A 115,343-nucleotide genomic window follows, 5' to 3' on the forward strand; every position below is an offset into this window, starting at 1 on the left:
CTTATGGCAGTATATAAATAAGGCTGCTCCGGACTCCATAATTGAGGCTGTTTTAGTAATAAATTTTGGTCAAACTCTTTTGAAAAAGCTTCATCTGTAACTTTAGTTGCTATGGTATCGCCTTTAGCATTTAGAATGATGGTTTTTAATATCAGATTTTCACCATTAACTTTGGTTTTTATATTCACTTTTGCCTCGTTATCAGTAATCATTGGCGTGGTGATAAAAGTGCCCCATTGCTCTATACTGGTTTCTTCTTTGATGATGATTTTTACATTTCGGTACAAGCCTGCTCCTGGGTACCATCTTGATGATTTTTCTCGGTTGGTTAAATGTACTGCTAAAAGATTAGCGCCTTGTTGTACCTGCTGGCTAATATCAAAATAAAAATAATTGTAGCCATAGTTCCATTCGCCCACCTTTTGGCCGTTTAGGTAAACCTTTGGCTCGCTCATGGCACCTTCAAAAAGAATGATCACTTTTTGGTTTTTAGTAAGAGTGGGTAAATTAAAATTATTTCTGTACCAAGCCTCACCAACATGAGGTAAAGCACCTGTTCTACCTGTTTTCTCGCTTGCAGTTTTCTCTCCATTTTGCTCAATAGCCACTACTTGCTTATCTACCTCTTTATCAAAAGGGTTGTTTATGGCCCAATCATGTGGGATATTGATTTTCTCCCATTTAGCATCATTAAAACCTTTTTCATAAGCTTGCGCATGGGTTCCTCTAGAAAATTTCCATCCTGTTTTTAAAACAAATTCTTGTCTGGGTTGGGCAAAAGCAAAAGTAGCGAAGCAACAAAATAAGTATAGCGGTAACTTAAATTTCATGTTATAAGGCTTTATAATGGTGTGTTTTATAAATGGATTTCAAAAATAGAACTATTAAACTAAAAACCATGCTGTACCATACTGCTCTAAAACATCAGCTAGCTAATATTCTTGAATAAAAAAAGCCTCAGGTTTAAATCCGAGGCTAACATAAACAACATATCTCCAAATATCATGATGCAAAAACAAGCTCACCAAAATAGGCTGGTAAATGAAAATTAGGTTCTCTATTTTCTACTTTGTTCCAACAGAAAAAATGAGGATAAGCTAAATCATCACCACATTTATAAAAATTAGCTTTACAGTGTTTACCTTTTAAAGTTTGTAATTGGTGATGACTAAAAACTTGTAATGGTAATAAAATCGTAAGCTCCCAGCTGTAGGGAAGTTTACCATTCTGATCTTGCTTAAAGCTTTTCTGCATTTTTATTTTACGAATATCAGCAGCTAAAATAAACTCTCTGTTATGCTTACTTGTACCAAACTGGGCTAAACAAGCTCCGTTAGCGTTAAACTCGAAATTATAATAACCACTATCATCAAAAGCTATAAAAAACTCTACGCAGCTGTCACTGTAAACCGGTTCGTTTGGGTTGGTATACCTTGCTAGATAATCATTCTCCTGTACTTCGTATTTTAAGGCCAACATATTGGCAGTATAAAGTGTAGCCACAGTACATAAACCTTTATAGTTTGAGTTGGGCCAAACGGTATCGGCTATTTGATGCTTTGTTTGCTGATCTAATGCCGCAGATACAAGCTGTATATCACTTAAAAAATTAAGTTCTTGTGCTTCTGGTATGACAATCTTTTTAGTCATTACAAACCTTTCTCTTGTTTGGTTAAATCATCTGTACTGGTGCTTTGCTTTTTACGCTGTACTGGCCCTTGAAATTCTTGAAATTTCTCTGGCGAAAAAGGATAGAAATAGTACAATCCACTCTCTCCAAAGTATTTCAAATGAACATTTAAACGCTGTTTAAATAGCGTATAATCTTTAGTATCGGGTTTAACCCATGCCGCTTCTGCCAAAGCTGTAATTCTTGGAAAAAGCATATAATCTAAATGATTTTCTGTAGAGATAGACTCTGTCCAGATATTAGCCTGTATACCCTGTACTAGTTTTGCAGCGCCTTCTAAACTTAAAATATCTTGATTAGGGAATTGATAAACCTGCTCTATGGTAACAAATTTACCATCCCACTTACGCCCTATTTGATGTTTTTCATCTTGCACAAAATCAAAATACAAAGGCAAACGCGGACATAATACCGTTTTAAATCCTTTTGCTAAGGCTTGCTTTAAAACATCAGGCTTGTCATGTCGCCACCAAAAAACAGTAGTTTGTGCAACTGGCAATTTAGAATCTACCACCTCATCCCAAGCTAAAATTTCATTATCCATTTTTAGGATGCTATCTCCCATCCTGTACAAGAAATGATGTTCTACTTCTTTTAAAGAGGTGAAATTCTTCTCTTTCATGAGTTTTTGAACATCGGCATCAACATTCCAATGTTGGTTTCCAAAATGCACTTCATCTGCACCGATATGTATTTTCTGAGAAGGGAAAAGCACATTAACTTCTTTCAAAATATCAGTTAAATATTGGTAAGTGCCTTCTTTAGCCGGATTAAAAGTAAATTCTGGATATTTTGGCGAACCACCACCGCTAAATTGTGGGTAAGCTAAATTAGCCGCTGTAGCATGGCCCGGCATATCTATTTCGGGGATAACTTCTATAAACCTATTGGCTGCATAGGCTATAATTTCTTTAATATCTTCCTGACTGTAATATTGTGCTTTAGCACTTGCATTACTGTAACTGCCCACACCACCTACTGTTGTTAAACGCGGATATTTCTTAATCTCTATACGCCAGCCCGGTTGGTCTGTTAAATGCCAGTGAAACTTATTAAGCTTGTAAAAAGCCATCCAATCTAAAATTTGTTTCACCTTTTCTTTACCGAAGAAATGTCTTGATTCATCCAGCATCAAACCTCGCCACTCGAAAAAAGCTTTATCTGTAATGTTCCAACAAGAAAGTGCATAAGCGCCGTTGACGTTTTTAGATTGCTTTAATACTTGTAATAAACTAGCAGCAGCTCTAAATAAACCTTCTTCTGTAGCAGCGCTAACTTCTACCTTTTGGGCTGTCATTTTTATTTGATAGAGATGGCTCTCTTTACCTTTTAAAGGAACTAGCTTAAAGCTGATGACATTGTTAAGTGCTGACTTTTTTATCCCTAAACTTAATCCTGTAGCTTTTAAAACCTCATTTTGGAAGTAATAAGCTGCTTGCGCATTACTTTTCTCATCAGTTTGTATGGCTGTAGCCTGATGAACCAAAAAAGATGCAGCCACCTTTTCATAAGAAAAAGGTTTTGGGATGATGGCCAAATCATGATCTTGAGCTTCACTGTTTAAGCTAAAGCTGATGAACAAAATGGCAAATAAAAATTTAGCAAGTTGATGCATGATGTCTGTATTTTATTTAACTGTAAAAACAGCACTTTGTCTAATATCTTCTGAAGAAGAACCCAACATGACTTTAAAATCTCCGGGCTCCACAACACGTTTCATATCTCTATTCCAAAGCATCAAATCATCAGAAACGAGTTTAAAAACCAGTTTTTTGGTTTCACCGGGATTAAGATTTACACGTTGAAAGCCTCTTAAATTTTTCTCGTATGTGGTAACCGTACTTAGTAAATCTCGGGTGTATAATTGTACAACTTCATCTCCTGCTAACGCACCTGTATTGGTAACATCAACACTTACTATAACTTCATCTTTAGCAGCTAATTGATTATCTATTTTAATATTGCTGTATTTAAAAGTAGTATAGCTTAAGCCAAAACCAAAAGGATATAACAAGCCTTTTACTCTGGCAGATTCACCTTCATCTGTTTGTGCATTGGGTTTGGTTGGGAAATTAAGCGGCAATTGCCCTACAGATTTTGGAAAAGTTAAAGTTAATTTCCCTCCTGGATTATAGTCGCCAAATAAAACATCGGCAACAGCCAAACCACCTTTTACTCCTGGGTAACCAGCATAAACAATAGCGGGGGCATAACGGTCTAACCAATTGATGGTCATGGGTTGCGAACCTGTTAAAACCACCACATAAGGTTTCCCGGTGGCATGAATAGCTTTTGCTAAAGCCATTTGATGACCGGGTAAATCTAAAGATGTACGACTTTTATTTTCACCAGCAGTTTTGGTATTTCCGCCCAATACTAAAATGGTTAATTCGGCTTTTTGAGCTTGCTTAACGGCAAAATCTATAGCCGCTTGTTCTTCGGTAGTAGGCGCTTCTGGGAAAATTTCGCTCTCTGGCCAATTTTTATCAATTAAAGCACTACCCTCGGCATATAAAACTTTGGATTTACCTATTTTATTTTGGATACCTTCTAAAATGGTAACACTTGCCGATTTTAGCGGACCATAATGCGTATGCGCATAATCATTATCTTTTGCGTTTGGACCAATAACTGCTACAGAGGTTAATTTCTTTGAAAGTGGCAAAGCATTATTGCTGTTTTTTAAAAGTACCAAACTTTCTTTTGAAGCCTGTAAAGCAATATTTTGATGGCTAAGGTTGTTTACCAATTTTGCACTTTCATCGGCATTTTTAACGTAAGGCTCATCAAACAAACCTAATTTAAATTTAACTCTTAAAACATCTTTCACACGGCTATTGATGGTATCCATCGGGATTTTACCCTCTTTCACCAATTCTCTTAATGAATAAATGATGCTATCTGGCGTTCTAAAAGTTGTTCTTACATTCATACCAGCCATAAAAGCCTGATAAACGGCCTCTTTCAAATTGGCTGCTACATGGTGTTTATTGTAAAGGTATTCTAGGGCATCGCTATCACTCACTACATAACCGGTAAAACCCATATCAGTTCTTAACCTGTCTATTAACCAATATTTACTTCCTGAAACTGGGATGCCGTTATAATCGTTATAAGAACTCATAACGCCCATGATATTAGCTTCTTTGATTACTTTTCTGAAAGGATATAGTAAAACATCTTCTACTTCACGAGGAGAAACCTGTGGGTCTGTACGGGCCAAACCTTCCCTAGCACCTTTATTTGCACTATAAACTGCAAAATGCTTTGGTGTTGATGCCGCACCGGCAGCTTGTATACCTTTTGCCATCTCTACACCTAACCGAGCGGTTAAATATGGGTCTTCGCCATAAACCTCTTCTAAACGTCCCCAGCGTTGGTCGCGGGCAACATCTAAAATAGGTGCATAAACATTGGTATAACCTAAGGCTCTGGCTTCTTTACCAGTAATAACGCCCATTTGGTGTACTAAAGAAGGGTTCCAAGTCATACCCATATTGAGCTGTGTAGGAAAACCTGTAGCTTCATAAGCTTCTATACCACGGATGCCTTCATTGGTAAAATCTACCGGAATACCTAAACGAGTTTGCTCTATAAAAAAGCGTTGTGTCTCGTTCATAGCCCATACATGGCGTTTAATATCGGTAACTAAATCTAGTTTGGTTTCTACTTTAGTCCAATTTAAAAAGCCGTTTAAATGTTCGTCAATATTGGCAATGCCATCTTTCCAAATCTCGTTTTTCCAATTGGCGGTAGGTAAAGAATCTTTTAATATTCTTTTCCAGCCGTATAAAGTAGCCATCTGATTGGTTTTTTCATTCAGGTTCATCTGCGAAAGCAAATCGTTAACACGTTCATCAATAGAGCGTTTTTGATCTTCGTAGATGTCTTTTTTACCGTTTTTATTAAGGTCTATCCAATCTTTTTTATAAATTTTGAAAGGATTGGTAAAAGAAACCGAAACTGTTAATACGACTAATAATACTGGAAAAAGCTTTTTATTCATGATTGAAATCTGTATGAAAATAATTCAAACTTATTAAATATTTTAAAAAGAATGAGTTTTATTTTTTTAATTGTTGATAACGCAAAAGCGCCTCTAAGAAATAATAATCGGCATAAATTAAAGGAACATCTATTTCTGATTTATGAGGGATACTACCTACAGAGTGTTTAAGAATAAAACCTAAGTTTGTACCTTCTTCTGCCAAATAAGGTTTGTTAGATAAAGATTGTAGCATTTCTTCTGCTGCTTTAAAATAAGTTTCTCCTTTTGATTTACTAAAAGTACTTAACTCAAGCAAAGCAGAGCTTACCAAAGCACCTGCAGAAGCGTCTCTTGGAATATAGTCTAGCTTTTTGTACTCTGGATATATCCATTCTGGTGTGTAGCCTTCTTGGTTAGCGTTAAAATCCCAATACGGAATTTTATCTTTTGGTAAGTTTGGATGATTGATAAAGAAATCAGCAGCTTTTTCTGCAGCAGCTAAAAATTCTGGGTTTTGTGTTTCACGATACATTAATGTAAAGCCGTAAATTGCCCACCCCTGTCCTCTAGACCATGTAGAATTATCGGCATAACCTTGGTTGGTTTGTTGATGTAAAACTTTACCAGTTTTCTCATCATAATCTACCACGTGGTAAGTACTATAATCAGCTCTAAAATGATTTTGCATGGTTTTGGTTGCATGACTGATAGCTACATTTTTATATTTTGGATTACCTGTTAATTTGGAAACATAGAATAACAATTCTAAATTCATCATATTATCGATAATCACAGGATACTGCCATAAAGTTTTCTTATCCCAAGACATCTTTGGATTCCACGATTTGATAAGCCCTACTTTCTCATCGTAACGGGTTAAAGCTGATTCTGCGGATTGTATTAATATATCCTGATATTCTTTAATTTTTTGGGGATCTTTTTCAAAACGTATAGCATTGCCGTAAGAACAATACATCACAAAGCCTACATCATGATGTTGCGTTAAAAATTTACCTGCCTCTAATGCTTCTGTCCACTGTTTTGCTGCCGCTTTCCATTCTGGCTTTTGGGTATACTCGTAGATATACCATAACCCTCCTGGGAAAAAGCCGCCTGTCCAATCCCAAACATCAGTTGTTTTCATAGTGCCATCAGGATAGATAGACCGTGGAAAAGCAGTTAAATCCTTAGAATTGTTTAACAAAACAGTGTATTGCTTTTGAGCTACTTCAAAGTCTTTTTCGATAACTTTTTGAGTGCTGCAAGATGCCATTGTAAATGTTAAACTTGCTAATAAAAAAATGCGCTTTGCGCCAGAGGCTGATATCTTTATCATGATTATATATTGATGTTATTTTTTGCGTGTTGTATAGCAGGGCTAGCCATTTTTACATGGCTAACCTATGCTCATTATCAAACCAAACTAATCTTTAATTTTTTGTGCTTATGATTGTTTTTTAAGGGTTGATGGTAAGTTCTAGCTCTTTAACAGTCTTAGTTTCTCCGTAAATATTAACGTTAGAACCTACAAATGTAACGGTGTAGGTACCTGCTCGGTTGTAAATAAATGTATATTCATCTAAACGGGTACTCATATTTTTAAGTGCCACGCCGCTATCAGGCTTAACTTTAGTAAGATTTAAAGCGTTAGATACTGCCCAAACTTGGTTGCTTAAGGTTGTAATACCACCACCTTGAAATTTTAATATTCTATCAGTTCCAAAAGTCCAAGCTACGGGTGATACTCCAAATTTTACTGATGTCCAGCCTGAAGTACCAATATCTGCAACGGTTAACAATTGTCCGTCTGTCGTAGTCATCTTAATATCAAACTTGTTAACCCACCAACGTGGCTGTGTAAAACCTGTTACTGCGTTATATTTAAAAGCAAAGTATATAGGTTTACTTTTATCTAATGTTAAACCCAAACTACTAAGACTTAATAAATTAACCACACCAGAGGATACATAAGTATTATCGTTTGATTGCAATCCGGATAAGGTAAATGCTGTTGTGATATCTGTCCAATCTGCAGATTCATTGATATTAGCTTCTGTATATTGTCCATTAAATTTTTGCGAAGCAAAAACCCTGAAAGATCGAGGTTGCTGAACATCAGAACCGTATCTTCTATTGGTGGCAAATTCTACTGTAATATTATCGCTTTCTGCTACTGTTCTGTCTTTATAAATGTATCTGCTGCCTTCTAATCCAGAATAAAATATAAGTTGTTCTGGATTACCAGAAAGCAAGAACTTTACGGTATCGCCTACTTTATAGCTAGCTTTTTCTGCTTTAACAGAGAAATTAAGCTCGGCAACTTCTTTTTTATTACATGCCGCAAATAGCATTAATAAAAGAGGTATGATATATATTTTTCTCATCATGACGTTTTAAAATTTAAATTTTACCATCCTTGATTTTGGGTCATTCCGTTATTTAGAGAAAGTTCTAAAACAGGAATTGGCAATAAGTTATGTCTTAGTGTTACGTTAGTACCAGCTAAAGCTGCAAACCTAAAAGTGGTAGGCGCTGTGTTTTGGATATCTCTAGCAAGTTGGTTCATCTCTGAAGTGAAAACATCCCATCTGATTAAATCAAATTTTCTTATTCCTTCAAAAGCTAACTCTAAAAACCTTTCTTCTCTAATTAGCCTACGTAACTCTTCTTTACTTGTTGCTAAAGAAGTTACATCAGTAGCACTAGCTCTGTCTCTTACTTCTTTTAGTGCTGCTGTAGCCACGCTAGTAGGTCCATTAACTTCGTTTTCTGCCTCAGCTAACATCAATAAAACATCAGCATAGCGCAGCAAAGGAAAATTCATTGGGGTGTAGTTCTTGTTTTTTGGTTTTACAACTTCATAAACCCTTCTGTATTTACCACAGTTTCTGTTATAAAGTTGTGCGCTTGTCCAAAAAGTAGAATCTCTTACCACTTGTAAATTGTTTACGTTATTGTAAACGTATTGGTATGGAGCAATTGTCCAATCTCTTCTGGTATCTGTGGCGCCATAACGAGCATAAAGTTTTGGAGTTGCATTTATAAAGCCATAGCCGTAACCAAAAGCTTCATCATTACATTGTAAACCCATGGTATTACCTACACGGCCAGCTTCAAAATCGCCACCTCTATTACCAAAAAACTCTACTTCCCAAATAGACTCGCCAATATCATATTTATCAGCAGCGTAATTGATGAATATTTGTTTAAAATCTGGATTTAAACGGTGTTCTTTAGGTCCATTATCTGGATAAACAATTTTTCTAGCCCATTTTAAAGCCTCTGCATATTTGCTTACATCATTTAAAGGAGCACCAGCCATTTTAAGGTAAACTCTGGCTAAAACACCTCTTACTGCAGATTTTGAAACTCTGCCCCCAGCACCCAGCTGCGTGGCTGTTTTCACTAATCCTTCTGCTTCTTCCATCTCTTTCACAATAAAATCATAAACCTCTCTTTGCGGAGTTCTTTTGATGTTAATATCATTTACAGATGATGTTGGTACAGTTTTCAAAGGAATATCGCCCCAATTACTTACCAATAAGAAATGATAATAAGCTCTTAAAAATTTAGCTTCTCCTTTTGCTGCGGCTTTATTAGCCTCTGGCATTTGAACTTGGTCTACCCTGCTTAAGAACACATTAGCTCTTTCTATACCTTCGTAAAGAAATCTCCATAAATTACTTACTGTGCTTGTAGAGGCATCAAAATTATAAACGGCTGTACCAATGGTAAAGGCGCTTCTAGAATAAAAACCATCATCGGCAACGTTTAAGTCGAGCAGTAAAGCACCACCATAAACTTCTTCTTTACCCATAATATCATAAATACCTGCAAGGCCAATATTTACATCGGTTTCATTGTTGTAATAGTTTTCTTTAACAATAAAGGTTGGGTCTTTCTCTAAGAATTTTTCACATCCTGTTTGCCCCAATAGTATTACAGAAGCTAAACTTAATAAGGCTGTCTTTTTGATGACTGATGCCGAGCTTAGCGCTTTGAAAAAAGACTGAGCTTTCATTTTAGTGTTTTTATTTTGAGTTATCATAAAAATCAGATTATAAGGAAACATTAAAACCAAATACTATTGTCTTAGGACGAGGGTATGATGAATAATCAAAACCTGGTGTTAAGGGCGAATAGTAAACTGCAACCTCTGGATCAAAACCTGTGTAGTTAGTGAAAGTAAGTAAGTTTTGTGCTGAAGCATAAACTTTTGCCGATTTCACTTTCAAACGCTTTAACATAGTTGGTGGAATATTATAACCTAAGGCAATGGTTTTTAACCTTATATAAGAACCATCCTCAACAATACGACTAGAGTATGCATTTGGCCCTTGTCCGTTTACCCTAAACATGGTTGTATTGGTGTTATCTGGTGTCCAACGGTTAGAAAAACTAGCATATTGGTTTAAACCAGCTCTGGTACCGCCCTCAAACAATAACCTATTTGCGTTTAAGATATCATTACCATAAGACCATTGGAAGAAAAGGTTTAAATCAAAATTCTTATATCTTAAATTGTTATTGATACCACCTTGATGTATTGGATAACCTCTACCTATTACGGTTCTATCTAAATCATTCACAGTACCATCGGCATTTAAATCTCTGTATTTGATATCGCCAGGCTTAATAGAAGCTCTGGTATTACCATTGGTGGTTACATTATCTTTTAGCTGATATGCTCCGCTTGGTAATAAATCAAAATCTTCATAATTATAAACACCTTCCCAGATATAACCATACATTTGACCCAATGGCTGCCCTATTTTAGTAATGTATGCCGGAATCTCTCTAAAATTTTGATCCCAAGGCACTGTACGTATTAAGCTTTCTTGATTTTGTGTAAGCTCTAATACTTTATTTCTATTGAAAGCAATGTTGATAGAAGTACTCCACCCAAAATTTTTGTTATCTATATTTTGGCTTAATACGCTTAGCTCTAAACCTTGATTAGATGTTTTACCTATGTTTTTAAATGCAGAGCTGTAACCGCTAGAATAAGGTAATAAAGCGTTTAGTAATAAATCTGAAGTTACTTTCTTATAATAATCTGCTGTAAAAGTGATACGTTGTTTTAAAAATCCTACATCAAAGCCAATATTGGTTTGGGCAGTTGATTCCCATTTTAGCTGAGGATTAGCTATAGAACTTAAGTAAATACCTTGTACCAAATTATTATTGAATGGATAATAACCATTGCTATTAGGTCCTGTATTATCGAAATTTATCTCGGCATAAGTAGCATATTCACTTACGCGATTATTACCAGTTACACCATAACCTAGCCTAAATTTAGCATCAGAAAATATGGTTTGGTTTTTCATGAAATCTTCGTTAATCACTCGCCATGCAAATGCTGCCGAAGGGAAATAACCCCACTGACTACCTTTTCTAAATTTAGAAGAACCATCAGCTCTAAAAGATGCTGTTAATAAATATTTGCTCTTGTAATTGTAATTGATTCTTGATAAATAAGACATTAAAGACCACTCGGTATTTAAAGCTGTTACCGGCTGTTGTATACCTTGACTTAAACCTGCTAAGCCTAAAATCTCGTTTGGTAATTGCGTAGCCCTTAAACCATATCTTTTAAAAGTGTTCTCTTGAAAAGTAAGACCACCAACAACATTAATGGTATGGTTCTTATTTATTTTTTTATTGTAGGTGATGATATTCTCATTTAACCAAGTATTGTTATCGGTATAAGTAACAGAACCGTTTACCTTATCTGTACTACCAAAATAGCCATATCTGGTTAAAGAGTTATTGAAAACATCTTGTCTGGTGGAAGTATTATTAACCCCTCCAGATATTTTAATTTTTAAATCTTTTGCAAGCGCATATTCTAAAAACCCGTTAGCTACTAAACGGTTGGTAAATGTTTCTCTAAGCTCATTTCTTGCAGATAAAATAGGATTTATACGATAATCGTTTAACGGATTATCAATTTCAGGATCTAACAATAAATCGTCTAGCTCTACCCCTGTGGCCGTAACCGGACGATATCCCCAAACGCTATACATCAGATAATTCATAGCCGAGAAATTTTGGTCTGGTGTGGCTGGATTAGATCCGAATGTTTTGGTACCAGAGTACAATACATTGGTACCTACTTTAAGTTTATCATTAAAAGTCTGGTCTAAAGTAAACCTACCCTGTTTACGGTTAAAACCAGAGTTTATGATGATTCCTTTTTGATCAAATATATTTCCAGATAATGAATATTTGGTGTTTTTTGTACCTCCTCTTATAGATAGAGAATGGTCTTGCATAGGCGAGCTTTGGAATAATCTATCTTGCCAATCTGTGCCTTCTGCATTTCTATAATCTTCTAATGTTTTACCATCTCTAAAATAATTAAGCTGTATGCCAACCGGATCACGCTCTGCTTGTAATTTCACAAACTCATAGGGTCCCATAACATCAATAGTATTGATGATTTGTTGAACACCTACGTAACCCTGATAATTAATTACCGGCGGACCTTCTTTACCTTTTTTTGTGGTAATTAGGATTACACCATTTGCTCCTCTGGCGCCATAAATAGCTGTTGCAGAAGCATCTTTTAATACTTCTATAGACTCTATTTCTGCCGGATTTAATACTCCAGCATTTGCATCCTCAGTAGGAAAACCATCAATAACATATAATGGTGAGTTATCTTGTGTTAAAGAGTTTGCCCCTCTAACCACAATGTTAACACCAGAACCTGGTTTACCACTTTCTGAGCTTACTTGTACACCGGCTATTCTACCTGCCAATGCTTCTATAGCAGAACCAACTGGGGCTTTTTGTAACTCTTCCATGTTTACAGAGCCTACAGAACCTGTTAAATCTCTACGTTGCACTTCACCGTAACCAATAACAACGACTTCACTTAAAGCCTTATTATCAGATCTTAGTGCTACATCTATGGTGGTTTTATTACCAATTACAACCTCTTGTGTGGTAAAACCTAGATAACGAAACTGTAAAACAGTGGTGGCGGCTGTAGGCACTTTGATGGTATACTTACCATTGATATCTGTAACAGCGCCTAATGTACTTCTTTTAACAGCTACACTTACACCAATTAAGGGGTCTCCTAGAGCAGCATCGGTAACCTTACCCGTTATTTGCCTTGTTTGCTGTGCTTGTAAACTTACTAGCGGAAGCATGAATAAGATTAATATTGAAATCTTCCTAATCATATATTTTTAGTTTATAGTGGTTTTAATTTTTTACACCATGTATATGGTTGATGTAAAAGCTTATCCAAATTTGGGTATTGATTACATTAAAAAAGGGGTAAAATTTAGTGTGAATAGGGGTGCAAATTCTTTAAATATTAGAAATAGCTTATGATTAAAGCTATTTCTAATATAAAAATTTTCATCAATTGGTTCATCATGATGAATGATGATTATCATTTTATTTTTTAACAAATTTTGTTTGTGCGTTTAAGCCATTAGCTAAAACTCTGGCAACGTAAACTCCAGTTTGAATAGCAGGAATAGCTTTACTAACGATGTTATTACCTTCTTGTAAACTTACTTGCTCTTCAAAAAGCTTTCTACCACTCATATCATAAACAGCAATTTTTGCTGATGTAGGAGACGAAGCGTAAATATGTGCATTTAAAACACTTTCTTCACTTACAGAAACTTTAAAACTTTGGTTATTTAAAGATGATTTAACAGCCACCAATTGATTAAAAATTGTTTCTGTACCATCAAAATCAACTTGTTTTAATTGGTAATAGTTGTTACCGTTGAGCGGGCTTTCATCATTAAAACTATAGTTTTGTACAACGTCTGAATTTCCTTTACCGCTAATACGTGAAATAAATTTAAAATTCTTGTCTTCTCCGGCTCTTAAAAGCTCAAAATGAGAATTGTTTTGCTCTGATGCTGTTTTCCAATTTAAACGAATACCACTGGCTGTGTTTTCTCCTGTGAAAGAGGTTAGAGAAACTGGAAGAGTTGCTGATGGATAGGTTACAGAAATATTAGATAAATTAATTGTTTGTTGAGTGGTACCCCCTGAATAAGCAAAAGAAATTGCATTAATAGTAGATTGTGTATAAGTAGATGAGGCTTTAGGAAAATCCTCTGCATATTTAACACCATCTACATAAACATGATAGGTATTTGCAGGAATATTAACTGTATTTACACCGTAAGTATAAGATGAAGCAGCAGCAGTACTATTAGCAAAAACCTCAACAACCTGAGATAAACCGGCTTTAATTAAGTAGGGAGTTGCTGTATTAACTTGAGCTGTTGCAACTCCTCCAACTAATCCATCTAGTGGTCTGTATTGTGTTACCATATTAGACCCACTTATAACAACCCTAAACGCACCAAATATATCAGCTGCACTCGTAAAAGGGGAGCTAATGCTAGTTAAAGTTGATGGTGCAGCAGTATTTCCAAAAGCAATAGCAAATGCGTTTGCTCCTGTGTAAGTAGTTAAGTCTATAGTGAATTTAAATTTTACAATTGGGTCCGCATTAGCGATACTAAAAGCAGCTACTTTCGCAATACTAGTCGTGGGATTCTTAATAGATAAAATATCTCCATTTAACTTAAACTCTGCACTTGGCTGATATGAAATTGCTCTTAATTTTAATGAACCATCGGTAATATTTGGAAAAAATCTACCCTGAATAGATGTTAGAGAGCTAGGAAGTGGAGATTCATAATACTTACTAGGTGGAGATACTATACCAAGGGCAGTCGTATCATTTGCTGGCGATACCCCTCTGTTTAAATTAACATTAATTGTTCTGTTAAAAGGAGAAAATTGCCCTTTCACAAAACTTGCGCTTAATAATAAGCCTAAAGCTAAAAGTAGTTTTCTTTTCATAATTTTAATTTGTTTGGTTTTATATTTTTATAATTTTTTGTGTGATTTTCTTTTGATTTCCAGAAACTTGAAGCACATACACTCCCGCAGGTAAATACGATATATCTAACATCAATTCCTGAGTGGCATTTACCAAATGGCTTTTTTTGTACAATTCTTTTCCTAGCAAATCCAGAATTTGAACCTCTATTTGTTTGGAAAAATAAGCTGGATAACGAATATTGATTTCTCTCTGGCTAGGGTTTGGATAAATGGTAAGCGTTTCAATTTCTTGAGCAGATAATTTAACAGTTACAACACCCTCATAACTGATTGTACCATCCAAATCTGTTAGCAGCAGTTTATAATATAATTGCGGATAGTTGCCTGGGTAGCTTTTATCTACATAACTATAATTACTTATTGTAGCAGCATTATTAACAGCTTTTACCGTACTAATTTTCTGGAAATCAACACCATTTGTACTTCTATAAAGGGTATAAACATTGGTGTTGCGTTCTGATAAGCTTTGCCATGTTAAGGCTATACCTTCCTGCTTTAAAGTTCCCTCAAAACCATTCATTTCTACAGGTAGGGTAACATCTTTAACCAATTTTAAAGTGGCAGAAAAGCCATCCTTTAAGGTAAAACCTGCATTTAATCCATTAGTTACTTGCGTAATGTTAGCATTATTGGCATTGGTTACTACTCGCCATTTTCCTGAAAGAGATACCGTAATTAAACTGGCAGATGAAACCCATTCACTATTTACATTGGCTACTGCATTTAAATCCGGATTAGCAATTTTAACAATTAAAGTATCTCCTGCTTCCCTAAGCGTTAATAAAGCCCTTCCTGATATCCCTTTTAAATAGCCTACATTAATATTTTGTTGAGCTAAAAAACAAGCATAAGATTTTATTTGGGCAGGGATATAACTAACTGCATGTACAGAATCTGTTTGTTTTAATACCTGATAAACTTCTCCATCTCTAATTTTTTGAGCTAAAGCACTCATATTTTGTGGCGTAATACTTGGTACAACAGTATAATGATATTTTGCCGCCGATGGTCTTGTACCATGCAATAACCAAGCTTTACTAGCATTAGCTGTTGCTGTAGTGCTGGTATTTCCTGTGCTGTGTAATGGCGTAGACTGCTGACCTCTAAAGACTTGTATATTCCCATTTCCTACCGGGATGTAATAACCTGTTGTTTGTCCGTTTACCAACCACACCTGATTGGTAGCCGTAGAAAGCTCTCCACTATAAGTAGCACTTGTTGGTATTAAAGAGTTTAAATAAATAGATGGATTTGAACTGGCATTCACACCTTGAAAAAGTGTAGTTATTACTTGATTAGTGGTATTGGTAGCACTGATATTTGAGCCCAAACAAACCATTAAAGAATCAAAAGTAAAGACCGATTTCTTGAACTTGAGGTTGTTAGCAGTATATTTAGAACCTCCATTTTCAATAAAATTCATCCCAAATACACCGTAATTGCCATCTGCCAAAGCACCTGCAAAATCATCTGCTTGATATTCTGATGCTGTGCCACTTATAAGCGGGTTTAAATTATCATAAGCTAAACGCAAACTGGTTGTCCCGGGCATCATGTTCCAATCCCAACCAGCGCCATTAGCAATATAACCTGATGAGGCTAAACTACCATCATATAAAACTTCTAAAGAACCATAGCTTTGATAACGGCCGTATCTGTTAGCTTCGGTATAAATTTCTGCTCCAAACATAAGGTATGTAAAACCTCGCATGGCCGCTACCCAATTTCCTTTCCTCATCACACCAGTTTGACCATAATTGAATTGGTAATAGCCATCTAAATTGATGTTAGTAGTACTATATCTATTGGTTTTAAAAATGTAATTGTAAAACTTCGCCATCTCCGGTTCGAAACTGCTTCCTACCAAATCTCCGCCCACGGTAATCAACCTCTCAAAAGCGGTTACATTTACCGGAACTGTAGAAGGAAAAGGCCCTCTACCTGATGCTGCATGCGGATATATAGTTCCTTTTGAAGTTTCTAAGAAAAGACTTTTCATGAAGAAACACATATTTTGATAAGCCACCTGACTAATCTTAAAAGGTGTTCCTCTAAGTTCAAAAGCTCTGGCGATCCAAGTAGCATAGGCATAAGCATAGCTGATGTGTTGCGAATTATGATGAAAGAAAGTACCATCTGGTTTTATACCATCTAAAGCACCCTGACTTATCTCTACGGCATAAGCCAAGAAATCAGAAAAGCCTCTTAAATCTCTGGCAATTTCATCATTAGTTGCTCCTAACAAAGCTAATTCCATTAAGAAATTAGACTTTACATGTATAAAATCTGTATTTTGTCCGGGTGTTTGATTAGTAGCGTATATCTTGTTAAACTCATGAGACCATTTCAACATTTTAAGCACTTCTGCTTTAAGCGTAGCATCTTGTATGTAAGGATAAGCCTCTAGAAAACCTACCGGAAAATTACGTGATGCTGTATAATCATTATAAGGCATTACATTTCTGGCACCTTCTGCCAAACCTTGCTCTAAAACCAAATAAGCTAATAAGCTTTGTAGCAGCGTATAAGCTGTGGCATCATTGCTTACTGCATGCGCTCTGGCTAAAGCACCGCAATGGATAGAAATAGCTAACAAAGTAGCCTCATCAAATACATTTACCCCTATGCCTTTTAAAGAACCATCGGTATTGGTGCTGATAGATAAACTGTTTACATAATCTTTTGCCGCCTGTAATACAGTAGCTGTTGGCGCTGTAAGTGTTCTATTATAAGTAGTTCTGATACTTTGAATGGCCGAAATTTCTGCTTGAGTAGCAGTAGGAATATTTTGTTGTGGTTGATTTAACCAATTTGCTAAAGCCGAAGTATAGGGTGAGGTTACTACAAAATGCTGACGGTCTAATACTAAATGCGGACCAGGAATTCTTTGCTCTGCATTGCCTACAAAAAGCATCTCATCTAAATAAAGTGTATTTAAAGTACTTGAGGAAGGACGATAAACCAACTCCATCCTATTTAAAGTAAAAGATGATGATTCATTACCGTTATTATAATCAAACCTATAACTTCTGTGGTACTCTCGCCAGCCAGCATAGTTTAATAACATACGGCCTTGCCTTCTTAAAACGCCGCCTGTATCATAAAATCTAAAAAGTAAAGTATCGGTGCTTTTTCTAGAACTGTAAATTAAAAACTGAGCTGCACTTGCAAAATAATCTCCTATTTCTGCTGAAGGTATACTTAAGTTATTAGCTGTAAGCACAGAGCCACTTTGAGGTGTCCATTTCAGAGATTTCGCACCTCCTTTTACATGCTCAGCACTTGAAATAATTTGCCCATTACTTGCCGACCAACTGCTTGGTATACTGGTATTAAAATCTACAAAGCGTTGTTGCGCAAAGGCAGTTATTTGTAAACCCAGAAAAAGAACTAGTAAAAGTATCTTCATAAAAATATCTTCATTAATTGGTTTTAGCTTGGTTAGCCAATAACCGAATTTGAAGAACTTTTACACTTTAGTAGGGATAAAATTTGGTTTGTTGAGGGGCAAATATTCGTTTATGATGCTTTAAGGCATATTTTAGAGGTTTTATTACTTTAAAGTTGGGATTTGATTTTTTTTTAAAAAAGTAAAACTCATATTAAAGTTTCTATAAATTGCTTAGCTGTGAGAATAGGTAAATTTGAACTCTTAAAGTCTTTAAGATTTCTAGTAATAATCAGATCTTGTTGATTTTCATTTGCGGTAAAGTATTGAATAGCGTCTTCAAAGTCTGTAAAAGTATCATCATTCAAAGCCAAATCAATAATTTTATCATCAAGCGGCAAAACATGAAGAATTAACCTTAATTTCCTTAAAACCGATTTTGCTTTTTGAGCATCTAACTGTTTTAATATTATATAGCTCGTATTCGCAAAAGTTAAAGATGAAACAGAAAGCTCAACTTGCTTTTTATCGGCCAAAGAGAACAATATTTCTGCTTCTTTGAAAAAAGGCTCCCTCCGTGATAATAAATCTATCACAATATTGGTATCAACAAAAAGCTTTTTCATTTATACTTTTTGTCTAAATAATCACGATATTCATTCCTATAATCAAATTCCTCAGGCAGTTCAATAACACCACTCAAGCTTTCTATAAGCGGAGTAATGCTGGTATTTTCCCCTTCTTGAACCTTCTCTTTTGTAACGCTATCTAGATAAGATTCTATCATCTTTGAAAGACTGATATTATGACTCCGAGCATAGATTTTAGCTCTTTCTATAACATTTTCATTAAGTCTTAATGTTAATTTAGTTTCCATAGCAAAGCTTATTATACGTACAAATATAAAAAAATCATACGTCAAAACAATATTTCCTATTTTTCTATATATTTCAATAGGCCACGGTTTACACCGTGGGCTATGAATGATAATATTTTGTTAGAATGCTTTTTAATCATTTAAAATAATCAGCAAAGCACTCTATAGATTAGCCAATATCCTTAAAAAGACAGAAGAACTTCCTTACTAGAACCTGCATAAGGTTTCTGAGGCATGTCTACTGATAAGTCTATACTTTTACCAGATTTAATATCGCTTATACTAAATTTGATTTGCTTTTCCTGCTGTAAGGGATCTGCAACGTATAAAGTCTTTTTACCTTTCACATTTTTAATCATGAAAACACAAGGTTTATCGGTTTTTATGCTGAGCTCATCTGTTTTAACTTCTGCTGCCTCGTGTAAAACGGCCTGTAATATTTTTAAACCTTTGTGATATACCACTTGCTGACTAGCCGTATTGCTAATGGTTTGTAACTGCTCTGGGTTAAAACCTTTCACATCTTTTACTGCTGGTAAAACCACGTAATGATAACTTGCCGCTTGTGTTTTGCTGCCATGGTTTATCCATAATTTAAATACATGACCGCTTACTTCGTTTTTTGGCTGCGAGCTATTGATTTTCTGCCATGTACCACTTTGTTTTTGCGAACTAAGCTTCACATTTGCACCACTTGGAAAATAATAAGCAATACCATCATGCTGTATCCAACTATTATTATTTAAAGCGTATTCATTTAACTCATCTTTCTTTTGCGCTTTACCTACAGAAAGCTGAATATTACCATTTAACCAAGATTGGTTGAGTGTTGTGGTAACAGGCAAAGTACTTGTCGACTGTATATCTGCCCCCAAACAAACTATTTCTTGATCAAAGAAAAACCATGCTTTTTTAGCGGTAACACCATCGTACTTTAAATGATAAGCAGTTGCACCATAAACACCATCAGAAACACCTCCTGCATAGGTATTTAAAGCAAACTCGCCCCATTGTTTCTCTAACAAAACATCTTCTGGGTTATCTACACTGGTTGTTCCAGGTATTTTATCCCACTCCCATAAAGGCATAATATCGAAATACTCTGGCCCTCTTACTTGTATATTGGTTGCACCGTCAGAAAGGTAGCGGCCATATAAATTTTCCTTATTTCCGCTTTCTGATTTTTTGGTACGATTACTTGCAATACGTACATGAAAAGCGTATTGAGGGCGTACATGTTGGGTATAATCGCCTTTCCAATAATGCTGATGAAAAGGTTTTAGTTCATAATCTGGCGCTGCTAAGCTATCTACCCGCTGTCTGATATTTTCCCACTCTTCTTCTCTTGTAGCATCAATTAATTTTACTGTTTGGATACGGTATCTTTCTGAAGTTTTCTTGAGATTACCTTTTCTAGTTACCCCCCTACCTTCTACGTTGAAATCTATATATCTAGACCTAAAAGCATTAATAAAAGTTTGTCGGTAAAACTTAGAAAAAACCTCTAATTTCTCTGCACTTAGTGCATAAGGCGTTGCCCTTACCAAATTGGCAATTTTGGTTACTCCACCTATAAAAACATTTCCATAGCCAGAAATATACAACTGCGGTCCGTGTTGTAGGTAAGAATAATCATGCTGTAAACCTTCTTCTGCTTCAGTTAAAACCACAGGTTCAAACAATTGGTCGAGAGATGATTTTAGTAAATCTTTATTTTCTGTAAGTAATGCTCTGTAAAAATAGTGCATTGCAATATCCGTTTTGTTAGCTCCGGTTTTATCCTCGGCTACCCCTCTTTTCATTCGTTCTAAAAGCTGTTTTTCTAGTTCTTCTGGCAAATAGCTATCACCAAATTTGAGTAAAATCAAAGATTCTCCTAGTCTTTGCGGCACACTAATTTCATTATGCCACCAATTATCACTTTTAGGGTCTTTGGCATACCAATATTCATAAGCTTTGATAATGCCATCTAAAAAAGCTTTGTTATTATAGTAAGAGCCGCCTTTATTTACATAAGCTTGTATGAGTAAATGTGTTTTTTCTAGATGACTTACAGGCGCCCAATTAGAAATATCTTTAGCTTGGTAATTGATATCGCTCCAGCTACCATCGGGCTGTAAAGCGTCTAAAGCTGCTTTTGCCGGAACATCTGCTTTAGCAAAAGATTTACTGGCATCGTCAAAAATCCTTTTCATTATGGTGCCAAAAGGATAAGTTGCTTGCGCTTTTACCATAAAAGGTAAAAAGCCGATACAAAATAGGGTAATGAATATTTTTTCATCTTTATTGATTAAGGATATTTTATTTCCATTTCTCTTCCAATAACCTCCATACGGTGTTTTTTTATTTGATTATCATCGCCATAATCACTTATCCAATGTGGTTGTTGCATTTTTTGTTCCCAGTTTTGGAGTTTCTTTTCTAACTGTTTCACTTTTTGCGAATAGGTACTCGCTAGGTTATTTTGCTCGCTTACATCATCCTGTAAATTGAATAAGAGTAAAGGATTATTAGCTGTTCTAATCAATTTCCAATCCCCACTTCTAACGGCAGCAGCTACGCCTCTTCGCCAAAATAAATCTTGATGAGGTACAGCTTTTTTAGGGTCTAATAGATAAGGTAAAAGATTTACACCATCTAAAACTTGTCCTTTTAGGGCTTTTCCCTCACTAGCTGCAATAGCCGTTGGCGTAATATCCATTGCAGAAATCATAGGATTATAAACTTGATTGGCCGGTAATTTTGCAGGCCATTGCATGATATAGGCTACACGAATGCCACCCTCCCATTTAGAACCTTTTAAACCTCTTAACACACCATTATCGGCAGCGTTATTGGTTGCAGCGCCATTATCATTTAAGAAAACAATCAAAGTATTTTCGTAAAGCTTTTGCTCTTTTAAAGTAGCTACCAATTTACCTATGTTACGGTCTAAAGAAGTCATCATAGCTGCATAAGCTCTTCTTTCTGCGTTTTGGATATGAGCAAATTGTTGCATCAATTCTTGTTGCGCATTTATAGGGGTATGCACCGCATTATAAGCCAAATACATAAAAAATGGATTCTTTTGATTTTCTTTTACAAAAGATATGGCCTTATCGGTAAACATATCTGTAAGATAATACACCTCTCCTTCTGGTACAGCTTTTCTGTTGTGTAGCAATTGTAACTCTCGTTTAGGTTGCTTGTTATAAGCAAAAAAGTTACGATGCCCGCCAATAAAACCATAAAACTCATCAAAACCTCTATTTAAAGGGAAGTGCTTTTCTTCTTCGCCTAAATGCCATTTACCAATCGCAATGGTTTTATAACCATTAGCTTGCATTTGGTTTCCTATGGTTTTCACTGATGGATCTAAACCAACATCTGTTAACTGAAAACCGTTAACGGGCTTGCTAGAAGTATTGTGCTCAAACCCGAAACGCTGCTGGTAACGCCCGCTAAGTAAACCCGCTCTTGATGGTGCACAAACTGCTGCTGTAACATAAGCATTGGTAAAGAGCACACCGTTTTTTGCTAGTGCATCAATGTTTGGAGTAGGTATTTCTTTACCTCCGTAACATCCAAAATCTGCATAACCGGCATCGTCACTTAAAATAACAATGACATTGGGTTTTGCCTTTGGCTGTGCTACCACTTGTAAAGTTATGACGCAAAATAAAGTTGTTATAAATAGCTTGATGTTCATTTAATTTCCTTTTATTAATTTCAATGGAGTAGCCAAACCATAAGCACAATTTACTTTAATTAAAGTATTACCTTGGGTTGTTTTTGCAACTTCATATTTTTTACTATCATCGGCTTTAAGCCAATTACCTTTTAATTCTAACTGTATTACTGATGGTTGCGCATCGGTTTTAAACCAATAACGAGAGTAAATACTTACCTCTTTTCTAGTACCATCGCTGTTTAGAGGCGTTTCATCTGCACCTTGGTAAAAGCCCAAATCTGGGTCGGTAATAGCCAAATTTAATTTTGCTGCTTCTTGCTGATATAAAATTAAACAAGCTTTACTGTTGTTGATGATAAGCGGGTCTGTTGATTGACTATTTTCTTTAAAAAGAGCCAAACCTGTAAGCTGTTGCGCTATATATTTTACGCTATGTGCCTCAGCGGTTTTTTGCAAAACCTGATAAACAGGCGTTTTACCAGACATTTGCGTTTTAAAAGTCTGCATTTTTTTAGCATCAGCACCTATCAACATAGCATATTCGTAAGCTTCACTTTTGGGCGCAAAACCATGCTGTAAAACTAAACTTGCAAAGTTACCCTGTGTGTTTTGTGTATCTTTTTGATCTCTAGATTGCTGCTGATTTTTGCTTAAAGCCATTTTACTATTGGCAGTTAAATAATAGCCTATCCCTCGGTTATCCAATACGAAAGCTGGCTTTGTTAAAGCTTTAGATACTTGTGTAGGAAAATCAATTGGCTGATGATCAAGCAATACAGCTTCGCTAGGGTTGTTTAAATAGTTTTGAAAAATGGTTGTTTCTGTCGGATATTCCTTGATGTTATTTTCAATATCAGAACCTAAACACACTACCAAGCTATCAAACATAAACCAAGATTTTATCGCCTTAAAGCTTCCCAAATTGTATTTATCATGCCCTCTAAGCTTCATAGCAAAAAGCCCTTGTTGGTTTAAAGAAATACCTCCGGCAAAAACTTCATCTGTTAAAAGCATTTCTTCTACACCGCTAAAATCATCCACATTAAGAATTTGAGCCCTTAATTTATCAAGCGGAACATGTAAGGTAGTTGCTCCGGGTATGCGATTCCAATCCCAACCTTTATCGGTAAAATTACTTCCTGTATAGCCCGGCGTTTCTGGAAATAAAACTTCTAAATGTCCGTAATTTAGATACCTGCCAAAAACGTTGGCTTTAGGGTAAGCTTCATGACTTACCATATATCTATTATGACCTTTTACCGTTAACAACCAGTTATTTCTTCTGTGGATAGCCAGTAAGCCATAGTTTAAATTCCAATGTCCGTTTGGGTATTTTGCAACTTGTACATCTGCTTGCTTAAACTTTTTCTCCCAAGCCAAGCTTTTCTTTTTAGACACCAACAAATAAACAGCAGCCATTTCTTTATCTATGGCTTCTTTACCATCCGGAGTACCGGCAAGCGCTAGGTAAGCATAAGGTTTGTCTGGAACGCTCCATGTTCCTGTTGGATGCCTTCCCGAAATACTGATGGGCCACTTATAAGGATTGGTATAGTAATGCATCATCAATAAATTTTCTTTAAATTTTTGATGCGCTTCCTGCTCTACTTGATAGCTTGTTTTACTCAACACATAAACAATTGGGGCTAAACCATTATAGCCTCCAACACCATAAGCCGGATACAAAGTTGCATGATGAAAAACTGCTCCATCGGGTTTAAAAGCACCTGTTATGGCTACATTGGGTTTCATGTTAAAAGACAACCAACGTGAGTAATATTGTAGAAAGCGCATTTTTTCTGGAGTATCATCTAAAATTAAAATACTGCTCAACATTCCTTGTAAAAGCGTATTTAAAACATCAATATTAGATTCTGGCATTTTTTCTGGCACTTCCACAGCTCGGCCCAAGCCGCTAAACCAAAACATACTTTTAAAAGTTTGTTCTAACTTTCCGGATGCCTTAATAGCATCTTTCATGAGTAGACAAGCGGTGTAATAATTCTCCAAATTATAGCCTAAATGATGCAAAGCGCCCATACCACTACCAAAAGACCAACCTTGATTTTCTGCATGGTCTAGCAGATTTATAAACATTCTTGCTAGCTTATCTTTATGGGTTTGGATGGTACTGAAATAATGAGCTTCTGCCATAGCTAGCATCAGATTACTATATTTACTGATGTTTGTTGTAGCGTTAATTTTCTTTGCCGAGTCTAAATCATTTTCATCAAACAGTTCAATATCATTAGTAGAAAAAATGGTTCTTCCTGTAATAAATTGGCTTTTTTTCTTGATTTCCCAGAAGGCATAGTCTTTTTCTAGTTTCCTGATGATGGTATCTGTAATAACTTTTTTTGAAGGAAGAACTACCTCTAAGAAACGTTTATAAATTTGACCGACTTCTTTTTTATCTTGCGGAGTTATAGCCGCTTTTAGAGGCAAATTATCTGGCGTAGTGCTAAATTTATAAAGTGAATTCCAATGAGCATTTGCGGCATGGTCTGCATCTAAATTCACAAAAGGCACTTGAAAATCTCGCATGGGCGACCGTGGATTGATGTTTACCTGATACATCACTTGGTCTAGGTATAAAGTTCCTTTTTTTACTGTTGAGGGCGCTTTAATTTCTAAGCGATTCATATTGGGCTGCGGTGTACTTTGCATATCCCGGTGGTACATCACCCAAGCTGTTCGCCAACCTTTAAAATTGAGGTTAAAATCAAATTTACAGGCTTCTTTATCTGCATTGTAAAAGGTAAAACTTAGTTTATCTGCAACAGGGTTTTCATTATAAATCCAAAAAACAAAAGTGCTACGTTTATCTGATGCTACCTTTTTAAATTCATCTGAAACGATATTTAAAACACTTTCATTCCCTTTTGCCCAAGTCCATGCAATGGCACTTTCGCCTATTTTCTGATGTTGCGTACTGATAGCTAATTTACCACCTTTAGCTTGCCATTCTTGAGGCACCTCTTCCTCACAAATATCTTTCTGTAATTGAGCTAAAGCCTGATGTTTTGCAGCAATAAACAAGCAAAGTATAAAAACTATTTTTTCATATTTGGGATGCTCATTTATTTGCTTAATCTGGTAGCCTGATTTTCTTTTATACGCTTAAGCTCTTTAGCCAACTTCTTAGCTTTTTTAGGGTTTTGGGTAAGTAAATCTTCCCGCTCTGATGGGTCTTGTTTCAGATTATAAAGTAAACCATTTGCTGAGTTTCCGCTTTCTACATTAGTTACCGGATATACCTTTGGACCTTTACCAGGTTCTATATATTTCCAATTGTTTTTAATAAGTGATAAAGTACCATTTACCGCATGTTGAACAATATAAGACCTACTTTTAGCAGATTTCCCTAAAAGTGCATCCAACATATTAAAGCTGTCTGGAGCTTCTTTTACCGCTAAAGGTTGCTGGGTAAGCGCTGCTAGAGAAGCATATAAATCAACCTGACTTATAGCTGCAGAAGAAACAGCAGGCTTAATAGTTTTTGGCCAGTAAGCTATTAAAGGAACTTTTGTAGCAGCATCAAAAGCACTGTATTTACCACCACGTAAATGAGCTGCTGGAGTGTGACCATTAAGCATTTCATTAGCAAAATCGGCATAGCCATCATCTAACACAGGGCCATTATCACTACTAAAAATAATCAATGTATTTTCCGTCAGTTTTAAGCTATCCAAAGCTCTTACTACTTCACCAACTGTCCAATCGAGTTGTAAAATAACATCCCCTCTAGGGCCTAAACCACTTTTTCCAACAAATTGCTGATTAGGCGCTCTAGGTACATGAATATCATTGGTAGCTAGATATAAGAAGAATGGATTATTTTTATTCTGAGTGATAAACTTTACAGATTGCCTTGCGATATGAGCGGCCAATTCTTCATCTTTCCAAAGTGCTTTTTACCACCGCTCATGTAACCAATTCTACTAATGCCGTTTACAATGGTTTGCGCATGACCTTCGCTGAGTTTCATTTTCAAAAGCTCTGGATTTTCTTCTCCTGTAGGCTCATTTCCTACTTTTTTCTTGTAATTAACTTCTATAGGGTCTTTAGGATCTAGGTTGATGATATGGCGATTTTCCATAAAAACGGTTGGTACACGGTCTGCCGTTGCCGGGATAAGAAAACAATAATCAAAACCTATTTCTAAAGGCCCAGGCTTAATAGTACCATTCCAATCCGGACCACCATCTGGTCCTAAACCCAAATGCCACTTGCCTACCGCACCAGTTTTATAACCTGCTTTTTGCAACATGGCAGGTAAAGTTGGTGTTTCGGTTGGGATGATTAATCCTGCATTTCCGGGAGCTATATTTGTCCCTGATTTCCGCCATGCGTATTTACCCGTTAACAAAGAAAACCTTGATGGCGTACAAGTAGCAGATGTAGCAAAACCATTGGTAAAACGTAAACCTTTTGCTGCTAATTTATCTATATGTGGTGTTTTTATTTTGGTTGCGCCGTAACAACTTAAATCGCCATAGCCTAAATCATCGGTATAAATAAGTACAATATTAGGCCGTTTTTGAGCAAAGGAAGTAGCACTAAAAATGATTAAGAAAAGTAAAAATTGGAATCTCAACATGGTTATTTGTAAAAATTGGTTTATCTGAATATTCCTGAGGTTTATTCACTTATCCAAATATTCTACAAATTGCTTATTCTTTAGGATAAAAATCGGTTATAATAGGGGTAAAAAATCGTTTTGATCAGAGGCATAAAGCTTAAAGCGTAATGCTAAAAGCTTGCAGAACTAGAAACTGATAACTGGCAACCGAAAACTGATAATTTACACCTCACCGCCTACAAAATCAGAAGGAGCTTTGCCGAATTGTTTTTTAAATTCTTTACTGAAGTATTTACGATCATTGAAACCTACAGAATAAGCAATTTCGGCGATGCTAAGTTGGTTGTCTTCTAAAAGCTGGGCTGCTCTTTTCAATCTCACAGATTTGATAAAATCTGTGATAGATAAATCTGTTAAAGCTTTAATTTTTTTGTATAAAACGGTTTGGCTCATCCCTATTTCTACCACCAAACTGGTTACGTTAAACTCTGGATCTTCTAGGTTATCTTCTACCAATTGCATCAGCTTGTTCAAGAATTTTTCATCCGGAGATTCAAGCTCTAGCTTCCTTGGCATCAACATCACTTGCTTGCTGTATCTTTCTTTTAAAGCCTCTCTGCCTGCTAATAAATTTTTAACGCTTAACTCTAAAACTTGGATACTAAATGGTTTCGTTAGGTAAATATCGGCCCCAGCCTCTAAACCACCAATTTGATGCATATTGGCAGCCATAGCGGTTAATAAAATCACTGGAATATGGCTAGTTCTTTCTTCCTGTTTAAGTTTCGAACAAAGTTCAAAACCATCCATCACAGGCATATTTACATCGCTGATGATGATTTCTGGCAGTTGTTCTATAGCCAACTCCCATGCTTGTAAACCGTTTACACTTTCTAATATATGGTAATACTTATCTAATGACTGCTTAATGAAAGTTCTCAATTCGTCGTTATCCTCTACAATTAAAATGGTGTATTTTTTCTCTTGTAATGGTAGCGCTTCTTCTTCAACAAAAGGTTGTGAGTATAAATCAATCTCGGGTAACCAAACGCGTTGGTTTTCTAAAACATCACCTTCTTGAGCAAATTCTTCTCTGGTAAAATGTGCCTGACCTTTTTTAAGGCTTACTTTAAAGGATGTTTTGCCGGTGGCTTGTTCTGTTTCTGGCTGACTCATCAAGCTAATACAACCATGATGCTGCTCAACAATATTTTTTGATAAAGCTAAGCCAATTCCCCAACCCTCTTTTTTATGAGTGCTTTGCTTAGCTTGATAAAAATTGGTAAATATCTTTTTTTGGTCTGCCAATGATATACCTATCCCGTTATCTTCAACGGTTATATGTATCTCGTTTTCATCATCAGCTAAAGCTAAAACAATGGTACCACCGTCTGGCGTGTATTTAAAAGCATTGGATAAAATGTTATACAACACTTTCTCCATCTGGTTAACATCAAAAAACACAGGTAATTGCTCTTGATGGCTTTTGAAATTAAAATCTATTTGTCTGCTTTCTGCAATACTGGTAAAAGAGTTAAAAACTTTCTGACAAAAGGCTACTAAATTATGTTGCTGCACCAAGATTTTCATGTTACCAGTTTCTATCTTTCTAAAATCTAGTAACTCGGTAATAAGCCTTAATAAACGCTCCGCATTGTTTTTAATATGAACGATTTGCTTATTAACCCCTTCTTGTGCCGTAGTTTGTTTAATTAAATTCTCTAATGGCGCAAATATTAATGTTAAAGGTGTTCTAATTTCATGAGATATTCTGGTAAAAAAATCGAGCTTTAACTGATATAATTCTTCTATTTTCTGGGTATTTAAGTGTTCGTAATATAATTGAGTTTCTAACCGGGCTTGTCTTCTAAAAAATCTGATGACTAAAAAAAGCAAGCCAGAAGCCATGATAAAATATAATAAATAAGCCCACCAGGTTTTCCAAAATGGTGGTTTTATGATTATAACTAATTTGGTGGCTTCTGGATTCCACAAACCATCATTATTACTGGCTTTAACTAAAAAATCATACTTACCCGGAGGCAAATTGGTATAAGTTGCTGATGGTGTGCTAACATAGTTCCAATCTTTTTCAAAACCATCTAATTTATATGCGTATTTATTACGCTCTGGGTTGATATAGTTTAAAGCTAAAAAGTCTATGGTAAAAATGTTCTGATTTGCCTTAAAAACAATCTCTTCTGTAAAGGAGATATCTTTTTCTAACAAACCATCAGAACTATTAATGCCTACTGGTTTATTAAATAACTTCAAACCAGAAAATACTACTTTAGGGATGCTTTTATTCTCTTCTATTTCTTTAGGCTGGAAACTTACTAAGCCATTATAACTACCAAAATACAGCTTTCCATTTTTATCTTTAAAAGCCGAGTTATAATTGAACTCATTAGCAGGTAAACCATCTGCTACGGTATAATTTTTAAATATTTTTCTTTGGATATCAAATTTAGAAAGACCTCTATCTGTACTTACCCATAAATAGCCTTCTTTATCTTCTAAAATACTGATGATGTTATTACTACCCACACCACTTTCTGTAGAATAAGTAATAAAGCTCTTATTTTCAGGCACATATAAACTTAAACCTCCATGATGCGAACCTATCCAAATTTGTCCTTTACTATCTTCTACAATATCATTGATGTGGCTAGATTGCAAAGCGCTTTTAGAAGCTGCATTCTTTAAAAAAAAGATAGTTTTTGTACTTCTGTATGGAATTAAATTAAGACCTTTTGCTGTACCCACCCATAAGTTACCTTTAGAGTCGCAGAATATTTTTCTGATGTAACTACTGCTTAACTTTATTTTGGAGTTCTTACTAGTATCGTAAACGCTAAATGTTTGGCTCTCGCGGTCAAAAAGATTAATTCCTTTAGATGATGTTGCTACCCATAAACGGCCATCTTTATCTTCGGTAATGCTACTTACATAGCCATAACTAATAGCTTTAGGATTATTTGGGTCTGGATTATAATGTTTGAAAACACCCGTTTGCGGATTGTAAAGGTCTAAACCTCCTTGAAAAAGACCAATCCAAATATTACCTCTACTATCGGTAAAAATATCTTTAACCGTATTATGCCCTAAACTACTTGTATTGAGCGGATTATTTACAAACTGGGTATAACGCTGACTTGCTTTATCATAATAGTTTAAACCTTGTCCTTCTGTTCCTATCCATAAATTACCGCTTTTGTCTGCCGTAATTACACTTATAATATCACTACTGATACTATTTCTATATTTACTATGCTTTTCTACTGTAAAAGGGATAGTGTTAGGATGCTTAACATTTACGCCGCCAAACATGGTTCCTAACCAGATTGAACCTTGGTCGTCTTCATAAATTTCTTTGATAGAATTATCACTTAAACTATTAGGATTTTCAGAATCATGACGATAAAGGGTAAACTTCATATCCTTGGTATTCAGGATATTTAAACCCATCATGGTGGCTATCCATAAATTACCTTTTCTATCTTTAATAATCTTACGGATGTTATTACTACTTATACTATTTTTCTCTAAAGGTTTAACCTGATAACGTATAAAACTTTGGCTACTTTCTATAAACTTATTTAGGCCGCTGGTTTCTGTACCTATCCAAATATTCCCTTCGGCATCCTCTGCTATAGTTTTGATAGAATTACCGCTGATACTATTTATATTGCCTTTTTGATGAAAATATGATTTCAGATAAGGCTTGTTATTTTTAAAAGTTAAAACAGATAAACCAGTTGTTGTACCTATCCAAACCCTTTTCTTACTATCTTCAAAAAGACCGTAAACTATATTCCCGGCTAAGCCGTCTTTTTGATATAACTTTTTAAAATTTCTTGCTTTTGGCGATGATAAAATACTTAAGCCATAATTGGTTCCGAAAAATAGTTTGCCATCCTTTCCTTGGTGAATAGCCAATACAATTCTATCGCTGATGCTATTTCTGTCTTTAGGATTTGATTTAAAACGCTCAAAAGAATCACTTTCTGGGATGTAACGATTTAAACCGTCTTGTGTGCCTATCCATAAATTTTTATTGCTGTCTTCATAAATGCTATAGATATAGTCATTGGTACTGATAGAAGATGAATCATTTGGATTGTTTTTATAGATTTTGATGCTTCTCCCATCATAACGGTTTAAGCAATCTCTAGTTCCAAACCACATGTAGCCTCTGCTATCTTTATAAATAGAGAGCACTGTACTTTGAGACAAGCCACTACTGATAGAAATATGATCAAAAGATAACTGACCATAAGCTAAAGCAGCATAGCAAAACAAAAAGACAATTAACAGGCTACGTTTAGACATAAATTAAGCTCGGTATTTAAGATACCTTACTAGAAATACTAATTTAAGATAATTATAGAGCCTCGCTAAATTTTAACAAAAAATAAACTATTAATATATTTAAATGCTAAAAAGTTTAGACACCTTAATAAGTTTAAACTATCATTTTAGAATCCTAAAAAACGTCTACTACAAACTATTTTCCCAAGCCCAAGAAGACTGTATCATGTCTTTTAAATTTAGGGTAGCTTTCCATAAAAGTTCTTGCTCTGCCTTGCTACTATCTGCGTAAACAGCTTCAGCATCTCCTGGTCTTCTAGCTCCTGTTTGATAGGCTAATGGTTTACCTGTTGTAGCTTCAAATTGTTTGATGATTTCTAAAACGGTTGTTCCTTTACCTGTTCCAATATTGTAAACTTCAGAAGAACCTTGGCAAGCTTTATTGATGAGCCTTTTACAAGCTGCTAAATGCGCTTTTGCTAAATCAACCACATGAATATAATCTCTTACACAAGTACCATCTGCTGTATGATAATCATCACCAAAAACAGTTAACATAGCCAATTTACCTTTTGCAGTTTGCGTAACATAAGGAAATAAATTATTAGGAATACCTTTGGGTAACTCGCCAATTAAAGCGGTTTCATGTGCCCCAACAGGATTAAAATATCTTAAAGAAATAGCCTGAAATGCAGCAGCAGCACATACTTTTTCTAAAATCTCCTCGCCCATTTGTTTAGTACTTCCATAGGCAGATAAAGCTTTTTTAAATGGTGTTTCTTCTGTAGCAGGTAATTCATCTGGTTCGCCATATACCGTTGCCGATGACGAAAAAACCAAACCTTCTACGCTATTTTCCTGAATCAATTGTAAGATATTGAGTAGAGATATTAGATTATTTTGATAGTAAAGCAGTGGTTTTTCTACCGATTCGCCAACAGATTTAAACGCTGCAAAATGAATAACTACATCTACCTGATGTTTCTTAAAAATTTTGCTCATGGCAGCTAAATCGCAAACATCATCCTGATAAAATATAGGCTCTTTTTGTGTAATTCTGATGATTCTATCTAAAATAAAATGTTCAGAATTACTTAAATTATCTACTACAATTACTTGGTAACCAGCCATAAGCAACTCTACCACAGTATGTGAACCTATATAGCCTAATCCGCCTGTTACCAACACCGTTTTTTCTGTCATGTTTATCATGATAATGCTTTTATGTCCTCCATAATTTGATTGGCAATTGCCACAGCCGCGGCTTCAGATTTTGCCTCCGCATAAACCCTGATGATAGGTTCTGTATTAGATTTCCTCAGGTGCACCCATTGGTCTTTAAAATCTATTTTTAAACCATCTATGGTATTACAATCCTCATGCTGATACTTATTTTTTAATTGCTCTAAAATATCATCTATAGATTGTGATGCACTTAACGTGATTTTATTTTTAGACATGTAATAAGCCGGATAGCTTTTTCTTAACGCAGAAACAGAGTGCTTTTTCTTAGCTAGATAAGTTAAAAACAAAGCAATGCCCACCAAAGCATCTCTTCCATAATGTAATTCAGGATAAATGATACCACCATTACCTTCGCCACCTATAACAGCATTATTAGCTTTCATGAGATTTACCACATTAACCTCGCCAACGGCAGAAGCAGCATAAGTTTCGCCTGCTTTCCTGGTGATATCTCTCAATGCCCTAGTTGATGATAAGTTAGAAACTGTAGCTCCTGGTTGGTGTTGTAAAATATAATCGGCGACAGCCACTAAAGTATATTCTTCTCCAAACATTTGCCCGTCTTCACAAACAAAGCATAAACGATCAACATCAGGGTCGACAGCTATTCCTAAATGTGCTTTTTCCTTTATCACTAAAGCCGAAAGTTCTGTTAAATGCTCTGCTAAAGGTTCTGGATTATGCGGAAAATGACCATCAGGCTCGCAAAACAGTTCATGAACTTGGTTTACACCTAAAGCTTTTAATAGCTGAGGGATAAATAAGCCACCGCTGGAGTTTACCGCATCTACAACAATACTAAAATTGGCCGCTTTTATAGCTTCCCTATCTACCAAAGGTAAATCTAAAATCATAGCTATATGCTGCTGTACAAAATGGGTTTTATGGTAAACTTTACCTAATTGGTCTACACTTGCATAATCAAACTCTTGTTCTGCCAATTGCAATACTTCTTTACCATCAGCATCGCTAATAAACTCGCCTTTATGGTTTAACAATTTTAGGGCATTCCATTCTTTGGGATTATGACTAGCCGTAAGAATAATACCACCGCCAGCTTCTTCTAGTGGGACTGCAATTTCTACCGTTGGAGTGGTAGAAAGACCAATATCAATAACATCTATACCCAAACTTTGCAAAGTTCCGGTAACTAAATTGTTTACCATAGCGCCAGAAATTCGGGCGTCTCTGCCTATCACAATTTTAGGATTATTTGTTTTGGATATTACCCATTTGCCAAAAGCGGCTGTAAATTTCAATATATCTGGTGGTGTTAAACCCTCACCTGTTTTACCGCCAATAGTCCCTCTTATTCCTGATATAGATTTGATTAAAGTCATCTTAACTCATTAAAATTTAAAACGTACAAAAGCCTCAATAGCTTCATATTCTGCCAAGCCTAATTGATTGTAGCGATGTGCTGTTTCGCTGGTTCTTTCTTCTGCCCTCACCCAAAATTCACGAGCATCATCACCCGGGAAAACCGGAATATCTTTTTGAGATTGATGCTTAAATATAGCCATACGCTTACGAGCTACCTCTTGCGGAGAAAGTGGAACAGCCATTTCTATATCATGAATCTCAAACTCATGCCAAGCACCACGATATAGCCATAACCAACAATCTTTAACCCAATCTTCGGTTGCTTTCAATCTTTTTAAAGCTTCATAAATGATATCAAAACAAACTTTATGTGTACCATGTGGGTCGGCAAAATCTCCGGCAGCAAAAACCTGATGAGGTTTTATTTTTCGCAACAGAGACATGGTTTCTTGGATATCATCCTCATAATTAGCTTGCTTTGCGCTTTTATTTCTATCGTAAAAAGGAAGATTTTGGAAATGGATATTTTCATCGGGTAAACCAGCATACCTAGCGCCTGCAATAGCTTCTCCTTTTCTGATTAAGCCCTTAATAGTTCTTAAAGGAATGGTATCTGCCTGATTAGGTTTTTTCTTATTGATAAAATCCCTCATCTCTTGATATTGCTTAGCCAGCTGCTCGCTATTGCTATCAAAACCTTGAGATTTCAAGAAATCTATCGTAAACTCCACAAAACGTAGGGCATCATCATCCCAAACGGCTGTATTTCCAGATGTTTGATAAGCTACATGAACTTCATGCCCTTGGTCTGCCAAGCGGATAAAAGTACCGCCCATAGAAATCACATCATCATCTGGATGCGGTGAAAATACCATAACCCTCTTTTTCGCCGGCAAAGCTCTTTCTGGGCGCTGCGAATCATCAGCCTTTGGTTTACCACCCGGCCAACCGGTAATGGTATGCTGTATTTGGTTAAAAACATCAATATTGATATTGTAAACCGGCCCCATCTCTGTTGCCAATTGTGCCATACCGTTATTATTATAATCTTCTTCCGTGAGCTTTAAAATTGGTTTTTGAAGTGTAGAAGCCAACCAAACAACAGCTTTTCTGATTAGCGTTTTATCCCAGACACAATCTTTTACCAACCAAGGCAAATGGAAACGGGTTAATGCCGAAGCTGCATCTTTATCTAAAATAAAAGTAACCTGGTCTGACAGTTGTAGATAGGTTGCTGGTACTTCAGAAGAAATTTCGCCCTCAACAGCTTTCTTTACAATAGCGGCTTTCTTCTCGTTCCAAGCCATTAAGACAATCTCACGAGCTTTAAAAATGGTGCCAATTCCCATTGTAATGGCTTTACGAGGTACATTATCTTTACCCCCAAAATCTCGGGAAGCATCTCTTCTGGTTAAATCATCTAAAGTAACTAAACGTGTGCCCGAGTTTGGTGCCGAACCTGGCTCGTTAAAACCAATATGCCCGGTTCTACCGATACCTAAAATTTGTAAATCTAAACCTCCAGCATCGTTAATTTTCTTCTCATAACTTAGGCAAAAATCTGCAATTTCGTCTTCGGGTAAAGTACCATTAGGGATATGCACATGGTTCATATCTATATCGATATGATTAAAAAGCTGTTGTTTCATGAAATGAACATAACTTTGTACAGCATCTGGCTGCATGGGGTAATATTCATCCAAGTTAAAAGTGATAACATTTTTAAAACTTAAACCCTCTTGCTGATGCAACCTGATCAATTCCTGATAAACTAAAACTGGTGTTGCCCCCGTAGCTAAACCTAAAACAACTTTTTCTCCATCGGCACTTTTCTTTTTAATCAGCTGAGCAATTTTATGGGCCACATGGATAGAGGCAGTTTCAGGATTATCAAAAACCTGTACAGGTAATTTTTCGAAACGGGTTTCTTCTAGTAAGTTAAGTCTAAGCATGTGATGATGATTTTTTATGAGACGATTTTAATTGATAACCATACACCCCGAAATAGCCTATAAATAGGTAACAAGGTATCAGGATGATGTAAGCTTGTTGGGTATTTAAAACATCGGCTAAATAGCCATATAAAAGTGGTAAAATAGCACCACCAGCTATGCCCATAATGAGCAAAGAAGCGCCTTCTTTGGTAAACCGACCTAATCTGGCCATAGCTAAAGGCCATATAGCTGGCCATATTAAAGCGTTGGCTAAACCTAATAAGGAAATAAAAACAACCGACAAAAAGCCTGTGGTAAAGATTGCAGCAGCAGAAAAAACCAAACCCAATAGCGCACAAAGACTTAAAGCTTGTTGCTGATTGATATACTTAGGTATACAAATAATACCTATTAAATAACCAACAATCATGCTCACCAAAGTAGCTGTTGTAAAGTATTTAGCTGTTGATAAAGCGATACCTTGTGAAGCGCCATAGCTGATTACCGTATCGCCAGCTATAACCTCTGCCCCTACGTAAAGAAACAATGCGATTGCTCCAACGACCAAATGTGGAAATTGTAAAATTGATTTTTTTCCTTCATTAGCTGCCGAGGTTTGTGCATCTTCTTCATCAGTATTAATTTCTGGCAAGCTAGAACGATAAACCAAAAAAGCTAAAACCAATAAAACAGATACAATAAGCAAATAAGGAATTATTACTCTAGCAGATAATTCATTTAACACTACTTCTTTTTGCGCTAGAGACATGCTTAACAATTGTTGTTCAATAGCATCGGTATTTTTTAAGGTAACAGCACCTAAGACAATTGGCGCCAAAGCCCCTGCAAGCTTATTGCATATACCCATAATACTTATTCTTTTTGCAGCACTTTCTGCCGGACCTAACACCGTAATGTATGGATTAGAAGCTGTTTGCAAAATAGCCAAACCTGTACCTTGTATAAACAAGCCTAACAAAAACACACCATAAGTTCTACTTAAAGCAGCTGGGATAAATATTAAAGCGCCTAAAGCGATCACCATCAAACCTATACTCATCCCCTTTTTATAGCCTGTATATTTTAACAACTTCCCGGATGGTACGGCCATCACTAAATAAGAAATGTAAAAAGAAAAGGCTACCAAATACGACTCAAAATTATCTAACTCGCAGGCAATTTTAAGATAAGGTATTAATACTGAGTTTAACCAAGTGATAAACCCGAAAACAAAAAATAAGGCTCCTATGATGATGATAGGATTCACACCTTTTTGAACATTTTCTTGATGCTGCATATTATTTTAGCTTATAAATACTGTAAGTAGATATGATTTCTTGTAGCTCTGCTTCATGCTCTTCTAGCTGTTTTAGCAAATGCAATTGTGCTTTGGTACGCACCAAATTATGTTCTGGATAGGCAATTTTAAAGTAATGATCTCCTTCAAGATAATCTGTAAGAAATCTTACGGCCTGCATATAAGGAAGTAGAAAAACTCCTATAAGCAAAGATTTTACCTCATTAGCAGTTAAGAACTTTCCTGCTTCCGCTAAATAACCTTTGGTATAGGCCTCAAATAAAGGGATGTTTAATTTAATCTTGCTTAAATCCGCTTCATCTTCTGCCGCAGTATTGATAATGGTACGGATAGCATCCCCAAAATCATAAGCTACATAACCCGGCATTACGGTATCTAAATCAATCACACAAATGGCTTTATCTTGCTGATTGAAAAGGATATTATTGAACTTGGTATCGTTATGGGTAATTCTTTTAGGTAAAAGACCTTGTTGACCCATATCATATATCCTTCGCATTTGGGTAACTCGAGCTAAAATAAAATCAATTTCTTCTTGTACGTTTGCAGCTCTACTGGCTTTATTTTCCTTTAAAGCTTTATTGAAATTATCTAACCTGAATAAGATATTATGAAAATCTACAATGGTTTCAGACAAAAGCGAAGCATTCATATCAGACAGTAAAGCCTGAAATTGGCCAAAAGCTCTCCCCCTTCTTCCGCCTGCTGCTCTGTTTCCACAATATCAAAGCTTTTAGACCCTTTTATAAAAACATACATCCGCCAGTAATTGCCATCCTCATCTTTATGATAAAGCATTTTGTTTTTTGCAGGAATAAGCTCTAAAACCTGCAAATCACTATGTTGCAAAAGCTGTATCTTATTCTTCAGATAGTTTAACACTAAATAAATATTATCTGTTAAAGCCAATACATCCTTAAAAACATGATGATTGATGCGTTGTAATAAATAATCGGGTTCATGAGGCTGCTTATTGTACAAGCAATAAGTATCATTAATATGACCCGAACCATAATTTAAACCTGAAGTTTCAACCTCACCAGAGATAAGGAAGTTCTCTACTATTTTTTGGATGTCTGCTGCCCTTGCTTTAGCTTTCATATTTAAGAACCATGTACTATTATACATGTAATATTTATAAAGTAAATGTAATGTGTTCGTACACACAAAAACAAATTAATTTTAAAATTATTATCAACACACAAAATAAACAACACAAATACAAGTATTTAAAGCTATTAAATAGCTTATTTGGAATGTTTACGCACACATATATGGTGTTAAAAAAATTTAATACTCGGGTTTATCTAAGAAATAGTTGAGATTTTCTTTGGTTACAATATCTAAAGGTAAATACTTGAATACGGCAACATCTTTTTTAAAAATCAAATGATTAGCTAATTGATGTACCCCCCAATACCCTTGCCCTTTGGGGTTTTGGTTAATGAGGAAACTAATCATACCGTTATTTAAAAAGTATACATTTTTAGGGAGCAAATCATAACCAACTATTTTTATATGATGGATATGACGTTCTTTTAAATAAGCAGCAATCTCAAAAGCTTTAGATGTAGTAACATAAATCCCTTTTAAATCGGGATTATTTTCTATGACATCACTTAGTTGCTGATGAAAAACAGAAAACTGAGCACTGTTAAACTCTTCTTTTATAAATTGATAAGTATCATTCAATTGGTTTTGTATAAAATAGTTCCTAAAACCACTCTCCTTTTTTACCAAGTGAGCAGCATTAGTGATATCTTCATCAAAATGAGCAATTAAAATACTACAAGGCTCTGGTAAACCGTAATGAAGCATTTTGGCAGCTAACATACCACTCAGATAAGAATCTTGGCCAATATAGCTCAGCGGTTGGTAATCGGTAATTTCGGTATTAAAAAGTACAAATGGAATATTTAGCGCCTTCCATTGCTCGAAAAAAGGCAAAGCTTCACGGTAAAAAATCGGCGAAAGTAAAACGCCATCAAGTTCTGTTTTTTGAAGCTGCTGTGCGGCTGAGATAAAAGAATCGGACTCGTAAGGATTAAATAAGTAGATTTTAACCTCAACACCAAATTGCTTCAATTCTTTAAAAGCTTGCTCAACCCCAGCTTTAGGACCGTACCAATAAACATCAAATTGAGCATCAGGAATTAAAGCTGCAAACCTATACACCTTTTGCGAACCTAAAGCCCTAGCCATTAAATTGGGTTCGTAATTTAACTCTTTAATGATGCTAAGTACTCTTTCCTCAACATCTTTGGCTACTCTGCCACGCTTATGCAAAACCCTATCCACAGTTCCGGTTGATACCTTTGCCTTAAGCGCTATATCTTTAATACGTACTGTTTTATCTTTCATAATTGCTTTGCGTTTGCGCACAAAAATAACAGAAAAACAAAATACATTATCTTTTATTTTTGAAGTAAGATTTAGGTGGTATCATTAGATGATACTGAAAACAACACAGCCTCAGGTTTAAATCCGAGGCTTTATTAAAAATTCTCATAAAAAAAACCAGACTTAAAAAAGTCTGGTTTAGTACCAATCACAGGGAATACATCGAACACTTAATTCGCTTTTTAGAGTTAATTGAGCCAATTATTTTTGATTTGAAGTCTAAAGGTTTCATTAAATAGACATAATTGGTAATATTAAATTAAACCTATTTAAAGCCTTAAGAAGGTATGTTTTGAACCAAAAATTTTGAATTGCATTTAATTTGTTTAAAAGAATTCCAATAAAGCTCATAGTTAAAAAACTTAAAGACAAAATGACATTTTCATAAGAAAGCATATTAAGACAATAAATCTATTTAATTTATCTATAGTTAAATGATTATGAAATGTAAATTCCCTTTTTATTAGTCTTTTAAAGTGAAATGATTTTGTATAGTTTCTAAATTAATTTATATTGATCAAAGCTTGGTTTTATTTACAAATGGGTTCAGGATTATAGTTGAAAATATTGCATAAAGAGGCTTTAATAATTTCGATAACGTTCAAACATTTCTTTAGGAGTCAATATTTCCCAAAAATAGGTTTCCGGATTAGCCAATAGATATACTTCTTCGGGATGTATATTTCTCATAATATATTCTTCTGAAGCTATTTCCTGACATTGATCATGTATCATTTGCAACACTTCAAATACTCTTTCCATCATATTGTCAGCATCCTGACCTTTCACTTTTTCACTAATCATTATATTAATTACTAATTTAGAATGTAGCCTTGCCTTCATCGAAATTGATAAAGATTGATCATATTTTTTAGAAAGTTTGTCTGTTAAATTTGATGACTCTATCAAAGAAGTTTTTATTTCACGCCTTTTAAGAATATACTCTTTTAATCGAGACTTAAGCATTTGATAGGTATCTTTACCAGCTTCTTCCATGAATGATTTGAAGAAAAGCCCAGATATCATAATGATAAAAGTAGTAGGAATCGTCCATTCTAAAGCTGCAAAAAGTCTAGTACTTTTATGTTGAACTCCTTTGATTTTTAACTGAGGTTTGCTCAAATCAATTATTTCTTGAGCATCAGTATCATCCAAATTATCTGGCCAACCTATAATTATAATTTCTTCCATTTAAGGATTATCTAAACTACATTAAGAAAACATTATTCTTCTTTGCTTTTCTTAATCTCTGCATCAATTAAAGGTTGATGCCATTCCCAAAGTTCGTCTAAAGTTTGAAAATTCTGTGGGATAGGATTGTTTGATCGAAATGCCTCATCAATCGAAAGTGCTTCATAATGACAAAAGTAACTTTCGCAAGTACGTCGCGGATTATTGGCGAGAGAAGATTTAAAATAAGAGTCACAAATATCATAATGATGGCTATGTATAAATCCTTTCCGTCGCTTTCGCAATTCTTTCTTGGGGAAGAACATCAATAATTTCAAACTGCTCCATAGACCTATCATCAGGTGTTCCCCATGCATGATTCAAAAGATTTACTGCTTCAATATCTGATATTGGTGCACCATAACCGAAAATTGTAGTTCGAACCGAACCACTACCTTTTTCAAGCATTGCTTTAATTGATTGCCATGCTTCATCTATAAATTCATTCTCGCTGTAATTTTCTGATTAATAGGATATAAAAGAGGAGTGGGCTCAAACACTCCTCCATCAGCCCTGCACTGATAACTTAAAGGTCCAGAACGTTTATCCTCTTTACTATATCCCAATCCTATTGTACCATGAAGAAAAGACATATAAGGAAGATTTTTAGTGAATTTAATATTTCTTACCCACGCCTGATACAAAAAAGGGTCCCAATTAAATGTTGCGATATGATCCTTTGAGCGAAGCGATAAAATTATATAATCATAAATGGTAGGCTCGTCTGGTAACTGCATGCTACTGAAGTATTCCTGAATACGTTTTTTAATATTAGCTATTAAGGACGAATTAGGATTGTTTGCATAAAGATTTCCGTATAAAGTTCAAAGTTACTGCTTTTAAGATCTGCTGGCACGTCAGCTACAATATCTTTTAATCCTTAAAACTTCGAAAAAGTTAAGCATATATGGCAATACCTTATTTTGACGTTCTGCATTTCTTGATGTTGACGCAATACTTGCACCTGCTCCAAGTATAACAATGTGTTTACCTCCCATTACTTGGTTGATTCCTTGTTCTATTGATAATCCTACCATCTTCTTAAGTTTAAATTTCTCCTGCACCCATTTTAATAGGTTTTGAAGGTGAATGTTGAACACTATAATCAATATAATATCTGTCAAAATCAAGAATTTTAGTATAACACGATTAAAAAGAACATGATAAACTCGAGACAAAATAACATCATCATTGAATGTTTTATCATTTCTATAGTCTCGATTACCATGAGTCATTTTGTTACGAAGAGTAATTGCTGCCTTTTCTTGTTTTTCTATTTTAAGCCGAGCACAGATAGAAAAAAGTTTATTTTTTCATCGGAACCTTTTCTGAAAGCTCCCTTTAGTTTATTAATGATTATCTCACCGCCCTCAAATCCAGATAGCTTCTTCGTTAATAAAGCAACTTCATTTGTAATTAAAGTATCATACTCCTTTTCTGGTAAATACTCTAATTTATTTAACTGAAATTCTGAATTTTCAACTTTAATACTTTTCAAAATTAGAGGAAAGTCAACCCCTTCCCACTCTAGGTTGGGGTTGAACATGGATTTAACAGATTTCACGTAGCATAAAGATGATTTTTTAAGTGTATTTTGAAGTATTATAATCAACTTAGATATACATGTCAGTAACACTTTATCATTATACTTCCTACGCGGCTTTTTGTAGTATCATCAGCGGTGAAAACCTCAGATTTACAAATATTGGGTTCCTAAACGATGCTATGGAATATCAATATGGCATTGGGCTTTTCGTTAAAGCGATAAAAAATTTCGAATCGAAAAATAATATTGGTGATGTATTTGACATTTCTTTATTAAACAGATTTACATTTTTAAATCAAGTTTACACTATCTCATTTTGTGAAAATGGAGATGATCTAAATCTTTGGCGGGGATATTGTCCAAAAGAAGGAGGAATTGCCATTGGTTTTAATAAGGACACAGTTTTTTCTAATAGAAATATTATATTGAATAAATGTCATTATAACAACCCATATGACGGTATAATAGTTGCATCGAACTATGAAAGAATAAGGGATAAGTTTTCAAAAATAGAAACTCTTCATAAAGATCTTGAACATATAAAATTCACATTTGATTTGGCTCATGTTAAAAGCCCAAGTTTTAAAGGAGAGAATGAATGGCGTGGAGTGACGAAAGCCGAAAACCATAAGATTCAATACTTTGTAAAAAACTCCATGATTGTTCCTTTCATTGAGTATAAATTCATTAAACGAAGCATCAAAGAAATTTTTATTGGGCCATCAGCCCATCAAAATAAGATAAAAGAAGCACTAGAACTTATGACTCAACAATTTAACATCTCCTGTGATATTATTAAGTTTAAGATTCCTTTTGTGCAATATTAACAATCATTAGGATTGATCATGATAAAATACATCCAATTGGATTCCAGGCTGATGAGAATGCCATAAAATTCATAGTCGGTACATTTTAAGTGGTAGTGATGAGATAATTAAGCTTGAAAGAAGAAGTCTACTCGATTCATTTGATTTCATATTAAAAGTCTATCGATTTAGAAGAGAAAAGGAGAAAATTTTAGAAGAGTTCATTTAAATATGCTAATACCTTAAGTAAGTATCTTAATCATCTCAATTTACATATAAAATACTATCTTGGTTTATTGGTTTATCAAATTAAAATGAGGATTGTACAAGCTATAAATTATACCATAAATTGAAAAGTACAACCTAAAAGTCTTTGTTATGAAAAAGCATTATTTTTCTAAAATAATTTTCTTGGCAATTTCTAATTGTTCATCTATACCATTTTTCATTCCCTCAATAGATTGCTTGACTATATAGTCGATTTTTATTCCAACTTGTTGAGTTTGCGAACCATCTGGATAATAAATTCCAACATCAGATATTCCTGTTGATACATTACCTGGAAATATTATCTTTGAAACGCCTCCATCAGCACCTGCTGATGGAGTACCGATAACAGTTACATTGGGCATACTTTGAAAAGCAATTGTAGCAAATTCAGCACTACTTTGAGTTAAACTATTAACTATGACTATTATCTTTCCGTTGTATGATGCCTTAGAGTTATTATCACCTATTTCTAGGGGCTTAGTGAATGTAAATAAGCCAGGATAACTTATAGAAACATTTGAATACTTTAAAAAAGGGGATTTAAAATTCTTCAACCGATTAATGAGGTTAAATACTGCAATTTGATCATTTGGATAACAGCGCATATCTATGATTATCCCTTTTGTATTTTCAAAGTCTGACATAGCAGGTTCTATATCTGCATTTTTAAAGATCCCAGGAAATATATATCCAATCTCATTATCAATCTTGTAAAAGCTTTTGTCAAATGGTGAAGTGAACCAATCTAATTTATAAAAATCTATTTCTGAAAGTTCAACTCCATTTATTTCGGATTTTATTTGTATCCCATTCCTCAGTATTGTGAACATAAAATGTCTAGAACTATTTCTTAAGAGATATGACCATGTCATTTCTCGAAGTTGTGCCGGAAGGTTAGAGCCAAATGTAATAGGTAAATACTTATCCACTAAATTCTTTACTTTTTCACCATTTATACTTAAGATGACGTCACCTTTTAAAAACTTTCTTTCTACCTCAAGTGTGTCGCTATAGTAACCGGTTACAACAAGGCTATCATTTATAAATGTACTTTTGAAAGGAACTCGAAAGTCACCTTTCTGGGATTCGGACAAAGCACCGCTCGAAATATAAGCATGTGAATCATGAATACTTGAAATTAGGTTTTTCAATGCCAAAACATATGATTTGCTATTATCTATTTTAACAAATTTAGGGATAAATTCACTTAAGGATTTATCCCAGCTTGGGTTTATCAAATATCTGTTAGGACTGAAATATTGTATTATACTCCAATAACGGTAAAGAGCTAACAACATATATCCACTATCGGGAAACTTAAGTTCTGGATAGGCTCTTTCATGTGTAAATATTGGATTTTCAGGATATGTATTAACATCATTTTCGACATAGTAATTATCTATGATATTGCAATTTTTTAATATGTATTGCAATTTTTCAGTGAGTGAGTTTCCGAAAGTAGAGTTGTTAAACAGATTTCCATAACTGGGAAATACTGCAATATTTGTTTTGTTATTTAATGTTAACTGATTCAGATTAGGTTTCGGTTTTCCTAATCTGTCTATCCAATCTTCAAGTATTTTTGAAAACTGATCATTAGATTTACATTCTAAAACAAGAGGTAAAACTCTAAATAATTCTGAGTCCCAATTTAAATTACCTTTAGCAATTTCTGGATGATGATATTTTAAAAAGCCCCAAAATTCTCCCAATAACGATAAGTACTCAATCTTCTTTTTGCTCAACTTTATCTTTTCTATACCAGAACCTTGTAAAAAAGAAGAATCACTTTCAGCTGGATAAGAATTTAAGAATCCTAGCTTAGCTTCGTTTATAGGCTTACTATCAATGTAAATTCTAACACTGTCTATCCATATTCTACCTTTACCTTTTAAATAGGCTCCAATATTTATTTTTGCAGCTTCCTTTTCTTTATATGGTACCTGTATTATATATTCCTTCCAATCATTTGTTCCCTTTAATCCTTGATCAGACATGTCATTATATTGAATCACTTGATTGTCCCTTCCATCAATTCGTATCCATAGCCCTGCAATACCTTCAGAAACATCTTTGGTTTTTATTGAAGCGATTAAGGAAATTGTTTTCCCTTCGAAAGCTTTTTTTATTGTGTGACTGAAGCCAACCTGATTTCCTTTTGTATCATTCGAAGAAATTGACACTGAATATTTCCCCTGAACTCTGAAATTACTATCCAATCCAACCTCTCCATCTTGATTTGGATAAAGAGATAGAAACCATCCTACAGGCTTCTTTTCAAAATTCAAATCTTCGAAATTTCCATTGAAGTATTCTTGAGCATTAGCAGTTGCACAAGCTAACATTAACCCAATAATTAAAGTTATTCGATTTAAAATTCTCATTAAATAACAATTTTTTGATATCTCTTAGCTTTTGAAAACAATATCTTCATATAATTTTGAAACTAAAATGATTCATAGATAATAGGTCAATAATCTAATTTTTATTACTTTTATTACAATGTAAAGTTAGTTTAAAGAGACCACTTATTAAAGACTTTAAACTTAATGAAAGTCCTATGTTAAACTTATAATAAATGTCGATTAAAAAATTAAATATTGGCCTATTCGATTTAGGATTGGTTTCAGACCCTATGGATTCTATTAACACTATCTACGAAACAACTAAAACTGCTGTAAAAGCCTGAACAAATTAGAATTACATTATTAGATATTCATCTTACAAATGTTTATGCAGTACAAAAACTTTATGATAAACTCCAACTAAATCCATTTATTGAACAATTAATTCATGGTGATGCAACCCTACCAGAAATACAATTAAACGGTTCTCATGATATCATCATTTCTACGGCTATACAAGTAGGGCTTAACAATACCTGTCAAGTACCTATTACTCGTAACTTATTAAGATTTTTGAATAAAAATGGCGCTTTCATTCCGCAGCAAATTAAACTTGATATTTATTTAGGTGACCAACCAATCCCTTTTAATGATTATGAAAAGGAAATTTCTATTGGTACAGCTTTTGATTTTGACACCAAAAAGCTTCCTGAAGTAGGTAAAGAAATTATTCTTCAGGTTCCTGAGGGATATGAACAGTACTTAAAATTATATACTCATATCAGAATACATGAAAATATTTGGCTCAAAAACCCTAAAAGCACCATTACCTTTCCATTATTTATCAGTGCATTAAGAAAAAAAGAGCCTTGTAAAATTGCCTTTAGTTATCAGGAACATGCTATTCCTAGACTTGATTTTCAATATTTACAGGAGATTTGAGACTAAATTTAGGATAGTAATCTTTACATGATGAGGCTTTCTCAAATAATATATACCAATCTTGGCATCTACTTTTGAAAGTTCACCAAACTTGCCATTAGTTTCTAGTCGAATTTTCTCAATATAAAACAATTTGAAAGCAAAAAACCGCACTAGAGTATACTCTAGTACGGTTTTACATTTTAAATGTACCCAGAGCCGGGGTCGAACCGGCACATCCGAAGATATTGGTGTTTGAGACCAACGCGTCTACCAATTCCGCCATCTGGGCTTATTTGGCAATCCCTATCTTAATGACGGGGTTGCAAATCTATTAATTGATTCCCGTATTCGCAACAAATATTTTTTACGGTAATAGATGTCTTTGATTTGCAGCAACAAAGCTTTTCTTTCTTCTTCCTTTTGCTCATCAAACTGATGAGTAAGTGAAGCTAATTCTGTGTCTAAACTCTCTTCTATTTCCGCTACTTGTTTTTTTAATTGTTCTACTTTAGCAAAGTCTTCATCAAATTCTAGCTCCATCAAAACTTCGTTTACCTCCATCATTTCCATTAGAAAATCTTGTGGTAAAGCGTACTTCTCTCCTTCTTCTAAAGCTCCAAATAATTCTAATACGTAGTTTAAACGCTTTTGCTCATGAGATAATACCTGATAAGCTTTATTGTTCAAAGTGGATAAATCAAGAATTTCTTGCTGTTTATCCTCCGACTCATTTACATAAAAATCAGGATGATATTGTTTACTTAAAGCATAAAATTTCCGCTTCACCACCTCTGCATTAGGGTGAAAAGAAACTGGTATTTCATAAAACTCGAAGTAATTCATTTTATAAGGCAAAAGTTAAAATTAAAAAAGTAAAAAAATAAAACAACATTCTTACTACTAAATCAGGCATTCCGCTTTAAGCCTTATACTTTAAGCTTTATTTAGTGAATGCTTTAAAAATATCATTACCTAAAACAAAAACCATTAAAGTAGCCAATAAAACAAAGCCTACAATTTGTGCTCGCTCCATAAACTTATCACTCAATGGTTTGCCTTTAATCATTTCTATCAACAAGAAAACGGCATGTCCGCCATCTAAAGCTGGTATAGGCAATAAATTCATCAAAGCCAATGCCATAGAAAGTAAACCTGTAATGCTCCAGAATTTTACCCAATCCCAAGTACCGCCATATAATTTACGGGCAATTTCTACCGGACCAGAAAAAGCTTTATTTGCTTTTACTTCGCCTTTAACTACTTTGCCTAAACCTTTTGCATTATCTGTTAAACTCCCCCAAGCTTTAGCCGCTCCCACCGGAAGTGCTTCAAAGAAACCGTATTTCTGTGTTTCTAACTTCAAATCTTCAATTTTAGGTGCAAAACCTATCGTACCCTCAGCTGTAACTAAAACTGGTAAAGAAAGTTTATCACTTCCTCTTCTTATTGCGGCGGTTACTGTTTTACCTTTGTTTTCTTTTAAAGCTGTTTGTAATTCATCAAAAAACAAAGTTTGCTTGCCATTAACAGCATAAATTAAATCGCCTTTTTTAATTCCGGCTTTAGCAGCATTACTACCATCAACAACAGAATCTACAGCAAATTTCAGTCTTGGTGAAACAAATTCATCCACACCATAATCTGCAACAGTATTTAAAATATTAGCAGGCACTAAAACGTCTGTTTCCTTACCATTTCTGATAACAGTGATGGTAGAATTACCCATCAAAACCTCAGAACTACTTAATTCGCTAAATCTTACAATTTCTTTTCCGTTTATAGCTACAACTTTATCACCAGTTTGTAAACCTATTTCTTTACCAATAATGCCTGGTGCTATCCCATTTCTAATTTCCTTATTAGGGATATAAGTTTCGCCATAAGTAAAGGTTAACATCCAAAAAATAAGAATACCTAAAATAACGTTTACTGTAACTCCGCCAAGCATCACAATTAAGCGCTGCCAAGCTGGTTTTGCTCTAAACTCCCAAGGTTGTACAGGTGCTGCCATAGCTTCGGTATCCATAGATTCATCTATCATACCGGCTATTTTCACATATCCGCCTAAAGGCAACCAACCTATACCATATTCTACATCTTTATATTTAACGCTAAATAATTTTACTCCCCAAGCATCAAAAAACAAATAAAATTTCTCTACTTTAATTCCAAATGCTCTTGCAGCCCAAAAATGCCCTAACTCGTGTAAAACTATTAAAATTGATAATCCCAGCAGCAGCTGGCCAATCATAACTAAAACATCCATCTAATTTTCTTTTCTATTTTTATTTATATCAACTCTTCTGCAAATATTCTTGTTTGTTTATCTGTCTCAAAGTAATCTTCTAATATAGGGTTTTCTACAAAGCTTACCCTATCCATACAGCGTTCTATGATATCACTCATTTGTAAAAATCCGATGCGTTCTTTCAAAAATGCAGCTACTACTACTTCATTAGCGGCATTAATGATGCAAGACATGTTGCCACCTTTCTTTAAAGCATCATAAGCTAGAGCCAAATTTCTAAAAGTTTGGATATCTGCTTGCTCAAAACTTAAAGAGGGATAATCCATAAAATTAAAACGCGGAAAATCACTCACAATCCTATCAGGATAGGTAAAAGCGTACTGAATAGGCAATTTCATATCGGGTAAACCCATTTGCGCTTTCATAGAGCCATCCTGAAACTGAACGATTGAATGGATGATAGATTGCGGATGTACTATAACATCTATTTGCTCTACAGCTAAATTAAACAACCATTTTGCTTCTATCACCTCTAAACCTTTGTTCATTAAAGAAGCAGAATCTATCGTGATTTTTGCTCCCATTACCCAATTGGGATGTTTTAAGGCTTCTTTAAAACTTACCTGAGCTAAATCTGCCTTAGTTTTACCTCTAAAAGGACCACCAGATGCGGTAAGATATATCTTTTCTATAGGTGCTTGCTCGCCCACTAAACACTGGAAAATAGCCGAGTGTTCTGAATCTACAGGTAAAATTTTAACGTCATTTTCTTTAGCCAAAGCGGTTACCAAATCGCCAGCCACGACCATAGTTTCTTTGTTAGCTAAGGCAATATCTTTTTTAGCTTTGATAGCAGCAATAGTAGGCCTTAAACCTGCAAAACCAACTAAAGCTGTTAAAACAACATCTAAATGAGGTAAAACTACCGCTTCGCATAAAGCTTCGCGGCCAGCCTTTACTTCAATATTTGTATGTGCTAAAGCTTGTTTTACTTCCTGATATTTGCTTTCATCAGCAATAACCACCAGCTGGGGCTGAAACAACAAAGCCTGCGACACCAATAAGGCAACATTAGATTGTGCCGTTAACACGGCTGCTTTAAACAAAGTTGGGTTAGCCTTGATAACGTCTAAAGCCTGCGTACCAATGCTTCCTGTAGAGCCTAATATGGCAATATGCTTAATATTTTTTGAATATGTATTTGTCAATTTTTGTTATGATAATTGATAAGAAACAAGTTTATCTGCTAAGGCTCTGTCGTTTGCTAAACGAGGGACTTTATTTTGTCCGCCCAGTTTACCTTCTGCCCGCATAAAATTAACAAAAGCATTTGCTTGCAGCGGCCTGATGATTAAAGGTTGCAAGACCTTACCTTGAATCAAATCTTTATAATAAATATTTTTAAGCTGTAATTGTTCGTCTACTTTGGCACTAAAAACAGCTAAATCTGCCGGTTGTTTTGCAAATTCTACAAACCACTCGTGAAATGGCAATTCGCCCACCGGCGGATTAACCTGAGGTGCAACCGTAAACTCGGTAATTTCTAAATCTTCTTCTTTAGCTACATGAAGCAAAGCGTGTTCTACCTCCTCACCTATCACATGCTCGCCAAAAGCAGAAATATAATGCTTTATTCTTCCTGTTACCAGTATTTTATATGGATTTTTAGAAATAAACTTCACCGTATCGCCAATGGCATATCCCCACAAACCAGCATTGGTACTCATGATGAGGGCATAATTTTTATTGAGCTCGACCTCGGCTAAACTCAAGCGAGAAGGGTTTTCATTAAAATATTCATCCGTAGGGATAAATTCGTAAAATACACCAGCATCAGCTAAAAGCAATAAACCTTTATCTTGCTGAGAGTCCTGAAAAGCAATAAAACCTTCTGAAGCTGGGTAAGTTTCTATGGTAGAAATTTTCTTTCCAATACTTTCTTCAATTCTTGCTCGATAAGGCTCAAAATTAACCCCTCCGTAAACAAATAAATTGAAGTTTTTAAAGATATCTTTTATCTTTTTACCATTGGCTTTCGCCGATAAACGATCGAAATACATTTGGCACCAAGGTGGTATACCCGATATCAATCGCATATCTTCATGGAAAGTTTCTTCTACTATAGCATCTACTTTTTCTTCCCAATCTGCAATACAATTTACCTGATAACTTGGCAACCTATTTTTTTGCAAATACTGCGGAACATGATGTGCTACAATGCCAGAAAGCCTTCCGAAAGAAATTCCGGCTTTTTTAACCATCTCTGGGCTACCTTGTAAGAATATCATTTTACCATCTACAAAACTAGCATCACCAGTTTCATGGATATAACATAATAAAGCATTTCTGGCTGCTTTAATATGCTCTGGCATAGATTCTTTAGAAAGCGGAATGTATTTAACACCCGAAGTAGTTCCAGATGTTTTAGCGAAATAAAGAGGTTTGCCTTTCCATAAAACATCAGCCTCTCCTTTAACCACACGTTCTACATAAGGTTTCAAATCTTCATAATCCCTAACAGGAACATGCTTTTTAAAATCCTGATAGTTTTGGATATCCTGAAACTGATGATCATTACCAAAAACGGTGTGTTTTGCGGTATTGATTAGGTTTGCTAATACTTTCTCTTGAGCCGCTACTGCATTAAACTTCCATTTATTTATGCCCCGCACTGCCCAAGCCGCAAATGGTTTACTTAACGCTGCTTTTAATCCCATAGTGTTGTTTATTCGGCAGATGGTAATTGGCCATCATGCTCTTGTACATAAGAGTTTACCAATTTACGATATGTTACAACTAATATCACATTTGTAAACGGATAAGTTACAATAATACCTACTCCTAAAGCCAAAAAGCCTAGTACTATAAAACCAACTACTATGAGTAAAACGGTTATTATCCTCAATAAATTATCCTGTGTAAGCGCTCTACTTTGTCTTAAAGACTCTATAGAACTAGAATCATCATCAACAATAAAACAAGGAAAAAACATAAATCTCATGGTTATCAACATCAATAAAACAAAGGCAACAACGGCTAAAAGCTCTACTGCTATAGGGGTTTCTTTTAATTGGTCTACAAATTTGCTAAAGGTAGCTACCGTAAGAAGCTTTTGATAAATGAGATTAAAAGTGGCTACTATGAACCCTAAAAACAAGGTTAAAGTAATAAAACTAGAAATATTTTTCCAAGTTGGGATAACCGATTTTACTTCAATATCTTCGTTTTCTTTATCAATAAGATGGAAAGTAAGTTTGTAAAAACCTAAAGTTGCCATACTATTTAATATCAATACCAAGAAAAGAATAATGAAACTAAGAAAACCTCCATCGCCAATTAAAAACATGGAGGTAAATTGCATTAAGGCCAGAACGATAAAAGCAGTTACAGAATAACCAATAATCACTAGAAAGTTCTTCTTGGTGATTTCCCATGAGGTTTCTAAAACTTCTATTACTGAAAAAGATTTCTCCATTTAAGATTTAAGGTATAAACTAATATTGATTGTTAATGTCTTGCTTTAATATTACACGTTTGCAATAATCTTGCACAAAACCAAAGCCATAAGCTGTTAGCTGTATGAAAGACGCAATAATGCTCAAAAATGCAACATTTAATGACTTATTTCTAAACAATGAATCAAAAAATATCAACATTATATAAACAAGCAATAATAAATTTGCCAAAACAGCTAAGGTTGAAGAAAAAAGATTTAGTATGAATACTAAAACCAAAAAAGCTGTAAAGGCTATAGGTAGTAAATGAACTGCTTTTAGGGTATCCGGATAACGGAGAAATAAATCTACCCGGGTGCGTCCAAAAGAGTGAATTTGTTTCCAAAATTGTTTAAAACTAGTTCTTCTTTTATGGTAAACTTTTGCCTCTGGCACTAAAGCTATTTTAAAGCCCATTTGATGTATGCGGATAGATAAATCCATATCTTCTCCCATACGGGTTAACTTAAAACCTTCAGTTTTTTCCCAAACTTCTCTAGAAATACCCATATTAAAGCTTCTAGGGTGAAACTTACCTCCTGCATTTTTTTGCTTGCTTCTAATGCCTCCGGTAGTTAAAAAGGAAGTCATACCATAACTGATGGCTTTTTGTACAGATGTAAAAGAAGAATGTGCTTCATCCGGACCACCGTAAGCGTCTAAATATTCCTGATAAAAATGGTCTTTTAAAAGTTCTAAATAGTTATGGGGGATGATACAATCTGAATCAAAAAAGATAAAATAATCTCCTTTAGCTCGCTCAAAACCATAATTACGAGCAAAGCCTTGTCCAGCATTTTCTTTATAAAAATAATATATATCTAACTGATTCTTAAAGCCCTCTATAATAGCCTTAGCATCATGCTTAGAACCGTCTTCTACCACCAAAACCTCAAAAGAAGTATAAGTTTGCTGCGTTAAACTTTCTAGCAGTTCTTTTATCTCTTGCGGCCTGTTGTATAAAGGAATAATGATGGAAAAAAACATTTAAGATAAAGAGGTTAATGAGTTAATCCAGAACTTTTGATAACATCATGAAAATGAACGACAAACTATATTTCTTTTTCTATTTGATATTGATTTCTGTTAACAGAACTTCTTGAAACCAGCTCGGCAACAAAACCTGTTAAAAACAACTGTGCCCCCACCACCACCGCAACCAATGCGATGTAAAACATGGGTTGCTCTGTTACTTCTCTTTGATAAGGAGTGTGCATAGCAATATGGTAAAGTTTTTCTCCTATAATCCATAAAGCCATAATACTACCGAAAAAGAAGCTTAAAACCCCCATAGTACCAAAAAAATGCATCGGTCTTTTACCAAATTTACCTACAAAAAAGATAGAAAGTAAATCTAGAAAACCATTGATAAATCTGCTAAAACCAAATTTAGTTGTACCGTATTTTCTGGCCCTGTGCTCTACAACTTGTTCTTCTATTTTGTTAAAACCAGCCCATTTAGCAATTACCGGTATGTAACGGTGCATTTCGCCATACACCTCAATATTTTTCACCACCTCTTTGCGGTAAGCTTTTAATCCGCAATTAAAATCATGAAGGTTATAAATACCAGACATGCTTCTGGTTGCAGCGTTAAATAATTTAGTTGGGATGGTTTTACTTAGCGGATCGTAACGTTTTTTCTTCCAGCCAGAAATTAAATCTAGCTTCTCTTCTTTTATACGACGGTAAAGCACTGGAATTTCATCCGGAGAGTCTTGCAAATCAGCATCCATAGTGATGACTACATCTCCGTTTACGGCATTAAAACCTACATTTAAAGCAGCAGATTTACCGTAATTTCTTCTAAATTTAATGGCTTTTATTTGCTCATGCTCTTGTTGTAACTCCTCTATCTTCTCCCAAGAACCATCGTTACTACCATCATCAATTAAGATAATTTCATAACTGTAAGCGTTTTTTTGCATTACTTGTCTTATCCATTGGGTAAGTTCTGGTAATGATTCTACTTCATTATATAAGGGTATTACAACTGAAATATCCATTTCTTAACATGGGCTTTTTAGGGCAGCCAACCTATTTTATTGATGATTTATATTGATAACGAATAACTATGCTTCGCTTTCGCTTTCTTCAAACATAGGTGCTTCCTTTTTAAAGATAGCTGCAAATACCAAACTTAAAGCTGCGCCTGTTAAAGTGTACATAATAGCTGTGGTTACAGCAGCTAAATAAGGCCCCCAACTTCTAGCTATACTCATGGCGGCATCTATTTGTTTAGATGATTGTCCTTGGTCTAACATCTGGTTTTCTGCTTCAACCAAACCCAATTCTAATACATCAGGGTTTAACCATTTTAAATAAACCAGCATAAATAAACCCATCATTAAAGAAAGTAATGAGCTAAATCTAAAACCTGTGTTAAATGCTCTACCAAAAGAGATATAGCCATCTAGTTCCTTTTCTTTATGATTTTTAATAGCCAAAGCCAAGCAAGCTATAAAAGGAATGTAAGTTATATAGTTTAACGCGGATTTTTGATCAACCTCTGCAAAGTAAAACACATAGGTTAAAATAACAATCATCACAAAAGCTAATAGAGCCCAGTAACTTGCTGTTTTTGTTGGTCTAACTTCTAATTCTTTCATGGTTATGCTTGGTTATAGTTTACAATTAAATCTAAAACAGCGGCATCAAAAGCCGGGTCTTCACTTAAAGCTTTAAACTCTTTCAAATACTGAGCATCTGGATTGATATTATAGAAAAATGCCATCAACGGAAAAAATAATTCTCTAATTTCTGAATCTGGAGAAAGCTTTTTAGATATCCTGGCTATTTCTATTAAAGAGCTTTCCATTAATACCTGGTTGGCAATAACATCTTCATAAATGCGATGCTCGTCTTGAAACTCATCCTCATCAACCAATAAAAACTCTTTTAAATAGTCGTCTAAAGATGGGTCAATATCTTCATCATCACACTCTTTAAGGTACAATAAAAGGTTTAAAAGTTCTGTACCTCTATCAATGGTTTCTTCTTCTATTTTCTCCCATTCTGGAGATTCTAAATAATCTTCATCTAACTTCTTAGCATCTTCGGCAAAAAAGTTAATCAATAACAAATCAAAAGATAGTTCTCTTACCGGATCTAAAGCTGCTGAAGTATCAAAAACTTCATCCATAGCAGACAGTTTATCCATAAAATGTTGATCTGAACCAAAAATGGCTATTAACTGATTAAGTTCTTGTTGAGCAGATACACCTTCTAATGCAGAAAATGTATTAAAAAGGCTCTCTAATGCTGCTTTTACTTTTTTGTCCATAAGCTTTTGATTTTATTTAGCTTCGTAAAGCTGATGATTATTAATGGTTAACCAAACTTTTCCTTTTAATTTTTCTCCAATAAAAGGCGAGTTTTTAGATTTTGAATAATTATTTTCTGTGGTGTAGTGCCACTCACTTTCATCAAACAAAGTTAAATTGGCCAGTACCCCTTCTTTAATTTCTGGCTGCTGTAAACCTAAAATATTTCTTGGACCAATGGCTAATTTTTCTACAATTTCTTGCGCATTTAAACCCGCTTTAAACAACAATGGCAAAGCTGTTTGCAAACCTGTAATGCCATAAGCAGCTGTTTCAAACTCTACTTCTTTAAACTCTATCTCGTGTGGCGTATGCTGAGAAACAACAGCATCAATAGTGCCGTCTTTTACACCTGTTAGTAAAGCCTCAACATCAGTATTTGTTCTTAAAGGAGGTTTAACTTTATAATGGGTATCAAAATCATGTAAAGCTTGCTCTGTTAAAACTAAATGATGAGCCGTAACATCGCAAGTAACCTGTAAACCTTTGGCTTTAGCAGCCTTAATAAGTGCTACGCTATGTGCTGTAGAAATACTGGTGAAATGTATTTTAGATTGGGTATATTCTGCTAAATATAAATCCCTTACGATCATTAATTCTTCAGCGATATTAGGAATACCTTTCATCCCTAAATAAGTACTCATTTCGCCTTCGTTCATTTTAGCTTTTCCGGCTATAGAGCTATCTTCAGGATAAGAAATCACCAAAGCATCAAAACCTTTTGCATATAATAAAGCTCTTTCCATTAAACCAGCGTCTTGTACAGGTGCTGTACCATCTGTAAAAGCTACAGCACCAGACTGGGTCATATCGTACATTTCTGCAAGGTCTTTACCTTCTTTCTTTTGCGAAATGGTACCGTAAGGAAAAATATCAACTAATAATCCTTTAGCTCTGTTTTTTAAATATTCTACCTGCGCTTTAGCATCAACAGGTGGTTGTGTATTGGGCATAACGCCAACTCCAGTAAAACCACCGGCAGCTGCTGCTGCACTACCGCTTATAAAATCTTCTTTATTTTCTAAGCCTAACTCGCCTAAATTGGTATTCAAATCAAAAAAACCTACCGATAAGTATTTGCCTTTTGCATCAATAGTTTTTGTTTCTGATGGCTCAATATCAGCAGCTATTTTACTGATGATACCATTTTCTAAAAGCACATCAACTACTTTTAAATGATGCGGGGAGGCAGGACTTACAAGCGTACAGGATTTTATAAGGATATTCATGATCAATTTATTGCAGTTTTATTTGCCTGGATTTTGAAATACTTTATAAGAAGCATCTCAAGAGCCAAAAATATCAAAACCAAAATTATACAAAGTTTCCATAAAGAAGCACCTAATTTCACTTCTTTTATCTGATTGGCTATGGATGATGTACCAGCTTCAATAATTTCGGTGTTTTTCCCAAAACTATTATTCAAATCAGCGTCGCTGGCATAACTTAAATCAGACTCTTTTCTGCTTTGGTTAAAGGCCAGTACAGCAATTAGTTTATCTTTTTTATAAAGGTCATAAAAACCTTGCGCTTTAACTTGGTCGGCAAAGAAAATAACCGTTCCTGCTTGATTATTACGAAGCTCTGGTATAATTTCTTGCTTAGCAGATTTTAGTGTTAAAACCTCACTAGTTGCTAAATCAACATCGTTTATCAACGCTGTTTCTTGCATACCTAAAATGTAAAACAGCGTTTGTTCTTGCCTTTTTAGCAATGCCATTTTAAATAAAAGCGGCAAAAACAAACCATGGTTAGTGAAATTAGAAACTTTCGGGTCTAGCGTTATAGCGCTTAAATAAAGATTACCCTTTCCTAATTGATAGGCTTGCAAAAGAGGTAAACCAGCATCAACCTCCATTAAATTTTGCTTATTGGTTTTGGTAACATTACTTAACTGGTAATAGCCAGATGTTTTAGGTAAATCTATTTGCTGAGGGATGTTTTCAAAAACATTTTCAAAAACCGGATGCTTTAAATTTAAACTCGCAGCCATTACGCTATCTTTTTGGTAACGGACGGGATAGTTTGCACCAGCTGCTTTCAAGAAATTGGTGTAAGAAGTTAAATCAGCCTCTAGAGGCAAGAAGACACTTAAATTACCACCATTTTTTAGGTAGGTTATCATTTGCTGACTTAAGCCCTCAGAAACACGCTTTAAATTATGCAGCACAATTAAATGTTGCTGTTTTAAATCGCTATAATTTATTTGGCTTTCGCCGATGCTTTGCACTTTGAAAAAGCTGTCCGTTTCAAAAGCTGATGCTATAGCATTAGCCTCGATCATTTGGTTAATGATGGTTATAGGAAGCTCTTTTTTGACCTGAAAAGCAAAAAACAAAGCATCATCAAAAACCATCGGATAATCTTTAACCCTTAGCTCTCCTTTTTGCCAACCGTTGTTTAAACCAGAAAAAGTAAGGGTATCTAAACTGCTTTCTCGTGGTGCTATAGCTACTTTGCCAATGGCCTTTATTTGATTGTTAATTTTTAAGGTGAGCGATACATCTGCTAAGCTTTTATCAGAATAATTTTTTACCCTAACTACCAATTGTTCTTTACTTTGCGGACGATGCAAAGGAGAAATAAACCAAACACTATCTACCGCAACATTGGGTAAGCTATTAGCTTTTAGTTTGATAAGATGATATTTTGCTGTGCTATCTTTTTGCAACTGAAGATTACCTTGCTGCTGAAAATCAGACACCAAATAAGCATGTTTTTGATAACCATTATTTGTATTAAAAAAGCGCTCTTGCTGATTTAAAACTTGCTGATAATCATATGTTCTTGCACTAATTTCTATAGCATCTAAAGCTTCAAGAAAAGCTTCTTTATCTAACAATCTGTTTTGCGAGCCGTTAAAATCATTACTTAAAAGCTGAAATTTATCGGTTAAGCCATAAGTAGCTACAATTTCTTTGGCTTTACGTTTGGCCTCATCTAGCAAACGACCATCCTGATTAACAGCTTCCATAGAATAAGAATTATCTATGTAAATGCTTAACAAATGGTTTTGACTGGCAGAGAAAGTATTTTCTTCTGGAACATAAGGCTTAGCAAAAGCTAAAACCAAAAAAGTGATGGCTAAAATCCTACTCAGTAAAATTAAACGCTCTTTTATATTCCTTCTAGATGAAGTTTGCTGTTGTATATCCTTTAAAAAGCTAGTATTAGAGAAATAAACTTTTTTGAACTTCCTGAAATTGAAAAGATGAATAATCACCGGAATGGCAATTAATAATAATCCGAAAAGAAATTCAGGATAATAAAACTTCATTAAGAATCAAAGATATTAATTTTTATCAGTTGATGGTAATCAGTTGCCTGTTATCGATTACGAGTTGACAGTTTAAAGTTGACAGCTATAAACTATAGACCATAAACAATGGACTATTTACCATCAACCATGGACTATTAACCATGGACCATCAACAATGGACACTAGTAAACCATCAACAATAGACCAGCCTATTCCGGTAAATACTTAGACAAATAAGGCTTAAGCTTAGCATCGTAACCATAAACATCATCTGCGATGATTAATTTTCCGCTATCATTTGTCCAGGCGGTATAATAAGCAATGAAAACTTTTACAGGCTCTTTAATTTTAACCCATCTGGAAGCTATCTCCTCTCCTTTGGCCGCGGCCTGAGTTTCTTTTTCTATACGTTGAGACTCCTTGTCATTGTTCAATAAGAAAGCAGCTAATTTCATAGGTTTTTCTACACGTACGCAACCATGACTAACCGCTCTGTTTTTCTCCTGAAACATGGCTTTGGCAGGTGTATCATGCAAATATATAGCATAAGGATTTTGAAAAATAAACTTGATTTGACCTAAGGAATTATCAGCACCTGGGTTTTGTTTAAAAGCATAATCGGCAACAGAAGCTGTGCTCCAATCTATACTTCTTGCATCTACCAACTCGCCTACCTTATTGTAAGCTACCATATTATTCTCCTCCAAATAATTTGGATTAGATTGTAAGCTTACCATAATTTCTTTACCAGCAATGCTTTTAGGAATATTCCAAACAGGGTTCACCTGCATCCTATCTATATTGCCGCTTAAAATTGGTGTTTCATGGTTTTTACCATCTTTAGAAAACGGAGCATAAGCCGTTTCGCCAACGCAAACCTTCATTTCTAAATCGGTAGTATTGTTTTCTATCATCCTGAGCTTAAATTCCGGGATATTTACCAATAAATACTTACCGCTGTACTCTTTTGTTGGCCATCTTAAACGCTCTAAAGAAAAGTAAATTTTTTGTTTATCGCTGGCGCTTAAAGCTTGTTCTGGCTGCTCATTTATCAACAGGTTTTGTAGCCTTTGGTAATAACCATTTTTAGGCTGAATATCCTTTAAAAAATTAGCTAATTGTAATTGGTCTAATGTTTTATGAGAATCAATAAAATCTGGTCTTTTTACGCTCACATAATATCGTCCGAAAATATTTTTAGGATTTACGGCTCCATATTTCAAGATATTAGAATAATTTATCAAAGCATCGGCACTTAAAATTTCTAAACTTGCTAATAAGGGATAGCTTTCTTCAACTTTTTTAAATTTTTTAGTTTTCACCTGATGTAATAAATCATTAATCTCCTTGGTATGAAAATAAGATGGATTTAGCCCATGAAAAACACTCAATTTCAAGTATCGGGATAAAGTATCAAGCTCTCCATTAATTAAAAAATCTCCAATAAGGGTTAAGCCTTTTTCCTCTTCTTCGTACATTTTACTTATCCATTTTGGGTTATGGATACGTTCTTTTTCTTTTACTAACTGCTTCTTAAAAACCTGATAATAGGCAGTGGTATCAAAATCTTTGTATTTTTTACTTTTAAAGGTCTTGGCTAAATCTCTTCCAAACTCTTCGTGTTTGTATTTTTTGCAAGACACTAACAAGAATAAACAAACAATAAATAGGTTGATGGTATACTTTAAACTCATATATGTTTTTTGCTTTGTGCTTAGGCAATTGTTATGCCCTTATGTAAATCACCAAATTTCAATCTATCTCCAAAGACTAAAATAAATATCATATTACCTTGTAATTTAAGCAATGCTTTATATATTTGCAGCATTCTAATATTTCTCTTCACGTAGAAATTATTAAAAAGACAAAATGAAAAAGTTTTTAACCACTGTACATCATCACATTCATCACCACTTAGGTGGTGCGCTATAGTATGTTTTGTACGTCAAAACTTTTCATTTTAAATAATCAATTAGTCTTTTAATAATAAATAATCATCTTGAAAACTTTAAAAATTGCTATCCAAAAGTCGGGCAGACTTAACGAAAAATCTGTAGAACTATTAAAAAACTGCGGTTTAAGCTTCGAAAACTATAAAAGCTCCTTAATATCATCGGTTTCAAATTTCCCTTTAGAAATTTTATTCTTAAGAGATGATGATATTCCGGAATATGTACAAGACGGTATTGCTGATATTGGTATCGTTGGCGAAAATGTTATTGCAGAAACCAAGGTAGAAGTTGCTTATTTGCAACGTTTAGGCTTTGGTAAATGCAAATTAAAACTGGCAGTTCCGGTTAACAGTAACATAACAGCTATAGAAGATTTAAACGGTAAAGCTGTTGCAACTTCTTACCCAGTTATCTTAGAAAAATTCTTTAACGACAATAATATTAAAGCTGATGTTAAGATGATTTCTGGCTCAGTAGAAATTGCGCCAGGCTTAGGTCTTAGCGATGCTATTTTTGATATTGTTTCTACTGGCGGAACTTTAAAAAGTAATGGTTTAAAACCATTTGCCGATGTGATGTCTTCTGAAGCCATTTTAATTGGTAGAAACGGCGAAGAAGAAAATCCGCTTATTCAAGAACTTATACAGAGAATACAATCTGTTTTAAGAGCCAAAGAAACCAAATATGTGGTTTTAAATGTAGAAAAGAAAAACCTTGAGACTGTTATTTCGTTACTTCCAGGAGTAAAAAGTCCTTCTGTAGTATCTTTAGCTGAAGAAGGCTGGGTAGCTATACACACCGTTATTCCTGAGCAGGATTTTTGGGAGAAAATAAACTCTTTAAGAGCTGCTGGCGCACAAGGTATTGTGGTAATGCCTATTGAGAAGATTATATTTTAGATGTGCTATTTGAGTATTAAGATAAGAAACACGAGATATTTAGACTTAGCAATATAAAGATTTGATTAAGAAATGAAGGATACGATAATGAGGCAATACAATTTTAAAGCTTTAAGCAAAGCGGATATAAATCAACTTATTTTACGTAATACTGATAGTGGTAATGCGATTAGAGAAAGTGTGCTAAACATTATTGAAGAAGTAAAAACTCATGGCGACGATGCTTTAAAAAACTTTGCTCAAAAATTTGATCAGGTAGATTTACAGCAATTATATATCGGTAAAGAAGCATTAACAAAACTGGCTGAGGAAATTCCGCAACAGGTTAAAGATGCTATTACTACCGCTTATCAAAATATCAAGAAATTTCACGAAAGCCAAACATCAAGCAAGCAAGTTATAGAAACCAGTATTGGTGTAAACTGCTGGAGAGAATCTAGAGCTATAGAACGTGTGGGATTATACATACCAGGCGGTTCTGCCGTTTTACCAAGTACTTTTTTAATGTTGGGTGTTCCAGCAAAAATTGCTGGCTGTAAAGAAATTGTGGTTTGCTCTCCACCTCAAAAAAATGGTTCTGTTAATGGCTATATAGCCTTTGTCGCTCAACTACTCGGGATAGAAAAAATATATTTAGCTGGTGGCGCACAAGCTGTTGCTGCTATGGCTTACGGTACAGCAAGCATCCCTAAAGTGGATAAAATTTTTGGCCCAGGAAATCAGTTTGTAACGATGGCTAAAACCATTGTACAATCTACTACCAATACCGCTATTGATATGCCTGCCGGACCATCAGAAGTATTGGTGATTGCTGATGAAACGGCAAACCCGGTTTTTGTAGCTGCTGATTTATTAGCGCAAGCAGAACACGGCCCAGATAGTCAGGCTGTTTTAGTAAGTACATCGGCTAGTTTAATTGAAAAATCATTAGAAGAAGTGAGCAAGCAATTAGCTGTTTTACCAAGAAAAGAAGTTGCGGCTAAAGCCCTTACCAATTCTTATACCGTTTTGGTTGATGATTTGGAAGAGGCTATGGATTTCAGCAACCAATACGCCCCTGAACACCTGATACTGGCAACTGATAACTGGCAACTGATAACCGATAAAATCACGAATGCAGGTTCTGTTTTCTTGGGTAATCTTACTCCAGAAAGTGCTGGCGATTATGCTAGCGGCACCAACCATACTTTGCCAACCAGTGCTTATGCCCGCTCTTACTCTGGTGTTTCTTTAGATTCTTTTGTTAAGAAAATCACGTTCCAGCACATCAGCGAAAGCGGCATAAAAAACTTAGGCCCTACAGTAGAAATTTTAGCAGAAATTGAAGGCTTGCATGCGCACAAAAATGCGGTAACTGTGAGATTAGAAAATATTTAAGAATGACGATTTTAGATTTACGAATTGCTAATCTAAAATCGTAAATCGTTCCTTTTAAATTAATTAAAATCATGTTTGATATCAACAATATCATCAGAACCAATATTAAAAACCTTAAACCATACTCTTCAGCAAGAGATGAGTTTAAAGGCGAAGCTTCTGTTTACTTAGATGCTAATGAGAATGCTTTTGGTTCTCCTTTAGCGACCCAGTATAACCGTTATCCAGACCCCATGGCTTATGCCGTAAAAACTCGTTTAAGCGAAATAAAAGGGGTTCCTGCTAAAAATATCTTTTTAGGAAATGGGAGCGATGAAGCTATTGACATCCTATTTAGAAGCTTTTGTAACCCCAGTGTGGATAATGTGATTATCGTTCCTCCTACTTATGGGATGTATGAAGTTTCTGCCAACATTAACGATGTTGAGCTTAAAAGAGTAAACCTTACGGCAGATTATCAACTTAACCTAGAAGGAATTGCAGAGGCTATAGATAAAAATACTAAACTGATTTTCATTTGCTCGCCAAATAACCCAACAGGAAACAGCATTCATAGAGAAGATATTGAAACCTTATTAGCCAATTTCAATGGCATCGTAGTAATAGATGAGGCTTATATCAATTTCTCACGTCAAAAATCCTTTATTCAGGAACTTACAGAATATGCTAATCTGGTAGTTTTACAAACTTTATCTAAAGCTTGGGGCTTAGCTGCTTTACGTGTTGGGATGGCCTTTGCTAGCGAAGAAATTATTGAGGTATTTAATAAAGTTAAGCCTCCTTATAACATCAATGAAGCATCGCAACAATTGGCTTTAGGGGCTTTACAAAATACCAATCAGGTTAACGAGTGGATAAAAGAAACGCTGAAAGAAAGAGACCAATTGGTTGTCAATCTTAAAAATTTAGACTTTGTATTAGATATTTATCCGTCTGATGCTAATTTCATTTTAGTAAAAACCACTGCTGCTGATGCTATTTACAATTTATTAGTTGATAAAGGGATCATCATCAGAAACAGAAATAAAGTAGAACTTTGCGAGGGTTGCTTAAGAATTACCATTGGTACACCACAAGAAAATCAAACATTAATAGAAACTTTAAAATCCTATAAAGGATGAAAAAAATACTCTTTTTAGACCGCGACGGAACTTTGATTCTGGAGCCAGCAGATGAACAGATAGATTCTTTTGAAAAGTTAGAGTTCTATCCTGGAGCTATCAGCAACCTTGCTAAAATTATAAAAGAATTAGATTATGATTTAGTGATGGTTACCAATCAGGATGGTTTAGGTACAGCATCGCACCCTGAAGAAAATTTTTGGCCGGTACATAATTTCATCATCAAAACTTTAGAAAACGAGGGTATTTCTTTTTCTGAGGTTGTTATTGATAAAACTTTTGCTAAAGATAATGCCCCTACCCGTAAACCAGGTACTGCTTTATTGCAGCATTATTTTAATGCAGAGGAATACAACTTAAAAGAATCTTTTGTAATTGGCGATAGATTAAACGATGTTGTTTTAGCTAAAAACTTAGGTGCTAAAGCTATTTGGTTAAATAATAATCCGGATTTGGGAGCCTCTGAAGCTCAAAATAAAATTGATAATGCTCAAGAAATTATTGCTTTAGAAACCAGCGACTGGAATAAGATTTACGAGTTCTTAAAAGTTGGCAAACGCGAAGTTTCTCATGTAAGAAAAACCAAAGAAACAGATATTCAAATTAAATTGAATTTGGATGGTAAAGGTGATACCAATATCTCAACCGGATTACATTTCTTCGACCATATGCTAGACCAAATTGGCAGACATGGTGGTTTTGATTTAACTGTGATCACCAAAGGCGATTTACATATTGACGAGCACCACACCATAGAAGATACCGGAATTGCACTTGGCGAAGCCTTTTTAGAAGCTTTGGCAGATAAAAAAGGTATTGAAAGGTATGGCTTTTGCTTACCTATGGATGATTGTTTAGCACAAGTAGCCATAGATTTTGGTGGCAGAAACTGGATTGTTTGGGATGCTGATTTTAAAAGAGAAAAAGTTGGCGATATGCCTACAGAAATGTTCTTTCACTTCTTTAAATCATTCTCTGATGCTTCAAAATCAAATTTAAATATCAAAGCAGAAGGCGATAACGAGCATCATAAAATTGAAGCTATTTTTAAAGCCTTTGCAAAAGCTATTAAAATGTCTATTAAAAGAGATGTAAATAATATGCGTTTGCCAAGTACAAAAGGATTATTATAATTAGATTAAGGAGCAAAGAGTAAAGAACAAAGAATTAGATTAAGGAGCAAAGAGTAAAGAACAAAGAGCGAAGAACTAGATTAAAGAGCAATGAGTAAAGAATAAAAAGCGAAGAACTAGATTAAAGAGCACAGAATAAGGACAGGTATCAGTCTTTTCTCCTTATTCCTTTCTCTTTCATCCTTTCTCCTTACTCCTTACTCCATCAACATCAAATAATCAAATCATGATTGGAATAGTTAACTACGGTGCCGGAAACATATTTTCTTTAACCTCTGCTTTAGAAAGGTTAAACATCCAATACGGAATGATTAACCAAGAAAGTGATTTCGATTTATACGAAAAAATTATCATTCCTGGAGTTGGCCATGCCGGTGCTGCTATGCAAAAACTTACCGAATCTGGTTTGGTTCCTGCAATAAAAGCCCTAAAAAAACCAGTTTTAGGTATTTGTGTAGGAATGCAATTAATCACCTCTTATTCAGAAGAGGGAGATTCTGATTTATTAGATATAATTCCTGTAAAAACACTTCGGTTTAAGGAAGAAATATCGCACAAAGTCCCACACATGGGCTGGAACCAAATTTATCCAGAAAACGATAGTCCTATTTTCTCTAAAATTGCCCCAGGAACCTACTTTTATTTTGTTCACTCTTATTTTATAGAATTTAATCCTAAATTTACCGCTGCTACCTGCAATTACGGAATTAAATTTTCTGCGGGTATTCAAAAAGATAACTTTTATGCAGTTCAGTTTCATCCAGAAAAATCTGGAGAAGCTGGCGAACAACTGCTTAAAAATTTTGCTAACTTATAATTTCAAGAGATGTATATCATTCCTGCAGTAGACGTTTTAAATCAAAAAGTAGTTAGACTTCGCGAAGGCGATTATAACCAGGTAACTCAGTATGAAGTATCCTTAGAAGAACAAATAGAAACTTACCAATCTAACGGTACCGAGTTTGTTCATATCATAGATTTAAATGGCGCAAAAGGCGATTTCTCTAATCAGCAATACCTCTTTGATATCATTAAAAAAACCGACATGAAGGTACAATATGGTGGTGGTGTTAGAAGCATAGAAAAAGTAAAAGAATTAATAGACTCTGGTATTCATCGTGTTATAGTAGGTACGCAAGCTATTACAAACCCAACTTTTTTAGAAGAGCTAAGCAAAGAAGTTTGTAATAAAACCAAATGTTCTGACCAAGTTGTGGTTGCTATAGATGTATTGGATGAAGTTATCAAATACTCCGGTTGGATGGAAAGCTCGCCTATTAAATTGATGGATTATGTGGATAGATGCTTACAACTAGGTTTCTTTAGATTTTTATGTACCGATATTAATAAAGACGGAAAACTAGGTGGCGCCGGAGTAGATTTATACAAAAAACTATTAGCCCACTCTCCTTTCATTAAATTAATTGCTTCTGGCGGTATTAGCTCTATGGCTGATATTGAAGAATTAAATGAATTTAAGATTGAGTCTTGCGTGGTAGGTAAAGCCATTTATGAAGGAAGAATTTCTATAGAAGAAATTAAAAACTGGAATTTACAAATGCTTACTTCGCTTTAAGCCCAAAATATCGTGTTAAGTAAAAGAATTATCCCTTGTTTAGACGTTAAAGACGGCAGAACGGTTAAAGGCGTAAATTTTATAGATTTAAGAGATGCCGGAGACCCTGTAGAATTGGCTTGGCAATACTCTCAACAAGGTGCAGATGAGTTGGTTTTCTTAGATATAGCCGCTACTCACGAAAAGCGAAAACCACTTTAGATATGGTTAAAGCGGTTGCCCGTCAAGTTAACATTCCCTTTACTATAGGTGGTGGTATTAGTGAATTAAAAGACGCTGAAGCCCTTTTAAATGCTGGTGCAGATAAAATATCTATCAATTCTGCCGCTGTAAGAAGACCAGAATTAATTAATGAATTAGCCAATGCTTTCGGCGTACAATTTGTGGTTTTAGCTGTTGATACCAAGCATTTGCCTCAGGGAGATTTTGTTCATTTAAATGGAGGTAGAATTCCTACAGAAATACAAACACAACACTGGATAAAGGAAGCAGAAAGTAGAGGTGCTGGCGAAATATTATTAACATCCATGGATAAAGACGGTACAAAATCTGGCTTTGATAATATCCTCCTAAAAGAAATTAATGATAGGGTTACCATACCTGTTATAGCTTCTGGTGGCGCCGGTAATGAACAAGATTTTATAGATGTTTTTCAAAAATCTGATGTTGATGCAGCTTTAGCTGCTTCTGTTTTTCATTATGGCGAGATATTAATTCCAGAATTGAAGGCTTTATTAAAACAAAATAACATAGCGGTAAGAATATAAGAGCTAATTTTTAGTAATTTTAAGTAATGGAATCCATCACAATAGAAATATTAAATCCAAAAGTTAAAAGGCTATTACAAAATTTAGCAGACTTAAATCTAATTGCTATTTCGCAAAATGAAGCAACTTCTGAAGATCTTAAACAATGGGATTTGCTAACAAAAGAGCAACAAGAGGGGATTTTTGATGCCATAGAATCTGTAAAATCAGGTAAAGGGAAACCGCATAATGAAGTAATGGATAAACTAAAAAAAATCTATAAATGATTAATGAGATAGTTTGGTCTCCTGAATCTGAAAATGATTTATCCATTATCCTAGAATACCTTGTATCAAAATGGAATATTAAAGTTGCTACCCATTTTTTAGATGAAATTGAGCATCAAATACAACTCATAGACAGTAACCCTAAATTGTATCCTATAATTCATAAAGAACAACAGTTTAGACAATGTGTCATCACAAAACATAATAGTTTGATTTACGGTCATGAAAACAAACAGATTATTATCCTAAGAATTTTTGACACGAGACAAAATCCAAAAAAATTAAAATTTCAGTAATAGTGAAAATAGATTTCCAAAAAAGCGATGGCTTAGTGCCAGTAATAATTCAGGATGAGCAAACATTAGAAGTTTTAATGTTAGGCTACATGAATGAAGAAGCTTATTTAAAAACAGAGCAAGAAGGAAAAGTCACTTTTTTTTCTCGTTCAAAAAATAGGTTATGGACAAAAGGTGAAGAAAGCGGAAATTTTCTTTTTGTAAAATCTATCAGTATAGATTGTGACAAAGACACCATTTTAATAAAAGCTAACCCGGTTGGACCAACCTGCCATACAGGTTCTAGAAGTTGCTTTTTTACTGATTATAATCAAAACTTCATCTTTAAACTAGAAGCTATCATTAAAGATAGGTACGATAACCCTAGTCAAGAATCATACGTTAATAAACTACGCCAAAAAGGATTAAATAAAATTGCACAAAAAGTTGGCGAAGAAGGTGTAGAAACCGTAATTGCCGCTTTAGCAGAAACAGATGCAGATTTTATAAACGAATCTTCTGATTTAGTTTTCCATCTTTTGGTTCTTTTAAAAGAAAAAGGCTTCACGCTAGAAGATATTGCTAAAAACCTAGAAGGCAGACATAAATAGACGTGAGATACTGTTTTATGATTTAAGTTTAAATGATGAGAGTAGATACTTTAGAAGGCCATAATAACCCAGTTTATGCCGTCATCAGTCATCCAAAGCTTCCATTAGTATATACCGCAGGTAATGATAAAGGAATTGTTGAGTGGGACTTAGTTAGCCAAAAGCATAACCGTATTTTCAATCAAGTTAAAAGCACTATTTACGCTTTAGAAATTGTAATTACTCAGCAATTACTAATTGCTGGTTGTAATGATGGTACACTTTTATTCTTTGACTTAACAAGCACCAAACTTTTAAAAACAATTCCTCTAGCAGCTGCTATTTTCCATATCAAATATCATCCTGTTAAAGAAGAACTCATCGTTTCTACAGATAATGGAAGTATTTTCATTATCTCTCTTACAGATAAAAGCATATTACACCAGTTTAAATCAGGTAATGAGAAAATAAGAGCTTTTGATTTTAGCGATGTTTTAAATTATCTGGTAACAGCTTCTAATGATAATTCAGTAAGGATTTATAACCTTCAGGATTACACTTTTATACACGAATTTGAAGCACATAGCATGGGTGTTGGCGCAGTAAAATTCTCTCCAGACCACCGCTTTTTGCTAACAGGTTCTAGAGATGCTCATTTAAGAAGCTGGCACACCCAGAATTGGGCTTGCGAACATAATTTTCCGGCTCATTTATTTGCCATTTATAAAATTGCTTACCATCCTACCCTACCTTATTTTATAACTTGTAGCAGAGATAAATCTATCAAGATTTGGAGAACAGACGACTTAAGTTTATTTAAAAATTTGAGTATTGATAAGGGCTTACCCGGACACCGACTGTCTGTAAACGATGCTTGCTGGTCATCAGACGGAAAATATATCATTTCTGTAAGTGATGATAAACAAGTAAAAGTTTGGGATTTTACGGCTTAAGACTATCCAACTTTAGATAATTGCGTAGTAATTTTCTCATATAAAACGTGTTGGTCTACTGGCTTGGTCATAAAATCATTCACACCTAATTCAAAAACTCGTTGTTTAGTGCTCTCCATCACATCGGCAGTTAATACAATAATAGGAATGTCTTTATAATGAACACCAGCCCTACTGTTTCTTATAGCTTCAGTAGCTTCGTAACCATCCATCACTGGCATTTGTAAATCCATTAATATGATATCTACTTCATTATTTTTAAGGATTTCTAAACTCTCTGCACCATCAGCAGCAAATAAAGCCGTGGTATTAGCCCACTTCTTCAAAATCATTTTCACAACCATTTGGTTTAACTGATTATCCTCTACCACTAAAACTGTTTTACCTAATAAATCTCGGCTATCTGATGGAAATAAATTTATTGCTTTAGCTTCTTGTGGCGCCAACGGGTAACTTAACAATACTTTACAAGTTGTACCTTCATTTAACGTACTTTCTAAGCTTACTTCACCCTCATGCAAATCAACCAAAGCTTTTACAATACATAAGCCAATACCAAAGCCGCCAAATTTTCGCTTGTTATCAATATTTACCTGAGTAAACATATCAAAAACTGTATTTATTTTCTCCTGACTTATCCCAATTCCGGTATCACTTATGGTGATAGCAAGATTCAACTTCTCGTTTATAACTGCATACTCCACGATGAATTTTACACCCCCCTTAATCGTGAATTTTATAGCATTGTTAAGAATATTATTGATGATTTGGCTTAAACGAGCTTCGTCTCCTATCACAGCTAAGTCAGCAGCTTTTGGCTTTATAAACTCAAATGCTAGGCCTTTATCTTTTGCCTGTATAGCAGCATTAAACTTTAATTTTTCTAAGATTTTAAGAGGCTCAAACTTAGTCTTCTGTAATTGTAATTCGCCTTTTTCTATTTTAGAAAAATCTAATATATCGTTAACAGATGATATCAAACTATCAGAAACATATTTGATAGTTTCCATCTTTTCCTTTACTTTTTCATCCTTTATTTCTGCTTCCAATGAATTTGCGATACCCAAAATAGCATTTAGAGGCGTTCTCAATTCGTGGCTCATGTTAGACAAGAAATAAGATTTTACCTCATTCATTTCTTGCGAACGTTGTAATGCAATAGCTTGTAATTTCTCTCTATCTGTTTTTAACAACCTGACACGGTTAGACATCGATAAAGAAAGCGCTATCACCTCTAAACCAATTCCTAGCTTAGTAACATTATCAATCCCTAGAGATAAAACTCCAAAATTCAATAAAATAGCAACTGTAAAACTCAAGAACAATATGGCTATGCCTGAAGTAAAAAACACATCAATAGGTTGCTTTTTAACGTTTAAGCTTATTACAGAAGCCAAAATCAATAACATTCCTATTAGGGTTAAAACGTTAACTATGGGGTACGAAAACTCTAAAAAAGAAGGAACTAATAAAACCCCAACTAAAACTACTGCCAAGGCTATATAAATAATTTTAAAGAACTGATGTAATAGCGGATTATACTTCTTAATGTTAAGAAAGTCTTCGGTGTATTTTCCAAAAAAGAAGGAACCTAAAATGGCGAAAATAATAACTGCATGAAGCGAAAACCACGAATTTGTTGAGCTTAAGTATTGATGATAATAGCCATCTAAAGAAAAGTGACAAAGCGCAACAAATATCACATATACAGAATAATATAAGAAAGATCTGTCTTGAAGTGCAAAGTAAAAAAAGAGATAAAAAATAGAAACTAGTAAAAGTATCCCATAAAAAACACCAAAAATGATTTGCTCATGGTAAACCTTTTGTAACAAACTTTCCTGACTGATGAGAATGAGTGGCAGATTATTCTTTTCGCCATCGTTAATAACTTCTAAATAAGCCGTTTTCTCTTCATGAGGCATTAATTCTATCTTGAATAAAGTTGCCCTGTTTTTAATACTTTTCTCTGAGAAATCTATATTATCTCCACTTTTTTGTAAAGTATATTTTCGAGTGTCTGTACTTTTAAACAAGTATAGATTCACATTATCTGTAACAGGTTCGGCTGTTTCTAAATAATACATCAATTCATGTTCTGTATTATTTTTTACAGCAAACTTCACCCAATAAGTGTCTTTGGTGAAACCTAAACTAGCTTCATTATTTTTTATGCGTTGAAACGGGAGCTTACCTTCTTGGTTTATGATTTGATTGATGGTATATTGCTGATCACCAACATTTAAAATACTAGCATAGGTAGTGATATAAGCTTTTTCTGGTAATTTATTTGGCTGTAAAATTACCTGAGCTTGAAGCACAGCAATATTCAAGAAAAAGAAAATGAGAGTTAAAAATCGCAAAAGTTAACGTTTATAAAATGAGCTTATTTACAATTTACCCTTTATAAACTTAGAAAGCAATATTTAGTTTTGATATCTTTTAATTATTCTCAACTTATGAGAATACTTTTTCAAATCAGAAGAGAATATTCCTTGGTTATCAATAAAATCAATTTTCACCCTTCCAGATGCATGTATAATCTGACTGTTATTCAGCATGATACCCACATGGGTGATTCTTCCTTCATCGTTATCAAAAAGGCTAAATCACCAGCTTTAGCTTCAGTAAGAAAATTAACCAAAGTACCTTGTTCTGCTTGCTGAGAAGCATCTCTTTTAATTTTTTTACCCAATATTTTAAAAACCATTTGGGTAAAACCAGAACAATCTATACCAAAATGCGTCCTTCCGCCCCATAAATAAGGAACATTTAAAAATCTTTTCGATATTTCTTCTACATCACCAGCAAAATCATCAGCACTTGGCATCATCACATTACTACTAATAATTTGATATTGCTCTTCATCTAAACTACATTTCCCATCTTCAAAAAAAGGCAATAAACTACCTGCGCATAAGTAAACTGGTTCTTTATGCGCTCCTTTTAAAGCTAGTGTGTTTACATCTAAAGTTAAAAACTGCGTATGCTGGTTGAGTTTATCAAACAAATGATTATCCAAAAACTTCACCTGCTTTTCATCTATCCAACCTTCGTAATCATCAAAAAAAGTTTTTACTCTTAGCCAATGGTCTTCCTGCTCAAGCACTTGCATGGTCTCGCCAAATAAAACTTGTGAAACCATTTCTGAGGAATGAGAAGCGTTTGCCCTTACTGGCACAACGGATAAAAAAGCAATAGCAAACTGTTTGTCCATAAAAATTATAATGTAGAAATAATTTTATGTAAATTAACACAAATGAACGACATCATGGAAAATTTCGCCACTTTTCAGAAAATTTTAATTGCAGTTGATGATAGTAAATATTCTTATAACGCTGCAAAATATGGTTTCGCACTAGCAAAAAAGCTAGGTGCTGAGGTTGGTTTAATCCACGTAAATGAGTTTCCGGTAACGGCAAATATTGCAGCCGACCCTTTATTGGGCGACCCAGGAATTTCTATTCCAAATATTTTAGATATACAAAAAGAAAGCGCTGTTAACCTAGTAAACAAAATTAAAGAAGAGTTTGCACAGGATTTATCGGTTAGCGAGTTTATTCTGGAAGGTAATATTACAGACGAAGTTATCAATACCGCAAAAAGTTTCAACGCAAGTTTAATAGTTTTAGGTACACATGGCAGAACGGGATTAAGCCATTTTATTGCAGGTTCTGTAGCAGAAAACATTGGCAGACATTCTGTATGCCCAGTTCTAATTGTTCCTACTAAATCATAAAAAAATCCGGCATTGTTTGATGCCGGATTTTTTTTAACCTTCTTGGTGTAACCAGGACTTTTTAGCCAATAGCTCTTCTTCAGTTTCTCTAACGTCTTCATCATCCACACAGCAGTCTACCGGGCAAACTGCCGCACACTGTGGCTCATCATGAAAACCTTTACATTCTGTACATTTATCAGAAACTATATAGTAAACTTCATCAGAAATTGCGCTTTGTACCTCATCAGCGTCAAGCGTTTCCCCTCCGCCAAAATCAATAATACCTTTTAAACTGGTTCCTTCAGAAAATTTCCATGGTTGTCCGGCATCGTAAATAGCATTATTCGGGCATTCAGGCTCACATGCTCCGCAATTTATACACTCATCTGTAATTTTAATAGCCATATCTTATAATATCTTCAGTCTTAAACGTAGTTTTGTGTCTTCCAAAATTAAGCTGCAAATATAACACATTTACAGTATTAGAGTTTTAAAATCTATGTCTAATTTTAATAAAGAGAAAAAAGCTGAGGCTTTGGTGACATTAGGAGCTTACATGCTTCAACCAGATGAGCAATTACAACAGCTTATTTTACAAGCCAAAAATAAAAATGGCTGGTTTACAGAGCGTGAAGTTAGCAATGCTGTTAAAGCTGTAGCGAGTTCTTTAAACACCGAAGACCTTGCTTATTGGCTCAATAATTATGAATTTAATACGAGTGCTAAAAAAATAGGGTTGGTTTTAGCAGGAAATATCCCTATGGTTGGTTTTCATGACATTATTTGCGTGTTATTGGCCGGGCATCATACACTCATCAAATTATCTTCTCAGGATGATATGCTGATTCCTTACATCCTAAACAAATTGATAGAAATTGAACCTGAATTTAAGTCTCAAATCAGTTTTGTACACAGGTTAGAGAATTTTGATGCGATCATTGCTACCGGAAGTAATAATACTTCCAGATATTTCGAATATTATTTCTCTAAAGTACCGCATATCATCAGAAAAAATAGAAATAGCATTGCTGTCTTATCTGGTAATGAATCTGAAACAGAACTTAAAGCTTTGGGAAAAGACATTTTGGATTTTTATGGTTTAGGATGCCGTAACGTTTCTAAAGTTTTAGTACCTAAAGACTATAATTTTATCCCGTTTTTTGAAGCGATAGAAGAATACAACACCATTATCAATCATCACAAATACCAAAACAATTACGACTATAATAAATCTATCTATCTGGTAAACAAGGTGGAGCATTTAGATAATGGATTTTTATTGTTAACCAGAAATGAGCAATTAAGCTCTCCCCTTTCTGTTTTATATTTTGAAGAATATGATGATTTAAAAACCGCAGAAGTTTATATTAAGGAAAAAAGCGAGCAGATACAGGTAGTTATAACTCATTTAAATTTAGATATTCCGAATGCTAAAGCTAGCTTTGGAGAAAGCCAGCAGCCAAAGCTTTGGGATTATGCCGATGGTATTGATACCATGAAGTTTCTAGCCGCCTTAAATTGATTTAAAAATAACCACCATCAGCAAACAAAAAATTTTAACTTTGAAACTATGTATGTGATCAAAGTAAAAGGAGTGGCAAAAATACCGGATTACGTACAACTACGTGACGAGAAATTTACCCTTCTTGCTTATTTTAGAATTGATAGACCGGATAAATCTTTAGAAAAGATAGGTTTAGGAGATAAAGCAGAATATATAATGAATATGGTAAAGGATTTGCCTTTTGGGCAGATTCTTAAATTAGATATCTAACAAAATGATTGGGAATACGGTAATACAACTTAATAATATTGATATTTTTCAGCAAAAGCACTTGGTACTTTCTGGTGTAAATCTGGAAGTTAAAAGAGGCGAATTTGTTTACCTTATTGGACAAACCGGTTCCGGAAAAAGTAGTTTGCTTAAGATTATTTATGGCGATTTACATATCGCTAACGGAGATGGACATGCCGTAGGTTTTGAACTAAAGAGCCTTAAAGAACAAGATGTGCCTTTTTTAAGAAGAAAACTGGGTATTGTTTTTCAAGATTTTCAGTTATTAACAGACCGTACCATAGAAGAAAATCTTCAATTTGTACTTAAAGCAACCGGTTGGAAAGACAAAAACTTAATTGCAGAAAGAATTAAGGATGTTTTAGAAAAAGTTGGTTTACGTAGTAAAATGAAGAAAATGCCACATGAAATTTCTGGTGGCGAGCAACAAAGGGTAGTTATTGCAAGAGCCTTGTTAAACGACCCCGAGTTGATTTTAGCAGATGAGCCAACCGGCAACCTAGACCCAGAAACATCAGAAGAAATTATGATATTATTGAGGCAAATTAGCCAGTCTGGAACTGCAGTTTTAATGGCTACCCATGATTATCACATTATTAGAACCTTCCCTTCAAGAATTATCAAATGTGAAAGCGGTAAAGTAGTTGAAGACGCTACCGTTTAAGCATTAGTAAATACCTAAAACAGCCAAAATGTAATTCTGCTAAAAACAGAACTGACAGCTTGACTGTTTTTTTGCATCTGGCAAAGTTTTGGTAATTCGGTAAAATATTAGAATTATAATATGTTTAAGAAAAAGAAGACTGTGGAAAATCAAGATACTAACAAAATGACAGACAATACACAAGAATCTCAGGCAGAGAAAGAAGTAAGAGAAGAAATTGAGCAAGTAAACGAGGCCAGACAAAACCAAGTTGAAGAAAATATTGAAAGCGAAGAAATCTCTGAAGTAGATAAGTTAAAAGATGAAGTAGCTTCTTTAAACGATAAATATATTAGACTTTATGCAGAGTTTGATAATTACAAACGCAGAACCACTAAAGAGCGTATAGACTTATTGCAAACTGCTGGTAAAGATGTAATTGTCTCTCTATTATCTGTTCTTGATGATTTTGAAAGAGCAGCTAAAGCTATGGAAACTGCGCAAGAAATAGAACCTGTTAAAGAAGGTGTTAATTTAGTGCATCACAAACTAAAATCTTTATTGGTGCAAAAAGGCTTAAAAGAAATGGAAGCTAAAGGTCAACCCTTTGATGCAGAAATACATGAAGCTATCACCAATATCCCTGCCCCTTCTGATGATTTAAAAGGAAAAGTGATTGATGAGGTAGAAAAAGGATATTATTTAAATGACAAAGTAATACGCTTCGCTAAAGTAGTAGTTGGAGCATAAGTTAAATTTTGAAGGATTGATTTTTAAGTGAATAAACACTTTTCAATAATTTAAAATCTATCATTCAATCATTCAACAAATAAATACATGAGTAAAAGAGATTATTACGATATACTTGGTGTTTCAAAAGGCGCATCTGCTGATGAGATAAAAAAAGCTTACAGAAAGTTGGCTATCAAATATCATCCAGATAAAAACCCTGATGATAAAGCGGCTGAAGATAAATTTAAAGAAGCGGCTGAAGCTTACGAAGTATTAAGTAATCCGGAGAAACGCCAGCGTTACGACCAATTTGGGCATGCAGGTGCGCAAGGAGGATTTGGCGGAGGCTATGGCGGTGGTGGTATGAATATGGAAGACATATTTAGCCAATTTGGAGATGTATTTGGTGGCGGTAGTCCTTTTGATAGTTTCTTTGGTGGCGGAGGGCAGTCTCGTGGCGGTAGAAGAGTACAACGTGGCAGTAACCTACGCATTAAAGTAAAACTCACCTTAGAAGAAATTGCTAATGGCGTAGAAAAGAAGGTTAAGGTTAATAAACAAGTTGTTTGTAATACTTGCGACGGAACTGGAGCTAAAGATAAAAGCTCTTTTAGTACTTGTAAAACTTGTGGTGGAAGTGGCGCTGTAAGAAGAGTTACCAATACCATTTTAGGGCAAATGCAAACAACCAGCACCTGCCCTACTTGTAATGGCGAGGGCTCTACCATTTCTTCTAAATGTAACACCTGCCATGGCGATGGTGTTACCAGAGGCGAAGAAACTATCAGCATCAATATACCAGCTGGTGTAAGTGAAGGTATGCAATTAAGCATGGGCGGCAAAGGTAATGCGGCCCCTCGTGGAGGTGTACCAGGAGATTTAATTATCTTGATTGAGGAAGTGCCCCATGAAACCTTAAAAAGAGAAGGCATCAATATTATTTACGATTTACATGTAAGCTTTGTAGATGCTGCCTTAGGTACAAGTGTAGAAATACCAACCATAGACGGTAAAGCAAGAATTAAATTAGAACCAGGTACACAAGGCGGAAAAATCCTCCGACTAAAAGGCAAAGGTATACCTGAAGTTAATTCTTACCACAAAGGAGACCAGTTGATACAAGTTAACATCTGGACACCAAAAAGCATAAACAATGAAGAAAGAGAGCTTTTAGAAAAATTAAGAGCTTCTGAAAATTTCAAACCAAATCCTGGAAAGAATGAGAAAAGTTTCTTCGACAGGATGAAAGAATACTTTGAGTAATATCAAAAAATCTAAAAAGCGAAATTTTAAAATTTCGCTTTTTTTATGAACTCAATTAAATAAATCAGATTTTAGAAATCGATTTAAATTAAAAATTAAGCACTTTTTTTCACTTTTGTATCTAAAATAATAGATGGCAGAAGCAACAATTTTTAATCAAAATTGTAACTTCATAAAATTAAAATAAAGAAACCACTCAAACTATGCTTAAACCTATTATTACTGTTATAAGTGCTGTTGCAATATCGGCTGCCTTATATCAAAACCAACCAGAAACAAAACCAGCTCTTACTCCGGTTAAATTACAGGAAAGTAAAAATTTTGGTCAAGCTGCTGCGCATTATAAAACCTATTGCGGTGGTTGCCATGGCGAGAATTTAAATACTTTTATTGATAGAAAATGGAAGTACGGAAACACAAGAGCAGACATTTTTAAAGCTATAAAAAATGGTTATCCTGATGGCGGTATGCCCTCTTTCTCAGCCGCTTTTAAAGATAACGAAATCTATAATTTAGCCGACTACATTTTAGACAGACTTAAAAACGCTGATAAATATGCGGTATCGGCTAAGCCAAAATCTAATGTTTTTAAAACAGAGAAGCTTAGCATTAGGTTAGACACAATTTATGCTGGCGGACAGTCGCCATGGTCTATTGCATTTTTACCGGGTGGAGATTTATTGGTTACTTACAAAGAAGCTAGCTTAAAAAGAATCTCTAAGGATAAAAAGCTACTGAAATTTCAGGTTTACCAGAAATTTTATCAGAAGGACAAGGTGGTTTAATGGATCTTTTATTACATCCAGAATTTGAGAAAAACCAAACACTTTATTTGTCTTATAATAAATTCAAGAAAGTTGACGGTAAAACGGTTTCTACCACCGCTATTATGATGGCTAAATTAAGTGGAAACCAGCTTACAGAACAAAAAGATATTTTTGTTGCAGAGCCTTACCAATCAACAAGAAGACATTATGGTGCAAAAATGATATTTGCTAAAGACGGTTATCTTTATTTCTCTGTTGGAGAGCGTGGCGACCATGAAAAAAATCCTCAAAGTTTAGATAACAACAGTTTAGGTAAAATACATCGCATACATGCTGATGGTTCAATCCCTAAAGACAATCCTTTTTTGAGTGATAAAAAAGTAGTTCCATCAACTTACTCTTACGGACATAGAAACCCTCAAGGCTTAGCTGTGAACCCTAAAAATGGCGAGATTATATCTCATGAACATGGCCCACGTGGAGGCGATGAGCTAAATCTAATTTTACCTAAAAAGAATTACGGCTGGCCTGTAATATCTTATGGTATCAATTATAATGGTACTATTCTTACCAACAGAACAGCTAAAGAAGGTATGGAACAACCCTTACATTACTGGGTGCCTTCTATCGCCCCAAGCGGATTAGCATTTGCAAATGGTAATATTTATAAAGGTTGGGATAATAATGTGATGATAGGCTCTCTAAAATATTCTTATTTAAACCGCTGCGAACTTGTAAATAATAAAGTAGTTAAAGAAGAATTACTTTTTCAAAACATTGGCAGGGTTAGAGACGTAAGAACAAGTCCGGATGGTTATTTATATATAACAGTTGAAAATCCGGGGATTATTTATAAACTTGTTCCAGTCAACTAAAACATATACTCCATGTTAAGCATCAGAAATATTGTTAAGGAATATACAAAGCACCGAGCCCTAGACGATGTAAGTTTAGAAATCGAAAAAGGTAAAATATTTGGCTTACTAGGTCCAAATGGCGCTGGTAAAACTTCATTGATTAGAATTATTAACCAAATTACAGCGCCTGATAGTGGCGAGGTTTATTTTAATGGTGAAAAGCTAAATCCAGAACATATTAATAAAATTGGCTACTTACCAGAAGAAAGAGGCCTTTATAAAAAATGGAAATTGGTGAACAGATGCTTTACTTAGCCCGTCTTAAGGGATTAAGTAAGGCTGATGCCATAAAAAGAATAAAATTCTGGTTCGAAAAAATGGAGATGCAAACCTGGTGGAAGAAAAAAGTTGAAGATCTTTCTAAAGGAATGCAACAAAAAGTGCAGTTTGTAGCTACCGTACTTCACGATCCAGAATTAATCATTCTGGATGAACCTTTCTCGGGTTTTGACCCAGTTAATGCAGAAATCATAAAAGATGAAATTCTAGAGCTTAATAAAAAAGGAACTACCATCATATTCTCTACCCATAGGATGGAATCTGTGGAGCAACTATGTCATCATATTGCACTTATTCATAAATCTCATAAAATATTAGACGGCAGCATTAAAGACATTAAAAATGCTTACCGTAACGAAACTTATAAAATACAATACGAGGGTAGTTTAAATCTTTCTCAACCTAGTAATTTCGAAGTTATTCAAGAAGCTGTTCAAGATGAAACGCAAGAAATTACCATCAAATTAAACCTAGGAATTAAAACTAACGATGTATTATTAGAACTTATACCACAGGTTCAAATCAAGCATATGGAAGAAGTTATTCCTAGCATCAATGAAATTTTTATACAAAAAGTTACTGCATTAAACTAAGCCTTCATGAAAAAAGTTTTTCTAATTATCGAAAGAGAATACCTCAGCAGGGTAAAAAAGAAATCGTTCTTAATCCTTACTTTCTTAGTTCCTTCTTTATTTATTGCGATGTATGCAGCCGTATTCTTCATTTATAAAAGTGAAGGAGAAAGCAAAAAAAAGTTTTTAGTTTTAGATGAAAGTGGAATCTTTAAAAACGAATTTAAAAATTCTGAAACCACAACTTTCAAGTATACAGATGGAGATTATGCTGCCAACAAGAGTAAAATCAAAAACGAAAAGGATTTATTGTTACTCTACATTCCAAAAGACTACGCTTCTTCAAATGATATAGAAATTTTATCGGCAAAAAAACCCGGACTTAGTTTACTTAATGATGTTGAAAAACAAATGGAAAACATCATCCAAAACAAAAAGCTTATAGCTGCCGGTATAGATACAGCTGTTCTTAAAAGTTCTAAAACTCAAATAAATATTAATGCAAAGCAGCTAACAGATGAAGGAGAAAAAGACTCTAATATAGGCGCAACTTATGTAGTGGGTTTTATATCCTCTTTTCTGATTTATCTTTCTCTTTTCATTTACGGAGCACAGGTTATGCGTGGTGTAATAGAAGAGAAAACCAACAGAATTGTTGAAGTTATCGTTTCTTCCGTAAAGCCTTTCCAGCTGATGCTAGGTAAAATACTAGGTATTGGCGCAGTTGGTTTAACGCAATTTTTGTTATGGATTATCTTATCAAGTACGATATCTATAGCTGCCGGTAAATTTTTGGCACCAGACCAAAAAGCTGTTACAACAGAAAAAGTTGATACTAAAGCCAGTGCTGCTAATGTAAATCCTATTAAAACACAAGAAAGTCCGGCTATAAAATTCATCAATGCTGCAAGCACTATTAACTTCACTTATATCATAGGTTCTTTCTTATTTTATTTTATTGGAGGATACTTAATTTATAGCGCTTTATTTGCCGCCGTTGGCTCTGCTGTAGATAATGAAACCGAAACGCAGCAGTTTATGTTTCCTATAACCTTACCGCTTATTTTTACTTTTATTGTTGGGATGAATGTGATTATCAATAATCCTGATGGACCTTTAGCATTTTGGCTGTCTATTATACCACTAACCTCCCCTATTGCTATGATGATTAGAATTCCGTTTGGTGTACCAGCCTGGGAACTCATTTTATCAATTGTTTTATTAATAGCAGGTTTCGTTTTCACCACTTGGATAGCATCTAGAATATACAGAGTAGGTATTTTAATGTATGGCAAAAAAGTTACTTATAAAGAACTAGCAAAATGGTTTTTCTACAAAGAATGATCATTTTCAGTAATTCTTGACTTAATCTTATACAAAAATGCTTTCTGCTGCTATAGATATTGGTACAAACACTTTTCATCTGCTTATTGGCGAAATAGAGGCTGGCAAAATAAAAGTTATTTACACTAAAACTATTGCAGTTAAACTAGGTGAAGGTGGGATTAATAAAAGAGAAATTATGCCTGCTGCTTACCAGCGAGGTTTAAAAGCCTTAGCCTATTTTGCAGAAGTACTAAAGGAATATGAAATTACACAGGTAAAAGCCACCGCAACTGCGGCTGTAAGAGACGCTTCAAACGGATTAAATTTCATAAACGACGTTTATGAGCTGTGTAAAATCCAAATTGAAATCATAAACGGTCATCAAGAAGCTTTATTCATTTATGAAGGCGCTAGAGCATCTGGAGCTATTGTAAATGAAAAATGCCTAGTTATGGATATTGGTGGCGGCAGTGTAGAGTTTATATTGTGTAACCAGCAAAAAGTTTTCTGGAAAAACAGTTACCGTATTGGCGCAGCTAGGTTATTGGCAGATTTCTACCATCATGATCCTTTAGAAGAAAAAGACATCAACAACATCAATAATCACTTCATAAACAAATTAAAAGATTTAGAAGAGGCTTGTAAAGAACATCAACCTACAAAACTTATAGGTACCGCTGGTGCGTTTGACTCTTACCGAGAAATATTTACAGCCAGAGGTTTTATTAAACCTCATGATGATGTTTGGATAAGCTTAGAAAACCAGAAACTAGCTGATTTAATTGATGAGATTATAGCATCAAACCACAATCAAAGATCTCAAATAGAAGGTCTTATTCCTTTACGTGTAGATATGATTTTAATGGCTTCTATGATTGTTAAATACGTAATCAAAGAACTACAAATAGAGAAAATTATAGCTTGCGAATATGCCCTTAAAGAAGGTTTATTAACGCAACAAGCTCATTAATCTTTATGCGTAAAAGCCTGGATATTTTTTCGGATTAGAATCTTGCATCATTTGGTAAATCTTCTCTATAATATCATCTAAACTAGGTTTACCAAAATAATCACCATCAGAACCATAAGATGTACGATGCTCTGCTGCTGATAAGGTTTGTGGCTGCATATCTAATAAATAATAACCTTTTTGTCTCTCTAAAATATCTCTTAAGATATACGCAGTTCCTCCTCCCGGTACATCTTCATCAACAACTAATAACTTATTGGTTTTTTCTAGAGATTTAGCACAATCCATAGCAATATCAAAAGGCATTAAAGTTTGTGCATCAATAACTTCTACATCAATACCATAATTTAATAACTCTTCTGCTGCTTCCATCACCAATTTTAAGGTAGAGCCGTAGGAAACAACCGTCATATCTTTCCCTTTCTTTAAAACCTCTACCTCTCCTAGTGCTATGGTAAACTCACCTACATTATCAGGCAACTTCTCTTTTAAACGATAACCATTTAAACATTCTATAACTAAAGCGGGTTCATCACCTTTAAATAAGGTATTATACATGCCTGCCGCTTGTGTCATATTACGAGGTACACAGAAATGAATTCCTTTTAAAGAGTTCAAAATCATCCCTATTGGAGAGCCTGCATGCCAGATACCTTCTAAACGATGCCCTCTTGTACGTATAATTAGCGGAGCAATCTGGCCGGCCTTTGTTCTATAACTTAAACTAGCTAAATCATCACTTAAAATATTCAAGGCAAAAATCAGATAATCCAAGTATTGTATTTCAGCAATGGGTCTAAAACCTCTTAACGCCAAACCTATACCCTGCCCAATAATGGTCATTTCTCTAATACCTGTATCAGCAATTCTTAGCTCTCCATATTTTGCCTGCAAACCAGCAAAACCTTGATTAACATCACCTATTCTTCCTAAATCTTCACCAAAAGCAACTAGCAAAGGATTTTTATCAAAATTATAATCAAAACAAGCGTTTAAAACATCTTTACCATCTACCACTTTTGTTTGGTCTGAGTAAACTGCCTCAACAGATTTAACTTTTAGTGGAGATAATGGTGTTTGCGAAAATAATTTTGAGTTATATCTTTCTTGATTAAATGCTACTTGAGATACCAGCCAATGTGCTAATTCTTCTTTTGAGGAAGATTTTAAATTTCTAGCTAAACGTAATGCCTTTTTACCTGCCGATAGAATTTCTTTTCTTAAAGGATCTATTTCTGAACGTAGTTTTTGTGCTACTTCTTCAACCAAAGGTTCTTCCAAAGCCAGTTTATCTATCAAACCTAAAGCTACTTCCTTCTCTTGGTTAATGTCTGCCATTACATTATTCCAAGCTTGTTTTAAAAGATTTTTAACTTCAATTTTAATAGAACTTTCTAAATTATCTAACTCCTCTTCTGTAGAAATAGCAGAAGAAATCATCCATTTACGCATTTGCGCAATACAATCAAACTCCTTTTCCCACTCTAAACGCTCTTTAGACTTATAACGCTCATGAGAACCAGAAGTAGAATGCCCAAGAGGTTGTGTTAATTCTGTAACATGAATAAGAACCGGTACATGCTCTTCTCTACAAACTTGTATGGCTCTTTCATAAGTTTCGCAAAGCGCAACATAATCCCAGCCTTTTACTTTAAAAATTTCAAATCCCGGTTTTTCATCATCTCGCTGAAAACCTTTTAATATTTCAGAAATATCTTCTTTTGTGGTTTGATATTTTGCAGGGACAGAAATACCATAAGCATCGTCCCAAACAGATATTGCCATCGGAATTTGTAAAACTCCAGCTGCGTTTATAGCTTCAAAAAACACGCCCTCAGACGTTGATGCATTTCCTATTGTCCCAAATGCTACCTCATTACCATTGATAGAAAAATGTTCAAAATCTTTTAATTCTGGATTTTTGCGGTATAATTTAGAAGCATAAGCTAAACCTACCAATCTGGCCATTTGTGCTGCCGTAGGTGAAATATCAGAAGAGCTATTTTTCATAGCGGTTTGACTTTTCCAGCTACCATCATCATTTACAAACCTGGTTGCAAAGTGCGAATTCATTTGCCTTCCGGCTGATGCTGGTTCTTTTTCTATATCAGTATGAGAATAAAGTTGAGCGAAGAGCTCCAAGATATTACTCATGCCTGATGCAAACATAAAAGTTTGGTCTCTATAATAGCCAGAACGCCAATCTCCAGCCCTAAAAGCCTTTGCCATTGCCAGTTGAGCCACTTCTTTCCCATCTCCAAATATCCCAAATTTGGCCTTTCCTGTTAATACCTCTCTGCGGCCCAGAATACTGGCTTGCCTGCTCTCGTATGCGATCTTATAATCATTGATTACCAATGATTTAAAGTCATCAAAACTAAGTTCAGAAGTATCAAAAGGATTAGTCATTTTGTATTGTGCCTCTCTCATATCAACCGGTTTGTAAGATTTCAAAAATATGAAAATATCATTTGTATGAAGAATTTTAAAGCTTATTTCAGTAAAATGTTTGGAACAAAATTTGAGTTTATTACATTTGGATAAATTTTCGAAAAAATGAAAAAGATTTTAATCATTATGGCAGTGCTTGTGGGCTTCATAGGTTTTACTGCTATGCAAGACAATAAAGCTGAATTTAAATTTGTAGAAGAAACACATGATTTTGGTAAAATCCCTCAAGGAAAACCCGTTTCATTTACTTTCAAATACACCAATACAGGCAACGAGCCTTTAATTATTTCTGATATTGCTTCATCTTGTGGATGTACAGTTCCTGAAGTTTTACCTAAAGCTGGTACTCCAATTAAAAAAGGTGAATCAGGCTCTATTACCATTACTTACAATGCAGCGGTTGCAGCCCCTTTTAACAAATCTGTTACCATTACATCAAATTCAAAAACACCTAAAAAGATGTTATACATCAAAGGTGAGGTTCAAGCCGCCAAGTAATTTTTAAACATATTAAATTCAGGAAAAGCCTTCTCTGTAATTTCAGGAAAGGCTTTTCTTTGTTAAAAAGATTAAACCATAAACCCTAAACAAACAACCACTAATTTTGTGGATTATGCCTAAAATTTCCAATAAAGGACAACAAATGCCAGCTTCACCGATCAGGAAGCTAACCCCTTTTGCTGAGAGAGCAAAATCTGAAGGTAAAAAAGTATATCACCTCAATATTGGTCAACCTGATATTGAAACGCCAGCCGTAATGCTGGATGCTATTAAAAATATAGACTTTAAAGTTTGGGCCTATACCGCCTCTGAGGGTACTGTGTCTTACAGAGACGCCTTAACAGATTATTATAATAAATTAGGCTATAACATTAGTCCAGAAGATATTTTAGTAACTACTGGTGGTTCTGAAGCCATTATCATAAGTTTAATGACTTGTTTAAACCAAGGTGAGGAGGTTATCATTCCTGAACCTTTTTATGCAAACTATAATGCTTATGCCTGCCAGAGTGACAGTGTAATAAAACCCATCTTGTCTGTTATTGATAATAGTTTTGCCTTACCGCCTATTGCCGAGTTTGAAAAAGCTATAACTTCTAAAACCAGAGCTATTATGATTTGTAATCCTAATAACCCTACTGGCTATTTATACTCTAAGCAAGAATTTGAGGATTTAAAGACCTTAGCTTTAAAGCATGATTTATTTATTATAGCAGATGAAGCTTATCGCGAGTTTTGCTATGATGATAAACAATTTTTCTCTCCAATGCATTTTGAAGGAATAGAAAATAATGTCATCATCATAGATACAGTTTCAAAACGTTATAGTGCTTGTGGAGCTAGATTGGGCTGCATGATTACTAAAAACAAAGAAGTGATTGCTACAGCGCTTAAATTTGCACAAGCAAGACTAAGCCCAGGCATGGTAGAACAAATTGCTGGTACAGCTGCAACTATTTACACTCCTGATAGTTATTTTACAGAGGTAAACCATGAATATGCAGAACGTAGAGATATTTTAGTGAATGCTTTAAACCAAATGGAAGGGGTATTTTGTCCTAACCCAGGAGGTGCTTTTTATGTAGTTGCCCGCTTCCCTATTGACAATGCTGATAAGTTTTGCCAATGGATGTTAGAAGAGTTTTCTTACGATAATCAAACGGTGATGCTAGCTCCTGCATCAGGATTTTATGCTACACCAGGCGTAGGAGAAAATGAGCTTAGATTGGCCTATGTATTAAACAAACCTGATTTAAAAAAGGCGATGATTTGCTTAGAAGAAGCACTAAAAGTTTACCCTGGCAGAATTGTTACTGTACAAAATGAGATAATACACACAAATTGATACTTTAAAATTGGTACTTTTGTTGCTCTTAGTTGCAATACTACTTTCAACTAAAGAATTGGGGTCGACCGGAATTGACAGGATGGAAGATCAGTGTGTAAGCATGCAGCGAATTGAGAAAACATCGCTATAATCAGGATTCTCAAACTATAAAAGGCGAAAATAACTACGCTCTTGCTGCTTAATCTTAACCGAGTTAAGATTGCCTTTGTTACACTTTAGAAGTGTAAGCGAGATGTTTCCCAAGAGCCCGGTCTGGCGGCACTTGATATGGAAGCACTGAAAAGCTAGAATAAGGATAAAAGCGCTTCGATTTTGTCTCGAAAACCCTAGAAGCTAAGGATTAAGCCGGATGTTTGTGTCCACCTTGGTCTCTACAATTAAGCACAAAATAAGCATGTAGAAAGCGCAACTCATCCCATGTTTGGACGAGGGTTCGAATCCCTCCGACTCCACTTTTCAAAACAAAACCTTGTAAATCAATATTTTACAAGGTTTTGTTTTATTTTCTAAAAAACTATAAACATCTAACCTAAGCCCATTTATTGATATAAAAAGAATTCTTTCAACCTGTTTGTCTTCGTTAGGTTGTGATAAAATATCATCAATAATAGACTTTTGCTCTGTTTTAGTCAATGATTTAAATTTATCAAATACCAACGCATCTTGAAAACTTAAAACTATTTGATCATCATCAGCTAACTTCTCAACAACATCTAAATAAAGAGTTACTTTCACCTTATCTCCTCCTGTTTTATTTATAGCTTTCCTAATTTCATCGTTAATAGCCAATAGTTTATCTGATTTTTTTCGAGGTGATAAATTTTTAGAGCTAATACTAAAACCATCAATATTGCCAGAAACTTTTAAAGAACCCCATTTCCCTTTCATATTAGCTGTATTCGGAATTACCAAATGATAGGTCCAAGCACCTTTACCAGGTTCATATTGTAATATTAAATCTTCTTCTTTAATAAGATAATCCATTTCATTGTTAATTCTTAGCAGAACTCTTAAAAGTGATTTATGTTTTAAACCCCTATATAATTCATCTTTAAAAAGCTTATAAACAACAAAACGGAATCTTTTAACAAGAATTCCGTTTCGTAAACCAACCCAAAATCAATTTTGGAAAACGCTTTTAGTTTATCAAGAACTACTTAAGCTAACCACGTTATACCTACTTCTACGTTATGTTAATAAAAAGGTTCTGTAATGGTCAATTAAAATTCTTAGTTGATAATGTTTTGTTTAAGTTTGTTTTTCTTAACATCTTTAACAGTTAAACAAACTTAAAATTTGTTGCTAAGGCTGCATATCATGAAAAACAAGAAAATAATTTTAACAACTATCGCAGTTTGTATTATTATAATAGCTTATAATCTTTTTACCCTTTTTAAATCTTATAATAAAATAAGCGATAAATATGATTCTGTTCAAAGTAAGTATGACTTTGCTATAAGTTCTCATTCTCTATTAGAAAACATAAAAGATGCCGAATCTGCCAAGAGAGGCTACCTTTTAACTGGCAATAAAGCTTATTTAGAAAATTATTATAAAGCTAGTTTTAGGATAAATTTTGAGAAAGAAAGGTTTAAGAAAATACTCGCTTATAAAGAATTAAAGAAAAGTGAACAAGATCAAATTAATGAATTACTAAACCTTATTGATTTAAAAAGCGAGCAGCTAAGAAAAGTCATCGATTTAAAAAATAAAGATAAAAGCGAGGAGGCTATCGCCTTACTAAAATCTTATAACGCAACCAATTTATTTGATAGCTTAGAGAATAGCATCAAGAAAATTAATAGCCAAAAAAAATATCAGGAAATTAAAGACAAGCAAATTATTAATGATACCCGTGAAATAACGAAATTTAAATTAGCCATAGGTCATCTCATCATGCTAGTTTTATTAATTATTATGGGTTTAATGATATCAGAAAGCAAAAGCTAAGCGTCTTTCTCTTTTTTAAAAAAATCATCAATAAAATTAACAAAAAACAGTTCTTTAGAAGCCCTAGTACAAGCTGTATAAAGCCATCTTAATAACTCGGTATTTAACAACTCTGGGGTTAAGTATCCTTGATCTACAAATACAGCTGGCCACTGCCCACCCTGCGCTTTATGGCAAGTTACAGCATACGCAAACTTAATTTGTAAAGCGTTATAGTAAGGGTTAATTTTTAACTCTTCCATCCTTACACGCTTATTGGTAATGTGCTCATAATCTTTCATCACCTCATTAAAAAATATCTTTTGATTTTCGTAAGATAAATTTGGGCTTTCTGCATACAAAGTATCCAATAAAACCTTGCATTCTATTTGGTAGCCTTCCTCGGTACTATCTAAAATTTCTAGTTGTACATCGGCAAACCTAAAACCATACATATCGTGGATATTTTTTACTCGAGAGATTTTTGCAATATCTCCGTTTGCAATAAAGCCTCCTTTATCCTCGGGCATCCAGAAATAATTATTCTTAACAATCATCACTAAATCTCCGCCAGTTATCTCATCCTCACGCCAAAGTATCTGATTTCTAATATGCTGATTGTACATATTAGCGTTCTTATTAGATCTACAAACCACTAAACAATTTTCTACACCATATTTATCATAAGCATAGTTTAAACCTTCAATAATTTTATCTCCTGTCATTTTATAAACATCCTTATAACCAGATGTTATTAATGATGGAAAACTAGCTTCTTCATTTCTAATTTGGTTTCTAATACGCGTAGCATTAAATAATATACCAGATTTCTGAGCCTGACGTACCACATCTGTAAGTTCTACACCCATCATTTCAAGAGAAAATCCACTTAAATAATCAGCAGATAAAGCCGGGCTTTCTAAAGAGTTTACAGGCGGCAATTGTGCTGTATCACCAATAAAAATCAACTTATTGCCTTTATCATTATAAACGTAAGCGATTAAATCCTCAAGTAAACTACTTCCACTAAAATCACTTTTATCATCGCTAATCATAGAGGCTTCATCTACAATAAAAAAAGTGTCCTTATGCAGGTTTGGAGAAAGGCTAAACATTAAATCCGGACTTCCTGCAGTACGCTTACGATATATTTTACGATGTATAGTAGATGCCTGTAATCCTGAATAATGAGTTAAAACCTTGGCAGCTCTTCCTGTTGGAGCAAGTAAAACAACTTGCTTTTTTTGCATCCTTAAAACATTAACAAAAGCGCTTATCACAGTAGTTTTACCCGTTCCGGCATATCCTTTAATTAAAAAGGCCGCATCAGGGCTATCTGTAGCAACAAAATCTTCCAAAAGTTTAAATAAAGCAAGCTGTTGCTCGTTTGGTTCGTGTGGAAATTTCTGACGGAGTGATTGCGCTATCAACATGTTCTTCAAATTTGATAAAAATTTTGAACTCATAGATTGATTAAAAATTTTACTTTTGTTAATAATGGAAGATATTATCATTAAATCGTCAGATTTTACACCCGAAGACTCAAATCTTCAACAATTGCTTTTAGAAGTTGATGAAACTGGCTATAAATATGCTATTGTACAAAACCAATCGGTTAAACTTATAGGCCACCATTCATCTGCTAAGTTTTCTGATGATCATGATTTGTTTAAGACAAATTTTGCTCAACTAAAGGTTTCTCTAACAACAAAATCTTTCACTTTTTTACCAGAGATTTATTTTAATCAAGCTTTAGCTCATAAATTAAAAGCTTTCATAAATTTTGACGAACAACATGAAAGTATATTCGAGTGTCTTATTAATAAAATTGACATTCGCTCTGTTTACACATTTAAAAACACGCAGTTAAAAGCTGTAAATGCTTCTTTCGAAAATCCTGTATACTTCCCACAATTCTTACCTATTTATGTAGGAGCAACACAAATAGCTGCAAAAACTTTACATCCAGAAATGTTCTTAAACTTCAAAAAAGAACATTTAGAAATACTAATTTTAAAAAATGGTGAATTGTTTTTTTACAACATCTTCGAAATCAAAAACAAAGAAGAGTTAAAGTATTTTATTATGCTTGTTTTGCAAGAAAAAGAAATAAATGCTAAAGAAACAAGTATTAGGCTAAGTGGAAATATACAAACAGAAAGTACTTATTTTAAAGAGATAGACCAATTGTTTACAGATTGCGCTCTTGTTGATACTTTACCTTTTATAGATGCTGATGAAAACTTTACAGAAAAACCAATGCATCAATTTTTTTCTCTTTTAAGTCTTTCTTTATGCGAATAATTGGGGGTACACTAAAAGGAATAAGATTAAATCCGCCGAAAAAGCTTCCTGTTAGACCAACTACAGACATAGCGAAAGAAGCTTTATTTAATATTTTAGAGAATCAGCTAGAAATTAGCGATTTAAAAATTTTAGACTTATTTAGTGGTACTGGTAATATCTCCTTAGAATTTGCCTCTAGAGGTGCTCAAGAAATTATTTCTGTTGATAGAGATTTTGGTTGCTACGGCTATTTAAAAGCTACTAGTAAAGAGTTAAACCTCCATCAAATTAAAGCTTTTAAAAGCGATGTTTTTAAATTTCTAAATACAGAAACTCAACAATTTGATTTAATTTTCGCAGACCCTCCGTATGATTTAACCAACATACCAGAAATAGCGAAAATTGTATTTGATAAGAAACTTTTAAAACCTGGTGGAGTTTTAATTATAGAACATCAAAGCATGCACAACTTATCAAATCATCCTAATTTTACAGATAAAAGAAAATACGGTTACTCTGCTTTTAGCTTTTTCACAAACTAATATCCAAAACCATGAAAATTGCCCTATTCCCAGGTTCATTTGACCCCATCACAAAAGCACATGTAGATATTTTAAAAAGATCTATATCTCTTTTTGATAAAGTATATGTAGGTATAGGCTTAAACAGCAATAAGAAACCTTTAATGGAAGCTGATAAAAGATTAGAGATGTTAAAAGCGGTTTTTAAATCGGAACCTAAAATTGAAGTTATTTCTTACGAAGGCTTAACAGTCAATTTTTGTCAAAAAATTGGAGCTTCTTACATGATTAGAGGCATCAGAACAGTTTCTGATTTTGAATATGAAAAAGCCATAGCTCAAATGAACCATGCCTTAATACCCAATATAGAATCTATATTTATTTTAAGTAAACCTGGCTATTCTTCTATTAGTTCTACCATAGTAAGAGATATTCTAAGATATGGTGGCGATGTAAGCCAATTTGTACCAGCAGAAGCTCTTCAATTTCTCCCTGCCTTAAGCAATGGCTAAAACATCTAAAATAGAGGGATAAGTATTTGCTTTAACAAGATTCCAATCTTTTTTAGCAATCCATTTTACATCTGTAATGCCCTCTTCTATTTGTGGTATAAGTTTCTGGTTAGATTTACTACTCATATCATACCAATGAGAAATCTTTAATACAGGTTTACCTTTTATTTCGTAAACGTGATAAGTTTTAGTTAGTTTTTTACCTATCTTCTTTACAACAATACCACACTCCTCCTCAACCTCTCTTACAGCTGCATCTCTTTTACGCTCACCTTCCTCTAACTTACCTTTTGGTAAATCCCATCGCCCATTTCTTTTGATAAAAAGATATTTATGCTCATTACTTTTCACTAAACCGCCAGCAGCCTCAATAATACGTAATGAGTTTTTTACCGTTTTAAAAACAGCTTTAGGTTCATTAGTAACTAGATAAAATATTGCTTGCGGATTTTTTGATAAAGACTTATAAAATTTTTCAAATTCAAAGCCTTGAACATCAAGTATTTGACAATCAAAACCATCATTAGGCCTGATGGAAGTTATAATTAGCGCCTTTTGGTTTATATAAATATTGTATTTTTGAGCCATGTACAACAAAAGTGAAATCGAACAGAAAATTGCTGAATTTTTGTTGCAAATTAAAGCAATTAAATTACAACCTACTAATCCTTTTACTTGGGCCTCAGGTTGGAAATCACCAATATACTGTGATAACAGGGTAACACTATCTTATCCAGCAATTAGAACTTATATCAGACAAAAACTTTCTGAGCTTATTCAAGAAGAATTTGGTTCAGTAGGTGCTATTGCCGGTGTTGCTACAGCTGGCATACCACAAGGTGCATTAGTTGCGCAAGAATTAGGCTTACCGTTTATTTATGTACGTTCTAAAGCAAAAGAACACGGTAGGCAAAGCTTAATTGAAGGAGAAATTAATGAAGGGCAAAGAGTAGTAGTAATTGAAGATTTAATTTCAACTGGAAAAAGCAGCTTACAAGCCATTCAAGCTTTAAGAGATGCAGGATATGATGTTGCAGGCTTAGTTGCCATCTTCACTTATGGTTTAGATACGGCTACAGAAAATTTCCAGCAAGCTAAATGCCGGTTCGCTACCCTTTCTAACTATACAGCTTTATTAAAATATGCTTCAGAACATAATTTATTCCCTACTTCGGATGTTGATTTATTAGAAGAATGGAGAAAAAATCCAGCAGCTTGGGGTAAACAATTAACCAATACAGCAGATGACAATATTTGAAAATAAAACACTAATAAACAAAAGTGTTTCAGAAGTATATCAATTTCTTGAAGATTTAAATAATCATCAGGTATTGATGCCAGAAAATATTTATAATTGGTCTTCTAGTAAAGATGAGGCTCGTTTCACCATCCAAAATATGGCAAAACTTGTATTAAAAGTAGAAAGTAGAGTTCTTAACCAAAAAATTACTATTGTACCTGCAGAAGAAGCTCCAATAGCTCTAAATCTTGAATGGTCATTTGTAGAGGTTAACCAACAAACGCAAGCAATATTAACCATATCTGCGGAATTAAATATGATGATGAAAATGCTTGCAAGCGGCCCTCTTCAAAAACTTACAGATTTCCAAATAGAAGCATTAAAAAATAAATTAGGATGAATAATCATCTAATTTAGAGAAATTAAAAGCGCCTAATCAGCGCTTTTTTAATTTAAATCCTGCTATAATTACATCTTCCTCTCTCAAAATCAGCCATATTGTCCCTTTAAAAAATTATAAAAGACATTTTTTCATGATTTAATCCTCAATCTTACTCTGGATATCTTTTTGATATATAACTTCCGGAGGGAATTAATCATGAATTTCAATAATTATACAATAAAAGCTCAAGAAGCCATACAAAAAGCTTCTGAAATCACTCAAGGTTTTCAACAACAAGCTATAGAAAGCGCTCACATTTTAAAAGGCTTACTATCAGTTGATGAAAATGTAGTAGGCTTTCTACTCAAAAAACTTAATGTTAATATTAACAGATTAAATGAGTCTTTAGATGAGCAAATCCAAAGCTTCCCTAAAGTAAGTGGCTCAAATATTTATCTTTCATCTGGTACAAATAGTGCCTTACAAAAAGCTCAATCTTATTTAAAAGAATTTAAAGATGAATTTGTTTCTGTAGAGCATATTCTACTAGGTTTATTAGCTATAGGAGATAAAACAGCTTCATTTTTAAAAGATCAAGGAGTTAACGAGAAAGATTTAAAAAAAGCTATTAAAGATTTAAGAGGTGATGCTAAAGTAACAGACCAAAATGCCGAAGCTACTTATAACGCTTTAAACAAATATGCCCGTAACCTAAATGATTATGCAGAATCTGGCAAATTAGACCCTGTAATTGGCAGAGATGAAGAAATTAGAAGAGTTATTCAAATCTTATCTAGAAGAACTAAGAATAATCCTATCTTAATTGGAGAACCCGGTGTTGGTAAAACTGCTATTGCAGAAGGAATTGCATTTAGAATTATTAAAGGCGACGTTCCAGAGAATCTTAAATCTAAAACTGTATTTTCATTAGATATGGGAGCATTAGTGGCTGGTGCTAAATACAAAGGGGAGTTTGAGGAGCGCTTAAAAGCCGTGGTAAAAGAGGTTACAGATAGCGATGGAGAGATTATTCTCTTTATTGATGAGATTCATACACTTGTTGGAGCCGGAGGAGGTGAAGGTGCTATGGACGCTGCAAATATCCTTAAACCTGCTTTAGCTAGAGGTGAGCTAAGAGCAATAGGAGCAACTACTCTAAACGAGTATCAAAAATATCTTGAAAGAGATAAAGCTTTAGAACGTAGATTTCAAAAAGTGATGGTAGATGAACCAGATACTCAAGATGCTATTTCTATTCTTAGAGGATTAAAAGAACGTTATGAAACTCACCATAAAGTCAGAATTAAAGATGAAGCTATTATTGCAGCAGTAGAGCTTTCTCAGCGATATATTTCAGATCGCTTCTTACCAGATAAAGCTATTGATTTAATGGATGAAGCAGCTTCTAAACTACGTTTAGAGATGGATTCTGTTCCAGAAGCTGTAGACGAGTTAGACCGTAAAATCATGCAGCTAGAAATAGAGAGAGAAGCCATAAAAAGAGAAAATGACGATGCTAAAGTTAAAGACCTAACTCAGGAAATAAGTAACTTAAGTGCAGAAAGAGACGAACTTAAAGCTAAATGGCAAGGTGAAAAAGATTTAGTAGATGCTATAAATAATAATCTACAAAATATCGAAAACTTTAAACTTGAAGCAGAACAAGCAGAAAGAGCTGGAGATTATGGTAAAGTTGCAGAAATAAGATATGGAAGAATTAAAGAAGCTCAAGATAAAGTTGAAAAACTAAAAGACGAACTGAGCAGTAAAACTGCTGATAGTAGAATGCTAAAAGAAGAAGTAACAGCAGACGATGTTGCTGGTGTTGTAGCTCGTTGGACAGGTATACCCGTTACTAAGCTTGTATCCAGCGAAAGAGAAAAACTTTTGCACTTAGAAGAAGAGCTACATAAACGTGTAGCAGGTCAGCAAGAAGCTATTGAAGCTATTTCTGATGCAATCAGGAGATCTAGAGCTGGTTTAAGTGATCAGAAAAAACCAATTGGTTCCTTTATTTTCCTAGGTACCACTGGTGTTGGTAAAACAGAGTTAGCCAAAGCTTTAGCTGAGTTTCTATTTAATGATGACCAAGCTATGGTAAGGATTGATATGAGTGAGTACCAAGAAAGACATGCTGTATCCAGATTAATTGGTGCTCCTCCAGGATATGTTGGTTATGATGAAGGTGGCCAGTTAACAGAAGCTGTAAGAAGAAAACCCTATTCAGTTATATTATTAGATGAAATTGAAAAAGCACATCCTGATGTTTTCAATATACTACTTCAAGTTCTTGATGATGGAAGATTAACAGATAATAAAGGCCGTATCGTAAACTTTAAGAATACCATTATCATTATGACTTCTAATATAGGGTCACATCATATTCAAGAGAACTTCGAACTACTTAATGAAGTTAACAGAGATGAAATCATAGCCAAAACAAAAAATGAAGTATTTGATATCTTAAAAAAAACTATTAGGCCAGAGTTTTTAAATAGAATTGATGAAGTAATCATGTTTACACCTTTAAACAGAGATGAAATTAAAGATATTGTAAAGCTACAATTTACCGGACTTCAGAAAATGCTAATTGAAATGGGAATTCAAATTACAGCAACAGAAGAAGCATTAGATTGGTTATCTCAACTAGGTTACGATCCACAATTCGGAGCTAGACCTTTAAAGAGAGTTATTCAAAAGAAGATTCTTAATGAGTTATCAAAACAAATACTTTCAGGTACAGTGAATAAAGAAAGTGAAATTAAACTAGATGTACTTGATAAGCAATTTGTCTTTATTAATACCAATAAATAAGAATATTAAAATTTAAATACCTATAGGCTGCCTCAAAATAAACTGGGGCAGCTTTTTTATATCTACTGAATTAATTACCTTTCAATAAAGTGCTACTTAAGTATGATAAAGAATATTCCAAAGCTATAATATTATTTTATTACTAAATAACGTGAGTTCGGTTTAAGCAGCTAAAAGGAGTTGTTTATCGTGATCTTCAAAAATAATATTAAGAGAAGGTTTTTTAGGGAAGAAATGATAAGCACAAAGCACCCCCATAGTATTCATCAAGTGGAGATTCCGATGAAGTTGACCACCCTATTCCGATTTAACTTGACCAGTCATTCCGTTAGAAACTGACCAGTGTATTCCGCTGGAAACTGACCAGGTAAGGACGTTGAAAGATGCTGTAAGATCAAGCCTATTTTTGGGGGATTAACATCTCAGAAATGGCAAATACGACAATCAGCATGAATAAGATAAGACAAATCCTCAGGATGTCCCATCAGGGGCGCAGCATCATGTCCATTACGGTACAGAGCGGTTGTTCCCGTAATACGGTAAGGAAATACATTTCTGCCTTCAATCAGGGAGGCTTTAACTTTGATGAGGTAAACGCCCTTAATGACAAGGAACTGGAAGACCTTTTTGGAAAAAGCAGGGAGCAGCCCCCTAGTTCTCGTATGCAAGCCCTTCAACGATGTTTCCCTGCTATGGACAAAGAACTCAAGCGTACAGGGGTAAACCGACAAATGTTATGGGAGGCTTACCTGAAAGAATTCCCCCAAGGCTACCGTTACAGCCAGTTCTGTCTCTATTATAAGCAATGGAAGTCTCGTGTGAACCCGGTAATGCATATGGACCATAAGGCAGGCGATATGCTGTATGTTGATTTTGCCGGCCAGAAGCTGAGTTATGTAAATGAGGAAACCGGCGAAGTGATCCTAGTAGAGGTATTCGTCGCTATCCTTGGCGCCAGCCAGCTCACTTATGTAGAGGCGGTAGCAACCCAGCAGAAAGAGGACTTCATCATGGCCTGTGACCATGCCTTCCATTATATCGGAGGGGTGCCGGGAGCTATTGTGCCGGACAACCTGAAAGCGGCAGTGACCAAGAGCAGCCGTTATGAACCTCTGCTGAACGAGGCCTTTTCAGATTTTGCCGACCATTATGGCACCACAATATTGCCTGCCAGGGCCTATAAACCCCGCGATAAGGCTTTGGTAGAAGGAGCCGTCAAGATCATCTATTCCCGTGTCTATGCTCCTTTGAGGAAGATGGTTTTCCACTCCATCGAATCCTTGAATGCCGCAATAAAGATAAGCCTGGAAGAACATAACAACCAATTATTGAAAGGTCGTAACTACAGCCGGCGCCTACAGTTTGAAGAGATAGAACGGGGAGCCCTTTCTACCCTCCCTCTGATTCCCTACGAACTCAAAAAACAATGTTACGCTACGGTAATGAAGAACGGCCACGTCTGCCTAGGCATAGACAAACATTATTATAGTGTGCCATACCGCTTTATCGGGAAGAAGATAAAGCTGTTATATTCCAGATCCACAGTAGAGGCTTTCTTCCATTACGAGCGTATAGCGATACATAAACGTATCAAAAGCCCGTACAATTATAGCACCGACAAGGACCACATGGCCACCTCGCACAGGTTTGTGGCAGAATGGACACCGGAGAAGTTTCTGGGCTGGGCCTCCTCCATCCATGAGGATGTAAGGCTATATATCCTAAAAATACTGGAACGTAAACAACATCCCGAACAAGCTTATAAATCCTGTGTAGGAATACTCAGCTTTTCCAGAAAAGTAGGGAACGAGCGGCTTCAGATGGCCTGCAGAAGGGCGTTGGGCTATGGAATATACAACTATAAGACCATACAATCTATACTGGAAAACAAGATGGACAGTTACCAGGATAATCTTTTTGCGGATGAACTGCCCATGCCCAGCCATGAAAATATTAGGGGAGAAGATTATTATCAATAAACAAATAATATATGAACACCAACACTTTAGAAAAAATGAGGTCGATGAAATTCTTCGGCATGTTCCACGCTTTCAAAAGCAGCCTGGAGAGCGGGCAGACTGATGGTTATACTGGCGATGAGTTATTGGCCCACCTATTGGAAGCCGAATGGGATTACCGGCAGAACAGACGTATAGAACGACAGTTATTGTATGCCCGCTTCCGCTATAAAGCAACCATAGAGGAGATAAAGCACTATATAGAGCGAAATATCGACAGGAACCAGCTGATGCGCCTTGCCGAATGTAGCTTTATCGACCGCAATGAAAACCTGCTGATTACCGGAAGCACCGGTATCGGAAAGAGCTATGTGGCCTCAGCCATTGGACACCAGGCCTGCTTTTCAGGCTATAGAGTACTTTATGCAAGCACTCCTAAATTATTCGCTAAATTGAAGATGGCCAAGGCTGATGGATCCTATAGTAAGGAAATCCTTAAAATAGAAAGGCAACAGTTACTGATACTCGATGACTTTGGTATCCAGCCCTTTGATGCCCAAAACCGGGCAGCACTGATGGAAATCATTGAGGACAGGCATGGGAAATCCTCTATGATCATCACTTCCCAGCTTCCTGTCGGCAAATGGCATGAACTTATCGGTGAGAAAACCATTGCCGATGCAATCCTGGATCGTATCGTACATGATGCGCATAGAATGGAGCTACAGGGGGAATCGATGAGAAAAAAAAGAAATCAGGAACCACTAAAAAATCACTCATAAATCTTTAAAATAATTATTACTTTTATCGAAGATCATAAGGCATCTTTCAACCCTCTTCGCCAGCTTAATCACTGGTCAGTTTGCCACGGAATTACATGGTCATTTTCATCGGAATATACACTCAAGAAGTTATTGATAGAACGATGACGAGTATGCTGGAGCTTGCAGATATTTTCAAATCTTAAAAAATCCTCAATAAAAGCAAAAAGCTCTTGACATTTCTATCAAGAGCTTTTTAGTTTATTGATTAATAAAAGTCGGCATCGACCTACTCTCCCACATTTTACTGCAGTACCATTGGCTCTGATGGGCTTAACTTCTCTGTTCGGAATGGGAAGAGGTGGACACCATCGATATAGACACCTGAATATCTTTATGTTGATTCGTTTCTCAGTTAATAGTTGCTAGTTATCAGTTTATCAACTTTTAACCTATTACTTATAACTCAAAACATACAACAATGACATATTATTGAAAGAAGATATTGTTCGAGAAAACAACAGTTTGATTTTTATCTATCTGTTTCTGGAAAGTATCGGATAATTAGTACTACTCGACTTTGATGTTACCACCTTTACATCTATAGCCTATCAACGTGGTCATCTTCCACGATCCTCAATGGAAATCTCATCTTGTGGCTAGTTTCGCACTTAGATGCTTTCAGCGCTTATCTATTCCCGACGTAGCTACTCTGCAATGCCCCTGGCGGAACAACAGATTCACTAGAGGTCAGTCCAACCCGGTCCTCTCGTACTAAGGTCAGCCCCACTCAAATTTCCAACGCCCACAACAGATAGGGACCGAACTGTCTCGCGACGTTCTGAACCCAGCTCGCGTGCCACTTTAATCGGCGAACAGCCGAACCCTTGGGACCTTCTCCAGCCCCAGGATGTGACGAGCCGACATCGAGGTGCCAAACCTCCCCGTCGATATGAGCTCTTGGGGGAGATCAGCCTGTTATCCCCAGAGTACCTTTTATCCTTTGAGCGATGGCCCTTCCATGCAGAACCACCGGATCACTATATCCGTCTTTCGACCCTGATCGGCTTGTTGGCCTCACAGTCAAGCATGCTTTTGCTATTGCACTCCACGTACGGTTACCAAGCGTACTGAGCATACCTTTGAAAGCCTCCGTTACCCTTTTGGAGGCGACCACCCCAGTCAAACTACCCATCAAACAATGTCTCCGACTCAGTCGGATTAGACACCGAATACAGAAAGGGTGGTATTTCAACGTTGGCTAACTGAATCCTAGCGAACCCAGATCACAGCCTCCCACCTATCCTACACATCCTGTACCCAATGTCAATGTTAAATTGTAGTGAAGGTTCATGGGGTCTTTCCGTCCCGTTGCGGGTACCCGGCGTCTTCACCGGGACCACAATTTCACCGAGCTCATGGCTGAGACAGCGCCCAGATCGTTACACCATTCGTGCAGGTCGGAACTTACCCGACAAGGAATTTCGCTACCTTAGGACCGTTATAGTTACGGCCGCCGTTTACTGGGGCTTCGATTCAATGCTTCTCCATTGCTGAATGACATCCCCTCTTAACCTTCCAGCACCGGGCAGGTGTCAGGCCTTATACCTCATCTTTCGATTTTGCAAAGCCATGTGTTTTTGTTAAACAGTCGCCTGGGCCTTTTCACTGCGGCCTCTATTGCTAGAGGCGCCCCTTCTCCCGAAGTTACAGGGCCATTTTGCCGAGTTCCTTAGCCATGATTCACTCGAGCACCTTAGAATTCTCTTCTCGACTACCTGTGTCGGTTTACGGTACGGGTTTTTATAACCTGATGCTTAGAGGGTTTTCTTGGAAGTCTGATTACCTGCTCTATCTAATTGCCCGAAGGCTCTCAGTACTATTGGGGTTCAGCAAGACCGGCGGATTTGCCTACCAGTCCTATACCTACGCCTTTCAACGAACTATTCCGTCAGTTCGCGGCAGTGTCACTACTCCGTCACCTCATCGCAGTTATAAAAAGTATGGGATTATTAACCCATTGTCCATCGGCTTTCTCCCTTCGGATGCGCCTTAGGTCCCGACTAACCCTGATCCGATTAGCGTTGATCAGGAAACCTTAGTCTTTCGGTGGGCGGGTTTCTCTCCCGCCTTATCGTTACTTATGCCTACATTTGCTTTTCTATACGCTCCAACACCCATTACCAGATATCTTCGCTGCATATAGAATGCTCCCCTACCGATATATTTCAATCCCATAGCTTCGGTGATATACTTAATGCCCGTTTATTATCCATGCCCGATCGCTCGACTAGTGAGCTGTTACGCACTCTTTAAATGAATGGCTGCTTCCAAGCCAACATCCTAGCTGTCTATGCAATCGGACCTCGTTAGTTCAACTTAGTATATACTTGGGGACCTTAGCTGATGGTCTGGGTTCTTTCCCTCTCGGCGCGTGACCTTAGCACCCCGCGCCTCACTGCAGTGTATATTTAATCAGCATTCGGAGTTTGTCTGGATTTGGTAGGATTTGACTCCCCCGCACCCAATCAGTAGCTCTACCTCTGTTAAACTTTACCACCACGCTGTTCCTAAAAACATTTCGGGGAGTACGAGCTATTTCCCAGTTTGATTAGCCTTTCACCCCTACCCACAGATCATCCGGAAACTTTTCAACGTTTATCGGTTCGGTCCTCCAGTACCTGTTACGGCACCTTCAACCTGTCCATGGGTAGATCACAAGGTTTCGCGTCTACCCCCTCTGACTGTACGCCCTATTCAGACTCGCTTTCGCTTCGGCTCCGTGGCTTAACCACTTAACCTTGCCAGAGAGGAGTAACTCGTAGGCTCATTATGCAAAAGGCACGCCGTCACAGAACTTGTCTGCTCCGACCGCTTGTAAGCACACGGTTTCAGGTTCTATTTCACTCCGCTATTCGCGGTTCTTTTCACCTTTCCCTCACGGTACTAGTTCACTATCGGTCTCTCAGGAGTATTTAGCCTTACCAGATGGTGCTGGCAGTTTCCCACAAGGCGTCTCCGACCTCGCGGTACTCAGGATTCCACTATCTAATTATTACTTACGTCTACGCAGCTATCATGCGCTATGGCCAGGCTTCCCATCCTGTTCGACTTCATGCTAATCTTCATGTTGTGGTCCTACAACCCCAGTTATGCCGTAACATAACTGGTTTGGGCTCTTTCCCTTTCGCTCGCCACTACTCAGGAAATCATTATTATTTTCTCTTCCTCTGCTTACTTAGATGTTTCAGTTCGGCAGGTTTGCGCTATTGCAACTAGTCTTCAACTAGTTAGGTTGCCCCATTCGGAAATCTTCGGATTAATTCGTATGTGCCAATACCCGAAGCTTATCGCAGCTTATCACGTCCTTCATCGCCTCTGAGAGCCTAGGCATCCCCGTGTGCTCTTATTTACTTTCTTTTTCTTGTATGATTACATACAAGCGTAGATGTCTCTACCTGTTGTCTTCTCTTTCAATAACTTCTTCCAATATGTCAAAGAACTTTTTTAAGCTGTAGTTTACATTGCGTATGCTACTTTTACTTAAACGTGGAGAATAACGGATTCGAACCGTTGACCCCCTGCGTGCAAGGCAGGTGCTCTAGCCAGCTGAGCTAATCCCCCTTTAAAGATGTTTTTTGAGTTATCGTCTTTACAGTTATTTAAAGTCTATTACATAGACTCTTATCTTAACTCTTTAACTTCTCTCTTGTAGTCTCGAGCAGATTTGAACTGCTGACCCCTACATTATCAGTGTAGTGCTCTAACCAACTGAGCTACGAGACTTTCTATCCCCTTACCTCATCGGTAGAACCACCGATTCTCATCTCTTCAGGTTCATTTCCTTTTATAAAAAAATATACATATAACGTAACAACTTAAAAACCTTTCGACTTCTCTAGAAAGGAGGTATTCCAGCCGCACCTTCCGGTACGGCTACCTTGTTACGACTTAGCCCCAGTTATCGGTTTTACCCTAGGCCGCTCCTTACGGTTACGGACTTTAGGCACCCCCAACTTCCATGGCTTGACGGGCGGTGTGTACAAGGCCCGGGAACGTATTCACCGCGTCATTGCTGATACGCGATTACTAGCGAATCCAACTTCACGGGGTCGAGTTGCAGACCCCGATCCGAACTGTGAATGGCTTTTTGAGATTGGCATCTTATCGCTAAGTAGCTGCCCTCTGTACCATCCATTGTAGCACGTGTGTAGCCCCGGACGTAAGGGCCATGATGACTTGACGTCGTCCCATCCTTCCTCTCTGTTTGCACAGGCAGTCTGTTTAGAGTCCCCACCATTATGTGCTGGCAACTAAACATAGGGGTTGCGCTCGTTGCGGGACTTAACCCAACACCTCACGGCACGAGCTGACGACAGCCATGCAGCACCTAGTTTCGTGTGGTAAACCACTGAATCATCTCTGATTCATTCACTAACTTTCAAGCCCGGGTAAGGTTCCTCGCGTATCATCGAATTAAACCACATGCTCCTCCGCTTGTGCGGGCCCCCGTCAATTCCTTTGAGTTTCACCCTTGCGGGCGTACTCCCCAGGTGGATAACTTAACGCTTTCGCTTGGACGCTGACTGTATATCGCCAACATCGAGTTATCATCGTTTAGGGCGTGGACTACCAGGGTATCTAATCCTGTTTGATCCCCACGCTTTCGAGCCTCAGCGTCAATTAAACCTTAGTAAGCTGCCTTCGCAATTGGTGTTCTGTGACATATCTATGCATTTCACCGCTACTTGTCACATTCCGCCTACCTCAAGTTTATTCAAGCCACTCAGTATCAAAGGCAAGCTTACAGTTGAGCTGCAAGTTTTCACCTCTGACTTAAATGGCCGCCTACGCTCCCTTTAAACCCAATAAATCCGGATAACGCTTGGATCCTCCGTATTACCGCGGCTGCTGGCACGGAGTTAGCCGATCCTTATTCTTACGGTACATTCAGCTCGATTCACGAATCAAGGTTTATTCCCGTATAAAAGCAGTTTACAACCCATAGGGCCGTCTTCCTGCACGCGGCATGGCTGGTTCAGAGTTGCCTCCATTGACCAATATTCCTTACTGCTGCCTCCCGTAGGAGTCTGGTCCGTGTCTCAGTACCAGTGTGGGGGGTCATCCTCTCAGATCCCCTAGTCATCGTCGCCTTGGTAAGCCGTTACCTTACCAACTAGCTAATGACACGCATGCCCATCCTCATCCTATGAATATTTGAACATTGTACGATGCCGTACTATGTTTTTATGCGGTGTTAATCCGAATTTCTCCGGGCTATCCCCCTGATGAAGGTAGGTTGCATACGCGTTACGCACCCGTTCGCCACTCTCATGAAAAGCAAGCTCCTCAATCCCGTTCGACTTGCATGTATTAGGCCTGCCGCTAGCGTTCATCCTGAGCCAGGATCAAACTCTCCATTGTATAATGTAGTTTGATACTAACTTTCGTTAATATTTGTTTTCTTCCGTCTCTAGGTTACTGATCTCTCAGTGTCGCTACGTTATATGATATCTTTTTAAAGAACTTTTGCGCCTCACCATCTCGGATCAGCTTTTATTCCTATTTCGATAATTACTTATCTACTTAGTATTTCTATTTTGTCTTGCCTTAAAATTACAATCGCTGTAACTCTTTCCCCCTTTCGGGGCTGCAAAGGTAATCATCCAACTCCTAATATCCAAATGTTTTTGAAAATAATTTTTGGAGGTTTAAACTTTCCTAAATTTTGCTTTTCAATATTCCTAAACACTATTTGTTTGGGATTGCAAAGGTGAAAATATTTTTTCAATCTGCAAATTAATTTAATAAAAACTTATCAACATTTATTTTTAACATTTAACTCGGAAAAATCGGTTTAAACTATAAATAAGCTAGTTTTCAAAGCATCACTTCCATCGCGAAAGCGGATGCAAAGGTGTGATATTTTATTGGTGTATGCAAATAAAAAAGTAAAAAAATCAGGAGTTTTTTAGAACACGCTGAATTTCATCAAGTTTCATTAAAGCTTCTACTGGAGTAAGGGTATTTACGTCTAGATTATTGAGCACATCTCTTATCTTAATAAGCACAGGATCTTCTAAAGCGAACATTTGTAATTGTACTGCTTGTTTCTGCATTTTCATGATACTAGCTTTTACATGCTCGCCTCCAGTACGTTCGTTTTCTAATCTTTTTAAGATTTCATTAGCCCTGTTTAGAACTTTTGGAGGCATACCTGCCATTTTAGCCACATGAATCCCAAAACTATGTTCACTTCCGCCTGGAACTAGCTTTCTTAAAAAGATGACTTTATTACCAACTTCTTTGACGGTTACGTTATAATTTTTTACTCGATTAAAGGAATTGGTTAGCTCATTTAACTCGTGATAATGCGTAGCAAATAGTGTTTTTGCTTTATAAGAAGGATGATTATGTAGATATTCTGCTATTGCCCAAGCAATAGAAATACCATCATAAGTAGATGTACCTCGCCCTATTTCATCTAGAAGAATGAGACTTCTATCAGATAAATTATTGAGAATACTGGCTGTTTCATTCATTTCTACCATAAAAGTAGACTCGCCGGAAGATAGATTATCTGAAGCGCCAACTCTAGTGAATATTTTATCTACTATACCAATGGAAGCTTCTTTAGCAGGGACAAAGCACCCCATTTGTGCCATAAGGACAATAATACCTGTTTGTCTTAATAGAGCCGACTTACCGGACATGTTAGGCCCGGTTATGATGATGATTTGCTGAGTTTCATCATCTAAATAAACGTTATTGGTAATATACTCTTCTCCTAAAGGCAGCTTATTTTCTATTACAGGATGCCTACCTCCTTTAATATCTAAGATTTTAGAATCATCAATTACAGGACGATTGTAGTAGTATTTCTGAGAAATTGTTGCAAAACAAAGCAACACATCTAATTGAGCAATTAAATGCGCATTTAACTGTATGGGTTTTATATATTCTGTAACTGTTACAAGGAGTTCATTAAAAAGTTGAGTTTCTAGAATATGTATTTTCTCTTCTGCACCAAGAATTTGATCTTCGTATTCTTTTAGCTCGGGCGTGATATACCTTTCTGCATTTACCAAAGTTTGTTTTCTTATCCACTCTTGAGGAACTTTATCTTTATGTGTATTGCTTACTTCGAGGTAATAACCAAAAACATTATTAAAAGCTATTTTAAGAGAAGATATACCTGTTATTTCTGCCTCTTTCTTTTGTAATTGAAGTAGATAGTCTTTTCCTCCATAGGATATTTTACGTAGTTTATCTAGCTCTTCATTTAAGCCATCGGCCATGACTTTACCTTTAGAAATTAGAACAGGAGGATCTTCTTGAAGCTCTCGTTCTATTTTTTCTTTGATTGAGGAACAAGTATTTATTTGCTCGGCTATTCTTTTAACAGACTCTTGAGGTGTTTGCTCACAAATATTTTTTACTTCTTGAATTGCTGTTAAAGCTCTTTTAAGTTGAACAATTTCTCGTGGATTGGCTTTCTGCAAACCTATTTTAGAAATTAGTCTTTCTAAATCGCCAATTTGGCGAATATAAGTTTGTAATTTTTCTCTAAGCTCTGGATTATCAAAAAAATATTGAACCACATTGAGTCTTTCCTCAATAGGCTTTTTATTTTTAAGTGGCATAACTACCCAATTTTTTAGCATGCGGGCCCCCATAGCGCAGGATGTTTGATCTAGAACATCAATTAAAGTTTGTGCATTATCATTAGATGAGCCAATGAGTTCAAGGTTTCTGACTGTAAACCTATCTAACCACATATACCTATCTTCCTCTATTCTGGAAATATTGGTGATATGTTGAAGCTGTCTATGCTCTGTCTCATTTAAATAATGTAAACAAACACCTGCTGCAATAATACCCAGATTGAGTTTTTCTATACCAAAACCTTTTAGCGATTTAACTTCAAAATGTTTTAAAAGGGTTTCTTGAGCATAATCTATGGTAAAAGCCCATTCATCTAGTGCATAAGTATAATACCTATCGCCAAAAAGCTCTTTAAAATCTTGCTGTTTACTTTTAGCGAATATAATTTCATTGGGTTTATATCCTTGTAAAAGCTTATCTATATATTCTGCATTACCTTGTGCAGTTAAAAACTCGCCAGTAGAAATATCTAAAAATGCAACGCCAAGCGTTTGTTTATCAAAATGAAGCGTTGCTAGAAAATTATTAGATTTTTGTTGAACGATATTATCACTGTAAGCTACGCCTGGGGTGATAAGCTCGGTTACACCTCTTTTAACAATTCCTTTTACCGATTTAGGATCTTCCAACTGATCGCAAATAGCAACACGCTGGCCTGCTCTTACCAATTTAGGTAAATAAGTTTCTATGGAGTGATGTGGAAAACCAGCTAATTCTATATGTGAAGCAGAGCCATTTGCTCTTTTTGTGAGCACAATACCAAGGATTTGAGATGCTTTTACTGCATCTTCTCCGAAGGTTTCATAAAAATCTCCTACTCTAAAAAGTAATAATGCACCCGGATATTTAGCCTTTATCTGGTTGTATTGGGTCATTAAAGGAGTTTCTTTTATACTTTTTGTTGCCAATTTGCTCGCTTTTATCAATTTGCTAAGTTATAAAAGTATGTTGTGCCTTTAATATATGTTGAAAATTTATAAAAAAGTGGAAAGCACATATAGTCATATTTATATAGCAAGTAGATATGTTTAAAACTTAAAAATGTTTATTGATTGATATTTAGTTGTAAAATGATTTATTTTCGTAAAAAATTATCATCCTTATTATGAATATAAAATTAAGTCTGATTGGACTTTTAACAGTTACTTTATTTTCAAACTGTAACTCTACAACCTCTAAAAGTTTGTCTACAGATTCTGCTACTACTGAGAACACTACTTTAAGCAGCGAAGCGGCAGATACAGAAACTGTACAAAAGGAACGTAAACCTGCTGATGCAAAAACTATTTTAGCAAGAAAACAAGTTCCTATCTTATGTTATCATCAAATTAGAGATTGGAAAGCAAGTGATTCTCAATCTGCAAAAGATTACATAACGCCAGTAGCTACTTTTAAAGAGCATATAAAAATGTTGGCTGACAGCGGCTATACTAGTATTTTGCCCGAGCAATTGTACAATTATTTGATTTATGGTGATGCTTTACCTAAAAAACCTGTTATGATTACTTTTGATGATACTGACTTAGACCAGTTTGAAGTTGGAAAGAAAACTTTGGATAAACATGGGTTTAAAGGTGTTTATTTTATTATGACGGTTGCTATTGGCAAACGTGGAAAGGTGAAATATATGGATAAAGCCCAAATTAAACAATTGGCTGATGAAGGTAATACCATTGGTAGCCATACCTATGACCACCAAAATGTTAAAAAATACCAAGGTGAAGATTGGGTTACTCAGATAGAAAAACCAACTAAAACTTTAAAAGAAATAACTGGAAAAGATATTACCTATTTTGCTTATCCTTTTGGTTTATGGAATAAAGAAGCTATTCCCGAATTAAAGAAAAGAGGGATGAAAGCTGCCTTTATTTTATCAACGTCTAGAGATGAGCAAGATCCTTTATACACCATAAGAAGAATAATTGCTAGTGGTTTTTGGAGTGCTAAAACTTTACATAATAGTATGGTGAATTCTTTTTCTGAAAAGAGGAATTAAAAATTAAAAAGGGAAAATTAAAAATTAAAAAGAAAAAAGCGGCGTTTTCATAGAAAAAAAAGCCGCTTTTTTTATGGTTCTCGTATTGTTTACCTCACTCTAAACACTATTTTATCTGAAGTATGAGTGCTAAAATAACCTAAAGCGCCATTGCTAAGATTAGTATCAGGGTTTGCAGGGGAGACAGGCGGGCCTCCATTCCCTCCTATTTGGGTTATAGCAAAAAAGTAACGATAAATTTCTGGGGTAATGTTTTGAAAATCAATCATGATTTCATCGCCTGAAACAATCTCCGGATCATCGGTAAAAATGGTATTCTCGATATAGTTACCGTTATTAAATCTATCGCTATCTACATAAAAGTTATTGATTTTTTTACTATTGATACTGATGACGTAGTTGTAAGCATTAACTTCTTGTGCTGGATCTTGATAGTGTACTTTTACGTACTTTCTGGTTTCTCCAAAGAAGGTGACTTCAGATACAGACAAAGAGTCTAATGTTACTTTATTAGGCATTTTAGACGTTGCTGTATAGGTTTTACCATTCACGGTTACACTTAAATTATAAGTTTTACCATAGCCTCCTTTAAAAATAATTGAGCGGTAAACACCTGGCTGGTCTTCTGTAAAAGTTAAAGTTGGACCACCAGTTTCTGTTACCCTAACTGTTGCATTTCTTATTGGCACTGTTTGAAATGACTGATTAAAAGGTACTGTTTGCGACAGATATATGGTTTGCCTTTCTGTTCTATCGGTTATTGCGGCTTCTATAACTACTGCTGGCTCTTGCTCTTTAGTATCTATTTCTATAACTTCTTCACAGGAAGTAAGCGCTAGTATGCTTAAAAAAACTAAGATGAATATATTGTTTCTCATGATTTTAAAATTTGAAATTCCAAGTTACAGATGGGATGACACCAAATAATGCCGTTTTAATTACTTGTGTTTGAGCAGGATTGTTAGGGTTTTCTTCATAACTTAATGAGAAAACATTTTTTCTATTATAAACATTATAAATACCAAAAGACCAGCTTGATTGATATTTTTTACCAGGCTTGCCTTCTAGCGTTGCAGAAAAATCAAGTCGGTGATAATCTGGTGCTCTGTAGGCATTTCTTTCTGAATAGTAAAAAACAGTTGTACCACCTAATTGATATTTACCTTCTGGCGCTGTTATGGCGTTACCTGTGTTGTAAACAAAAGTTGAAGAAAGTGTCCAACGTTTGCTTGCTTTATAAATACCTACCAGAGAGATATCATGTGTGCGATCTTGAAATGCGTTAAACCATTTCCCGTTATTGATTTGATTAAACTGTCTTTCTGTTTTTGATAAGGTATAACCTATCCAGCCGTTAAAATCACCAAATCTTTTTTTCAAGAAAAGCTCTATACCGTAAGCTCTTCCGTCACCATATAATAAATCTGCTTCAACGTTTTGATTTCCTCTTAAATCGGTACCGTTTCTATACTCGATTTGGTTTTGCATCCATTTGTAATAAACCTCGGCAGAGAACTCGTAAGTATTATCTTTAAAATTACTAAAATAACCTAGGGCAACTTGGTCTGCAATTTCTGGTCGGGTATTATTACTACTTAAAATATAAATATCTGTTGGAGAAGTTGCTGTTGAGTTAGACATGAGGTGTAAATTCTGTGTATTTCTGGTATAAGAACCTTTTACAGATTTAGTCTCATTAAACTGATAACTTGCAGAAAGCCGAGGTTCTAGATTGAGGTAGGATTGTACAACTTCACCAGCGCTATAAAATGTTGAGTTTATTTCATTTCCATCACTATCATACTCTTTAAAATTACCTGCACCAAGCAAAGCAAAAGAGCTTAATCTTAAGCCATAGGCTAGATTAAAATTATCTGATGCTTTCCATTCATCAGAAACATAAATAGCAGTTTCTATTCCTCTTCTATTTTCTACCATAGCCGGATTAACGCTTGAATTTTCGCTTGCAGTAATTCTACCTGGTTCTATTGTATGATGAATAGCATTAATACCAAAGCGGATATCGTGGTTATTTAAGGCATATTGAAAATCTTGCTTGAGGTTAAAGTCTCTGATGATAGAGCTCACTTTGAAATCATTCCCTTCTAATTGATTTTCGATGACATAATCGTAATTAGAATAAATGAAAGAGGTATTAGAGAACAATCTGTTAGAGAAAATATGGCTCCAACGTAACGTAGCGGTGGTATTTCCCCAATCAAAACCAAAAGCTTGGTTTAAACCCAGTTTATCTCTACCAAAATACCCGGATAAGTAAAGGGTATTTTTATCGTTCAGTTTAAAATTGGTTTTGGCGTTTAAATCGTAAAAAAACAAGGTATTACCTCTTAGAGATGTATCAGGTGCGAAGGCTAAAAAAGCATCGGCGTAGGTTCTTCTTCCGCTAATCATGAAAGAACTTTTTTCTTTTTGGATTGGGCCTTCTACTTTTAAACGTGAAGATATTAAGCCTATACCGCCTTCTGCTGTAAAGTTATTTTTATTACCATCATTCATCCTGATATCTAAAACAGAAGATAATCGTCCGCCGTATTGTGCTGGCATACCACCTTTATAAACGGTAACATCTTTTATAGCATCAGAATTGAAGGTGGAGAAAAAACCTAAAAGGTGTGAAGCATTGTAAACAGGTGCTTCATCTAACAAAATTAAATTTTGGTCTATAGCGCCTCCACGTACATAAAAACCAGAATTTCCATCGCCAGCAGGCTTAATACCGGGTAGTAATTGTAAGGTTTTTAAGATGTCACGTTCTCCAAATAAAACCGGAATACTTTTAATATCCTTTACATCTAACTTTTCTACACCCATTTGTGGGTTGGTTACATTATCATTTCTTTTTACCGAGCTTACAACAATTTCTTCTAATTGCGCTGCTGGTTCTAAACTAAAATCGAGTTTTAGATTGGTGTTTAAATCTATTTTTCTGATAATAGGTTTGTAACCAACATAGGTAATAGCTAAATCATATGTACCTTGTGGTAAAGAAATAGAGAAGTAGCCATAGGCATTTGTTGTAGTGCCTGCTTGTTTTATTCCGCTTAATTTAACACTTGCACCTATTAATGTTTCCCCGGTTTGGCCATCAGTAATAACACCATTTAAGCTATATATTTTTTGCGCAGAAGCAGAAAAAGTAAAAATTAACAAGAATAGGGTAAATGCAATATTTTTAAAACACATATTTAAAGGGCGAATAATTTTCATTGATAACTAAAAAAAAGCTATACAGTTTTAAGAAAAATTTTATTTCTCTTGATTATTGATGTTTTCTAAATCCATAAGCTCTAGTTTAAGAGCATTTGCGGAGATTTGTATCTCTCTGAAAGATAAAAACAAAGAAATCATCAGTAAAAATAAACTTAAACCAAAAACATATTGTGCTAAAACTGTAAGGTTATAGTAGATAAGAAACATACATAAAACACAAAAGAAAAAGCTTAAAATACCAAAGCCTTGCATGTTACGAATTAAGAAAATACGCTTTTTAATGTTTAGAAGCTGAGCTAAAAGATTTTCACTTCTGTTTTCTAGATAAACGCTTTTCATGCTTCTAACTAAACTGGCTAATGCTAAAAACCTGTTGGTGTAAGCTAATAAAAGCAGTGAGATAGCCGAGAACAATAATGCAGGTGTGGTTAAAGTAAATTCCATTTTTAATAGATACTTAATATTTTTATTTCTTTACTATTTAAGACCAATGTATCATTCATTTGTTTTCCTTGAAGGTTTTTCCCTAGCGGGGATACTGGAGAAATAACAAATATCTTAGATTTATTGATGTTTACTTCGCCTAGCGCTACAGTAATAAAAAAATAACCCATAGACGTTTTTACATAACTACCAGGTATTATTTTATCTGATTTTTTATTGATAGCGATATTTTTAAGCGTAAATAACTGCTGATTTGCATCTGCTAGTTGCTTCTCTAAACGGTTAATTTCTTGTTGCAACATTTCTCTGCTGGTTTCATATTTATCACCCATGCTACTTTTGGTATCGTTTTTGGATGATTCTTTAACGCTTTCTATGCTGCTTTTAATTTCTGTAATTTTCGAATTTAAAACAGTTAAACAAGTATTAAATACTTCTTCTTTTGTGGCTTCCATCATTTTTCTTAGAAGCTATAAAAGTGGATAAAAATTAAATTAAAATCATCACTACTATGAAATCTTTTATTTTAATAGCTTTTTGCTTCATTTTTTTGGCAGCTTGCCAGCAGAATAAACCTAATAATCCAGGAATTCCTTCTAATAATATGCCCGCAGACTCTGTACCGGGTGTTGATAGTTTAACGAGGGATAGTTTGTAGGTTGTTAGTTGGTTAGGTTGTTAGGTGGTTAGGTGATTGGTGGGTTAGGTGGTTAGTTGGTTAGGTTGTTAGGTGATTAGGTTGTTAGTTGGTTAGGTTCTTAGGTGGTTTGGATGTTAGGTGGCTAGGTTGTTAGTTGGTTGGTTTGTTAGGTTGTTAGGTGATTGCCTGGTTAGTTGGTTAGGTGGGAATATCATAGCCTTTGATGATTTAAAGGCTATGAATAATAATTTTATTAAAAAAATTTTAGAGAGCCATTAGCTGGCTAATTCTAAATCTAATTGTTGTATCCAATTATTAAATAATTCTTGTTCTATTTCTACTGCCTTTTTAGCGTGTACTTCCCAATCTGTAGAGAAATTTTTAAGTTGAGCTAACATTTCTTCTAAATGGCCCTCTTCTTCTGCTATAATAGATTTTACATTTACTTTACTACCCGCTGCACTCAACTCGTTTTGGTAAATTGGGTAAATTTCATCGGCTCTTACTTCAATAGCGTAAGTTACCAGTAAATAAGCTGCAAACTTTAAATCTTGTCCTTTTAAGTTCAAAGTATCTTTCAAGTATTTACAAACTTTAACATCTAACAAGCCCAAATAATATTTACTTGCAGCAGGCGCTAATAAATGCTGGTCGTGATAATTTGGACAAATATCTGTAGCAATTTTTTCTATTTGCTTTTTAAGATAATAAGCGTGTCTGTGTTCTTCAGCGGCATGTTTTAAAATAATTAAGCTAACGTTTTTCTTATCTTCAGAAGCCGATATTTTTCTTGCCCCGGCATTTTCCATAAAAGAAAGTGTATTTAGCCATTTTGCATGTGTGGTAGCATTGGCAACCACTTTGTTTAGTATTTTTTGTAAAGCCATATCTCTAAAATTCTTCTAACGCTAATTCAATTTGTTGGTAAATATAATGCAGGTCATCATCACTTATGCAATAAGGAGGTAAAATATAAAGGATATTTCCTAAAGGTCTTAAAATGATACCTCTATCTAAAAAGAAATGATACAGCTTATCTCTCAGATTATTAAAATAAGATGTTTTTGAATCGTTTAACCATTCTAAAGCGATGATAGTACCTGTTTGTCTAACCTCTTTTAATTTTGGGTGATGTTGGATTTTATCTTTAAACTGTTGATGATTTTGTGCTACCCTATTGATATTAGCCATTGTTTCTGGCTGAGTCAAAATATCAAAACTAGCACAAGCCGCGGCACAGGCCACAGGGTTAGCCGTAAAAGAATGTCCGTGGAATAAGGTTTTCAATTTATCATCAGACAAGAAAGCATTGTAAATTTCTAAAGTGCATGTTGTTAAACCCAAAGGCATGGTACCGCCGGTAATACCTTTTGAAAAACACATTAAATCTGCTTTGTTTTGTAAGTGGTCTGATGCGAAATATTTACCTGTACGCCCAAAACCTGTCATTACCTCATCTGCAATGGTTAAAACCTGCTCTTTTTTACAATGAGCAATAAGTTCATCTAAATGCTGGGCTTCATACATCAACATTCCGCCAGCACCTAATACTAAAGGCTCAAAAATAAAACAAGCCAATTCGGATTTTAGACTGGAGATTTTAGATTTTAGATTTTGCAAATTGTGTTTTGTAGGTAATTCAATAAACTCTACATCAAAAAGTAAAGCATCAAAAGGCCGTGTAAAAGCGCTTCTTCCACTTAC

At 35.2% G+C, this 115,343-nt stretch carries 94 protein-coding genes, 3 tRNA genes, 3 rRNA genes, 1 other RNA gene and 2 pseudogenes (2 of these 103 running past the window's edge); 39 read left to right on the forward strand and 64 right to left on the reverse strand.

The window, feature by feature from the left end:
* From FYC62_RS06750 to FYC62_RS06885, 30 genes are all read right to left on the reverse strand, one after another.
* Positions 1-830, reverse strand: the 5' portion of a protein-coding gene (locus tag FYC62_RS06750) for a DUF4982 domain-containing protein (RefSeq protein ID WP_149074410.1). 1,591 nt of this gene lie to the left of the window's left edge; 830 of the gene's 2,421 nt are visible here — the first part of the coding sequence; the start codon lies at positions 828-830; its stop codon lies off the left edge, out of view.
* A gap of 172 nt (positions 831-1,002) precedes the next feature.
* On the reverse strand, positions 1,003-1,650 hold the full coding sequence (locus tag FYC62_RS06755; RefSeq protein WP_149074411.1) for a carbohydrate-binding family 9-like protein: 648 nt from the start codon (positions 1,648-1,650) through the stop codon (positions 1,003-1,005).
* Positions 1,650-3,305, reverse strand: a complete 1,656-nt coding sequence (locus FYC62_RS06760) for a beta-N-acetylhexosaminidase (RefSeq protein ID WP_149074412.1) — start codon at positions 3,303-3,305, stop codon at positions 1,650-1,652. The genes FYC62_RS06755 and FYC62_RS06760 overlap by 1 nt, the downstream gene beginning before the upstream one ends.
* A 12-nt stretch (positions 3,306-3,317) precedes the next feature.
* Positions 3,318-5,696, reverse strand: a complete 2,379-nt coding sequence (locus FYC62_RS06765; protein WP_149074413.1) for a glycoside hydrolase family 3 N-terminal domain-containing protein — start codon at positions 5,694-5,696, stop codon at positions 3,318-3,320.
* Between the two features lie 58 nt (positions 5,697-5,754).
* Positions 5,755-7,014, reverse strand: coding sequence for a glycoside hydrolase family 88 protein (locus FYC62_RS06770; protein ID WP_149074414.1), 1,260 nt, complete (start codon positions 7,012-7,014; stop codon positions 5,755-5,757).
* 121 nt (positions 7,015-7,135) lie between these two features.
* The gene (locus FYC62_RS06775; protein WP_240534841.1) at positions 7,136-8,065 is read right to left on the reverse strand and encodes a DUF5017 domain-containing protein; all 930 of its coding nucleotides are present in this window, start codon (positions 8,063-8,065) and stop codon (positions 7,136-7,138) included.
* A gap of 20 nt (positions 8,066-8,085) precedes the next feature.
* Complete coding sequence (locus FYC62_RS06780; protein WP_237612880.1) at positions 8,086-9,726, reverse strand: RagB/SusD family nutrient uptake outer membrane protein; 1,641 nt, start codon at positions 9,724-9,726, stop codon at positions 8,086-8,088.
* A 10-nt stretch (positions 9,727-9,736) separates the two neighbouring features.
* Positions 9,737-12,874 carry a SusC/RagA family TonB-linked outer membrane protein gene (locus FYC62_RS06785; RefSeq protein ID WP_240534842.1) on the reverse strand — a complete coding sequence of 1,046 codons (3,138 nt, stop codon included), beginning with the start codon at positions 12,872-12,874 and terminating at the stop codon, positions 9,737-9,739.
* A 220-nt stretch (positions 12,875-13,094) separates the two neighbouring features.
* Positions 13,095-14,531, reverse strand: a complete 1,437-nt coding sequence (locus FYC62_RS06790) for a T9SS type A sorting domain-containing protein (RefSeq protein ID WP_149074415.1) — start codon at positions 14,529-14,531, stop codon at positions 13,095-13,097.
* Between the two features lie 19 nt (positions 14,532-14,550).
* Entirely contained in the window at positions 14,551-17,982 is a 3,432-nt protein-coding gene (locus tag FYC62_RS06795; protein WP_149074416.1) for a polysaccharide lyase family 8 super-sandwich domain-containing protein, read from the reverse strand.
* Between the two features lie 188 nt (positions 17,983-18,170).
* On the reverse strand, positions 18,171-18,587 hold the full coding sequence (locus FYC62_RS06800) for a type II toxin-antitoxin system VapC family toxin (RefSeq protein WP_149074417.1): 417 nt from the start codon (positions 18,585-18,587) through the stop codon (positions 18,171-18,173).
* Positions 18,584-18,838: a DUF6364 family protein gene (locus tag FYC62_RS06805; protein WP_039448605.1), complete on the reverse strand. Its 255-nt coding sequence runs from the start codon at positions 18,836-18,838 to the stop codon at positions 18,584-18,586. The genes FYC62_RS06800 and FYC62_RS06805 overlap by 4 nt, the downstream gene beginning before the upstream one ends.
* Before the next feature lie 182 nt (positions 18,839-19,020).
* Positions 19,021-21,072: a polysaccharide lyase 8 family protein gene (locus FYC62_RS06810; RefSeq protein ID WP_149074418.1), complete on the reverse strand. Its 2,052-nt coding sequence runs from the start codon at positions 21,070-21,072 to the stop codon at positions 19,021-19,023.
* Positions 21,073-21,128: 56 nt separating this feature from the next.
* On the reverse strand, positions 21,129-22,526 hold the full coding sequence (locus FYC62_RS06815; protein ID WP_149074419.1) for a sulfatase: 1,398 nt from the start codon (positions 22,524-22,526) through the stop codon (positions 21,129-21,131).
* Entirely contained in the window at positions 22,527-25,547 is a 3,021-nt protein-coding gene (locus tag FYC62_RS06820; protein ID WP_240534843.1) for a chondroitinase family polysaccharide lyase, read from the reverse strand.
* 41 nt (positions 25,548-25,588) lie between these two features.
* A complete protein-coding gene (locus FYC62_RS17485) occupies positions 25,589-26,398 on the reverse strand; it encodes a sulfatase-like hydrolase/transferase (RefSeq protein WP_240534844.1) in 810 nt (269 codons plus the stop codon).
* Positions 26,368-27,108: a sulfatase-like hydrolase/transferase gene (locus FYC62_RS17490; RefSeq protein WP_240534845.1), complete on the reverse strand. Its 741-nt coding sequence runs from the start codon at positions 27,106-27,108 to the stop codon at positions 26,368-26,370. Before FYC62_RS17490 ends, FYC62_RS17485 begins: the two co-directional genes overlap by 31 nt.
* 204 nt (positions 27,109-27,312) lie before the next feature.
* Entirely contained in the window at positions 27,313-31,422 is a 4,110-nt protein-coding gene (locus FYC62_RS06830) for a hybrid sensor histidine kinase/response regulator transcription factor (protein ID WP_149074421.1), read from the reverse strand.
* 168 nt (positions 31,423-31,590) lie between these two features.
* On the reverse strand, positions 31,591-32,604 hold the full coding sequence (gene galE, locus FYC62_RS06835; RefSeq protein ID WP_149074422.1) for a UDP-glucose 4-epimerase GalE: 1,014 nt from the start codon (positions 32,602-32,604) through the stop codon (positions 31,591-31,593).
* Positions 32,605-32,609: 5 nt separating this feature from the next.
* Positions 32,610-33,986: a phosphoglucosamine mutase gene (glmM, locus tag FYC62_RS06840; RefSeq protein ID WP_149074423.1), complete on the reverse strand. Its 1,377-nt coding sequence runs from the start codon at positions 33,984-33,986 to the stop codon at positions 32,610-32,612.
* Between the two features lie 9 nt (positions 33,987-33,995).
* Complete coding sequence (nagB, locus tag FYC62_RS06845; RefSeq protein WP_149074424.1) at positions 33,996-35,921, reverse strand: glucosamine-6-phosphate deaminase; 1,926 nt, start codon at positions 35,919-35,921, stop codon at positions 33,996-33,998.
* Positions 35,914-37,200 carry a sugar MFS transporter gene (locus FYC62_RS06850; protein WP_149074425.1) on the reverse strand — a complete coding sequence of 429 codons (1,287 nt, stop codon included), beginning with the start codon at positions 37,198-37,200 and terminating at the stop codon, positions 35,914-35,916. Before FYC62_RS06850 ends, nagB begins: the two co-directional genes overlap by 8 nt.
* 1 nt (position 37,201) lies before the next feature.
* Entirely contained in the window at positions 37,202-37,873 is a 672-nt protein-coding gene (locus tag FYC62_RS17495) for a phosphotransferase enzyme family protein (protein ID WP_240534846.1), read from the reverse strand.
* Positions 37,870-38,349 (reverse strand): hypothetical protein, encoded by a 480-nt coding sequence (locus tag FYC62_RS17500; protein WP_240534847.1) that lies wholly within the window; start codon positions 38,347-38,349, stop codon positions 37,870-37,872. Before FYC62_RS17500 ends, FYC62_RS17495 begins: the two co-directional genes overlap by 4 nt.
* Positions 38,350-38,511: 162 nt before the next feature.
* Positions 38,512-39,582 carry a substrate-binding domain-containing protein gene (locus tag FYC62_RS06860; RefSeq protein ID WP_149074426.1) on the reverse strand — a complete coding sequence of 357 codons (1,071 nt, stop codon included), beginning with the start codon at positions 39,580-39,582 and terminating at the stop codon, positions 38,512-38,514.
* A gap of 621 nt (positions 39,583-40,203) precedes the next feature.
* On the reverse strand, positions 40,204-40,812 hold the full coding sequence (locus FYC62_RS06865) for a hypothetical protein (RefSeq protein ID WP_149074427.1): 609 nt from the start codon (positions 40,810-40,812) through the stop codon (positions 40,204-40,206).
* A 252-nt stretch (positions 40,813-41,064) separates the two neighbouring features.
* Positions 41,065-41,259, reverse strand: coding sequence for a hypothetical protein (locus tag FYC62_RS06870; protein WP_149074428.1), 195 nt, complete (start codon positions 41,257-41,259; stop codon positions 41,065-41,067).
* Positions 41,260-41,285: 26 nt separating this feature from the next.
* Positions 41,286-41,588: a hypothetical protein gene (locus FYC62_RS06875; RefSeq protein WP_149074429.1), complete on the reverse strand. Its 303-nt coding sequence runs from the start codon at positions 41,586-41,588 to the stop codon at positions 41,286-41,288.
* A 120-nt stretch (positions 41,589-41,708) separates the two neighbouring features.
* Positions 41,709-41,888, reverse strand: a complete 180-nt coding sequence (locus tag FYC62_RS17080) for a hypothetical protein (RefSeq protein ID WP_168199404.1) — start codon at positions 41,886-41,888, stop codon at positions 41,709-41,711.
* Positions 41,889-42,124: 236 nt separating this feature from the next.
* The gene (locus tag FYC62_RS06885; protein WP_149074431.1) at positions 42,125-42,415 is read right to left on the reverse strand and encodes a hypothetical protein; all 291 of its coding nucleotides are present in this window, start codon (positions 42,413-42,415) and stop codon (positions 42,125-42,127) included.
* Positions 42,416-42,474: 59 nt separating this feature from the next.
* Here FYC62_RS06885 and FYC62_RS06890 point away from each other — a divergent pair, with 59 nt between their 5' ends.
* Entirely contained in the window at positions 42,475-43,224 is a 750-nt protein-coding gene (locus tag FYC62_RS06890; RefSeq protein ID WP_149074432.1) for a DUF2971 domain-containing protein, read from the forward strand.
* A 368-nt stretch (positions 43,225-43,592) separates the two neighbouring features.
* On the opposite strand, the gene FYC62_RS06895 is transcribed toward FYC62_RS06890, so the two are convergent.
* Positions 43,593-45,857, reverse strand: a complete 2,265-nt coding sequence (locus FYC62_RS06895) for a S41 family peptidase (RefSeq protein WP_149074433.1) — start codon at positions 45,855-45,857, stop codon at positions 43,593-43,595.
* Positions 45,858-46,391: 534 nt separating this feature from the next.
* Between FYC62_RS06895 and FYC62_RS06900 the strand changes: the two genes are divergently transcribed.
* Positions 46,392-46,760: a hypothetical protein gene (locus FYC62_RS06900; protein WP_149074434.1), complete on the forward strand. Its 369-nt coding sequence runs from the start codon at positions 46,392-46,394 to the stop codon at positions 46,758-46,760.
* A 189-nt stretch (positions 46,761-46,949) separates the two neighbouring features.
* Here the strand turns inward: FYC62_RS06900 and FYC62_RS06905 are convergent.
* The 13 genes from FYC62_RS06905 to FYC62_RS06965 all read right to left on the reverse strand — a co-directional run bounded on the left by FYC62_RS06905 (position 46,950) and on the right by FYC62_RS06965 (position 60,760).
* Positions 46,950-47,031, reverse strand: a tRNA-Leu gene (locus FYC62_RS06905).
* A gap of 14 nt (positions 47,032-47,045) precedes the next feature.
* Positions 47,046-47,585: a Fe-S protein assembly co-chaperone HscB gene (hscB, locus tag FYC62_RS06910; protein ID WP_149074435.1), complete on the reverse strand. Its 540-nt coding sequence runs from the start codon at positions 47,583-47,585 to the stop codon at positions 47,046-47,048.
* Positions 47,586-47,682: 97 nt separating this feature from the next.
* A complete protein-coding gene (rseP, locus tag FYC62_RS06915; protein WP_149074436.1) occupies positions 47,683-49,008 on the reverse strand; it encodes an RIP metalloprotease RseP in 1,326 nt (441 codons plus the stop codon).
* Positions 49,009-49,031: 23 nt separating this feature from the next.
* Positions 49,032-50,174 carry a 1-deoxy-D-xylulose-5-phosphate reductoisomerase gene (locus FYC62_RS06920; RefSeq protein ID WP_149075869.1) on the reverse strand — a complete coding sequence of 381 codons (1,143 nt, stop codon included), beginning with the start codon at positions 50,172-50,174 and terminating at the stop codon, positions 49,032-49,034.
* Positions 50,175-50,204: 30 nt separating this feature from the next.
* Positions 50,205-51,707 carry a GH3 auxin-responsive promoter family protein gene (locus tag FYC62_RS06925; RefSeq protein WP_149074437.1) on the reverse strand — a complete coding sequence of 501 codons (1,503 nt, stop codon included), beginning with the start codon at positions 51,705-51,707 and terminating at the stop codon, positions 50,205-50,207.
* Positions 51,708-51,715: 8 nt separating this feature from the next.
* Entirely contained in the window at positions 51,716-52,465 is a 750-nt protein-coding gene (locus FYC62_RS06930; RefSeq protein WP_039448570.1) for a hypothetical protein, read from the reverse strand.
* A gap of 19 nt (positions 52,466-52,484) precedes the next feature.
* Positions 52,485-53,471, reverse strand: coding sequence for a glycosyltransferase (locus FYC62_RS06935; protein WP_149074438.1), 987 nt, complete (start codon positions 53,469-53,471; stop codon positions 52,485-52,487).
* Positions 53,472-53,536: 65 nt separating this feature from the next.
* On the reverse strand, positions 53,537-54,490 hold the full coding sequence (locus FYC62_RS06940) for a glycosyltransferase family 2 protein (RefSeq protein WP_039448565.1): 954 nt from the start codon (positions 54,488-54,490) through the stop codon (positions 53,537-53,539).
* 66 nt (positions 54,491-54,556) lie between these two features.
* Positions 54,557-55,093 carry a DUF4199 domain-containing protein gene (locus FYC62_RS06945; protein ID WP_039448563.1) on the reverse strand — a complete coding sequence of 179 codons (537 nt, stop codon included), beginning with the start codon at positions 55,091-55,093 and terminating at the stop codon, positions 54,557-54,559.
* Between the two features lie 2 nt (positions 55,094-55,095).
* On the reverse strand, positions 55,096-55,767 hold the full coding sequence (locus FYC62_RS06950; protein ID WP_149074439.1) for a hypothetical protein: 672 nt from the start codon (positions 55,765-55,767) through the stop codon (positions 55,096-55,098).
* Between the two features lie 12 nt (positions 55,768-55,779).
* Positions 55,780-57,036: a dihydroorotase gene (locus FYC62_RS06955; protein ID WP_205943816.1), complete on the reverse strand. Its 1,257-nt coding sequence runs from the start codon at positions 57,034-57,036 to the stop codon at positions 55,780-55,782.
* 2 nt (positions 57,037-57,038) lie between these two features.
* A complete protein-coding gene (locus FYC62_RS06960; protein ID WP_149074440.1) occupies positions 57,039-59,084 on the reverse strand; it encodes a BatA domain-containing protein in 2,046 nt (681 codons plus the stop codon).
* Positions 59,085-59,275: 191 nt separating this feature from the next.
* The gene (locus FYC62_RS06965; RefSeq protein WP_149074441.1) at positions 59,276-60,760 is read right to left on the reverse strand and encodes a L,D-transpeptidase family protein; all 1,485 of its coding nucleotides are present in this window, start codon (positions 60,758-60,760) and stop codon (positions 59,276-59,278) included.
* A 305-nt stretch (positions 60,761-61,065) separates the two neighbouring features.
* Here FYC62_RS06965 and hisG point away from each other — a divergent pair, with 305 nt between their 5' ends.
* From hisG to FYC62_RS07020, 11 genes and pseudogenes are all read left to right on the forward strand, one after another.
* Positions 61,066-61,917, forward strand: coding sequence for an ATP phosphoribosyltransferase (gene hisG / locus FYC62_RS06970; RefSeq protein WP_149074442.1), 852 nt, complete (start codon positions 61,066-61,068; stop codon positions 61,915-61,917).
* A 72-nt stretch (positions 61,918-61,989) separates the two neighbouring features.
* Entirely contained in the window at positions 61,990-63,294 is a 1,305-nt protein-coding gene (gene hisD / locus FYC62_RS06975; protein WP_240534848.1) for a histidinol dehydrogenase, read from the forward strand.
* 71 nt (positions 63,295-63,365) lie between these two features.
* A complete protein-coding gene (hisC, locus tag FYC62_RS06980; protein WP_205943817.1) occupies positions 63,366-64,415 on the forward strand; it encodes a histidinol-phosphate transaminase in 1,050 nt (349 codons plus the stop codon).
* Positions 64,412-65,548 (forward strand): bifunctional histidinol-phosphatase/imidazoleglycerol-phosphate dehydratase HisB, encoded by a 1,137-nt coding sequence (gene hisB / locus FYC62_RS06985; protein ID WP_149074444.1) that lies wholly within the window; start codon positions 64,412-64,414, stop codon positions 65,546-65,548. Before hisC ends, hisB begins: the two co-directional genes overlap by 4 nt.
* A 226-nt stretch (positions 65,549-65,774) precedes the next feature.
* Complete coding sequence (gene hisH / locus FYC62_RS06990) at positions 65,775-66,365, forward strand: imidazole glycerol phosphate synthase subunit HisH (RefSeq protein ID WP_149074445.1); 591 nt, start codon at positions 65,775-65,777, stop codon at positions 66,363-66,365.
* 9 nt (positions 66,366-66,374) lie between these two features.
* Positions 66,375-67,124 carry a 1-(5-phosphoribosyl)-5-[(5-phosphoribosylamino)methylideneamino]imidazole-4-carboxamide isomerase gene (locus FYC62_RS06995; RefSeq protein ID WP_149074446.1) on the forward strand — a complete coding sequence of 250 codons (750 nt, stop codon included), beginning with the start codon at positions 66,375-66,377 and terminating at the stop codon, positions 67,122-67,124.
* A 12-nt stretch (positions 67,125-67,136) separates the two neighbouring features.
* Positions 67,137-67,891 (forward strand): annotated as a pseudogene (gene hisF / locus FYC62_RS07000) (imidazole glycerol phosphate synthase subunit HisF).
* 26 nt (positions 67,892-67,917) lie between these two features.
* Positions 67,918-68,157, forward strand: coding sequence for a hypothetical protein (locus FYC62_RS07005; RefSeq protein ID WP_149074447.1), 240 nt, complete (start codon positions 67,918-67,920; stop codon positions 68,155-68,157).
* A complete protein-coding gene (locus tag FYC62_RS07010) occupies positions 68,154-68,453 on the forward strand; it encodes a type II toxin-antitoxin system RelE/ParE family toxin (RefSeq protein ID WP_149074448.1) in 300 nt (99 codons plus the stop codon). Before FYC62_RS07005 ends, FYC62_RS07010 begins: the two co-directional genes overlap by 4 nt.
* A 2-nt stretch (positions 68,454-68,455) precedes the next feature.
* A complete protein-coding gene (gene hisIE / locus FYC62_RS07015; protein ID WP_039448533.1) occupies positions 68,456-69,043 on the forward strand; it encodes a bifunctional phosphoribosyl-AMP cyclohydrolase/phosphoribosyl-ATP diphosphatase HisIE in 588 nt (195 codons plus the stop codon).
* A 35-nt stretch (positions 69,044-69,078) separates the two neighbouring features.
* Positions 69,079-69,975 (forward strand): WD40 repeat domain-containing protein, encoded by an 897-nt coding sequence (locus FYC62_RS07020; RefSeq protein WP_205943818.1) that lies wholly within the window; start codon positions 69,079-69,081, stop codon positions 69,973-69,975.
* Positions 69,976-69,977: 2 nt separating this feature from the next.
* Here FYC62_RS07020 and FYC62_RS07025 read toward each other — a convergent pair whose 3' ends face one another.
* A complete protein-coding gene (locus FYC62_RS07025) occupies positions 69,978-72,338 on the reverse strand; it encodes a hybrid sensor histidine kinase/response regulator (RefSeq protein ID WP_149074450.1) in 2,361 nt (786 codons plus the stop codon).
* A 191-nt stretch (positions 72,339-72,529) separates the two neighbouring features.
* Positions 72,530-73,192 carry a C40 family peptidase gene (locus FYC62_RS07030; protein ID WP_240534849.1) on the reverse strand — a complete coding sequence of 221 codons (663 nt, stop codon included), beginning with the start codon at positions 73,190-73,192 and terminating at the stop codon, positions 72,530-72,532.
* Between the two features lie 42 nt (positions 73,193-73,234).
* Between FYC62_RS07030 and FYC62_RS07035 the strand changes: the two genes are divergently transcribed.
* Positions 73,235-73,714: a universal stress protein gene (locus FYC62_RS07035; RefSeq protein WP_237612878.1), complete on the forward strand. Its 480-nt coding sequence runs from the start codon at positions 73,235-73,237 to the stop codon at positions 73,712-73,714.
* Positions 73,715-73,747: 33 nt separating this feature from the next.
* Here the strand turns inward: FYC62_RS07035 and FYC62_RS07040 are convergent, their stop codons facing one another.
* Complete coding sequence (locus FYC62_RS07040; RefSeq protein ID WP_039448519.1) at positions 73,748-74,101, reverse strand: 4Fe-4S dicluster domain-containing protein; 354 nt, start codon at positions 74,099-74,101, stop codon at positions 73,748-73,750.
* Positions 74,102-74,195: 94 nt separating this feature from the next.
* Here FYC62_RS07040 and FYC62_RS07045 point away from each other — a divergent pair, with 94 nt between their 5' ends.
* The 11 genes from FYC62_RS07045 (at position 74,196) to FYC62_RS07085 (ending at position 82,960) form a co-directional block, all read left to right on the forward strand.
* The gene (locus FYC62_RS07045; RefSeq protein WP_149074451.1) at positions 74,196-75,218 is read left to right on the forward strand and encodes an acyl-CoA reductase; all 1,023 of its coding nucleotides are present in this window, start codon (positions 74,196-74,198) and stop codon (positions 75,216-75,218) included.
* A gap of 48 nt (positions 75,219-75,266) precedes the next feature.
* Entirely contained in the window at positions 75,267-75,470 is a 204-nt protein-coding gene (locus FYC62_RS07050; protein ID WP_026902478.1) for a hypothetical protein, read from the forward strand.
* Between the two features lie 4 nt (positions 75,471-75,474).
* Positions 75,475-76,155, forward strand: coding sequence for a cell division ATP-binding protein FtsE (locus FYC62_RS07055; protein ID WP_039448511.1), 681 nt, complete (start codon positions 75,475-75,477; stop codon positions 76,153-76,155).
* Positions 76,156-76,320: 165 nt separating this feature from the next.
* Positions 76,321-76,884, forward strand: coding sequence for a nucleotide exchange factor GrpE (locus FYC62_RS07060; RefSeq protein ID WP_240534850.1), 564 nt, complete (start codon positions 76,321-76,323; stop codon positions 76,882-76,884).
* A gap of 87 nt (positions 76,885-76,971) precedes the next feature.
* Positions 76,972-78,129 carry a molecular chaperone DnaJ gene (gene dnaJ, locus FYC62_RS07065; protein WP_149074453.1) on the forward strand — a complete coding sequence of 386 codons (1,158 nt, stop codon included), beginning with the start codon at positions 76,972-76,974 and terminating at the stop codon, positions 78,127-78,129.
* A gap of 203 nt (positions 78,130-78,332) precedes the next feature.
* Positions 78,333-78,914: a c-type cytochrome gene (locus FYC62_RS17310; RefSeq protein ID WP_205943819.1), complete on the forward strand. Its 582-nt coding sequence runs from the start codon at positions 78,333-78,335 to the stop codon at positions 78,912-78,914.
* Positions 78,914-79,771: a PQQ-dependent sugar dehydrogenase gene (locus tag FYC62_RS17315; protein ID WP_240534851.1), complete on the forward strand. Its 858-nt coding sequence runs from the start codon at positions 78,914-78,916 to the stop codon at positions 79,769-79,771. Before FYC62_RS17310 ends, FYC62_RS17315 begins: the two co-directional genes overlap by 1 nt.
* Before the next feature lie 12 nt (positions 79,772-79,783).
* Positions 79,784-80,068, forward strand: coding sequence for an ATP-binding cassette domain-containing protein (locus FYC62_RS17780; RefSeq protein ID WP_262713580.1), 285 nt, complete (start codon positions 79,784-79,786; stop codon positions 80,066-80,068).
* On the forward strand, positions 80,038-80,685 hold the full coding sequence (locus FYC62_RS17785) for an ABC transporter ATP-binding protein (RefSeq protein WP_262713581.1): 648 nt from the start codon (positions 80,038-80,040) through the stop codon (positions 80,683-80,685). The genes FYC62_RS17780 and FYC62_RS17785 overlap by 31 nt, the downstream gene beginning before the upstream one ends.
* A gap of 6 nt (positions 80,686-80,691) precedes the next feature.
* Positions 80,692-82,008, forward strand: coding sequence for an ABC transporter permease (locus FYC62_RS07080; protein WP_149074454.1), 1,317 nt, complete (start codon positions 80,692-80,694; stop codon positions 82,006-82,008).
* Positions 82,009-82,045: 37 nt separating this feature from the next.
* Complete coding sequence (locus FYC62_RS07085; protein ID WP_149074455.1) at positions 82,046-82,960, forward strand: Ppx/GppA phosphatase family protein; 915 nt, start codon at positions 82,046-82,048, stop codon at positions 82,958-82,960.
* A 3-nt stretch (positions 82,961-82,963) separates the two neighbouring features.
* On the opposite strand, the gene FYC62_RS07090 is transcribed toward FYC62_RS07085, so the two are convergent.
* A complete protein-coding gene (locus tag FYC62_RS07090; protein WP_149074456.1) occupies positions 82,964-85,390 on the reverse strand; it encodes an alpha-ketoacid dehydrogenase subunit alpha/beta in 2,427 nt (808 codons plus the stop codon).
* Positions 85,391-85,516: 126 nt separating this feature from the next.
* On the opposite strand from FYC62_RS07090, the gene FYC62_RS07095 reads away from it, so the two are divergent.
* From FYC62_RS07095 to ssrA, 3 genes are all read left to right on the forward strand, one after another.
* The gene (locus tag FYC62_RS07095; protein ID WP_039448474.1) at positions 85,517-85,909 is read left to right on the forward strand and encodes a DUF1573 domain-containing protein; all 393 of its coding nucleotides are present in this window, start codon (positions 85,517-85,519) and stop codon (positions 85,907-85,909) included.
* Between the two features lie 115 nt (positions 85,910-86,024).
* The gene (locus tag FYC62_RS07100; protein ID WP_149074457.1) at positions 86,025-87,257 is read left to right on the forward strand and encodes a pyridoxal phosphate-dependent aminotransferase; all 1,233 of its coding nucleotides are present in this window, start codon (positions 86,025-86,027) and stop codon (positions 87,255-87,257) included.
* A gap of 60 nt (positions 87,258-87,317) precedes the next feature.
* Positions 87,318-87,715, forward strand: a transfer-messenger RNA (tmRNA) gene (gene ssrA / locus FYC62_RS07105).
* Between the two features lies 1 nt (position 87,716).
* Here the strand turns inward: ssrA and FYC62_RS07110 are convergent.
* Positions 87,717-88,244, reverse strand: a complete 528-nt coding sequence (locus FYC62_RS07110) for a DUF1905 domain-containing protein (RefSeq protein WP_149074458.1) — start codon at positions 88,242-88,244, stop codon at positions 87,717-87,719.
* Positions 88,245-88,577: 333 nt separating this feature from the next.
* Here FYC62_RS07110 and FYC62_RS07115 point away from each other — a divergent pair, with 333 nt between their 5' ends.
* Positions 88,578-89,210, forward strand: coding sequence for a CHASE3 domain-containing protein (locus FYC62_RS07115; RefSeq protein WP_149074459.1), 633 nt, complete (start codon positions 88,578-88,580; stop codon positions 89,208-89,210).
* Here FYC62_RS07115 and FYC62_RS07120 read toward each other — a convergent pair.
* Positions 89,207-90,622 carry an ATP-dependent DNA helicase gene (locus tag FYC62_RS07120; protein ID WP_149075872.1) on the reverse strand — a complete coding sequence of 472 codons (1,416 nt, stop codon included), beginning with the start codon at positions 90,620-90,622 and terminating at the stop codon, positions 89,207-89,209. The two genes, FYC62_RS07115 and FYC62_RS07120, sit on opposite strands and share 4 nt — an antisense overlap.
* A 64-nt stretch (positions 90,623-90,686) precedes the next feature.
* On the opposite strand from FYC62_RS07120, the gene FYC62_RS07125 reads away from it, so the two are divergent.
* From FYC62_RS07125 to coaD, 3 genes are read left to right on the forward strand one after another with little or no spacing between them, the layout of a single operon-like run.
* Positions 90,687-91,493, forward strand: a complete 807-nt coding sequence (locus tag FYC62_RS07125; RefSeq protein ID WP_149074460.1) for a DUF3822 family protein — start codon at positions 90,687-90,689, stop codon at positions 91,491-91,493.
* The gene (rsmD, locus tag FYC62_RS07130; RefSeq protein WP_149074461.1) at positions 91,484-92,017 is read left to right on the forward strand and encodes a 16S rRNA (guanine(966)-N(2))-methyltransferase RsmD; all 534 of its coding nucleotides are present in this window, start codon (positions 91,484-91,486) and stop codon (positions 92,015-92,017) included. Before FYC62_RS07125 ends, rsmD begins: the two co-directional genes overlap by 10 nt.
* A gap of 11 nt (positions 92,018-92,028) precedes the next feature.
* Complete coding sequence (gene coaD / locus FYC62_RS07135) at positions 92,029-92,508, forward strand: pantetheine-phosphate adenylyltransferase (protein WP_149074462.1); 480 nt, start codon at positions 92,029-92,031, stop codon at positions 92,506-92,508.
* On the opposite strand, the gene FYC62_RS07140 is transcribed toward coaD, so the two are convergent.
* The gene (locus tag FYC62_RS07140) at positions 92,494-93,096 is read right to left on the reverse strand and encodes an NUDIX hydrolase (RefSeq protein WP_149074463.1); all 603 of its coding nucleotides are present in this window, start codon (positions 93,094-93,096) and stop codon (positions 92,494-92,496) included. The two genes, coaD and FYC62_RS07140, sit on opposite strands and share 15 nt — an antisense overlap.
* On the opposite strand from FYC62_RS07140, the gene pyrE reads away from it, so the two are divergent.
* The 3 genes from pyrE (at position 93,095) to clpB (ending at position 96,944) form a co-directional block, all read left to right on the forward strand.
* A complete protein-coding gene (gene pyrE, locus FYC62_RS07145; RefSeq protein ID WP_149074464.1) occupies positions 93,095-93,766 on the forward strand; it encodes an orotate phosphoribosyltransferase in 672 nt (223 codons plus the stop codon). The genes FYC62_RS07140 and pyrE overlap by 2 nt on opposite strands.
* The gene (locus tag FYC62_RS07150) at positions 93,753-94,148 is read left to right on the forward strand and encodes a hypothetical protein (protein ID WP_039448446.1); all 396 of its coding nucleotides are present in this window, start codon (positions 93,753-93,755) and stop codon (positions 94,146-94,148) included. Before pyrE ends, FYC62_RS07150 begins: the two co-directional genes overlap by 14 nt.
* A gap of 198 nt (positions 94,149-94,346) precedes the next feature.
* Entirely contained in the window at positions 94,347-96,944 is a 2,598-nt protein-coding gene (gene clpB, locus FYC62_RS07155) for an ATP-dependent chaperone ClpB (RefSeq protein WP_149074465.1), read from the forward strand.
* Positions 96,945-97,106: 162 nt separating this feature from the next.
* Here clpB and FYC62_RS18245 read toward each other — a convergent pair.
* Positions 97,107-97,214, reverse strand: a pseudogene (locus FYC62_RS18245) (IS982 family transposase); the annotation flags it as partial.
* Between the two features lie 158 nt (positions 97,215-97,372).
* Between FYC62_RS18245 and istA the strand changes: the two are divergent.
* Together istA and istB are read left to right on the forward strand one after the other, a co-directional pair.
* Positions 97,373-98,923 (forward strand): IS21 family transposase, encoded by a 1,551-nt coding sequence (gene istA / locus FYC62_RS07160; protein WP_149074466.1) that lies wholly within the window; start codon positions 97,373-97,375, stop codon positions 98,921-98,923.
* Positions 98,924-98,934: 11 nt separating this feature from the next.
* A complete protein-coding gene (gene istB / locus FYC62_RS07165) occupies positions 98,935-99,684 on the forward strand; it encodes an IS21-like element helper ATPase IstB (protein WP_039454396.1) in 750 nt (249 codons plus the stop codon).
* Between the two features lie 255 nt (positions 99,685-99,939).
* On the opposite strand, the gene rrf is transcribed toward istB, so the two are convergent.
* The 6 genes from rrf to mutS form a co-directional block, all read right to left on the reverse strand.
* A 5S ribosomal RNA gene (rrf, locus tag FYC62_RS07170) occupies positions 99,940-100,051 on the reverse strand.
* Positions 100,052-100,208: 157 nt separating this feature from the next.
* Positions 100,209-103,083: ribosomal RNA gene (locus tag FYC62_RS07175) — 23S ribosomal RNA — on the reverse strand.
* 130 nt (positions 103,084-103,213) lie between these two features.
* Positions 103,214-103,287 (reverse strand) — tRNA-Ala (locus FYC62_RS07180).
* 88 nt (positions 103,288-103,375) lie between these two features.
* A tRNA-Ile gene (locus FYC62_RS07185) sits at positions 103,376-103,449 on the reverse strand.
* A 116-nt stretch (positions 103,450-103,565) separates the two neighbouring features.
* A 16S ribosomal RNA gene (locus tag FYC62_RS07190) occupies positions 103,566-105,087 on the reverse strand.
* Together the 16S, 23S and 5S rRNA genes with 2 tRNA genes alongside form the textbook arrangement of a ribosomal RNA operon.
* A gap of 536 nt (positions 105,088-105,623) precedes the next feature.
* Entirely contained in the window at positions 105,624-108,203 is a 2,580-nt protein-coding gene (gene mutS, locus FYC62_RS07195; RefSeq protein WP_394348903.1) for a DNA mismatch repair protein MutS, read from the reverse strand.
* Positions 108,204-108,433: 230 nt separating this feature from the next.
* Here mutS and FYC62_RS07200 point away from each other — a divergent pair, with 230 nt between their 5' ends.
* Positions 108,434-109,324 carry a polysaccharide deacetylase family protein gene (locus FYC62_RS07200; protein WP_039450735.1) on the forward strand — a complete coding sequence of 297 codons (891 nt, stop codon included), beginning with the start codon at positions 108,434-108,436 and terminating at the stop codon, positions 109,322-109,324.
* A gap of 89 nt (positions 109,325-109,413) precedes the next feature.
* Here the strand turns inward: FYC62_RS07200 and FYC62_RS07205 are convergent, their stop codons facing one another.
* Genes FYC62_RS07205 through FYC62_RS07220 form a run of 4 tightly spaced genes read right to left on the reverse strand, consistent with a single transcriptional unit; the run spans position 109,414 to position 113,457 of the window.
* The gene (locus tag FYC62_RS07205; RefSeq protein ID WP_149074468.1) at positions 109,414-110,202 is read right to left on the reverse strand and encodes a DUF4249 domain-containing protein; all 789 of its coding nucleotides are present in this window, start codon (positions 110,200-110,202) and stop codon (positions 109,414-109,416) included.
* A gap of 4 nt (positions 110,203-110,206) precedes the next feature.
* The gene (locus tag FYC62_RS07210; RefSeq protein ID WP_240534852.1) at positions 110,207-112,552 is read right to left on the reverse strand and encodes a TonB-dependent receptor; all 2,346 of its coding nucleotides are present in this window, start codon (positions 112,550-112,552) and stop codon (positions 110,207-110,209) included.
* A gap of 39 nt (positions 112,553-112,591) precedes the next feature.
* Complete coding sequence (locus FYC62_RS07215) at positions 112,592-112,999, reverse strand: DUF2721 domain-containing protein (protein WP_039450728.1); 408 nt, start codon at positions 112,997-112,999, stop codon at positions 112,592-112,594.
* 2 nt (positions 113,000-113,001) lie between these two features.
* Entirely contained in the window at positions 113,002-113,457 is a 456-nt protein-coding gene (locus FYC62_RS07220; protein ID WP_149074470.1) for a GreA/GreB family elongation factor, read from the reverse strand.
* A gap of 53 nt (positions 113,458-113,510) precedes the next feature.
* Here FYC62_RS07220 and FYC62_RS17085 point away from each other — a divergent pair, with 53 nt between their 5' ends.
* Positions 113,511-113,657 carry a hypothetical protein gene (locus FYC62_RS17085; protein ID WP_168199405.1) on the forward strand — a complete coding sequence of 49 codons (147 nt, stop codon included), beginning with the start codon at positions 113,511-113,513 and terminating at the stop codon, positions 113,655-113,657.
* A gap of 257 nt (positions 113,658-113,914) precedes the next feature.
* On the opposite strand, the gene FYC62_RS07225 is transcribed toward FYC62_RS17085, so the two are convergent.
* Both FYC62_RS07225 and bioA read right to left on the reverse strand, forming a co-directional pair.
* Entirely contained in the window at positions 113,915-114,526 is a 612-nt protein-coding gene (locus FYC62_RS07225; protein ID WP_039450722.1) for a hypothetical protein, read from the reverse strand.
* 4 nt (positions 114,527-114,530) lie between these two features.
* Positions 114,531-115,343, reverse strand: partial view of an adenosylmethionine--8-amino-7-oxononanoate transaminase gene (bioA, locus tag FYC62_RS07230; RefSeq protein WP_149074471.1) — the 3' portion only. It continues 456 nt past the right edge of the window; 813 of the gene's 1,269 nt are visible here — the last part of the coding sequence; its start codon lies off the right edge, out of view; the stop codon is at positions 114,531-114,533.

The organism is Pedobacter aquae (assembly GCF_008195825.1).
In the GTDB taxonomy this organism is placed as follows: domain Bacteria; phylum Bacteroidota; class Bacteroidia; order Sphingobacteriales; family Sphingobacteriaceae; genus Pseudopedobacter; species Pseudopedobacter aquae.

Excerpts from the sequence above, each read along its gene's own strand:
- FYC62_RS06940 (WP_039448565.1), bottom strand. The coding sequence starts at position 54,490 with ATGGATATTTCAGTTGTAATACCCTTATATAATGAAGTAGAATCATTA.
- FYC62_RS07035 (WP_237612878.1), top strand. The coding sequence starts at position 73,235 with ATGAACGACATCATGGAAAATTTCGCCACTTTTCAGAAAATTTTAATT.
- FYC62_RS06860 (WP_149074426.1), bottom strand. The coding sequence starts at position 39,582 with ATGAAAGATAAAACAGTACGTATTAAAGATATAGCGCTTAAGGCAAAG.
- hscB (WP_149074435.1), bottom strand. The coding sequence starts at position 47,585 with ATGAATTACTTCGAGTTTTATGAAATACCAGTTTCTTTTCACCCTAAT.
- FYC62_RS06765 (WP_149074413.1), bottom strand. The coding sequence starts at position 5,696 with ATGAATAAAAAGCTTTTTCCAGTATTATTAGTCGTATTAACAGTTTCG.
- FYC62_RS07090 (WP_149074456.1), bottom strand. The coding sequence starts at position 85,390 with ATGAGAGAGGCACAATACAAAATGACTAATCCTTTTGATACTTCTGAA.
- FYC62_RS07030 (WP_240534849.1), bottom strand. The coding sequence starts at position 73,192 with ATGGACAAACAGTTTGCTATTGCTTTTTTATCCGTTGTGCCAGTAAGG.
- FYC62_RS07210 (WP_240534852.1), bottom strand. The coding sequence starts at position 112,552 with ATGAAAATTATTCGCCCTTTAAATATGTGTTTTAAAAATATTGCATTT.
- FYC62_RS07060 (WP_240534850.1), top strand. The coding sequence starts at position 76,321 with ATGACAGACAATACACAAGAATCTCAGGCAGAGAAAGAAGTAAGAGAA.
- coaD (WP_149074462.1), top strand. The coding sequence starts at position 92,029 with ATGAAAATTGCCCTATTCCCAGGTTCATTTGACCCCATCACAAAAGCA.
- FYC62_RS07095 (WP_039448474.1), top strand. The coding sequence starts at position 85,517 with ATGAAAAAGATTTTAATCATTATGGCAGTGCTTGTGGGCTTCATAGGT.
- FYC62_RS06965 (WP_149074441.1), bottom strand. The coding sequence starts at position 60,760 with ATGAGTTTAAAGTATACCATCAACCTATTTATTGTTTGTTTATTCTTG.
- istB (WP_039454396.1), top strand. The coding sequence starts at position 98,935 with ATGAACACCAACACTTTAGAAAAAATGAGGTCGATGAAATTCTTCGGC.
- nagB (WP_149074424.1), bottom strand. The coding sequence starts at position 35,921 with ATGCTTAGACTTAACTTACTAGAAGAAACCCGTTTCGAAAAATTACCT.
- FYC62_RS07085 (WP_149074455.1), top strand. The coding sequence starts at position 82,046 with ATGCTTTCTGCTGCTATAGATATTGGTACAAACACTTTTCATCTGCTT.
- FYC62_RS06925 (WP_149074437.1), bottom strand. The coding sequence starts at position 51,707 with ATGGGATTAAAAGCAGCGTTAAGTAAACCATTTGCGGCTTGGGCAGTG.
- FYC62_RS06815 (WP_149074419.1), bottom strand. The coding sequence starts at position 22,526 with ATGAACATCAAGCTATTTATAACAACTTTATTTTGCGTCATAACTTTA.
- pyrE (WP_149074464.1), top strand. The coding sequence starts at position 93,095 with ATGTACAACAAAAGTGAAATCGAACAGAAAATTGCTGAATTTTTGTTG.
- FYC62_RS06930 (WP_039448570.1), bottom strand. The coding sequence starts at position 52,465 with ATGGAGAAATCTTTTTCAGTAATAGAAGTTTTAGAAACCTCATGGGAA.
- FYC62_RS07120 (WP_149075872.1), bottom strand. The coding sequence starts at position 90,622 with ATGTTGATAGCGCAATCACTCCGTCAGAAATTTCCACACGAACCAAAC.
- FYC62_RS06895 (WP_149074433.1), bottom strand. The coding sequence starts at position 45,857 with ATGAGAATTTTAAATCGAATAACTTTAATTATTGGGTTAATGTTAGCT.
- FYC62_RS06945 (WP_039448563.1), bottom strand. The coding sequence starts at position 55,093 with ATGAAAGAATTAGAAGTTAGACCAACAAAAACAGCAAGTTACTGGGCT.
- FYC62_RS17315 (WP_240534851.1), top strand. The coding sequence starts at position 78,914 with ATGGATCTTTTATTACATCCAGAATTTGAGAAAAACCAAACACTTTAT.
- FYC62_RS06865 (WP_149074427.1), bottom strand. The coding sequence starts at position 40,812 with ATGGAAGAAATTATAATTATAGGTTGGCCAGATAATTTGGATGATACT.
- FYC62_RS06850 (WP_149074425.1), bottom strand. The coding sequence starts at position 37,200 with ATGCAGCATCAAGAAAATGTTCAAAAAGGTGTGAATCCTATCATCATC.
- FYC62_RS07215 (WP_039450728.1), bottom strand. The coding sequence starts at position 112,999 with ATGGAATTTACTTTAACCACACCTGCATTATTGTTCTCGGCTATCTCA.
- FYC62_RS06995 (WP_149074446.1), top strand. The coding sequence starts at position 66,375 with ATGTATATCATTCCTGCAGTAGACGTTTTAAATCAAAAAGTAGTTAGA.
- FYC62_RS06790 (WP_149074415.1), bottom strand. The coding sequence starts at position 14,531 with ATGAAAAGAAAACTACTTTTAGCTTTAGGCTTATTATTAAGCGCAAGT.
- FYC62_RS07045 (WP_149074451.1), top strand. The coding sequence starts at position 74,196 with ATGTCTAATTTTAATAAAGAGAAAAAAGCTGAGGCTTTGGTGACATTA.
- FYC62_RS06760 (WP_149074412.1), bottom strand. The coding sequence starts at position 3,305 with ATGCATCAACTTGCTAAATTTTTATTTGCCATTTTGTTCATCAGCTTT.
- FYC62_RS06875 (WP_149074429.1), bottom strand. The coding sequence starts at position 41,588 with ATGCAGTTACCAGACGAGCCTACCATTTATGATTATATAATTTTATCG.
- FYC62_RS07125 (WP_149074460.1), top strand. The coding sequence starts at position 90,687 with ATGGAAGATATTATCATTAAATCGTCAGATTTTACACCCGAAGACTCA.
- FYC62_RS07200 (WP_039450735.1), top strand. The coding sequence starts at position 108,434 with ATGAATATAAAATTAAGTCTGATTGGACTTTTAACAGTTACTTTATTT.
- FYC62_RS07040 (WP_039448519.1), bottom strand. The coding sequence starts at position 74,101 with ATGGCTATTAAAATTACAGATGAGTGTATAAATTGCGGAGCATGTGAG.
- FYC62_RS06870 (WP_149074428.1), bottom strand. The coding sequence starts at position 41,259 with ATGCTTGAAAAAGGTAGTGGTTCGGTTCGAACTACAATTTTCGGTTAT.
- FYC62_RS06800 (WP_149074417.1), bottom strand. The coding sequence starts at position 18,587 with ATGAAAAAGCTTTTTGTTGATACCAATATTGTGATAGATTTATTATCA.
- rseP (WP_149074436.1), bottom strand. The coding sequence starts at position 49,008 with ATGGATGTTTTAGTTATGATTGGCCAGCTGCTGCTGGGATTATCAATT.
- FYC62_RS06830 (WP_149074421.1), bottom strand. The coding sequence starts at position 31,422 with ATGTCTAAACGTAGCCTGTTAATTGTCTTTTTGTTTTGCTATGCTGCT.
- galE (WP_149074422.1), bottom strand. The coding sequence starts at position 32,604 with ATGACAGAAAAAACGGTGTTGGTAACAGGCGGATTAGGCTATATAGGT.
- FYC62_RS06770 (WP_149074414.1), bottom strand. The coding sequence starts at position 7,014 with ATGATAAAGATATCAGCCTCTGGCGCAAAGCGCATTTTTTTATTAGCA.
- FYC62_RS17495 (WP_240534846.1), bottom strand. The coding sequence starts at position 37,873 with ATGAATGCTTCGCTTTTGTCTGAAACCATTGTAGATTTTCATAATATC.
- FYC62_RS17780 (WP_262713580.1), top strand. The coding sequence starts at position 79,784 with ATGTTAAGCATCAGAAATATTGTTAAGGAATATACAAAGCACCGAGCC.
- hisD (WP_240534848.1), top strand. The coding sequence starts at position 61,990 with ATGAAGGATACGATAATGAGGCAATACAATTTTAAAGCTTTAAGCAAA.
- FYC62_RS07050 (WP_026902478.1), top strand. The coding sequence starts at position 75,267 with ATGTATGTGATCAAAGTAAAAGGAGTGGCAAAAATACCGGATTACGTA.
- hisB (WP_149074444.1), top strand. The coding sequence starts at position 64,412 with ATGAAAAAAATACTCTTTTTAGACCGCGACGGAACTTTGATTCTGGAG.
- FYC62_RS07140 (WP_149074463.1), bottom strand. The coding sequence starts at position 93,096 with ATGGCTCAAAAATACAATATTTATATAAACCAAAAGGCGCTAATTATA.
- FYC62_RS17080 (WP_168199404.1), bottom strand. The coding sequence starts at position 41,888 with ATGGTAGGATTATCAATAGAACAAGGAATCAACCAAGTAATGGGAGGT.
- FYC62_RS07020 (WP_205943818.1), top strand. The coding sequence starts at position 69,079 with ATGAGAGTAGATACTTTAGAAGGCCATAATAACCCAGTTTATGCCGTC.
- dnaJ (WP_149074453.1), top strand. The coding sequence starts at position 76,972 with ATGAGTAAAAGAGATTATTACGATATACTTGGTGTTTCAAAAGGCGCA.
- FYC62_RS07115 (WP_149074459.1), top strand. The coding sequence starts at position 88,578 with ATGAAAAACAAGAAAATAATTTTAACAACTATCGCAGTTTGTATTATT.
- FYC62_RS06805 (WP_039448605.1), bottom strand. The coding sequence starts at position 18,838 with ATGGAAACTAAATTAACATTAAGACTTAATGAAAATGTTATAGAAAGA.
- FYC62_RS17785 (WP_262713581.1), top strand. The coding sequence starts at position 80,038 with ATGGAAATTGGTGAACAGATGCTTTACTTAGCCCGTCTTAAGGGATTA.
- FYC62_RS07110 (WP_149074458.1), bottom strand. The coding sequence starts at position 88,244 with ATGGATTATCTTATTAAAGAAGAAGATTTAATATTACAATATGAACCT.
- FYC62_RS06755 (WP_149074411.1), bottom strand. The coding sequence starts at position 1,650 with ATGACTAAAAAGATTGTCATACCAGAAGCACAAGAACTTAATTTTTTA.
- FYC62_RS06935 (WP_149074438.1), bottom strand. The coding sequence starts at position 53,471 with ATGTTTTTTTCCATCATTATTCCTTTATACAACAGGCCGCAAGAGATA.
- FYC62_RS06810 (WP_149074418.1), bottom strand. The coding sequence starts at position 21,072 with ATGGTAAAAGCGCAAGCAACTTATCCTTTTGGCACCATAATGAAAAGG.
- glmM (WP_149074423.1), bottom strand. The coding sequence starts at position 33,986 with ATGACTTTAATCAAATCTATATCAGGAATAAGAGGGACTATTGGCGGT.
- istA (WP_149074466.1), top strand. The coding sequence starts at position 97,373 with ATGGCAAATACGACAATCAGCATGAATAAGATAAGACAAATCCTCAGG.
- FYC62_RS07100 (WP_149074457.1), top strand. The coding sequence starts at position 86,025 with ATGCCTAAAATTTCCAATAAAGGACAACAAATGCCAGCTTCACCGATC.
- clpB (WP_149074465.1), top strand. The coding sequence starts at position 94,347 with ATGAATTTCAATAATTATACAATAAAAGCTCAAGAAGCCATACAAAAA.
- hisC (WP_205943817.1), top strand. The coding sequence starts at position 63,366 with ATGTTTGATATCAACAATATCATCAGAACCAATATTAAAAACCTTAAA.
- FYC62_RS17490 (WP_240534845.1), bottom strand. The coding sequence starts at position 27,108 with ATGTTGAGATTCCAATTTTTACTTTTCTTAATCATTTTTAGTGCTACT.
- FYC62_RS17085 (WP_168199405.1), top strand. The coding sequence starts at position 113,511 with ATGAAATCTTTTATTTTAATAGCTTTTTGCTTCATTTTTTTGGCAGCT.
- FYC62_RS07150 (WP_039448446.1), top strand. The coding sequence starts at position 93,753 with ATGACAATATTTGAAAATAAAACACTAATAAACAAAAGTGTTTCAGAA.
- FYC62_RS07010 (WP_149074448.1), top strand. The coding sequence starts at position 68,154 with ATGATTAATGAGATAGTTTGGTCTCCTGAATCTGAAAATGATTTATCC.
- FYC62_RS06775 (WP_240534841.1), bottom strand. The coding sequence starts at position 8,065 with ATGATGAGAAAAATATATATCATACCTCTTTTATTAATGCTATTTGCG.
- FYC62_RS07005 (WP_149074447.1), top strand. The coding sequence starts at position 67,918 with ATGGAATCCATCACAATAGAAATATTAAATCCAAAAGTTAAAAGGCTA.
- FYC62_RS07205 (WP_149074468.1), bottom strand. The coding sequence starts at position 110,202 with ATGAGAAACAATATATTCATCTTAGTTTTTTTAAGCATACTAGCGCTT.
- FYC62_RS17310 (WP_205943819.1), top strand. The coding sequence starts at position 78,333 with ATGCTTAAACCTATTATTACTGTTATAAGTGCTGTTGCAATATCGGCT.
- FYC62_RS06785 (WP_240534842.1), bottom strand. The coding sequence starts at position 12,874 with ATGATTAGGAAGATTTCAATATTAATCTTATTCATGCTTCCGCTAGTA.
- FYC62_RS07220 (WP_149074470.1), bottom strand. The coding sequence starts at position 113,457 with ATGATGGAAGCCACAAAAGAAGAAGTATTTAATACTTGTTTAACTGTT.
- FYC62_RS06960 (WP_149074440.1), bottom strand. The coding sequence starts at position 59,084 with ATGAAGTTTTATTATCCTGAATTTCTTTTCGGATTATTATTAATTGCC.
- FYC62_RS06795 (WP_149074416.1), bottom strand. The coding sequence starts at position 17,982 with ATGAAGATACTTTTACTAGTTCTTTTTCTGGGTTTACAAATAACTGCC.
- FYC62_RS06890 (WP_149074432.1), top strand. The coding sequence starts at position 42,475 with ATGTCAGTAACACTTTATCATTATACTTCCTACGCGGCTTTTTGTAGT.
- FYC62_RS06950 (WP_149074439.1), bottom strand. The coding sequence starts at position 55,767 with ATGGACAAAAAAGTAAAAGCAGCATTAGAGAGCCTTTTTAATACATTT.
- FYC62_RS07225 (WP_039450722.1), bottom strand. The coding sequence starts at position 114,526 with ATGGCTTTACAAAAAATACTAAACAAAGTGGTTGCCAATGCTACCACA.
- hisH (WP_149074445.1), top strand. The coding sequence starts at position 65,775 with ATGATTGGAATAGTTAACTACGGTGCCGGAAACATATTTTCTTTAACC.
- rsmD (WP_149074461.1), top strand. The coding sequence starts at position 91,484 with ATGCGAATAATTGGGGGTACACTAAAAGGAATAAGATTAAATCCGCCG.
- FYC62_RS07055 (WP_039448511.1), top strand. The coding sequence starts at position 75,475 with ATGATTGGGAATACGGTAATACAACTTAATAATATTGATATTTTTCAG.
- FYC62_RS17500 (WP_240534847.1), bottom strand. The coding sequence starts at position 38,349 with ATGTATAATAGTACATGGTTCTTAAATATGAAAGCTAAAGCAAGGGCA.
- FYC62_RS06955 (WP_205943816.1), bottom strand. The coding sequence starts at position 57,036 with ATGAATATCCTTATAAAATCCTGTACGCTTGTAAGTCCTGCCTCCCCG.
- FYC62_RS06780 (WP_237612880.1), bottom strand. The coding sequence starts at position 9,726 with ATGATAACTCAAAATAAAAACACTAAAATGAAAGCTCAGTCTTTTTTC.
- mutS (WP_394348903.1), bottom strand. The coding sequence starts at position 108,203 with ATGACCCAATACAACCAGATAAAGGCTAAATATCCGGGTGCATTATTA.
- FYC62_RS07080 (WP_149074454.1), top strand. The coding sequence starts at position 80,692 with ATGAAAAAAGTTTTTCTAATTATCGAAAGAGAATACCTCAGCAGGGTA.